Annotated in this window: 107 protein-coding genes and 3 tRNA genes (1 of these 110 only partly in view); 81 read left to right on the top strand and 29 right to left on the bottom strand. The window is 58.2% G+C overall.

Features of this window, described 5'->3' with window-relative positions:
• From ACWNMW_RS02940 to ACWNMW_RS02920, 5 genes are all read left to right on the top strand, one after another.
• Positions 1-1,134: the 3' portion of an ABC transporter substrate-binding protein gene (locus tag ACWNMW_RS02940; protein WP_034501203.1), read on the top strand. 141 nt of this gene lie to the left of the window's left edge; the window shows 1,134 of its 1,275 coding nt (coding positions 142-1,275); its start codon lies beyond the left edge, outside the window; the stop codon is at positions 1,132-1,134.
• Position 1,135: 1 nt separating this feature from the next.
• Complete coding sequence (locus tag ACWNMW_RS02935; protein WP_052040825.1) at positions 1,136-2,086, top strand: carbohydrate ABC transporter permease; 951 nt, start codon at positions 1,136-1,138, stop codon at positions 2,084-2,086.
• Complete coding sequence (locus ACWNMW_RS02930; protein WP_034501204.1) at positions 2,083-2,937, top strand: carbohydrate ABC transporter permease; 855 nt, start codon at positions 2,083-2,085, stop codon at positions 2,935-2,937. The genes ACWNMW_RS02935 and ACWNMW_RS02930 overlap by 4 nt, the downstream gene beginning before the upstream one ends.
• The gene (locus ACWNMW_RS02925; RefSeq protein ID WP_449489964.1) at positions 2,934-4,391 is read left to right on the top strand and encodes a sulfatase-like hydrolase/transferase; all 1,458 of its coding nucleotides are present in this window, start codon (positions 2,934-2,936) and stop codon (positions 4,389-4,391) included. The genes ACWNMW_RS02930 and ACWNMW_RS02925 overlap by 4 nt, the downstream gene beginning before the upstream one ends.
• Before the next feature lie 92 nt (positions 4,392-4,483).
• Entirely contained in the window at positions 4,484-5,518 is a 1,035-nt protein-coding gene (locus ACWNMW_RS02920) for an NUDIX hydrolase (protein WP_295893793.1), read from the top strand.
• Between the two features lie 4 nt (positions 5,519-5,522).
• On the opposite strand, the gene ACWNMW_RS02915 is transcribed toward ACWNMW_RS02920, so the two are convergent.
• Genes ACWNMW_RS02915 through ACWNMW_RS02905 form a run of 3 tightly spaced genes read right to left on the bottom strand, consistent with a single transcriptional unit; the run spans position 5,523 to position 7,671 of the window.
• Positions 5,523-5,960, bottom strand: coding sequence for a septum formation family protein (locus ACWNMW_RS02915; RefSeq protein WP_448750938.1), 438 nt, complete (start codon positions 5,958-5,960; stop codon positions 5,523-5,525).
• Positions 5,961-5,973: 13 nt separating this feature from the next.
• Positions 5,974-7,035, bottom strand: coding sequence for an anion permease (locus tag ACWNMW_RS02910; protein ID WP_449489963.1), 1,062 nt, complete (start codon positions 7,033-7,035; stop codon positions 5,974-5,976).
• Between the two features lie 3 nt (positions 7,036-7,038).
• The gene (locus tag ACWNMW_RS02905; protein WP_448750940.1) at positions 7,039-7,671 is read right to left on the bottom strand and encodes a DUF47 domain-containing protein; all 633 of its coding nucleotides are present in this window, start codon (positions 7,669-7,671) and stop codon (positions 7,039-7,041) included.
• A gap of 303 nt (positions 7,672-7,974) precedes the next feature.
• Between ACWNMW_RS02905 and ACWNMW_RS02900 the strand changes: the two genes are divergently transcribed.
• The 6 genes from ACWNMW_RS02900 to ACWNMW_RS02875 all read left to right on the top strand — a co-directional run bounded on the left by ACWNMW_RS02900 (position 7,975) and on the right by ACWNMW_RS02875 (position 15,455).
• On the top strand, positions 7,975-9,813 hold the full coding sequence (locus tag ACWNMW_RS02900; protein ID WP_448750941.1) for a phosphoenolpyruvate carboxykinase (GTP): 1,839 nt from the start codon (positions 7,975-7,977) through the stop codon (positions 9,811-9,813).
• A 115-nt stretch (positions 9,814-9,928) separates the two neighbouring features.
• Positions 9,929-11,944: a hypothetical protein gene (locus ACWNMW_RS02895; RefSeq protein WP_449489962.1), complete on the top strand. Its 2,016-nt coding sequence runs from the start codon at positions 9,929-9,931 to the stop codon at positions 11,942-11,944.
• 74 nt (positions 11,945-12,018) lie between these two features.
• Positions 12,019-13,008, top strand: coding sequence for an AAA family ATPase (locus tag ACWNMW_RS02890; protein ID WP_034501209.1), 990 nt, complete (start codon positions 12,019-12,021; stop codon positions 13,006-13,008).
• Positions 13,005-13,973, top strand: coding sequence for a DUF58 domain-containing protein (locus ACWNMW_RS02885; protein ID WP_314212426.1), 969 nt, complete (start codon positions 13,005-13,007; stop codon positions 13,971-13,973). Before ACWNMW_RS02890 ends, ACWNMW_RS02885 begins: the two co-directional genes overlap by 4 nt.
• Positions 13,963-14,445 (top strand): hypothetical protein, encoded by a 483-nt coding sequence (locus ACWNMW_RS02880; RefSeq protein WP_034501211.1) that lies wholly within the window; start codon positions 13,963-13,965, stop codon positions 14,443-14,445. Before ACWNMW_RS02885 ends, ACWNMW_RS02880 begins: the two co-directional genes overlap by 11 nt.
• Positions 14,442-15,455 carry a vWA domain-containing protein gene (locus ACWNMW_RS02875; RefSeq protein WP_449489961.1) on the top strand — a complete coding sequence of 338 codons (1,014 nt, stop codon included), beginning with the start codon at positions 14,442-14,444 and terminating at the stop codon, positions 15,453-15,455. Before ACWNMW_RS02880 ends, ACWNMW_RS02875 begins: the two co-directional genes overlap by 4 nt.
• A gap of 114 nt (positions 15,456-15,569) precedes the next feature.
• Here the strand turns inward: ACWNMW_RS02875 and ACWNMW_RS02870 are convergent, their stop codons facing one another.
• On the bottom strand, positions 15,570-17,000 hold the full coding sequence (locus ACWNMW_RS02870; RefSeq protein WP_449489960.1) for a cell wall protein: 1,431 nt from the start codon (positions 16,998-17,000) through the stop codon (positions 15,570-15,572).
• 157 nt (positions 17,001-17,157) lie between these two features.
• Here ACWNMW_RS02870 and ACWNMW_RS02865 point away from each other — a divergent pair, with 157 nt between their 5' ends.
• The 4 genes from ACWNMW_RS02865 (at position 17,158) to ACWNMW_RS02850 (ending at position 21,712) form a co-directional block, all read left to right on the top strand.
• Positions 17,158-18,189, top strand: coding sequence for a vWA domain-containing protein (locus tag ACWNMW_RS02865; protein WP_449489959.1), 1,032 nt, complete (start codon positions 17,158-17,160; stop codon positions 18,187-18,189).
• Positions 18,179-19,234 carry a hypothetical protein gene (locus tag ACWNMW_RS02860; protein ID WP_449489958.1) on the top strand — a complete coding sequence of 352 codons (1,056 nt, stop codon included), beginning with the start codon at positions 18,179-18,181 and terminating at the stop codon, positions 19,232-19,234. The genes ACWNMW_RS02865 and ACWNMW_RS02860 overlap by 11 nt, the downstream gene beginning before the upstream one ends.
• A 105-nt stretch (positions 19,235-19,339) precedes the next feature.
• On the top strand, positions 19,340-19,888 hold the full coding sequence (locus ACWNMW_RS02855; RefSeq protein WP_449489957.1) for an NADPH-dependent FMN reductase: 549 nt from the start codon (positions 19,340-19,342) through the stop codon (positions 19,886-19,888).
• A gap of 369 nt (positions 19,889-20,257) precedes the next feature.
• Positions 20,258-21,712, top strand: a complete 1,455-nt coding sequence (locus tag ACWNMW_RS02850; RefSeq protein WP_449489956.1) for an LssY C-terminal domain-containing protein — start codon at positions 20,258-20,260, stop codon at positions 21,710-21,712.
• An 8-nt stretch (positions 21,713-21,720) separates the two neighbouring features.
• Here the strand turns inward: ACWNMW_RS02850 and ACWNMW_RS02845 are convergent, their stop codons facing one another.
• A complete protein-coding gene (locus ACWNMW_RS02845; protein ID WP_449489955.1) occupies positions 21,721-22,758 on the bottom strand; it encodes a hypothetical protein in 1,038 nt (345 codons plus the stop codon).
• Between the two features lie 104 nt (positions 22,759-22,862).
• Here ACWNMW_RS02845 and ACWNMW_RS02840 point away from each other — a divergent pair, with 104 nt between their 5' ends.
• Complete coding sequence (locus ACWNMW_RS02840) at positions 22,863-23,156, top strand: DUF4235 domain-containing protein (RefSeq protein ID WP_449489954.1); 294 nt, start codon at positions 22,863-22,865, stop codon at positions 23,154-23,156.
• Here the strand turns inward: ACWNMW_RS02840 and ACWNMW_RS02835 are convergent.
• Positions 23,143-23,514: a sterol carrier family protein gene (locus ACWNMW_RS02835; RefSeq protein WP_449489953.1), complete on the bottom strand. Its 372-nt coding sequence runs from the start codon at positions 23,512-23,514 to the stop codon at positions 23,143-23,145. The two genes, ACWNMW_RS02840 and ACWNMW_RS02835, sit on opposite strands and share 14 nt — an antisense overlap.
• A gap of 78 nt (positions 23,515-23,592) precedes the next feature.
• Between ACWNMW_RS02835 and ACWNMW_RS02830 the strand changes: the two genes are divergently transcribed.
• A tRNA-Ser gene (locus tag ACWNMW_RS02830) sits at positions 23,593-23,679 on the top strand.
• 743 nt (positions 23,680-24,422) lie between these two features.
• Here the strand turns inward: ACWNMW_RS02830 and ACWNMW_RS02825 are convergent.
• The 3 genes from ACWNMW_RS02825 to ACWNMW_RS02815 form a co-directional block, all read right to left on the bottom strand.
• Positions 24,423-25,739, bottom strand: coding sequence for a DUF4921 family protein (locus ACWNMW_RS02825; RefSeq protein ID WP_449489952.1), 1,317 nt, complete (start codon positions 25,737-25,739; stop codon positions 24,423-24,425).
• 50 nt (positions 25,740-25,789) lie between these two features.
• Positions 25,790-26,203: an ACT domain-containing protein gene (locus ACWNMW_RS02820; RefSeq protein WP_034501415.1), complete on the bottom strand. Its 414-nt coding sequence runs from the start codon at positions 26,201-26,203 to the stop codon at positions 25,790-25,792.
• An 86-nt stretch (positions 26,204-26,289) separates the two neighbouring features.
• The gene (locus tag ACWNMW_RS02815) at positions 26,290-27,135 is read right to left on the bottom strand and encodes an aldo/keto reductase (RefSeq protein ID WP_449489951.1); all 846 of its coding nucleotides are present in this window, start codon (positions 27,133-27,135) and stop codon (positions 26,290-26,292) included.
• Between the two features lie 180 nt (positions 27,136-27,315).
• On the opposite strand from ACWNMW_RS02815, the gene ACWNMW_RS02810 reads away from it, so the two are divergent.
• On the top strand, positions 27,316-28,050 hold the full coding sequence (locus tag ACWNMW_RS02810) for a TetR/AcrR family transcriptional regulator (protein ID WP_449489950.1): 735 nt from the start codon (positions 27,316-27,318) through the stop codon (positions 28,048-28,050).
• Positions 28,051-28,170: 120 nt separating this feature from the next.
• Here ACWNMW_RS02810 and ACWNMW_RS02805 read toward each other — a convergent pair whose 3' ends face one another.
• Positions 28,171-28,920, bottom strand: coding sequence for a hypothetical protein (locus ACWNMW_RS02805; RefSeq protein WP_449489949.1), 750 nt, complete (start codon positions 28,918-28,920; stop codon positions 28,171-28,173).
• A complete protein-coding gene (locus tag ACWNMW_RS02800; protein WP_449489948.1) occupies positions 28,917-29,795 on the bottom strand; it encodes a DUF2510 domain-containing protein in 879 nt (292 codons plus the stop codon). The genes ACWNMW_RS02805 and ACWNMW_RS02800 overlap by 4 nt, the downstream gene beginning before the upstream one ends.
• Before the next feature lie 159 nt (positions 29,796-29,954).
• On the opposite strand from ACWNMW_RS02800, the gene ACWNMW_RS02795 reads away from it, so the two are divergent.
• Together ACWNMW_RS02795 and ACWNMW_RS02790 are read left to right on the top strand one after the other, a co-directional pair.
• A complete protein-coding gene (locus tag ACWNMW_RS02795; RefSeq protein ID WP_314212413.1) occupies positions 29,955-31,523 on the top strand; it encodes an aspartate:alanine exchanger family transporter in 1,569 nt (522 codons plus the stop codon).
• A 15-nt stretch (positions 31,524-31,538) separates the two neighbouring features.
• The gene (locus ACWNMW_RS02790; protein WP_449489947.1) at positions 31,539-32,051 is read left to right on the top strand and encodes an NUDIX hydrolase; all 513 of its coding nucleotides are present in this window, start codon (positions 31,539-31,541) and stop codon (positions 32,049-32,051) included.
• Between the two features lie 59 nt (positions 32,052-32,110).
• Here ACWNMW_RS02790 and ACWNMW_RS02785 read toward each other — a convergent pair whose 3' ends face one another.
• Positions 32,111-33,421: a M18 family aminopeptidase gene (locus tag ACWNMW_RS02785; protein WP_449489946.1), complete on the bottom strand. Its 1,311-nt coding sequence runs from the start codon at positions 33,419-33,421 to the stop codon at positions 32,111-32,113.
• 261 nt (positions 33,422-33,682) lie between these two features.
• Here ACWNMW_RS02785 and ACWNMW_RS02780 point away from each other — a divergent pair, with 261 nt between their 5' ends.
• Entirely contained in the window at positions 33,683-34,141 is a 459-nt protein-coding gene (locus ACWNMW_RS02780) for a MarR family winged helix-turn-helix transcriptional regulator (protein WP_052040830.1), read from the top strand.
• 53 nt (positions 34,142-34,194) lie between these two features.
• Here ACWNMW_RS02780 and ACWNMW_RS02775 read toward each other — a convergent pair whose 3' ends face one another.
• The 3 genes from ACWNMW_RS02775 to ACWNMW_RS02765 form a co-directional block, all read right to left on the bottom strand.
• Complete coding sequence (locus ACWNMW_RS02775; protein WP_449489945.1) at positions 34,195-34,635, bottom strand: GNAT family N-acetyltransferase; 441 nt, start codon at positions 34,633-34,635, stop codon at positions 34,195-34,197.
• 68 nt (positions 34,636-34,703) lie between these two features.
• Positions 34,704-35,924, bottom strand: coding sequence for a GtrA family protein (locus ACWNMW_RS02770; RefSeq protein WP_449489944.1), 1,221 nt, complete (start codon positions 35,922-35,924; stop codon positions 34,704-34,706).
• A 3-nt stretch (positions 35,925-35,927) separates the two neighbouring features.
• Entirely contained in the window at positions 35,928-37,025 is a 1,098-nt protein-coding gene (locus ACWNMW_RS02765) for a phosphodiester glycosidase family protein (RefSeq protein WP_449489984.1), read from the bottom strand.
• Positions 37,026-37,172: 147 nt separating this feature from the next.
• Here ACWNMW_RS02765 and ACWNMW_RS02760 point away from each other — a divergent pair, with 147 nt between their 5' ends.
• Positions 37,173-42,434 carry an endo-alpha-N-acetylgalactosaminidase family protein gene (locus tag ACWNMW_RS02760; protein ID WP_449489943.1) on the top strand — a complete coding sequence of 1,754 codons (5,262 nt, stop codon included), beginning with the start codon at positions 37,173-37,175 and terminating at the stop codon, positions 42,432-42,434.
• Between the two features lie 108 nt (positions 42,435-42,542).
• Here the strand turns inward: ACWNMW_RS02760 and ACWNMW_RS02755 are convergent, their stop codons facing one another.
• Entirely contained in the window at positions 42,543-44,336 is a 1,794-nt protein-coding gene (locus ACWNMW_RS02755; RefSeq protein WP_449489942.1) for a cell wall protein, read from the bottom strand.
• A 258-nt stretch (positions 44,337-44,594) separates the two neighbouring features.
• Positions 44,595-45,701 carry a methyltransferase domain-containing protein gene (locus tag ACWNMW_RS02750; protein ID WP_449489941.1) on the bottom strand — a complete coding sequence of 369 codons (1,107 nt, stop codon included), beginning with the start codon at positions 45,699-45,701 and terminating at the stop codon, positions 44,595-44,597.
• Between the two features lie 180 nt (positions 45,702-45,881).
• Between ACWNMW_RS02750 and ACWNMW_RS02745 the strand changes: the two genes are divergently transcribed.
• The 5 genes from ACWNMW_RS02745 (at position 45,882) to ACWNMW_RS02725 (ending at position 50,707) form a co-directional block, all read left to right on the top strand.
• Complete coding sequence (locus ACWNMW_RS02745; RefSeq protein ID WP_314212407.1) at positions 45,882-46,337, top strand: RNA-binding S4 domain-containing protein; 456 nt, start codon at positions 45,882-45,884, stop codon at positions 46,335-46,337.
• Positions 46,338-46,590: 253 nt separating this feature from the next.
• Complete coding sequence (gene dnaK, locus ACWNMW_RS02740) at positions 46,591-48,447, top strand: molecular chaperone DnaK (RefSeq protein ID WP_449489940.1); 1,857 nt, start codon at positions 46,591-46,593, stop codon at positions 48,445-48,447.
• A complete protein-coding gene (locus ACWNMW_RS02735; protein WP_449489939.1) occupies positions 48,444-49,097 on the top strand; it encodes a nucleotide exchange factor GrpE in 654 nt (217 codons plus the stop codon). The genes dnaK and ACWNMW_RS02735 overlap by 4 nt, the downstream gene beginning before the upstream one ends.
• Positions 49,098-49,142: 45 nt before the next feature.
• Complete coding sequence (locus tag ACWNMW_RS02730) at positions 49,143-50,186, top strand: DnaJ C-terminal domain-containing protein (protein WP_449489938.1); 1,044 nt, start codon at positions 49,143-49,145, stop codon at positions 50,184-50,186.
• Complete coding sequence (locus ACWNMW_RS02725; protein WP_299060901.1) at positions 50,186-50,707, top strand: heat shock protein transcriptional repressor HspR; 522 nt, start codon at positions 50,186-50,188, stop codon at positions 50,705-50,707. The genes ACWNMW_RS02730 and ACWNMW_RS02725 overlap by 1 nt, the downstream gene beginning before the upstream one ends.
• A gap of 81 nt (positions 50,708-50,788) precedes the next feature.
• Here the strand turns inward: ACWNMW_RS02725 and ACWNMW_RS02720 are convergent, their stop codons facing one another.
• On the bottom strand, positions 50,789-51,397 hold the full coding sequence (locus ACWNMW_RS02720) for a GtrA family protein (RefSeq protein WP_449489937.1): 609 nt from the start codon (positions 51,395-51,397) through the stop codon (positions 50,789-50,791).
• An 89-nt stretch (positions 51,398-51,486) separates the two neighbouring features.
• Between ACWNMW_RS02720 and ACWNMW_RS02715 the strand changes: the two genes are divergently transcribed.
• The 6 genes from ACWNMW_RS02715 (at position 51,487) to ACWNMW_RS02690 (ending at position 58,883) form a co-directional block, all read left to right on the top strand.
• Positions 51,487-52,800 carry a MurT ligase domain-containing protein gene (locus ACWNMW_RS02715; RefSeq protein WP_449489936.1) on the top strand — a complete coding sequence of 438 codons (1,314 nt, stop codon included), beginning with the start codon at positions 51,487-51,489 and terminating at the stop codon, positions 52,798-52,800.
• Positions 52,797-53,570 (top strand): type 1 glutamine amidotransferase, encoded by a 774-nt coding sequence (locus ACWNMW_RS02710; protein ID WP_034501260.1) that lies wholly within the window; start codon positions 52,797-52,799, stop codon positions 53,568-53,570. The genes ACWNMW_RS02715 and ACWNMW_RS02710 overlap by 4 nt, the downstream gene beginning before the upstream one ends.
• Positions 53,533-54,378: a hypothetical protein gene (locus tag ACWNMW_RS02705; RefSeq protein WP_449489935.1), complete on the top strand. Its 846-nt coding sequence runs from the start codon at positions 53,533-53,535 to the stop codon at positions 54,376-54,378. The genes ACWNMW_RS02710 and ACWNMW_RS02705 overlap by 38 nt, the downstream gene beginning before the upstream one ends.
• 193 nt (positions 54,379-54,571) lie before the next feature.
• Positions 54,572-57,187, top strand: coding sequence for an ATP-dependent chaperone ClpB (gene clpB, locus ACWNMW_RS02700; RefSeq protein WP_299060893.1), 2,616 nt, complete (start codon positions 54,572-54,574; stop codon positions 57,185-57,187).
• 112 nt (positions 57,188-57,299) lie between these two features.
• Complete coding sequence (locus ACWNMW_RS02695) at positions 57,300-58,073, top strand: TetR/AcrR family transcriptional regulator (RefSeq protein ID WP_314212402.1); 774 nt, start codon at positions 57,300-57,302, stop codon at positions 58,071-58,073.
• 3 nt (positions 58,074-58,076) lie between these two features.
• On the top strand, positions 58,077-58,883 hold the full coding sequence (locus ACWNMW_RS02690; protein ID WP_449489934.1) for a serine hydrolase domain-containing protein: 807 nt from the start codon (positions 58,077-58,079) through the stop codon (positions 58,881-58,883).
• On the opposite strand, the gene ACWNMW_RS02685 is transcribed toward ACWNMW_RS02690, so the two are convergent.
• On the bottom strand, positions 58,867-59,652 hold the full coding sequence (locus ACWNMW_RS02685) for an exodeoxyribonuclease III (protein WP_449489933.1): 786 nt from the start codon (positions 59,650-59,652) through the stop codon (positions 58,867-58,869). The two genes, ACWNMW_RS02690 and ACWNMW_RS02685, sit on opposite strands and share 17 nt — an antisense overlap.
• Before the next feature lie 39 nt (positions 59,653-59,691).
• Here ACWNMW_RS02685 and ACWNMW_RS02680 point away from each other — a divergent pair, with 39 nt between their 5' ends.
• Both ACWNMW_RS02680 and ACWNMW_RS02675 read left to right on the top strand, forming a co-directional pair.
• Positions 59,692-60,453, top strand: coding sequence for an SDR family NAD(P)-dependent oxidoreductase (locus tag ACWNMW_RS02680; protein ID WP_449489932.1), 762 nt, complete (start codon positions 59,692-59,694; stop codon positions 60,451-60,453).
• Between the two features lie 99 nt (positions 60,454-60,552).
• Entirely contained in the window at positions 60,553-63,345 is a 2,793-nt protein-coding gene (locus ACWNMW_RS02675; protein WP_449489931.1) for a choice-of-anchor M domain-containing protein, read from the top strand.
• Between the two features lie 78 nt (positions 63,346-63,423).
• On the opposite strand, the gene ACWNMW_RS02670 is transcribed toward ACWNMW_RS02675, so the two are convergent.
• The 5 genes from ACWNMW_RS02670 to ACWNMW_RS02650 all read right to left on the bottom strand — a co-directional run bounded on the left by ACWNMW_RS02670 (position 63,424) and on the right by ACWNMW_RS02650 (position 68,899).
• Positions 63,424-63,894 carry a response regulator gene (locus ACWNMW_RS02670; RefSeq protein WP_449489930.1) on the bottom strand — a complete coding sequence of 157 codons (471 nt, stop codon included), beginning with the start codon at positions 63,892-63,894 and terminating at the stop codon, positions 63,424-63,426.
• Positions 63,891-65,990, bottom strand: coding sequence for a sensor histidine kinase (locus ACWNMW_RS02665; protein ID WP_449489929.1), 2,100 nt, complete (start codon positions 65,988-65,990; stop codon positions 63,891-63,893). Before ACWNMW_RS02665 ends, ACWNMW_RS02670 begins: the two co-directional genes overlap by 4 nt.
• Positions 65,991-67,403: an SLC13 family permease gene (locus ACWNMW_RS02660; RefSeq protein WP_449489983.1), complete on the bottom strand. Its 1,413-nt coding sequence runs from the start codon at positions 67,401-67,403 to the stop codon at positions 65,991-65,993. It abuts the gene before it with no gap.
• Positions 67,404-67,542: 139 nt separating this feature from the next.
• Positions 67,543-68,070: a hypothetical protein gene (locus ACWNMW_RS02655; protein ID WP_449489928.1), complete on the bottom strand. Its 528-nt coding sequence runs from the start codon at positions 68,068-68,070 to the stop codon at positions 67,543-67,545.
• A 10-nt stretch (positions 68,071-68,080) separates the two neighbouring features.
• Positions 68,081-68,899, bottom strand: coding sequence for an HAD-IIA family hydrolase (locus ACWNMW_RS02650; protein ID WP_034501271.1), 819 nt, complete (start codon positions 68,897-68,899; stop codon positions 68,081-68,083).
• Positions 68,900-68,948: 49 nt separating this feature from the next.
• Here ACWNMW_RS02650 and ACWNMW_RS02645 point away from each other — a divergent pair, with 49 nt between their 5' ends.
• Complete coding sequence (locus ACWNMW_RS02645) at positions 68,949-69,569, top strand: TrmH family RNA methyltransferase (protein WP_449489927.1); 621 nt, start codon at positions 68,949-68,951, stop codon at positions 69,567-69,569.
• Here ACWNMW_RS02645 and ACWNMW_RS02640 read toward each other — a convergent pair.
• From ACWNMW_RS02640 to ACWNMW_RS02630, 3 genes are all read right to left on the bottom strand, one after another.
• Complete coding sequence (locus tag ACWNMW_RS02640; RefSeq protein ID WP_449489926.1) at positions 69,566-70,315, bottom strand: glycerophosphodiester phosphodiesterase family protein; 750 nt, start codon at positions 70,313-70,315, stop codon at positions 69,566-69,568. The two genes, ACWNMW_RS02645 and ACWNMW_RS02640, sit on opposite strands and share 4 nt — an antisense overlap.
• A 23-nt stretch (positions 70,316-70,338) precedes the next feature.
• A complete protein-coding gene (locus ACWNMW_RS02635) occupies positions 70,339-71,757 on the bottom strand; it encodes a DUF4032 domain-containing protein (RefSeq protein ID WP_449489925.1) in 1,419 nt (472 codons plus the stop codon).
• 105 nt (positions 71,758-71,862) lie between these two features.
• The gene (locus ACWNMW_RS02630; protein WP_034501279.1) at positions 71,863-72,993 is read right to left on the bottom strand and encodes an ABC transporter ATP-binding protein; all 1,131 of its coding nucleotides are present in this window, start codon (positions 72,991-72,993) and stop codon (positions 71,863-71,865) included.
• 208 nt (positions 72,994-73,201) lie between these two features.
• Between ACWNMW_RS02630 and ACWNMW_RS02625 the strand changes: the two genes are divergently transcribed.
• From ACWNMW_RS02625 to ACWNMW_RS02590, 8 genes are all read left to right on the top strand, one after another.
• Entirely contained in the window at positions 73,202-75,052 is a 1,851-nt protein-coding gene (locus tag ACWNMW_RS02625; RefSeq protein WP_449489924.1) for a serine/threonine-protein kinase, read from the top strand.
• Between the two features lie 111 nt (positions 75,053-75,163).
• On the top strand, positions 75,164-76,015 hold the full coding sequence (locus ACWNMW_RS02620; protein WP_449489923.1) for a DsbA family protein: 852 nt from the start codon (positions 75,164-75,166) through the stop codon (positions 76,013-76,015).
• 207 nt (positions 76,016-76,222) lie between these two features.
• A tRNA-Thr gene (locus tag ACWNMW_RS02615) sits at positions 76,223-76,298 on the top strand.
• On the top strand, positions 76,290-76,706 hold the full coding sequence (locus ACWNMW_RS02610) for an SdpI family protein (RefSeq protein ID WP_449489922.1): 417 nt from the start codon (positions 76,290-76,292) through the stop codon (positions 76,704-76,706). Before ACWNMW_RS02615 ends, ACWNMW_RS02610 begins: the two co-directional genes overlap by 9 nt.
• Positions 76,707-76,909: 203 nt before the next feature.
• Positions 76,910-78,592 (top strand): FAD-dependent oxidoreductase, encoded by a 1,683-nt coding sequence (locus ACWNMW_RS02605; RefSeq protein WP_449489921.1) that lies wholly within the window; start codon positions 76,910-76,912, stop codon positions 78,590-78,592.
• Complete coding sequence (locus tag ACWNMW_RS02600; RefSeq protein WP_009408760.1) at positions 78,589-78,894, top strand: metal-sensitive transcriptional regulator; 306 nt, start codon at positions 78,589-78,591, stop codon at positions 78,892-78,894. Before ACWNMW_RS02605 ends, ACWNMW_RS02600 begins: the two co-directional genes overlap by 4 nt.
• Positions 78,895-78,989: 95 nt before the next feature.
• The gene (locus tag ACWNMW_RS02595; RefSeq protein ID WP_449489920.1) at positions 78,990-79,169 is read left to right on the top strand and encodes a hypothetical protein; all 180 of its coding nucleotides are present in this window, start codon (positions 78,990-78,992) and stop codon (positions 79,167-79,169) included.
• Between the two features lie 312 nt (positions 79,170-79,481).
• On the top strand, positions 79,482-82,847 hold the full coding sequence (locus tag ACWNMW_RS02590; RefSeq protein ID WP_449489919.1) for an RICIN domain-containing protein: 3,366 nt from the start codon (positions 79,482-79,484) through the stop codon (positions 82,845-82,847).
• Positions 82,848-82,933: 86 nt separating this feature from the next.
• Here the strand turns inward: ACWNMW_RS02590 and ACWNMW_RS02585 are convergent, their stop codons facing one another.
• Positions 82,934-83,620, bottom strand: a complete 687-nt coding sequence (locus tag ACWNMW_RS02585) for a uracil-DNA glycosylase (protein ID WP_034501292.1) — start codon at positions 83,618-83,620, stop codon at positions 82,934-82,936.
• A gap of 120 nt (positions 83,621-83,740) precedes the next feature.
• Between ACWNMW_RS02585 and ACWNMW_RS02580 the strand changes: the two genes are divergently transcribed.
• The 5 genes from ACWNMW_RS02580 to ACWNMW_RS02560 all read left to right on the top strand — a co-directional run bounded on the left by ACWNMW_RS02580 (position 83,741) and on the right by ACWNMW_RS02560 (position 93,802).
• On the top strand, positions 83,741-84,328 hold the full coding sequence (locus ACWNMW_RS02580; RefSeq protein WP_449489918.1) for a LytR C-terminal domain-containing protein: 588 nt from the start codon (positions 83,741-83,743) through the stop codon (positions 84,326-84,328).
• A gap of 59 nt (positions 84,329-84,387) precedes the next feature.
• Positions 84,388-84,461 (top strand) — tRNA-Ile (locus ACWNMW_RS02575).
• Positions 84,462-84,698: 237 nt separating this feature from the next.
• Entirely contained in the window at positions 84,699-88,184 is a 3,486-nt protein-coding gene (gene rpoB, locus ACWNMW_RS02570) for a DNA-directed RNA polymerase subunit beta (protein WP_034501295.1), read from the top strand.
• A gap of 15 nt (positions 88,185-88,199) precedes the next feature.
• Positions 88,200-92,099, top strand: coding sequence for a DNA-directed RNA polymerase subunit beta' (gene rpoC / locus ACWNMW_RS02565; protein WP_449489982.1), 3,900 nt, complete (start codon positions 88,200-88,202; stop codon positions 92,097-92,099).
• A 233-nt stretch (positions 92,100-92,332) separates the two neighbouring features.
• A complete protein-coding gene (locus ACWNMW_RS02560; RefSeq protein WP_449489917.1) occupies positions 92,333-93,802 on the top strand; it encodes an LPXTG cell wall anchor domain-containing protein in 1,470 nt (489 codons plus the stop codon).
• A 361-nt stretch (positions 93,803-94,163) separates the two neighbouring features.
• Here ACWNMW_RS02560 and ACWNMW_RS02555 read toward each other — a convergent pair whose 3' ends face one another.
• The gene (locus ACWNMW_RS02555; RefSeq protein ID WP_449489916.1) at positions 94,164-95,012 is read right to left on the bottom strand and encodes a hypothetical protein; all 849 of its coding nucleotides are present in this window, start codon (positions 95,010-95,012) and stop codon (positions 94,164-94,166) included.
• Between the two features lie 958 nt (positions 95,013-95,970).
• Between ACWNMW_RS02555 and rpsL the strand changes: the two genes are divergently transcribed.
• The 32 genes from rpsL to rpsK all read left to right on the top strand — a co-directional run bounded on the left by rpsL (position 95,971) and on the right by rpsK (position 115,286).
• The gene (gene rpsL, locus ACWNMW_RS02550) at positions 95,971-96,345 is read left to right on the top strand and encodes a 30S ribosomal protein S12 (protein WP_034501299.1); all 375 of its coding nucleotides are present in this window, start codon (positions 95,971-95,973) and stop codon (positions 96,343-96,345) included.
• Positions 96,345-96,815 carry a 30S ribosomal protein S7 gene (gene rpsG / locus ACWNMW_RS02545; protein ID WP_034501300.1) on the top strand — a complete coding sequence of 157 codons (471 nt, stop codon included), beginning with the start codon at positions 96,345-96,347 and terminating at the stop codon, positions 96,813-96,815. The genes rpsL and rpsG overlap by 1 nt, the downstream gene beginning before the upstream one ends.
• Before the next feature lie 82 nt (positions 96,816-96,897).
• Positions 96,898-99,021 (top strand): elongation factor G, encoded by a 2,124-nt coding sequence (gene fusA, locus ACWNMW_RS02540; protein WP_449489915.1) that lies wholly within the window; start codon positions 96,898-96,900, stop codon positions 99,019-99,021.
• A gap of 150 nt (positions 99,022-99,171) precedes the next feature.
• A complete protein-coding gene (gene tuf / locus ACWNMW_RS02535) occupies positions 99,172-100,362 on the top strand; it encodes an elongation factor Tu (RefSeq protein WP_034501302.1) in 1,191 nt (396 codons plus the stop codon).
• A 576-nt stretch (positions 100,363-100,938) separates the two neighbouring features.
• On the top strand, positions 100,939-101,247 hold the full coding sequence (gene rpsJ, locus ACWNMW_RS02530; RefSeq protein ID WP_009408775.1) for a 30S ribosomal protein S10: 309 nt from the start codon (positions 100,939-100,941) through the stop codon (positions 101,245-101,247).
• An 11-nt stretch (positions 101,248-101,258) separates the two neighbouring features.
• Positions 101,259-101,924 carry a 50S ribosomal protein L3 gene (rplC, locus tag ACWNMW_RS02525; RefSeq protein WP_034501305.1) on the top strand — a complete coding sequence of 222 codons (666 nt, stop codon included), beginning with the start codon at positions 101,259-101,261 and terminating at the stop codon, positions 101,922-101,924.
• 2 nt (positions 101,925-101,926) lie between these two features.
• Positions 101,927-102,571 carry a 50S ribosomal protein L4 gene (gene rplD, locus ACWNMW_RS02520; RefSeq protein ID WP_449489914.1) on the top strand — a complete coding sequence of 215 codons (645 nt, stop codon included), beginning with the start codon at positions 101,927-101,929 and terminating at the stop codon, positions 102,569-102,571.
• Entirely contained in the window at positions 102,568-102,873 is a 306-nt protein-coding gene (rplW, locus tag ACWNMW_RS02515; RefSeq protein WP_034501306.1) for a 50S ribosomal protein L23, read from the top strand. Before rplD ends, rplW begins: the two co-directional genes overlap by 4 nt.
• A gap of 24 nt (positions 102,874-102,897) precedes the next feature.
• A complete protein-coding gene (gene rplB / locus ACWNMW_RS02510; RefSeq protein WP_034501308.1) occupies positions 102,898-103,734 on the top strand; it encodes a 50S ribosomal protein L2 in 837 nt (278 codons plus the stop codon).
• Between the two features lie 13 nt (positions 103,735-103,747).
• The gene (rpsS, locus tag ACWNMW_RS02505; RefSeq protein ID WP_009408780.1) at positions 103,748-104,029 is read left to right on the top strand and encodes a 30S ribosomal protein S19; all 282 of its coding nucleotides are present in this window, start codon (positions 103,748-103,750) and stop codon (positions 104,027-104,029) included.
• 35 nt (positions 104,030-104,064) lie between these two features.
• On the top strand, positions 104,065-104,436 hold the full coding sequence (rplV, locus tag ACWNMW_RS02500) for a 50S ribosomal protein L22 (RefSeq protein ID WP_034501311.1): 372 nt from the start codon (positions 104,065-104,067) through the stop codon (positions 104,434-104,436).
• Positions 104,437-105,246, top strand: coding sequence for a 30S ribosomal protein S3 (gene rpsC / locus ACWNMW_RS02495; protein WP_034501315.1), 810 nt, complete (start codon positions 104,437-104,439; stop codon positions 105,244-105,246). It begins immediately after the preceding gene.
• 5 nt (positions 105,247-105,251) lie between these two features.
• Positions 105,252-105,671, top strand: a complete 420-nt coding sequence (gene rplP / locus ACWNMW_RS02490) for a 50S ribosomal protein L16 (RefSeq protein ID WP_034501318.1) — start codon at positions 105,252-105,254, stop codon at positions 105,669-105,671.
• Positions 105,671-105,904, top strand: a complete 234-nt coding sequence (gene rpmC / locus ACWNMW_RS02485) for a 50S ribosomal protein L29 (protein ID WP_034501321.1) — start codon at positions 105,671-105,673, stop codon at positions 105,902-105,904. The genes rplP and rpmC overlap by 1 nt, the downstream gene beginning before the upstream one ends.
• Before the next feature lie 5 nt (positions 105,905-105,909).
• On the top strand, positions 105,910-106,176 hold the full coding sequence (gene rpsQ, locus ACWNMW_RS02480; RefSeq protein WP_034501324.1) for a 30S ribosomal protein S17: 267 nt from the start codon (positions 105,910-105,912) through the stop codon (positions 106,174-106,176).
• A gap of 95 nt (positions 106,177-106,271) precedes the next feature.
• The gene (gene rplN / locus ACWNMW_RS02475) at positions 106,272-106,640 is read left to right on the top strand and encodes a 50S ribosomal protein L14 (RefSeq protein WP_034501327.1); all 369 of its coding nucleotides are present in this window, start codon (positions 106,272-106,274) and stop codon (positions 106,638-106,640) included.
• Positions 106,640-107,074, top strand: a complete 435-nt coding sequence (rplX, locus tag ACWNMW_RS02470) for a 50S ribosomal protein L24 (RefSeq protein ID WP_034501330.1) — start codon at positions 106,640-106,642, stop codon at positions 107,072-107,074. Before rplN ends, rplX begins: the two co-directional genes overlap by 1 nt.
• 2 nt (positions 107,075-107,076) lie before the next feature.
• Positions 107,077-107,622, top strand: coding sequence for a 50S ribosomal protein L5 (gene rplE, locus ACWNMW_RS02465; RefSeq protein WP_034501332.1), 546 nt, complete (start codon positions 107,077-107,079; stop codon positions 107,620-107,622).
• Positions 107,623-107,624: 2 nt separating this feature from the next.
• Positions 107,625-107,810 (top strand): type Z 30S ribosomal protein S14, encoded by a 186-nt coding sequence (locus tag ACWNMW_RS02460; protein WP_009408789.1) that lies wholly within the window; start codon positions 107,625-107,627, stop codon positions 107,808-107,810.
• A 62-nt stretch (positions 107,811-107,872) separates the two neighbouring features.
• On the top strand, positions 107,873-108,271 hold the full coding sequence (rpsH, locus tag ACWNMW_RS02455) for a 30S ribosomal protein S8 (protein WP_034501333.1): 399 nt from the start codon (positions 107,873-107,875) through the stop codon (positions 108,269-108,271).
• Between the two features lie 15 nt (positions 108,272-108,286).
• Positions 108,287-108,823, top strand: a complete 537-nt coding sequence (gene rplF / locus ACWNMW_RS02450) for a 50S ribosomal protein L6 (protein ID WP_449489913.1) — start codon at positions 108,287-108,289, stop codon at positions 108,821-108,823.
• Positions 108,823-109,194 carry a 50S ribosomal protein L18 gene (rplR, locus tag ACWNMW_RS02445; RefSeq protein WP_034501337.1) on the top strand — a complete coding sequence of 124 codons (372 nt, stop codon included), beginning with the start codon at positions 108,823-108,825 and terminating at the stop codon, positions 109,192-109,194. The genes rplF and rplR overlap by 1 nt, the downstream gene beginning before the upstream one ends.
• A 29-nt stretch (positions 109,195-109,223) precedes the next feature.
• Positions 109,224-109,916 (top strand): 30S ribosomal protein S5, encoded by a 693-nt coding sequence (gene rpsE / locus ACWNMW_RS02440; RefSeq protein WP_034501435.1) that lies wholly within the window; start codon positions 109,224-109,226, stop codon positions 109,914-109,916.
• Positions 109,916-110,098 (top strand): 50S ribosomal protein L30, encoded by a 183-nt coding sequence (gene rpmD, locus ACWNMW_RS02435; protein ID WP_034501339.1) that lies wholly within the window; start codon positions 109,916-109,918, stop codon positions 110,096-110,098. The genes rpsE and rpmD overlap by 1 nt, the downstream gene beginning before the upstream one ends.
• Positions 110,099-110,100: 2 nt before the next feature.
• Positions 110,101-110,580 (top strand): 50S ribosomal protein L15, encoded by a 480-nt coding sequence (rplO, locus tag ACWNMW_RS02430; RefSeq protein WP_034501341.1) that lies wholly within the window; start codon positions 110,101-110,103, stop codon positions 110,578-110,580.
• A gap of 232 nt (positions 110,581-110,812) precedes the next feature.
• Positions 110,813-112,105: a preprotein translocase subunit SecY gene (secY, locus tag ACWNMW_RS02425; RefSeq protein ID WP_034501342.1), complete on the top strand. Its 1,293-nt coding sequence runs from the start codon at positions 110,813-110,815 to the stop codon at positions 112,103-112,105.
• Entirely contained in the window at positions 112,102-112,677 is a 576-nt protein-coding gene (locus tag ACWNMW_RS02420) for an adenylate kinase (protein ID WP_034501343.1), read from the top strand. The genes secY and ACWNMW_RS02420 overlap by 4 nt, the downstream gene beginning before the upstream one ends.
• Positions 112,678-112,776: 99 nt before the next feature.
• Positions 112,777-113,757, top strand: a complete 981-nt coding sequence (locus ACWNMW_RS02415; protein WP_449489912.1) for a type I methionyl aminopeptidase — start codon at positions 112,777-112,779, stop codon at positions 113,755-113,757.
• 171 nt (positions 113,758-113,928) lie between these two features.
• The gene (gene infA, locus ACWNMW_RS02410) at positions 113,929-114,150 is read left to right on the top strand and encodes a translation initiation factor IF-1 (RefSeq protein WP_034501345.1); all 222 of its coding nucleotides are present in this window, start codon (positions 113,929-113,931) and stop codon (positions 114,148-114,150) included.
• A 43-nt stretch (positions 114,151-114,193) separates the two neighbouring features.
• Positions 114,194-114,307, top strand: a complete 114-nt coding sequence (gene rpmJ, locus ACWNMW_RS02405; RefSeq protein ID WP_003790577.1) for a 50S ribosomal protein L36 — start codon at positions 114,194-114,196, stop codon at positions 114,305-114,307.
• A gap of 141 nt (positions 114,308-114,448) precedes the next feature.
• Entirely contained in the window at positions 114,449-114,823 is a 375-nt protein-coding gene (gene rpsM, locus ACWNMW_RS02400; RefSeq protein WP_009408801.1) for a 30S ribosomal protein S13, read from the top strand.
• A gap of 55 nt (positions 114,824-114,878) precedes the next feature.
• Entirely contained in the window at positions 114,879-115,286 is a 408-nt protein-coding gene (gene rpsK, locus ACWNMW_RS02395) for a 30S ribosomal protein S11 (RefSeq protein WP_009408802.1), read from the top strand.
• The last annotated feature ends 57 nt before the right edge of the window (positions 115,287-115,343 follow it).

Here is a 115,343-nt window from a genome sequence, read left to right as displayed (position 1 = left end):
CAGAAATCGATCGAGCACATCGAGAAAAATGTCCTACCGGAATTCAAGAAGAAGACCGGTGTTACCGTCACTTTGCAGACCTCAGACTGGGGGAGTGCCTTCCAGAAGTACACGACCGCAGCTGCCTCGAAGCAGATGGCCGATGTCGTTTCTCTCGGCGCGATCTGGACCGCGCCGCTGGCTGATAAGGGAGCCCTTCTTGATCTTGGCCCGTACATGGACAAATGGGCAGACAAAGACAAGATTTTCCCAGAGCTACTCAAAGACGGGCAGTGGGACGGAAAGCAGTACTCGATTCCCTACGGCTTCGATCTTCGCGTTCCGGTCTACCGCAAGGACCTCCTCGAAAAAGCCGGTGTTGACACAACGAAACTGCCGACAACATGGGAGGAATTCCACCAAGTCGCACTCAAGGTGCGTGACGCCGGGATTTGCGAATCTCCGATTTTCTGGGGCACCGACAAGTCCATCGGCCTCCAGCAAGGATTCGCTCAGCTCATGATGCAAAACGAAGCCAAGTACTGGAAAGAAGACGGGACATCGAACTTCTCTTCCCCACAGGCTCGTGAAGCCTTGGACTTCTTGGTGACGAGCTTCAAGGAAGGAACCGCTGACTACCACCTGGTCTACTCCGGAAGTGGGGCGCGTCCTTTGGTTTCAGGTCAGTCGGCGATGGGCTTGGGATCTCGAAACGACTACTACAACGCCGAGAGCACGAACCCTGAGGTTGCCAAGCAACTCCTTATTGGCCCCGCATTGGTTGGTCCTTCGGCATCGAAGGGCGCTGCTGGAGCGTGGATCAACAAGCTCGCTATCGCAAAGAACTCCAAGAACCCCGATAAGGCCTTCGAGTTCATCTCCTTCCTCATGGAAAAGGACAACCTGAGCGCTTTTGATGAGAGCTATGGTGTTTTGCCAGTTCGTACCGATCTAGCTGAGGCTTCGTGGCTCGGTGAAACGGGACTCCAGCTCATGGCGCTGGCAAAAGACGCTCAATCACAGCCCCCGCACCCGGGCATGATGCAATTCGGCGGAGACATCAACAAGCTTCTTGATCCGGCAGTCCGCGGATCAGTAGGAGTGGATGAGACTCTTGCAGCAATAGACCAGAAACTCAACGCCTTCGGGCACTGACATGGCTCGTCAATTGAATACAGCTCGTTGCTCGTCGGCGCTGGAACGCCAGCGCCGACGAGCCGGCCTGTCACTGATTGCCCCGGGAGGGGTTGCAGTCATTCTCTTCACCCTCCTGCCTCTTGCACTTGCAGCAGTGTTTTCCTTTACCAAGTACGACCTGATTAATCCTCCAGAGTGGGTTGGTTTTGAGAACTACATTGGTCTCTTCTCCGATCAGGTCTTCCTACAAGCAATCGGTAACACCCTGTACTTCGCTTTCGGGCAGGTTGCTATCGGCGTCGTAGTCGCCTTTATGATCGCCATGCTCTTCAGTCAAAAACTGCATGGAAACTCAGTGATGAGAACGATCGTTTATATGCCGCAAGCGATGTCCTACGTCATTGTCGCCCTGTTCTGGTCTTTCTTCTTTGATCCATTTTCAGGACCAATCAACGAGTTTCTCCAAGACATGGGAATGCCAAAGATCTACTTCCTCACTGAAGCATCTACGGCAATGCCCTCAATTTTGCTTGTGTCCTTGTGGCGCAACATGGGCTACTACATGGTCATCTTGCTGGCTGGAATCCAAGCGATACCGCCCCAACTCATTGAAGCCGCTCAAATTGATGGAGCCGGTGCTTTCCGTCGCTTGATTTACGTTGTGATACCGCAGCTGAAGAACACTTTGTTCTTCGTGGCAATCACCTGGTTAATGGGTGGTTTCCAAATGTTCACTCAGGCTTATGTCATGACCCAAGGTGGCCCTGAAAACTCCACGCGAACGATCGTCTACGAGCTCTATGAATCAGCATTCACCTACCTCGACATTGGGCGAGCATGCGCCATTGCTGTCCTGCTCTTCTCGACGGTGATCGTCGTCGGACTGCCCGTTCGCCTGTTCCAAAACCGGGCAGCACGTCGCAGTGCTACCCCCGAGCGCACGCTTGAGCACTCTGGAGGGACACGATGAGAAAAATTCTTCGATCTGGCATCTTCCATACCCTTGCCCTGATCATCACAGCTCTATACGTTGTTCCTTTGGCCTCAATTTTCTTGGTTGCCCTAGCCCCGGCAGATCGTGAATTACAGTTCGGTATCCCAGATGAATTCGCCTGGTCGAACTTCGCTGAAGCCATGCGTGCAGAGAACTTCCCGCTCTTCTTCGCGAACTCGCTTGTCGTGTCCTTGGCCTCGACGGTACTTCAGGTCCTTTTATGTGCGATGGCTGGCTATGCGCTTGCAAAGATGCCGATCCCGGGCAAGAAGACCATCATGCTCGTCCTCATTGCGCTCATCATTGTTCCGCCAGAAGTCATGATGGTCCCGCTCTTCGTTATCGTCACGCACGTGCCCTTCGCGGGAGGTAACGACCTTTGGGGAAACGGCGGTTCTGGATTACTGGATACCTACGCGGCCTTGGTTGTTCCGCACGTAATTTCCGCACTGTGTATTTTCTTGATGCGCCAGTTCTACTTGGATCTTCCCGATGAACTGGGTGAATCGGCACGAGTCGATGGTGCAAGTGAAGGACGTATTTTCTGGCAGATCTACACGCCCCTCGCGCTTCCAGCGGTTGCGGTCGTTTCGGTGCTTGCTTTCCAAGGAGCATGGAACGACTTCTTGTGGCCATTGGTATCTGTGAAATCAAACGACATGCGTACGCTCCAATTAGGACTCGCAGTGTTCTATCAAGAGAACTCAACTCAGTGGAGCCTCCTCATGGCAGCGGTTATTCTCATGACCTTGCCAATCGTCGTGATTTTCCTCTTCGGTCAGCGTTACTTCACCGCCGGGGTCTCTGCTGGAGGTGTCAAGGAATGAGCCTGCGTCCCAATATCCTGCTCTTTCTCACTGACGATCAGGGTCCGTGGGCGCTTCCGTGGATCACGCCTGAACTGCGCATGCCCGCCTTGGAAGAATTCGCATCGGAGGCGTATGTCTTCACGCAGATGCACACGCCCTCACCGGTGTGTTCTCCGGCGCGCGCATCGATCCTCACTGGAACCATGCCCTCCACTCACGGTGTGCACGATTGGCTCACGGGGACTCGGCATCCTCGCGCGCATCCCGACACCTACCTTGACCACCTCGAAACTCTCCCGCAGATTCTTCATCGCTCGGGTTACACCTGCGCACTGAGTGGTAAGTGGCACCTAGGGGATTCCTGCAAGCCAGCACCAGGATTCTCCTCGTGGTACGCGCATCGCTACGGGGGTGGCCCATACATGGGGGCGCCGATTTGGAAAGATGGTCACGAGGCCGAGGAGGAGTTGTACTTCACCGATGCAGTTGGCATCCATGCCCTCGAGTTCCTTCGCACGCGAGCGGCCGAGACGAGTGGAAGCAGTGAAAAGAAACCTTTCTTCCTCTTTGCTGCGACAACGGCTCCGCACGATCCGTGGGGAGAAGACCAGCATCCCGATGAACTCCTCAACATTTACGAAGACGAGGAATTCCCTTCGATTCCACGAGAGGAACCCCATCCTTGGGCCGATTACCAACGGGTACATCAATTCTCTGATGCCTATCGAGATCCAGTTCCTTCTCTTCGTGGCTACTGTGCCGCGCTCAGTGGAGTCGATCGGGTGTTCGGCGCCCTCGTCGATGAGCTCAAGAAACAGGAGGAGTGGGAAAACACGATCGTGATCTTCATGTCTGATAACGGCTTCTCTTGTGGGCATCACGGAATCTGGGGAAAGGGAAACGGTACTTTCCCCTTGAACTTCTGGGATAACTCCGTACGAGTTCCCTTCCTGATTCGAATTCCCGAGGCCGTCGCCGCTTCCGTCGGTATCGATCCGCAGCGTGGGCGTGGGTATGCCTCGCCGGTTGAGGAACTAATTTCTAGCCTCAATTTGTTCACGAGCTTGTGTGAATTGGCCGGGGTTGAATGCGCGGATGATCAACGCCGGGGCGAAGGCACACTGGTCGATATCCTTCGAGGCAAGTCGGGCAGCGAGTCTGTCGCAGTTTTCGATGAATATGGAGCCGCACGAATGATCCGACGTGGGATGCTCAAATACGTCTGGCGTGAAGAAGGACCAGAGGAACTTTACGACCTCGAATGCGATCCCGATGAACGCCGCAATCTCATCGATGATCCGACCTACAGTGGAATTCAATCCGAGTTGAGAAACGAGCTTGACCATTGGTTTGAGGCCCATGAGGATCCACGATTTTCCGGTATTGGTCTGGATGTTACTGGCCTTGGCCAGATCATGCCCCTGTGGCGCTCCCGCGAAACAGAGGCCTTCGTCCAATTCGGTGAGGAATAGAAACACCATTTCGGACATTTCCGGCAGGTGAAGTGAGCGCGGGTGCGGCGTATGATCCACACCCGCGCTCACTCTACGTTAGGGTTAATAACGTGACACCCAGCCCTCAGCCCATGCCCCCGATGCGCCTCATTCGCGCAGGTGGCGCTCTCGTGTGGCGCTTTCGCGACCCCGCACGACCGATCATTCCCGGGGAAGTGCTGGATGAACGAGACATCGAAGTCCTGCTGGTTCACCGTCCCCAGTACCACGATTGGTCGTGGCCCAAGGGAAAGATTGAGGGTAAAGAAACTATTCCCGTCGCAGCAGTGCGCGAGGTCGAAGAAGAAACCGGCCACGTCATCCGCCTCGGTGCGCCACTGACTACCCAGCGCTACCGCCTCGGCTCAGGGCAGACCAAGGAAGTGCGCTACTGGGTGGGAACGCTGATGGAAAGTGACGGGGGAAAGGACGACGGCCTCGTCCACCTGCGCAAACCCGTCCACCGTGCCCCCTCGCGCGAAATCGACCAAACGCAGTGGATGACGACTTCTCGCGCTCACGATCTTCTGACGCGGCGCGGGGACCGGCGCCTGTTGACAGAACTTGTCATGCGAGGCCGCAGCGGCGAACTTGTTACAACCGCGCTGGCACTGCTTCCTCATGCGCGCACGGTTTCTGCTCAGCAGTGGGAGGGAGACGAGGAGACTCGGCCCCTGTCGCGTGTTGGCGTGCGAGAAGCCCTCGAGCTTGTCGATCTGCTCTCGTCTTACGGTGTGCGCCGGGCAATGGCGACCTCGAGTGCGCGGACCCGCCAGACCTTGGGGCCGTGGGCTGCACTCGCGGGAGTCGACATCGAGGCACTCCCGTCGCGCGCCGCTGGAGCGAATTCCCCCTCCTCTGACGAGGCCTTCGCTCGCGCGCTCATTAGTGACAGTGAGCCGCGGGTCCTATGTGCGCCGCGAAGCATGCTTCCCGGAATTTTTGACGTATTTCGGCAGTTCACGCCTTCGGGTGTGCGCATGAATTTTCCGCTCGATGCCAGAGAACTTTCGGCCTCGGAGATGGTTATTTTGCACACCGTCGTGCATGGGGGACAGGTTCGCGTCCTTGATGTTGAAAGGCATGCACCCAGGACCGGAGAGTAGCGGTCTAATACGCTGAGTCGTGGATTGAGCCGCTCAGGGTTTGTTGGCCGTTTGCTGCTGCGAGGCAGACGATCTGTCGGTCGCCGCGCTCCCACGATTCGCGGCTTGGGGCAAGCCAAAGGAGATCAAGAGCAGAATCCTCAGCAGGGATTCCAACGTAGGACCGGAAAGCCAGCTCGCACTCGCGGCGAGCGTCCGTTTCAAGTTGTGCGGCCTCGGGGAAATTTGCGCCCGCAACCGTTGGTAGCGCGATCACTTCAGCTTGGTGAGGGCGAGAGCATGAGACGGTTTCCAGGGAATAGGCGCTTGTCGTTGGAGGAACCTGAACGCAGGCGCCGACCGACAGGCGCATCACTGATGAAAAACCGCACCCGCTCAGTGTGCCTGCCCCCAAAATACAGGCAAGCACACCGAGACAGATGCGGTTAAAAAAGGACTTCACTCTATCGAGGGTACTAGACGCCAACGATGAGTGCGCAGATCCAGTAGACGATTCCAGATACGACGGCGGCCGCCGGCAAGGTCAGGAACCATGCCGTCACGATCGAACCTGCAACACCCCAGCGCACGGCGGAGAACCGTTTCGTACATCCCACACCCATAATCGATGTGGATACGACCTGCGTCGTTGAAATCGGGGCGTGGACAACGTAGGAGCACAGGTAGAGGATCGATGAGGAGACCGCTTCTGAGACAAAGCCTCGTGCGGGGTCGAGATCGATGATCTTTCGGCCGATGGTACGCATGATGCGTCCGCCGCCGGCCATTGTTCCCAGGGAAATTGCCAAGGCTCCGGAAATCTTGACCCACAGGGGGACCGTCATGTCTCCGGTTACCGGATCGTAGATCTGGTGTGTTTCGCCGTAGCCGCCGGCAAGGAGAGCCATGACGATGATGCCCATGGTCTTCTGTGCGTCTTGGATACCGTGGCCCAGCGCCATAGCTGCAGACGAAACACGCTGCGCGGCGCGGAAGCGGCGCATGGTGCGGTGGTATTGAGCATTGCGCAAAAGGAAGAGAACGAGGCGCATGACGATGTAGCCGATAACGAAACCGATGATTGGTGAAGCAAACATCGGAATGATGACGGACTTAACGATTCCCCACCAGTACACGGCTGTGCCGCTCATCAAACCTGCGCCAACCATGCCACCGATAAGTGCGTGAGAGGATGAGGAAGGCAGACCAAACCACCATGTAATGAGGTTCCAAATACACGCGCCTAGGAGGGCTGCAAGGATGATGACCAGGCCCTTTTGCTGCATTTCCACCTGAGTGGATTCAGCGTATGGGCTGATGGAGATGATTCCCTCGCCGATTGTCTTCGCGACTGCGGTCCCCATCATCGCGCCGAGAATGTTCATGACTGCTGCCATAAGCAAGGCGGCGCGAGGCGTCCAGGCTTTTGTGGAAACCGAAGTGGCGATCGCGTTTGCTGCGTCGTGGAAGCCGTTGGTGTAGCTGAAGAACAGAGCAACGGCGATGACGACGCAAACCAGGATCAGGTTAAGATCCACGACTCAGGATTCCTTCAGTGCGAGGGACTCGATGATATTTGCCAAGTGCTCGAAAGCATCGGCGCAGGCTTCCAAGCTTTCGACAACATCCTTGAGCTTGATGATCGTGATGGGGTCGAGGCCGGAGTCAAAAAGCGTCGTGAGAGCGCGACGGTAGGTGAGGTCGCCTTCGTTTTCGAGGCGGTTGATCTCGATCCAGTAATCGCGCATGTCGACGGGAGACTTTAGCGCCGGCATGTTCTGCGCGGTCAGCTCGGCGCAGTGGGTGAGAACCGCGATCTGCGACTTGAGCAGGCTCAGGATCTCCTCGGGGATGTTGGTGATGCCGTACAGGACCAAAAGGTCGCCGGCCTCGTCGATGAAGTCCATGCAGTCATCGAGGTGAGCGGCTAGGGACTGAAGATCCTCGCGGTCAAAGGGGGTAATAAAGGACGAATTAATGCGCTGGAAGATCTCGTGATTGAGTTCATCGCATTGGTGTTCAACGCCGTGAAGCTGATCGCGAAGTGCGACTCGTTCTTCGGGGGAAGCAGCGTAGATTTGAGCAAGAATTTCGACGCCCTCAACGAGCTTGTCTGCTTGCTGGGTGAAGAATTCAAAGAAATTTGGGCCCTGCGTTCTGTTGCGGATCCCCATAATGTTCCTCCGATTGTGTTGAGATTGCCTCAAGGCAATCGTCATCCATTACACACTGCATATTCAAGTTCACTGAGGCAGGAACTTCCTGCTGAGTAGTGTGTCTATTGCCACATTATGCCCGAAAGCTTGGATCTCTCGGGAAAACTGGGGCATTCCGTCGTCGAAGTTGACGCATTTGTCAGAATTTTCAGCCCAAAAGGGACCTATCGCCCGCGCAAATACCGGTGTGGTGAGGGATGATTAAAGCGTAGATCGGGGCGTGACCGCGCCCCAGAATCACCGAGTGCCTCAGGAGGCAAAATGTCCGTGACCGAACAGGATGTGCGTGCAGCCGCTCCGGCAAACGCTCCCGAAGATGTCATCAAGTGGGTTGCTGAAATTGCAGCGCTGACCACCCCTGATCGTGTGGAGTTCGCTGACGGCTCCCAGGAAGAGTGGGATCGCCTCACTTCTCAGATGGTTGAGAGCGGCATGTTCACCAAGCTGAACGAAGAGAAGCGCCCCAACTGCTTCCTCGCCCGTTCCAAGCCCTCTGACGTTGCGCGTGTTGAGTCTCGTACCTTCATCTGCTGTGAGAAGGAAGAAGACGCAGGCCCGACCAACCACTGGGCAGACCCCAAGGAAATGAAGGCAACCCTGCACGAGAAGTTCACGGGTGCCATGAAGGGCCGCACCATGTACGTGGTTCCCTTCTCCATGGGTCCTCTGGGTGGCCCCATCTCCCAGCTCGGCGTTGAGATCACCGACTCTCCCTACGTTGTCGTCTCCATGCGCATCATGACCCGTATGGGTGCAAAGGCAATGGACCTCATCAACGAGGGCCGCGTGTGGGTTCCCGCCGTTCACTCCGTCGGCGCTCCGCTGGAGCCCGGTCAGGAAGATTCCACCTGGCCCTGCAACGACGAGAAGTACATCACCCACTTCCCCGAGACCAACGAAATTTGGTCCTTCGGCTCCGGTTACGGCGGCAACGCGCTGCTGGGCAAGAAGTGCTTCGCACTGCGTATCGCTTCGACCATGGCCCGCCGCGACGGCTGGATGGCAGAGCACATGCTCGTCCTGCGCCTGACCCGCGAGTCCACCGGCAAGCAGTACCACGTGACCGCTGCATTCCCCAGCGCATGTGGCAAGACCAACCTCGCCATGCTCCAGCCCACCATCCCCGGCTACAAGGTCGAGACCGTGGGTGACGACATTGCATGGATGCGTCCGGGCACCGATGGCCGTCTGCGCGCCATCAACCCCGAGGCAGGCTTCTTCGGTGTTGCACCGGGAACCTCCTACAAGACCAACCCCATGGCAATGGAGACCGCACGCGCCAACTCCATCTTCACCAACGTCGCACTGACCGACGATGGCGATGTGTGGTGGGAAGGCATCGACGGTGAGGTCCCGGCACACCTGATCGACTGGCACGGCAACGACTGGACCCCCGAGTCCGGCGAAAAGGCTGCTCACCCGAACAGCCGCTTCACCGTTCCCGCCTCTCAGTGCCCCATCATCTGCCCCGATTGGGAAGCCCCCGAGGGCGTTCCGGTCGACGCAGTCCTCTTCGGCGGCCGTCGTGCAACCAACGTTCCGCTGGTTGCCGAGCAGTACGAGCCCGCACACGGCGTGTTCATCGGTGCTTCCGTTGCATCCGAGGTCACCGCTGCTGCAACCGACGTTAAGGCCGGTTCGCTGCGTCACGACCCCTTCGCCATGCTGCCCTTCTGTGGCTACAACATGGCCGACTACTGGGGCCACTGGCTCGAGATGCAGGCAAAGCTCGGCGACAAGTTCCCGAAGGTCTACCAGGTCAACTGGTTCCGCAAGGACGAAGACGGCAACTTCATGTGGCCCGGATACGGCGACAACGCTCGTGTTCTGGACTGGATCGTTCGCCGTGCAGCTGGTGAGGTCGAGGCAATCGACGGTGTCACCGGTCGCTACCCCCACTTCGAGGACTTCAACCTCGATGGCCTGGACATCGACGAGGCCAAGTGGGCCAAGCTCTTTGCGATCGACCCCGACGCATGGGCAGCCGAAATGGACGACACCGAGGAATACTTCTCGCAGTTCGGTGACAAGCTCCCCGCAGCTATCACCGAGCAGCTCGCGAAGTTCCGCGCTCGTATCGCTGCTGCAAAGCAGGCCTGATAGCGTCTAGCTAGCATCAAGGCGGGTGGTTCCCCGAGAGGGGAACCACCCGCTTGTGTTTTATTTGCCTCTATGTTTTAGAGTAGAAAAGGCTTTTTATAGGAAAGGATGGGGTGTGGTCGCCAAACAGTGGAAGTTCATTAATGGCTTTGAATGGGCCGTTATGGATCCGGTTGTTGAAAAGCCGGGAGAACTGTGGATGTGCCTGACCCTGGCCTATGGGACTCTTGACGTGAAGCCTGAGGAAATGGGTGCTCTTCACGTTCTGATGGAATCCATTCGAACCGAACTACAGCGTCCCGTCGAATACGCACCCGGAAAGTTCGATGTCGCTCAAGTTGACTGCCTGACCTACTTTTCAGAGATCGATATCCGCGTCCACGGACCGCGTGAGATCGTCCGTCAGGCATGGCTGCGTCTTCCCGCTTGCTTTGAGCATCCAGAGCTTTTGCTCCCCGTTTCAGGACGTGCTCCCGCAACGTCGATGTGGACTGCTGACGTGGCAAACAGAACGGGGATCAATGAAGCCTTGCTCTCCGTTTTCCGTAGTGATACCACCACTTTCGAGGCCGATCGCTACTTTGCGTCAGCATGTGATCTTGCGCGGAAACTCTCTCCCTTCGAGGGACGTTATCCCTGTGTTCTTGTGACGACAGAACCCGATTTTCTTGGTCTTGGCTTCGATCGTGAACCCGATTCTTTGGATCTTGACGACCTGCTCGCTGTGGATGAAGGCGCTCCGCGAGACCAGTACCTACGCGGCAGTCAGTGGCAATGCGGCTTGAACTATCTCTTTTCCTTTGCGGTTCCCCTCACGCGCGCGGGTCTTGTCGCCCGATGGGCAATTGCAATGGATGCGACAAATATCTTGCGCTCACTGGATCCCAAATACTCGGATTTCAAGGTGACGACGGATGCCTACTCGATCGCCCCTGATCTCATTGCGATGATCCGTTTCGACGACTTGGATTCTTTTGAGGATGCGCGCCGTTTCCTTGATGCCTATTTCGACCCGGATCGTGACTTCACCGTCAACCTTCAACAGGTCATTAATCGTCATAAAGACGATGAAAACCTGGAGGTTTCCCAGCACCTGCACCGCATTAACGACGATAGTATTCCAACGCGTGACGAGGTCCTCGCACTTATCAACAAAGTAGCGGCGCGCGCCCACATTGCCGCTGATGTCGCCTCGCCCGAGCTGCTTGAACGCTTCCCGCTACTGACCGCACCGAAGAGCACCTACGATCGCTTCGCAACCACTCATTGCGTGCCCGAACCGGTGGAAGCGCTTCCCTTCCCCTCCACCGAGGGCACAGATCTTCTCTCAAGCGTCCCAGAGAGCCTCAGCGGCTATGCTCTTGCCCTCCCGCATCACCTGATGGTTTCTCCTGATCGTGTGGTTGCCCAGTGGTACGACGCCTCCAAGGAACGCGACACCTCCCAGGTCGTGCGACGAATTGAGATCAGGGTTTCAGACGTGACGTGTCTGCTTCGCTCAGGAAAGGCCACGGTCCTCATCGATAGTGATGGAACATTCCTTCCGATCTATCCCGAGGCGTACATTTCCCCCGAATCCGTGGCGGTGTTGGACTCGCTCATGCAAGACCTATCCTCCAGGATTCCAGTCGTCGCAATCGAACCGCTCTTTGATGAGGAAATCGCTCTGGTCGATCGCTTCACTCACGAGGGCCCCAGCGCCCTTCAAGAGGGAACAATTCACCCTCTTCCTGACTATCTTTCCCGTCTCAGCCTCCCCGCGCCTACCGCTGTGCCCGAGAAACCCCGTCAACGAGGCCGCGGGGGAACTCGCCCGCCGAGGCCTGCCCAAGCGGGCTCGGCCTCGGCAGGGAATAGGCGTGCGCGATGGAAACGGCGACGACGCATGCGCCTGACGAACAATGATGTGGATCTCTCGCCCGCCGGTTCAACTGTGCAGAAGAGAAAAAGCAGGTGGGTTGTCTGGCTCATCATTGCGCTGATATTCGGGATTTGGCGCTCTTATGTCCATTCGAGTCCAAAACAAACGAATATCCCACATGTCACGCCGTTTCCAACGATCTCGGTAACGGTTCCGACCTTCTCAATTCCTCCGTTCTCGCTTCCAACGCCCGCTCAGACGGGGCAGTGAAGTTGCGAGTCGGAATGAGCTGCTGAAAACCAGTAAGATATTGGTAATTATTCAATCACCCGGGAGTTTCCTGAATGTCTACATACCTCACCGATGATGAGCTCAAGCGCAGCAAAGAGCTCCTGGACCGCATCCAGAAGATCTTCGCGCAGCGCGTGGTTGGCCAAGAGCAGCTCAGGGAAACCCTGATCGTCGGCCTCCTTGCACAGGGACACATCCTCATGGAATCGGTGCCCGGTCTTGCAAAGACTACGGCGGCTCAGACCATCGCAATGGCAATCTCAGGAAGCTTCCATCGCATCCAGTGCACGCCGGACCTCATGCCAAACGACATCGTCGGTACGCGCATCTGGAACCAGGCACAAAACGAGATGACGACCGAGTTGGGTCCCGTCCACGCCAATATCGTGCTCCTGGACGAAATTAACCGTTCCTCGGCAAAGACCCAGTCCGCGATGCTTGAAGCCATGCAGGAAGGTCAGACCACCATCGGTGGAACCGTCTACCCACTGCCCAAGCCCTTCATGGTCATGGCAACCCAAAACCCCATCGAAGAAGAAGGTACCTACGTGCTCCCCGAAGCGCAGATGGACCGCTTCTTGATGAAGGAAATCATCACCTACCCCCAGCCTCTCGAAGAACTCGAAGTCCTCAACAGGATCGATTCGGGAAGCATGGATAAGCCCATCGATGTTGAGCCCATTACCTTGGAAGAACTGACCTTCCTTCAGCAGATGACTCGTCGCATCTTCCTGCACGACACCTTGAAGGCCTACATCGTCGACCTGATTAACACCACTCGCGGTATGGGACCGAACCCGCTTCCCGGGTTCTCTCAGCACGTGCGCGTGGGTGCTTCACCTCGTGGTGGCATTGCCCTGATGCGTGTCAGCCAGGCAGTTGCCCTCATGCAGGGGCGTAACTACGTCATGCCTGAGGATATTAAGAAACTTCGCCACCCGATTTTGCGTCACCGCATCATTCGTACCTTCGACGCAATGGCGGATGATATTTCTGTCGACGGCCTCATTGATGCCGTCTTCTCAGCGGTAGCGGTGCCGTGAGCCCGATCATTAAGAGAGGGGTCGTCGAGGAAGGCTCGCAGACCCTGGGCAATGTCGACCAGCACCAGAAGGCGCGGACGAATAGTTCTCAGCTGCGTGCCCTTGCTGGCCGGACCCAATTGCCTGTCTTGCGCAAACTTCTGTCTCTCATGGAGGGACAGCACTATTCTGCGCGCGCGGGACAGGGCTGGGAATTCATGGACATGGCCGAATACAAGCCCGGCGATGACGTTAAAGACATCGACTGGGCGGCGACCGCTCGGACCGGGACTCCGATCGTCAAACGTTTCGAGGCCAGCGCGAATGTGCAGGTTGTTCTGGTCGTTGATACCGGTCGTTCCATGAGCGCGCTGGCTCCTTCCGGGGAAAGTAAGGAAGCTATTGCTCTGACGATCTGCCAGGCAATTGCCTGGCTTGCATCCAGTCGCGGTGACCAGGTCGGTCTGGTCTCTGGGTGCCAGGGTCGGATGCGTCATATGCCCGCGCGCTCGGGTAACGCTCATATTGAGCTGATTTTGCGGCGCCTCGAAGAAGATATCGACTTGCGTTCGCCCTCTTCGGATCTAGAGACCTTGCTTGCGCGAGTGCAAGCGGCAACGCATCGGCGCTCCCTCATCGTCTTGGTTACGGATGAAACGCATCCCCAGCCCACGCCTCGTGCGCTGGAATTACTCAAGCGATTGAGTGTCCACCACCGCATGATCGTCATGCAGGTTGCCGACGCCGATCCCACGAAGCTTCCCAAGGGGACGCGTATCGTTGACGTTGATGCCGGTCCCTTGCCCGGATTCCTTTTGGAAGATTCGCAGATTGCTTCCGAGGCCGCTGTGCGTGCGGAGCAAAGCCGCCAAGTTGTGCGTCAGCTCCTCGATATCCCTGGGATTACACGGGTGAGCGTGTCCTCGAGCGCTGAAGTCGTGCGAACCCTTTTGTCCGCACTGGAAAGGGAAAATCGTGTCCGGTGAACTGCGTGAAGTCGTCAATTACCCGCACTGGATGTGGATTGTCGGCGTCTTACTCCTATCTGCGACCCTTGTGTGGATCGGCGTGTGGGTCATCCGTTGGCTTCGATCGAGCCGCGGGGGTGAAGAAGAACAGGTCACTCTGATCCCTCTGGATGAGAAGCGCCGTCAGCGTTACTTGGGATTCGTTGACGAGGTCGAGGGACGTCTGCAGTCCAAAGACCTTGATGAACGTGGGGTTCACTTGGCAATCGCCGGTATTTTGAGGGCGCTGGGTACTGAACGCAGTGGACGTGATCTTGAAACCGCAACAGTTGATGAAATCCGTCGAATTGTGCCCACGTGGCCGGAACTTGCCAACGCCCTTGAAGCCTGTGAGCACGGTTTTAAAGCTGAGTCCGAGGCCGATGGAAGCGAAACATATTTCGATGCGAGTGCCATTGCCGGTAAGGCTAGGGAAGTGGTGAAGGCGTGAGATACGGATACCTGATCGCGGTTGTCCTTGTCGTCATTGTTCTTGGAGCAGCCATCGGATGGCGCCGTGTTGGTTTGAAACTCCATGCGAGCGAGAGGCGAGGCTGGGTAGCCAATACGGGCTACGTTCGTAACCTTCCCCGTTACCGCACGCTCATGCGTAAAACGCGGATGATTGTCGCCGCGCTCTTGGCTGTTTTTTGTGTCGGCGCGGCATCTTTGGCTGTTGTCGCAGCGAACCCGGTTGATCGTCGAGTTGAAGACCGACGCCTTGCCTCGCGCGATATTGTCCTCTGCCTCGACGCTTCCGGTTCGATGCTGGACTACGACAGTGAAATCGGCGAAGCCTTCAAGACTTTGGTTGAGCACTTTAATGGGGAGCGCGTCTCCCTGTACCTGTGGAGTGGTCGTTCCGTTCGCAAGTTCCCGCTGACCGATGACTATCCGATGGTGACCGAATACTTGGATGAACTCAGCTCGGTCCTGAGAAACGGTATTTTGGCGCGCACCTCCAACGGCTACAGGATTTCCAGGGAACTCGCGAAGTACCTGGAAGGGACCGACGATCCCGACGAGCAAGTTGCTTCTCAGATCGGCGACGGCTTGGCCTCGTGCGTCTTGGGCTTCGACCACACGGATCAGGAGCGTTCGCGAACCGTTATTTTGGCCTCGGATAATGAGGTGGTCGGCCAGGGGCTCTATTCCCTGAGCGAGGCGATCGACTTCGCGAAGCGTCAAAAGGTTGAGGTCATTGGGCTATTCCCCGGTGATTACCTGGGCACGGATGGCGAGGATATGAAGAACCAGGTCGAGTCGACCGGGGGACGCCTCTACAAGATGACGAGCTCGGATACAGTGGATTCGATTATTAAAGATATCGAGGCAAAGCAGGTGAACGAGATCGAAGGTGATGCTCGCGTGACCGTCACCGATCGCGTGGGAACTCCCGCGGGCTGGCTTGCCGTCGCTATTCTTTCCTTCCTCGGTCTTTTGGGAGTGACGAGGCTGTAGCCCTCCTGATGTCAGCACGCTCGCGTGGGTGCGGGCATGCTCGCCTGGGCATAGAGACAAAAATGTGGGGGCCGCAGCGAGTGCTGCGGCCCCCACACCTATTGTCGAATTAGATCATGCGCGGCGACGCTTGAGTGCCAGCATGCCTGCAAAGAGGCTCATTCCTGCCAGTCCCACGAGCAACGATCCTGCGGCACCGGTGTGTGCCAGGGGAGCGGGCTTCTTGGGGTTCTGAGGCTGCTCAGGAGTGGGCTGAGTAGCCGGAGTGGAAGGCGTTGTTGCCGGGGTGGTCGGAGTTGGCGTGACGTCACATCCGGGGATGGAACCAACCAAGGTGTGGAAGAAGACCATGGGCTTCGAGGTCGGAGTCTGGTGTGCCTTCTCGCCGGTGAGCACAGCGTTCACCTCAACGCTGAAGGAGGAGTTTTCAGGCATGTGTGCAACGGTGAAGGTCAGCGTCTTCTTATCGGCGCTCACGGTGGGGTTGGAAATTCCCGTCACCGACTGTGAGAAGCCGTTAGCAACAAGCTGACCAGCGCCGGGGGTCAGTACAGAGGCGATCGATGTCTCGTCGAAGGTCGCACCCTGGGGCGCACTCACGGTCATCGTTGCGTTGTTCAGTTCGCGCGTGGTTGCGGCATAGAAGCGCATGCGACGCGTTGCGCCAGCAGCATCGGAGTATTGGCGTGAGGGATCCCAGCCGTCTGCCCCAGCTTCACCCCAGAGCTGGCCGGTACCCTGCCAGCTATCGGCGTACTTCTCTCGGCGATCAATATCCTGCGAGTAGGGGGAGAAGACGGTACGGCCGACGACTCCCGCCTGGCAGTGGCCCACGGTGAGCGAAGGCTCGGGGATGGGGCTGCAAGCGTTGCCGTTTTCGTCGGTGGCGCGCAGGCCGCTCAGGTGAGACGTCGCCTCGTAGTGCTTGGTGTGGTCACCGCTACCAACAAATTCGATGACAGCTGCGTGTCCCAGGGGCAGGCCTTGGTTGAACTTGAGGGTCCAGATGTTGCGTGCTGCATCCGTCTGGGTTGCGGTCGGAACGAGGTCCCAGTGCAGGTTCGACGCGAGTGCACCGAAAGTCTGGCCACGCATGAAGCGATCAACATCGCCGTCGACGACCTGCGAGCTCAGCTCGCCGAAGAACTGAATGTTCGTCATGTCGTCGGGAAGATCGACCGTCAGCTCAGCGCCGGGGAGGATTTCGTAGTTAGCGCCGATCGGGATACGCCAGTACTGAAGGTTCAAGTTTGGGTTAAACCAGTGGTGGTTTTCAAGAATGGCTTGGCTGCCGTGACGAGGGTGAACGCTCTCCATGAAGCCCGAAGTGGCGTAGGGGCCGGCACGCAGTCCCCGAGGGATGTTGTTCATGTTCTGATCGAGCATTGCGCGTGCTGTCCAGTCGACAACGCAGCCGGAGCTACGGTCGCCGTTGATTTGTCCGTCAGCGCCTGCCTCGACGGCGTTTGCGCCTACGGCAGTGAGGGAAGAAAAGAGGAGCGCTAGTCCAAGTGAACCAGTTGCAATCTTTGAGAGCGTTTTCATTTTGCCTCGAATTTCCTGGTGATTGTGTATTTAGGACACTGTGCTGCGGATTCAAATTTACATATGTATCTCTTCAGTCGTCAAATAGATGTTCTATCTGCTGAATGTGAGTTCGCCACTATACTTGCCAGTGTTTGATCCGATCCCAGGAGGAATATTGTCGCTCTCCTTCCGACCGCTCATGCCGGTTTACCTCGTCGTTGTGATAGCTGCGGCATGCCTATTTTTCTCCTGGTGGAGTGCTCGTCGTCATCAACCCTTCAGGACTTCTGATCTGGTCAGAAGAGGTGGAATTTCCCTCGCTCTTTTGTCGATTTTGGTGGGTCCTTCAATCCCCGGAGAAGCGCAAAAAGTCACAACCAATGTTGAGGTGTGGCTCGCGATTGACCGCACGGGTTCAATGGCGGCCGAGGACTGGGATGGCTCGAAACCACGTCTGGACGGTGTGCGTCACGATGTCGAGACCATCCTCACTGCCGCCCCGGGTGCTCGCTACCGTATCGTGACCTGGGATTCCGAGGCCGATACTGGACTTCCGCTGACCACTGACCTTGGTGCGGTTCGCTCTTTTATGAGTACGCTCACCCATGAAGTCAGTTCCACCTCTCGTGGCTCTTCTCCGGATCGTCCGGCGGCCTACCTTGCAGAGGAGATGCAAGCTGCCGCAAAGAAACACCCAGAGAACACTCGCGTCCTTTTCGTCTTTACCGATGGGGAGACCTCCAATAGTGATGCGTGGCGCGGCGTGGGCGCGGGCGAGTCAGACGACTGGAAGAAGGTACAACCCGAGCTTTCGGGCGGCCTCGTCATTGGCTATGGGACCGAAAAGGGCGGTCGCATGAAGGTCTCCGCCTTGGGGCAAGAGAATTCGAAGACTCCTGAGTACATTAAGGACTACAGCCAGGCTGGAACTCCTGATGCGATCTCGAAGATTGATGTTGCGAAGCTCAACCAGATTGCCTCCCAGCTCGGTGTCGATATGGTGCGTTCTCCCAGCGATTCAGCAATCCGAAATGCTGCAAATTCGTCTGTTTCGAATGCCCGTAATATTGCGGATAGTCGCGATATGATTCAAACCTCTCGCTATATTCTCTGGCCCTCGGCGTTGGTTCTCACCGTGCTCATGGCATGGGAAGCCGCCATTTTTGCCGGCCGCGTTCACGCCCTGAGGAGGACCCGTGCGATTTAAGCATCGATCGACAGCTCGTGTAGAGGAACGTCCCGAAGGCTTCTACCAGCCGCCCGCGGGTGCGCAGAACGACGGCGAGGCCTCGGCGGATGGAATCCCAAGCGCAAGGCCAGCCTCGGCAGACCGGACTCAATGCAGCGCACGTCGCCCGCGTAACGGAAAACTACTGCGCCCGCTGTGGTGGTCAATGCCCGTCGTTGTCTTTGCGCTCGCGGTCGGAACCTATATGGTTTCGCTTCCCTTGTGGGCCTGGGCGACGGGTAGGACCGCGCGTGCGGGCAATCACGAGGCCGCGCTGACCTCCTATTCTCGCCAGATCTATTGGGGGGATCTGGGTCCGGCGAGCTGGGTTGCGCACTACAACGTGGGTACCGAAGAGCTTCGACTTGACCACATTGACTCGGGCGTGGAACAACTGCGTACCGCGTGGGACCGTGTTCCCAAGGCGCGACAGGTTGAGGATGGGCGCATTGAAACCTATTCCTATGAGTGCACCGTACGAATGAACCTTGCGCTCGGATTGGAAAAACAGGGTGACGCCGCGATGGCGAGTGACCGTGCTCAAGCGGCAGCGCTCTATAAGGAGATGGGGGAGGTCGTTTCCCCCTGCCAGTCGACGTCCTCGACGCAAAATCAGCAAAATCAGCAGGGCCAGGGTGGCGGAGCTGATGCTGACAAGGCCCATGATCGTGCGAAGCAGAAGCAAGAGCAGGCTGAAAAGTCCGATAACAAAGACAATCAGGACAACAAAGATAACAAAGACAATAAAGATAACAAGGACAATAAAGATAACAAGGACGATCAGAACAAAGACAATAAAGACGACAAGAACAAAGAAGATAAGCAGGATCAGAACAAGGACAATAAGGACAACAAAGACGACAAGGATCAGCAGACTGACAAGCAGAAGGATCCTTATGACGGCGAAACTGCTGAGCAGCGCAAAAAGCGTGAGGAAATGCAGCGCCGCATAGAAAAGGGTGACCAAGACGGTCGCAAGGAGCAAGATCGCAAGCGCGGCACGGGAGGAAATGGCGCCTGGTAAAGGCGATCAGTGACTTAGGTCCCAATGGGGAATAGCTGAAGTTCTGACTGGGTTGACATTTGCAGTGCTGCTGAAGATGCGGCTCAGTGATGAAAGGTTTGTTCCATGACGTACAAGGTCGCATACATTATTGGTTCTCTGTCCTCCACATCCGTTAACCGCAAGCTCGTTGGCGCCATGATCGCCGATGCGCCTGAGGATTTGGAATTCGTTGAGGCGAACTTCTCCCAGTTCCCCCTGTATAGCCCTGATCTCGAGGCGGATTATCCGCAGGTGGCTACCGAGTTCAAGACCATCCTTGAAGAGGCCGACGCGGTCCTTATTGCGAGCCCCGAATATGATCGTTCGATCCCCGGTGGTTTGAAGAATGCCATTGACTGGATGGGACGTCCGTGGGGATCGAACCCGATTGGCGGCAAGCCCCTGTACGTCGTTGGTGCTTCTGTGGGAGCGGTTGGAGCTGCTCTTGGGCAGGCGGCTGTGCGTCAGACCCTCTCCTACTTTAATCCGCTGAACATGACTCAACCTGAAATGTTCCTTCAGGCAAATGCTGATTCCTTTGGCGAGGATGGTCGCTTTGTTGACGCTGGAACGCAGGCTTTCGTGAAGTCAGCTGTCGAGGCCTTCGCGGAGTTTATCCGTCGTCACGCCTAAGCTTGGGCCCCCAATGCTATGAATGGGACGAAAGTCCCTAGGTGGTGTTGGGGGTCTTTTTATACCCAATTTTGAGTGAGCAGAGTGCGGAAACCGGGAATGGTAGCGGCCGTGTTTAAGAGCGGTAGACATGGTTGTCGTTTTACTCGAAAATGGCGAAAATCTGCGGAAAATTCGCATCGAACTCAAGGGGGTGAAAACGTTCAGTCCGACTAGCTCTCGCGGTAACGTGAGTGCCGGAGACGTGAAAAACCCCTGACATACTGCGTCTCCGGAGGGCGCCTGTTGACTCACTTTCAGGCGCCCTCAATCTTAAGATCCATCTGGGTTAAGCTGATGAAGGACAACTTCTTGCACTGAGGATGGGACATGAGTGAAACACTGCCTGAGGCCTCGGACCACCCGGGGGCTGAGCAAAGCGCATGTCCGCGTTTGGAGCGTCCCCGCCCACAGCATCCGCCCGTCTACCAGCACGCCTCGGAAAAACTCGATTTCCTTCAGGAACGTAACTGGGGCTTCGATGATGTCGTTGACGCTCTATTCTTTATCTTCTCCGGAATCGCAACACTGTGGCTCGCATACGTGTTTTTGGCGGGTTCCATCAGGCTCAAACCCACCGCAATTGCCTGGTTTGCCATCTGCTGGGGAGTGACTGCCTACCTTGCGCTTCCGCGACTTCATCAGCTTCTCACATGGCTCTATGTCCCCGACTATTTCATTGGGCGCACCAGGACAGCTGATGGCTTGCTGGGTGACCCGGTGAATCTGGCACTGCTGGGTAGTGAAATTGATATTCACGCGGCAATGACTGCTGCAGGTTGGGTACGAGCCGACCCCATCAGCCCCAGAAGTGTGCTCCGTGTGATCCGTTCATGGCTCACTCGCCAGCACTATGATTCTGCGCCGGTATCAAACCTGGTACTCTTCGGGCGAAAACAGCATTTTGCTTATCAAAAATCAGTTCCAGGGAAGTCGTCGGAGCGCCACCATGTGCGTTTTTGGCGCACTCCTCAAGGTTGGGTCCTCCCTGGCGGTAGGCGGGTCGAATGGCTTGCCGCTGGTACCTTTGACCGGGCAATTGGTCTGAGTCTGCTCACCTTCCAAATCACTCACAAGATCGATGCGGATATCGACATTGAGCGCAACTTCATCGTTGATGATGTCCTCTATGCCTGCGAGGATGCCCGCGTCGAAATCTTGCCTGACTTCTTCAGTGCCTATCACGATAAGAACGGTGGCGGTGACCGAGTCGTCACCGACGGTGACCTCTACCTTCTCGATGTCACCGACGTTGAAGTTGATGACGAAGACACGGTTCAAATCGCTGACGCCCATGTCGTTGATACGCGGGCACATCGCCGGCGCCCCACTCAGTTGATCGTCGGAATGATGCTGGTAGCCTGCATGGTTCTGACCGAGGTCATCAACGCGGTGCTTATTTTGCGAAACCCTTGGAAGTACGCCGCGATCAATGTCGGACCCCTTGATGAGCTTGCAGAATCGCAGATTAATCTCCTTGCGCTGCGTCTGACGGTTGGTCTTGTTTCTGTCATTCTGGTTGGTCTGGTGATCGTCACCGCCGCACTCACGTGGCAGGGACACCCTCGCGCTCGCATTATCTTGATGACTGCTCTGAGCTTGAACATTCTTGTCGCCGTAGCCGATATCGCCCACTCGGGAACAAGTCATATCTTGCTGATGACACTCATCGGATCATCGCTCAACGTTTTGGCACTTCTTGCCTTGTCGGCGAGGGCATGTCATCAGTGGGTGCGCGAACGCAAACGGGATCGAATTGCGGCAACGCTTGAGCTAGCCAACTGAAAAGCGTCTTAGTTTGCTGGCGCCATAAACCAGGCTGCGCGCGAATCCGCTGCAATCCCTTCGTTATACGCCAAGCCAGCGTATGCAGCCGAATCCTTGCCCAGCTGTGAGGAAAGGAAAGCTCGGAAGGAATCCACGGCCTCGGCGTGAGTGGAAGCCGGTAGGGGAGCGGCCAGTACCTCGCGGGAAATGCACGATCCTGGGATCGCTTGGGCGCGGCTTTCCGTGCCCGTGTTCGAGGCTGCGGCAACTGCCAGGCGCGCATCCCACACGAGGATCGGGCGCGCGTGAGAGCCTTGCGTGGACTCGGCCTCGGGAATGATCGAGGCGCGGTCGGCGGGGATTGTGACGCTCCACTGACCCAGCGCATCACCAGTCGAAGAGGAGAAGCTTCCCGATTCGCGCAGGTCGGCTGCCCAGTCTTCGAAGCCCTCTCCGAGAGCCTTCTGGGCGTTGGCGATGTACTGGCTTCCGACTGCCGAATTCTCCGGGGGAAGCGCGGTGAGCGGCGCGTAGCTTGAAGATGAGAGTTCCGCTAGAGAGTTCGGTAGCGCCTTGCGGTTTGCGGAAAACCATGAGCGATCCGCGTAGGCGCAAATCGGGTCGTTGCCGATTGCCGTGGGGGAAGTCGTCGCGCCCAGGGAAGCGGCGGTCGCTGAATCGATACCGAAGAGGATATCGGCATCGAGAGAATGTGAAATAGAGGAGGCGGGGAATTGCTCAATGGTGTAGCCGCTTGCGGCCTCGAAGGCCGAGACGTAGTCGTCGGGGAGCTGCCAGCCGGGGGCATAAGCAATGCGCAGGGTTCCACTTCCGCGCGGGATTCCTTGGTCACCGCTTGCCTTCGTGTGTTTCGCTACTGCCGAGGCCGAGCCCGCTTGAGTGGAAGAGCTTGAGTCTGTGCGGAAAGGATCGTCCGTCCACTGGGCTCCCTGCGGGATTGACGGGGAGCAGGCGCTGAGCGCGAGCGTGCACAGGATGGCGGCGCTGGCGAAGCGGTGAGCTGGGTGTTGAGCGGACGGAGAGGTGGTCTTGGTCTTTCGCACCGTACCAGTCTAAGCAATAGTGCATAGAAGGAGAGATATTCGCGCGTCGATAGGGCAAAATGTTGGTATCGAGTGTTCGATGCGATCTGATGCAAGGAGTCATCATGGGAAGCAGTCTCAGTCAGAAACTTATTACCGCAGGGCTGTCTATGGCCGTCGGTTTCGTGGCCGGAAAGGTCGCGGAGCTGGGCTGGAAGGCTGTGACCGGTCAGACCGCACCTCAGGATGATGACGGTACGGCATCCTTGGTTTCAGTGGTCGCTTTTGCTGCGGTTTCTGCAGCTATTGCAGCAGTTGCTCAGCGCGGCGTCGTGAACAAGACGAACAAGTGGTTTGCGCCGGTTGAAGCTGCGTCGCAGATCCTGTCGGATCTTGATCAGCCGGCTATCGCAAATTAGAAAATAGCGGAAGATACGTGGAAAGATCGGTGCGCTGTCCCGAGGCCTGAAGGTCCCCGTGGGAGAGCGCATCATTCCAGTCCAGCATTCCGCATGCCAGTTTGAGCCAAGTTTCTGGCGACATTTCGATCACCGCCGGGGGAGTCCCTCGGCGGTGAGTTGTTCCTGGCAGGATCTGAGTGGCACCGGCCGGGGGAACGCGAAGTTCGACCGAGCGGCCTGGGTGCAGGGCTGCGATTTCTTCGAGCGTGTAGCGTACGGCGGTGAAGAGAGTTGCTCGCGAGGCGTCTTCGGGGGCGCGGTACCACGTGAGGAGTGCGGTGTGGCCTTCTGCTGAATCGATGCGCCGTTTTGCCATAAAAGTAGTGTAGGTCGCTTCGCGTATGCTGGCGTGGAATTGCCCGATCCTGCCAGATCCGCTATTGTGGTGTGCCGAGGTAGCGTGTCCGAGCGGCCGAAGGTGCAGCACTCGAAATGCTGTGTGGTGTAACAGCCACCCAGGGTTCAAATCCCTGCGCTACCGCGTTTAGGCTTGTGGCCCCAACTGATGTTGGGGCCACAAGTTTTTTTGTTGGGCAGTACACCTGCAGAGTTTTGATTGCAAGCCAGGGCTTGCTTTCCCGATCGATCTTTGTTAAACTCGACCTTGTCGGGTTGGTACCCCCCGCGAGGCTCGAAATAAAAGCCCGTCAGAAAGTGGGGGCCGAAGGCCCGACATTTGTATAAGGCGAGAGAAGCCAGCCAGCCCACCGTTTTTTTCGGGCAGGCCTCGGGTCTCTCGCCTTTGTCATGCCCGGCGAATCGTAGTGATGCTGAATCGTTGAGCAGGATCGACTGTATTTCGAATGCAGGAAGTTGAATCCCCGAGTTTTTGTCGCACACGCGGGGATGAGCCTTAAAAAAATAAGGCCGAGTTTACGGCCCTCCACTTTCTCTCGGCCACTTATTTCAGGCTCGCGGGGGATACCGGCTCGGCGTCTCTAGCCTAACAAGCCGCCACACGAAAGGCAACCCCTCATATTTTCCCGCACACGCGGGGCTACAAATCAATGTTGTCGCGCTGCTACTTGCCGCCCACATAATTTCTGCGCAGTTTCATGGTGCACATACAGCGCAAGCCAAGGCTAGCTTTCCAAATCGATCCCTGTTACGCTCGACCTGTCGGGTTGGTACCCTCCGCCAGGCTTGAAATAACAGCACGATTCAACGCGGGGGCTGAAGGCCCGACATTTGTATAAGGCGAGGGAAGCCAACCCGCCCGAATCCCTACCTCAGCAGCAGCGGCGTGACCTTGCACTCTTCACCCAGCTTCATCTGAGCGATCGAGCACTCATCGCGCATGACAACCAGGCGTTCCAGCATCCGCTGGTGCACAGACCACGGGTCGATCGTATTGAGGTAAATCCTTGTCCCGCCCTCAAAACCGGCGATCGTGGAAATCCTCCACTTGATCAAAATCCTCATACGCATGGGGATCGATGAACTCGGCGGCCGGTAGTACCACTCCTCGTTACACGGCACCTCCGCACCCGTCGCCGCGTGCATCGCGTGCACAAGGTCGCTGATGCCTCGTAATTGCTCGGGGGAGTACTCCCAAGGCTCAGCCGGCGCATGAAGCGGCCAAATCGCCAAGGAGGGATAGCGATGCCCAAACCCAGCCATGGCCACAGCATGATCGTTTTGCGCCAAAACCAGCCCACGCGTCGCGGCGATCTTCAAAAGCTCGTCATAGATCCCCGGATAGGTCCGCACGCGCTCAATCTCGTCATGCGTCTGCGTCGAGAACTCATCGATCGCCACAAGCTGCTTGTGCAGGTGATCGAAAGACGCCCCCGCAGGCTTGAGCCAGTTCTGGAAAGCCACCACGTACTTCACGGCGGGATCCAATTCGTACAGGTCCCGCATCGCCCGCACTGTCATCGACATGTACTGGAAGTGCTCTTCGGGCGTGAGCGTCCCAGCCGATGCCAATTGGGACGTATCCTTCGCCCCGTCAACGAAGTGTCGCCGCCCAACAATCAGATCGTGACCGCCCGAAAAGAAACCATTCGCCTGGGTGAGCTTCTCCGAATCTGACAGTTCCTCAAACTCCTCGATGCTCCCACCCGAGGCCAAGAAACGCGCGCGGACAACATTCATCACGTGGTCGTAGCCCTGCGGAGACGCCAAGTATTCCGCCATCCGGCGCCGCTCGGCCTCGGAAGGAACATGACCGTGGTTGAGGTGCCAATAGTTGTAGGAAACGATCTCGAAAAGGTTGGGAATCCGCCGAAATTCCGCAACGGTATCCCCAAGCTCCTCAGCGCCGAGGCCGTGGAGAGTTTCCCATTCACCCTCGCTCGTGCGGACAATGCGCGCCTTCTCGGGAGGTGTTTCCAGGTAGCGACCCGAGCAGAAGGCACAGTGATGTCCGTCTAAATCGTGATCGATGATAGGGGCAGGTGAACCCGGGCGAGTCAGAGGGCGGTGAGCCCGACCCGGAACCGTCCACACTTCAGTTCCAGTTAAAAGGTTGCGCTGTTTGACCGTCCCGTCAGAAAGACGGAGGATCGCTTCGTCGCTCCCCGTAGGTAGTACAGCCATGCTTCTACTTTAGGCCGAAGACGCGTGTGCGTGTGTCCGAAAAATGAATTTCAGGCGGGCAGCCAGCCCTTTGCGCGACGGCCAAGATCCTCAAGCAAAGCGCTGGCCTCTTGGGCGCGATCAGGCTGAACAAAGAGATGGTCGTGGCGACGGCATGCAATGAAATTCGCGGTAATCGAACGCGCAGCAAGGATTTGCGCAATAGACGCAGTAATTCCGATTGCGGCAAGCTCTGTGGAAGAACCCAAGTCGATTCGCGTGTACAGTTCATCGGCATTGATGCCTGCTTCGCGGGCAATCTCTTGCTCAACGACCACGGTGTAGCCATCCTCGTCGCGGATCACGGCGAAGAAATCGACCCCCTGAGGAATCTCGTCGACCAGAGAGAAGACATAGGTGCCGCTGGGCTGAGGATCGAGAGAAGCAAGAACTCGATCCAAGTCAGTCGTAGAAACATGAGTCATGTCTTCACGATAGCCCAGCGACACACCCACAATCCGTGCCTGTCTCATATCCAAAAACGATATGAGTTGCGCCTCAAGCGAAAGCGCTACATTCGGTCCATCTCATCAGGACGAGGCCCCGTGCGACCTTCCTCCCCGCGATCCAGTTCGTCAATCCTACGCATCTGATCCGCGTCCAATTCAAAGCCTGTGATGGCGAAGTTTTCCGCGCGCCGTTCATGCGAGGACGCCTTCGGGAAAGCGACGTCGCCTCGTTGAATTGCCCAGCGCAGGACAACTTGCGATTCTCGCGCACCAACTTGGCGCGCGATATCGACAATCACGGGATCGGAAAGGACAGCCCCGCGCGCCAGGGGAGCCCAGGCCTCGGTGATGATCCCGTGGCGAGCATTGAAACGGTGTAGCTCACGGTTGGCGAAGTAAGGGTGGGACTCGATCTGATTGATGGAGGGCGGAACCTCGCAAGCATCGAGGATCGGCTGGAGGTGGTGGGCCTCGAAATTAGAAACACCAATGGAACGAACCAATCCTTCGCGGACGAAAGACTCCATCGCTCGCCACGTGGGCATAATATCGCCGCCGTAGTGCATGGGAAGAGGCCAGTGGATCAAGAACAAGTCCAAGTAGTCCAGCTGTAGTTCCTCCAAAGAACGCTCAAGGCTCGCGCGCGCAACATCGGGTTCGTGGTTGGGATTATTGAGCTTCGAGGTCACGAAAACTTCCTCGCGCGCCACGGGGCTGTCCGCGATGGCGCGGCCCACCTCGGCCTCGTTTCCGTACATTTGTGCGGTGTCGATGTGGCGGTAGCCGAGCTCGAGTGCGTCGAGCACCCCGTGATAAGCCTCCTCGCCGACGAGCTTGTACGTTCCAAAGCCGAATTGGGGAATGCTGTGTCCGGAAATCAAGGGCAAATGCTTAATGCTGGGGGCCATGATGAATACTCCACATATTTTTATGATCTTAAAGACATGATAGGTTCTTCGACCGTTGAAATTACTTTTCATTTCTTTACTAAATGCCGAAGAAACTTCTTAAACTGCGGGTTTGGCTGAGAAAATCAACGAAAAAGTGACTATGCTGTGCCCAGTAATTCTTTAATCGTGGAGGTGGCTGTGACTAAGAAACGCGCGGAGGGCGAAAGCAGAGCCCGTGCACTCACGCGCTCGCGCCTCGTTGACGCAGCAGTGGAAATTCTTGTTGAACGCGGTTTTGCGGGAACAAAAATTGATGAAGTTGTTGGTCGTGCGGGCTATACCCGTGGTGCATTCTATTCGAACTATTCGAATATGAATGAGCTCCTTGAAGATGCTTTCATTGCATATTCGACGCAACTTTTGACCGAGATGACGCAGGCTTTTGATTCAATCGAAGGCCCGCTGGACCTCGACAGCATCGTTGCAACGCTGGAAAGCCTGGCAACTCAGGGGCGCACCGCCTACATCCTCCTTATGGAATACCGTCTTTTCCAGATGCGTAACCCCGAGGCAGGCGGCATTCCGGGAAGTCAGCGTAACCAGCTGGCTGATTTTGTCACCGGCATGCTGGAGTCTGCCCTCGAGCGTATGGGGCGCAAGCCGCTTCTGCCGACGAACATCATGGGTGAGATCCTCTCGATCTTCTACCTCGAGGCTCTGGGGAGCGTCAATGACTCCGCAGAGGCAAACCAGATCCCGATCCGCAAGGTTGTCGACGTTATTGTCTTCGGTTTCTCGATCCCCAAGGATCAGGACCCGCAGGCTGCTGCTTCCTTTGAGGGTGCCGATCGCGAACAATTCCGCGCCGAGGCCTTGGATCCCTCGCGCGAAGGACTGATTCCTTTGGTGCGCGAGGCCATCGCAAGGAACTAGAAGAACGCGCTTTAAGCGTTTTTCTCTTGAAACGAGTAGTTGGGGGTATGCGATCCGCATACCCCCAACAAGTATTTTGGGCGGCACCGTGAAGATGCCGCCCAAAATGCGATGCTGTCCTTACTTCAAATCAGCGGGCCACCAGGACACCGCGGATACTCGGCAGGTCAGTGCCTTCGCAGGAAGATCAGCCTCTGCCTTGAATTGCTTCGATTCACCCGGATTGATTCCCTCAATCTTCGCTTGCGTTGTCGCAGTATCAGTGGTTCCTTCAAGCGATGAAGTGATCGTGAGGGTGAGGTTCGACTTCTTCATGGAGCTCGTTGCTTCCTTCGGGCCCTTGTACTTCTTGAGCTCGCCCGAAATCCTCACGTGATTGCCGTCAGCTTCGCACTTGAGGCTGATGTCCTCCAAGGAGGCTTGTAGCTTGGAGTAATCCTGATTAATAGTGAATGCCTTGACCTTGTTGGGGCAGACTTGCTCTGCGTATTCGCCCTTCGGATCAACGGTCTTCAACTGTTTGAGGAGGTCTTGGATCTTGCCTGCATCACTGGCAGATGCGGGGGTGACCGAATCACACCACGGCTGAACTCGAGCCGTGGCTGCTTTCTGTTGCGTTTCAGTGAGTTGTTGCTCAATCGAGGCTGACTGCGACTGAAGATTACTGGTCTCTGAACTCAGGGAGCTGACCTTCTGGTAAGCGAGCAGGGCTTGAACCAGTGTGACAACTGCCCAGATCAAGCTGATAGCGCACAGCGCGGCGGTAATTCGCACAACACGCTTCGGCATCTTCGAAGAGGGAGCCTTCGTTTCCTGCGGCTTCTCGGATTGAGTGGATTCACCTGTTGCCTGGGGATTCATGCTGCTCACTTGCCCGACCCTTCCAGCTGTTTGTTCAATGCGTCAAGCTTCTTTTGCTGTTCCGCGACACTTTGACGCAGTGGCTGAATTTGAGCGTCAAGGATGGAGGCGCGATCTTGATTGTGCTGTGCAGAATTCATGAGTGCAAAGCCGGACACAGTAAAAGCGACCGTCAAAAGCACATACATGACGGTGAGGAACTTTTGCTTACCCGTCCACGCGGAGGGTTTCTTCGGCTTTGCGGGCTTCGCTGGGCGTGCAGGCGCCATGGGGGCCGCGGGTGCGCCGGGGAAGCCAGATGTGCTGCTTGATCCGTATGCTCCCTGCGTTGTCGAGGTGTAGGAAGGCCGCGTTGGTGCCGCTGAGTAGCCCGCTTGGGGGACGCCAGGAACGCTCGCCTGGGGTGCGCCACCGTTACGAGGCTGGGGCTGCGCGGAAGGCATGTGGGTAGCTGGCGCGGATGCGGGGCGAGCCTGAGCGAAAGGCGCTTGGGGCTGAGCCAAGGGTGCTTGGGCCGGCGCGGACGCAGGGCGAGCCTGCGCGAAAGGTGCCTGGGGCTGGGCCAGGGGCGCCTGAGACTGTGCGAGAGGTGCTTGGGCCGGCGCAGAAGAAGGACGCGCCTGCGCAAACGGTGCCTGAGGCTGAGCGCTTGAAGCCTGAGCAGATGGGTACTGCGCCTGTGCAGAGCCACTTGCTGAAGCTGAAGGGTTTGCAGGCACAGCGCTGTAGGCAGATGACGAGGTCGTCACTCTACCGGCAGGGCTCATGCCGCTTGTGGCACCGTTTGCTGCCTGTGTATAGCTGGTCCACTGCGATCCGTCCCACCATCTGAGCTGGGAGGAGTTCGAGGGATCGCGGTACCAACCCGGCTGCGGATTTGTCATGGCGGGATCCTTCCTATACGTCGCCCTTTATTGAACGGTAACATGCTGTGCGAATACTGTGAACATTCTGGACGCGAGAGTGTCTTACTCGCCACTGTATCCACTCTTATCTCGCAATATTCTGGGTTTCCTCGCCACTGGAAGCTACCCTTAGTCCTTATGGCCCAATTCCTCGCACAGAACCATCTTCTGACTCTTTTCCTTGTCGTTGGACTCGGTGCTATTTTAGGGGCGATTCGCGTCGGCCCCTTCCGTTTTGGGGCGGCCGGAGCTCTCTTCGTCGGCCTCCTGGTCTCTGCATATAGCCCCGAAGCGGGGCATGGGACTGCAATTATTCAACAAATCGGATTGGCCTTTTTCGTTTACACCGTCGGTATTGCCGCAGGATCGACATTCTTTGCCGATCTGCGTCGCCAGAGTTCTCTCTTGGGCTCTGCGACCATTATCTGCATCCTTGGAGCCATCATTGCCTGGGCGGGTGGTCATTTCCTAGGACTGGGCAAGGGCCTCGTCACCGGGTTGTACACGGGCGCACTAACCGCGGCCCCTGCGCTCGACGCGGCCACGCGGGTCAGCGGAAGCGGCGATGCCGCAGTGGGATACGCCTTCGGTTATCCCATTGGCGTGATTGTCGGCATCGTCGTCGTCACGATGACAGTGACGCGCAAGTGGATCGGCGAAAAAGACACCCCCTCACTCGCGGGCGCTGGATTAGACGCGGTAACCGTCCGCGTCGAAAGGGCTGTGGCAACTCGCAAGATCCCCGCCTGGCGAGAAGGACGCGTCCGCATGTCCTACCTGCAGCGTGAGGGACGTACGCGAGTCTTAATTCCCGGTGAAGAACTGCGCAAGGGAGACCTAGTTGTTCTGGTCGGTGGTTCCTCGGCAATCGCAGAAGTTGTCGAGCAACTTGGCGTCCAGACCGAGGCGCACCTGGCTGATGATCGCTCGGACGTGGCCTTCGAACGCATCGTCGTCTCCAGCCCAGACGTAGCGGGCCGATCGATTGCGGAACTCAATATGGCGACCCGCTTCGGTGCGGCTATTACACGAGTTCGACGCGGCGACCTGGACCTGCTCGCCAGCGATGACCTCAAGCTCAATCTTGGCGATCACGCGGCAGTCGTTGTCCCTCAAGAAGAACTCGACAATGTCCAGAGTTTCCTCGGAGACTCCGAGCGTCGCGTGAGCGAAGTCGATGGAATGGCTTTCGGAATCGGCATGGTTCTGGGAATGGCGCTCGGGGCAATTCCATTCCCCATGTTTGGCGGAGCAACCTTCCAGTTGGGCTCAGCTGCTGGCCCACTCATCGTCGGTATGCTCCTTGGTGCGCTTCGTCGTACAGGTCCGCTGGTATGGACCCTGCCGGCCTCGGCGAACATCACGATCCGTTCCATTGGCCTCATGCTCTTCTTGGCTGCCCTGGGTCTCAATGCTGGCCCCGCTTTCGTTGAGCTATTGGCCAGCCCCCAAGGGTGGAAGGCCGCTCTCCTTGCGTTGATCATCGTTGCGGCCTGTTGCGTCGCACAGGCTATCGCGGGCCGCTTCCTTGGCTTGTCTGCGCCTCGTAGTGCGGGTGCTGTCGCTGGGTTCTTGGGACAGCCGGCCGTTTTGCAGGCTGCGGATGCGCGCGTGGCTGATGAGCGAATCGAGGCCGCCTACGCAACGATGTTTGCTTTCGCCATCATTGTCAAAATTTTCTTGGTGCCATTTATCTGGACACTGTGAGCAAAGGAGTCACTCATGGCAACACCGGATTTTGTTCTGGAACTACGTCGGCACGTTGGGCACTCCATGCTGTGGCTTTCGGGTTGCACAGCTGTCGTCTTACGAGGCCGTGATGGAGCTGCGATTAATTGGCAGGCTCCCATCGACCCCGCTTCCGTCGAGATCTTGGTCGTCCAACGCGCGGATAATCATCAGTGGACCCCGGTGACCGGGATTATCGATCCGGGCGAGGAACCTGCTTGGGCAGCGCTTCGTGAGATTCTCGAAGAGACGGCCTGCAAGGCGCGTGCACAGCGTCTGATCAGCGTCGAAGTCGTAGGCCCCGTGATCTATGAGAATGGGGATCAAACGACCTATCTTGACCTGGCATTCGCATGTGAGTGGGAGGACGGAGACCCCTTCCCGGCCGATGGGGAAAATACTCAAGCTGCTTTTGTTCGGGGCGATGAACTTCCACCGATGAATGATCGCTTCAGGCGAACGATTGCGCGCGCGCTGAGCGGCGAGCTTGCTGCTTCCTTTAACTAAGACATGAAAAGGTGGTGCCCGGGTGAGAATTCACCCGGGCACCACGGCATGTCAATCAATCAGGCGCCAAGCCAGTAGGCAGCCAACACCTTACGAAGATCAAGAAGATCTTGGACATGGCTCATCTCGCGAGCCGAGTGCATGGAGAGCAATCCAACACCCACATCAACGGTCTCGATGCCCAGACGCGTTGCGGTGATTGGGCCAATCGTTGTCCCGCAGGGCGAGGCGTTATTCGATACGAAGTCCTGTGAAGAGGCTCCTGCACGTTTGCATGCACGCTTCCACAAGGCGATACCCACACCGTTTGTTGCGTAACGCTGCTTAGCGTTGATCTTGAGGACCGGGCCGCGGCCCATGACCGGGTGATGCGAAGGGTCGTGGACCTCCGGGTAATTCGGGTGCACCGAGTGCGCCGCGTCCGCGCTCACACACGTAGACGAAGCAATCATGCGCGCGTAGCCGTCTTCATCACGCCCGAGCGCCCAAGCAGTGCGACGCAAAACATCTTCGAGGATTGGGCCAGCAGCGCCTGTGCGCGATTCGGAACCAACTTCTTCATGGTCGAAACAGGACAAGACGATAATGTCCCCGCCTTCAGGAATGCCCATTCCTGCGATGTCTTCCAGTGCCGCCAGTGCTGGGTGGACCGAAGAGAGATTGTCCTGGCGTCCAGCGGCAACAAATTGTGCCTCCGAGCCAAAGGTCGCGGGGCCCTGTGAGGGAGTACAGATCAGATCGAAGGAAACGACCTCGTTTGCGTTTTCCAGACCAGCAGCGCGGGCGATGGTGTCCATCAGTGAGGCATCGGGGGTGTCGACCGTCCATACGGGGTGCAGATGTTTCTGGGGGTCGAGATGCAAAGACTCGTTGACGCCTCGGTTGAGGTGGATTGCCAGCTGCGGAATGCGTGCCAGCGGCGCAGTGCGGACCAGGATTTCTTCTCCCGAGGCCATGATCAGTCGACCCGCAACGCATAGTTCGCGATCGAGCCAGGAATTCATGATCATTCCGCCGTAGACTTCGACCTCGATCTGCCCCCAGCCATCGCTTGTTGTGGTTTGGGGGGAGGGCTTAAGCGTGAAAGCGGGGGAGTCTGTGTGTGCGCCGACAATTCGGAAACCGGTTGAGTCGGTGACGTTTTGGGGAACCATCCATGCCATGACGGCTCCGCCGCGAACCATGACATGCCCGCCGGGGCTTGCATCCCAAGGATCTTTTTCGCTTTGGCGGGTGAAGCCTGCGTCTTCGAGGCGCTGAGCGACAAGAGAGGCCGCGTGATAGGGCGTGGGGGAATCAGCTAGAAAATGGAGATAATCGAGAGTATTAGAGTCGAGTTCTGGATTTTTAGACTCAAGTCGTGGTGTCATACCTGCATTTTACGCTGCACATTTTATTCAGGAGTGGGTGGACATATGTGCAGCGGTACTTTTTCGCTCACATGTATTGAGTCGCGCTTTGTTTCAGTAAATGCGGGATGACACTAAAACAACTTTGTTCAAGTATTTAGATGCAATTGTTGTCAGATCATATTAGTTCGTAATAATTCGATGAAAATCCGTCCGGTTTATTTGCGCATTTGCGCAGGTCAGGGGCTAGTTTTATTTCTCTGAGACTGATAAATTAAAAGGGTGATTACTCAAAGCAATGAGACTCTCCTCGATGAGAGCGAAGCTGAGCTTTGGCACGCGTGGAGTTCTGTTACGCGTGCTGTTCAGAGCGCCTTGGGTTCCGAAATTAGCAAGAGCGCTCCTTTGGCTTTAATCGAGTTTGAAATGCTCGATGAGCTTGCTAATGGAGAACAACCTATGCGTTCTGGAGAGCTTGGGGCTCTTGTCTCGTTAACGCGCTCTGGAACCAGCCGCGCGATTTCCCGTCTTGTCGCTAAGGGCTTCATCAGTAAAGAAGGATCGTCAACGGATCGACGCTCCGTTCTTGTGTGCCTCACCCCCGAGGGGCGCAAGGCCTACGAGGCCGCTAATAGTGTCTTCGCAAACGCAGTCCGCAGCGGGCTTCTCAGTGCGGTAGACGGCAATGACCGCGACACCTTACTGAGAATCCTTAACGTCATCTCCGACACGATTCTCTAAAAGAAAAGTGGGGCAGCGTAAGCTGCCCCACCCCACATTCTGGGTCTACACGGTTAGAACGACTTCCTGTAGACGTTGGTTTCGCGCTGAAGGAAACCAACCCGACGGTAGAGGCGGTTCGCCGCCTCTCGCGTCGGCCGGGATGTTAGATCGACTGTCCGAGCCCCCAACGCCTTGGCGTGGTCCACTGCGGCTTCCACAAGACTTTGGCCAACGCCCTGTCCGCGCACGGCCTGATCCGTCACAACATCTTCAATCCATGCGCGCCTTCCCGTTGGGATATCAAAGACGACCAGGGATAGCATGCCCACGATCTTCTCCTCATCATCTACGGCGCACACCAGGTGCAGGCACTCTTGGTCAAAAAGCTCCTCAATCTGCTCCACGGACAAGGGCTGCGCGGAGGAGGACAGCTGCGGAAGCAAACGGTCGAAGGCCTCGTGAACCTGATCGTGAGAAGAATCGGGAAGCGTATTCAGGATCTCGATACGCATGGGTGCTCCTTATTTGGTGCGTGAACAATGGCCAAAGTTATGCCATTGAGGATAGCGCGAGCACTCCTTTAGGAGGCGCGGCTCAAGCGAAATGTATCGTTATGTGAACCCACTGCAGCACGTGCGCGCAATGAGTGCACAGCTGCCGGGGTGGGCGTGGCCGGGGTCGGAAGCGAGGCCTCGGGCTTGGAATCCTGCAGATCCGCAGCCGTCGCTTGGACAGAAACGGAGTGATCAAGAGTGTTTTCTTGCCTGCCGGATGCTTCCTTCTCCGGAGCGAAGACATAGCGGCTCTGCGCGGAGTAGGAGACCAGGTACATCGTCGTGTCAGCGATAATCTTTGCCAGCCATAGCGGCATTCCCAGGCTCGTCATCACGGAAAGCATGATGTAGGAGCCAGCGACGACCGCAAGTGCCAGGGACGCATAACGCATCGCACTGCGACGCAGGGAGGTGCCCTTGGCCTCGAAAACATGGCGATTCATTGTGAAGTTCACCGAAGCGCTGACCAAACGAGCAGCAACAACGGGGAAGAGCAAAGTACCCGTCACCGCGTTCAAGAGAAGAACCAAGACATAGTCGATAATGGTCGCAATTCCTGAAGATGCGGCGAACTTCAAGAGCGGGGCCCAAATTCGCGCGGAATCTTGCAGCGGACGGAAGTGAGAGGTCGGGTTTCCGGCCTCGTAAATCGTCTCAATCGGGATTTGTGTCACCGGATGACGGTACTTCGCAAGCTGCAACAGGACGCGGAGCTCGTACTCATAACGATCGCCCTCGATACCGATTAACGTCGGTAAAAGGTCAATCGGGAAGGCGCGCAGACCAGTCTGGGTGTCCTTGAGCTTCCAGCCGGTTGCAAGCCAGAAGAGCCCAGAAGTCGCGCTATTACCAATCCTCGAACGTGCCGGAACATGACCGACGAACTCGCGGACGCCCAAAACACTCTGATTGGATGTCGCGCAGGCCTGGCCCACGCGGAAGATATCGACAAGCGTGTGTTGGCCATCGGCGTCTGCAGTCACAACGCAATCATTGATTCCAAGGCTTTGGGCGTGGTCATAAATGTAGGTGAAACCAGCCCGAAGCGCGTACCCCTTACCGCGGTTGCGTTCGTAGGAGATGACGTGTGCGCCCGCGGTGCGCGAGGCATCGAAGATATTCCGGTATTCTTCGCCGGAACCGTCATCGACCACAACAATGCGCATTGCTGAATCAGCTCGGTGCAGCTCAAGGATGAGACGCGGCAATCGTGCATCCGGTTGGTAAGCAGGAATTAACACGTACATGGCTCAAGCTCCCTTCGTGATGTAGATGATGTCGGAGGTAGCGCGTTCGCCACCGTTAGAGGGGTTATTGACGACTTGGCCGTTGAACCACATTTCAGAGGAGCCACCGCCGTCGAGGTTGTAGGCGGTCTTTGCGCCCAGGCTCTGCATGATTTCGGCTAGGCCGCTCATCGTTACGCCGCTTGAAGTTCGCGAGCGACCATCCACAACGACGAAGACAAAGTGGTTGTCGTCGATGATGCCGATCGCGGTTCGCGGCTGCTTACCCTGGATGGAGTGGTTACCGAAGTTGGTATCGATCTCCAGGTTGTCGATTCCGCTGATCACCTGGCCGTCCTGCAAAAGCGCCGGGCCGAAGGAGAGGGTCTGCCACACGCCCTCGTTGACCAGGGTTTGAGCGTTGGTCTGAGTTTCGTCGTAGACCTTCATCGTGCCGTCCTTGTAGATGGCCAGGCCTTGACGAGCGCCACTGTCGCGGTAGATTGTGCCGTTTCGGATCACGATGCCCGTCGAGCGGAAACCGTAGTAGTCGCCGTTAATAGCGAAGACGGCGTTGTTATCCGTTGCGATTGAGGACACCAGGTCCGTGATGTTTGCACCGAACTGATCGTTTGCGAAAGCGGAACGTAGAGCAGTCGCGTCGGAGAGCTGAACATCCGCGACGTAGTAGGTGACGCCGTTGTTTTGGACCTGCTTGACGGAGATCTTGGTGTTTCCGTTCGTGTAGGTATCCGAGGTGATCGTTGCGCTATCCGTATTCAGAGAAGTTGTCTGCGCGTTGCCCTGGGCGGCCTCGTACGAAGAAGCGCTGGTGACTTCAACGTGGTCGATCACGTAGCGGTTGAGGGCCCATGCGGTTGTTCCACCCAATGCCAGCGTGATTGCGGTTGCGCCCGCAATGATTCCGTTGCGTAGTCCCTTGCGACGACGCTTCGTGGGGCGGGTGCGGTGGGTAGGCGCGGTGTGCTCTGCCGAGGCCGAGGAACCTTCCGTGCTGGAGGCCTGAGTCTGGGCGGTGGCTGCCTGCTGGCGAGCAGCGAGGGTGCGTGCAAGATCATCGGCCGAAGGGGCGGCCGGCTGGGGAAGGTTGTTCGTGTTCATGGCTACAGAATCCACTGGCGGATTCTGTAGGGATTATGGACAAGCTGTGCGTGACCTGTGGAAGAAAAGAACTCAAAAACTCCTTGCATTTGATGAATGTTCGCTGGAAGATAGATGAGTCACGTCTAGGCAAAGGAGCCCGACACGATGATAGACAAACGCGTCTTTTGGCGACCCCTGGCCATCCTTGGGGCACTCGCCTTGTCCCTTCCGGGATCAGCAGTTGCACATGCTACTGAAGGTGCAACAGATACCCCTGTTATTCTCAACGCCCCAACGACCATTAGTGCGGGACAACTTCGTGCAACGGTCTCACACGAATTCCCACAGGTCACCGGATATACCTTCGCGGGAAACCCCGTTGGCGGCCGTGCGGAAACGCTTCACCAGGTCACGATCGACGGAAACCAATACACCGTCGACACTGTTGAAGCTCAGCGCGTTTCCGACCAGAAAGTTGCCTACACGGTAACTTTCGTGGGCAGCGAGATCACGATGAAAGCCGAGATCGAGGTACAGGAAATTACCTCGCACGCCCAAGGAACAGAGGGGGCAAAACGACCGACTCTGACTTTCCGCATCACTGAGATGAACGGCGCGCACACGGTGGAAATTCCCGGCCACGGCCTCGTCTCAGTCAATGCAGACCAAGGCGGAGCATACGCATGCGGAATCACGGGAGTATCCCGAGGCGCGGCCAATGGCGACTCCTATGCGGGTGTTGACGATACTTTTGCCAGCATCACCGCCTCGACGCCCATTGATTACTACGAACAACCCAGCGCCTACCTCATGGTCAACACCAATAAGGTCGCCGTCGGGATGGAGACTAATGCGACCTACGACCAGCCCCAGGGCTATGAAGCCAACTGGAATTCCAGGTGGAAGCGCCAAGTCATTGAACAAAACGGCATCAAGACTCTGATCGCGCAAAACGGTCAGTGGACCTACCGTTCCGAGGCCGCGACGGATGCGATTGGGGACGAAGAGCGCCCCTATACGACACTTGTCTTCACAGGAGACGCGAATTCATCGGGCAGTGTTGATTGGCAAGATGCCGCAGTTGCCTATGCGGATATCACTCCTGAGATCACTGGCGCAGCCGACAATCATAAGTGGGTTGTCACCCACATTCCCTTTGATTTCGGTTCGGCCGCAACGCATCCCTTCCTCCAGATCGCCGATGACGTCAAGCGCGTCAGCCTTGCAACTGACGGCTTGGGACAGCGCGTCATGGTCAAGGGCTATGCCTCTGAAGGGCACGACTCGGGCCACATGGACTACGGCGGTAACATCAACACTCGCGCCGGTGGCGAGGCTGACTTCGGCACTCTCTTCACCAGCACGAAGGACGTCAACGCGATCTACGGCGTTCACGTCAATACAACCGAGGCCTACCCGGAAGCAAACTCCTTCAGCTCTCTTCCCTTCACCGGTGGCCGCGGATGGAACTGGCTCAACCAGTCCTACTACGTCAATCAGCGTGATGATTTAGGCAACGGCGGCGCTGTTAATCGATTCCAGGAACTGCGCAATCAATTCCCCTTAAGCAAGTACCCCAATTTCCGCTGGATCTACATCGATGTCTACTACGGTTCGGGCTGGCAAGCCGACCGCTTGGGCAACGAACTCAACAAGATGGGATGGGAAGTCGGATCCGAATGGGCAGACCGCTTCGAGAGGCACTCCCTGTGGTCGCACTGGTCGAATGACGAGCACTACGGTGGCGCAACCAACAAGGGATTGAACTCCCAGGTCATCCGTTTCGTCGACAACGCGAATAAGGACAATTGGAACCCGAATGTTGTCTTGGGCTACCCCCAGATCGTTGAGTTCGAAGGCTGGACCGGCCACCAAGACCAAGATGCGTTCTACCGCAATATCTGGTCAAACAACCTGCCCAGCAAGTTCCTCCAGAACTCGCGCATCATGCGCTACGACACCGCGGATGCAGGGGACGGAAAGACGAAGCACACCTACACATTCGCTAACGGAACGGTAGCTTCGGGTTCGACGGCTGTGACCGCTCAAACAGAGGCAAGTTACGTTGTCGGAACGATCCAGGCAGACATGTCGTCCTCGCGCGAATTTGTCTACGACGGGGCAACAGTCCTTCGAGGCGATAGCTACCTCTTGCCGTGGAAGGACAACGGAACTTCTGCCGGAGCAGATCGCCTGTACTACTACAACCCCGCTGGAACTGCGACGGAGTGGACTCTCACCAAGTCCTACCAAGGCGTTGGTTCTCTAGCCGTCTACCGACTCACCGATCAAGGACGCGTGAAGGTTACTGATCTGGCTGTCTCTGGCGGAAAGATCACCATCCCGGCCTCGGTCTATGACGGAGTGGCTGAGGGCGATCGCGACCACACGGCCTTCGTGCTGGTACCAGAAAACGCCCCCGCAGCCGTCTCGACCCCCGCATGGGGCGCAGGAACCGTCTTCGCTGATCCCGGATTCAACTCGGGAAATTTGAGCGGCTACACAACGACTGGTTCAGTCAGCGTCGTGAAGGATCCCCACGGTGATCCTGTCGCACAACTGGGTGCAGGCAAGGCCTCGCTGTCCCAAGAGATGACCCTCAACGCAGGAACCTACCAGGGCAGCGCGTGGCTACAAATCAACAATGGAAAGACCCGCAAGGTCACTATTTCCGCCTCGGGAGATGGCGTGACAAGCGCCGGATCGCAGCAGCGAAATGGGGACTTGGGGGCAACTCGAGACAAGCCTGTAACGACAGTCTTTGAGGACTTCGAGAATATTGCGGAAGGCTGGGGACCCTTCGTCAAGGGCGATGCCGGCAATATCACGGACCCGCGCACAGTTCTGGCCTCGCTGAACGCTCCCTACACTCAACGAGGCGGAGTCCTTCCCGACCGTTCGCGTAAGGCGACGGATGACGCGATTGCGGGACACTGGTCGCTGAAGAGCCACGAAGAAAACGGTGGTCTTGTCTACCGGACAGTTCCGCAGACCGTGAATCTGCAGGCGGGACACCGCTACCGCATTTCCTACGACTACGACAACGCCGTGAGCGGCTCATACTACTGGGTCACCGCATACGACTCTGCGGGAGCTGACGGAGTCAGTGCGAACTATCTCGATTCGACGCTCCTTCCCCAAACGGAGAGGCCCTCGCACTTCGTTGAAGAACTCAATGTTGGTGCTTGCGGCTCCTACTGGGTTGGCCTCTACAACGTCCAGGGAGGAAAATCAGGAAACGATTTCTCGATCGATAACTTCCGAGTTGAAGATCTTGGAACAACCGCCGACGTCCCCGCCTGCGCTGCTGCAAGCATCGCAACCCAAGGAAGCGCGATCGAAGGCAAGACCGTCCAGGTAACAACGACCTTGGTGAATAATGAGTCCGCGGATGTCACCAATGTCCGCAGCGAATTGAGCCTTCCGGCTGGGTGGAGTGCACAGGCGACTTCACCCACGACTGCCGAGACTCTTGCCAAGGGAGAAACCTTCACCACCACGTGGACGGTGAGCATTCCCGAAGGGGCCGGCGGCAATGCCGTCACCTTGACGCACCAGGCGCACTACCGGATCGGCGATGAAGACCGTACCGCTGTGGGCACAACGAGCGTGACAGCTCTGGGATCCATCAGGTCCAATGCCGTCAACTACCTCTCTGACATCCCCTTCTCATCGACGTGGAACTCCAACGGCTGGGGACCCGTCGAGCGTGATAGCGAGGTCGGGGAAGATCAAGCAGGAGACGGTGATCCGATCTCAATGAACGACCAGCCCTATGCCAAGGGCCTGGGCGCACACGCTCCCAGTGACCTCGGTTTTGAACTGGACGGAAAGTGCACAACCTTCAAGGCAACTGTTGGCGTGCAGGATGGACAGTGGAGTGGCTCAGTGACCTTCCACGTCATCGGTAGCACTGACGGTTCCAACTGGTCCGATGTTGTTCCAGAAACTTCGGTCATCAGGGGAGGAAGCGAACCGAGGGATATCTCGGGCAATGTTCGAGGGATGAAGTACATCCGCTTGATCGTTGGAGACGGCGGCAATGGCAACGGTAACGACCACGCGAACTGGGGTAATGCCCGAGTGCTGTGTGGAAACGCTACCGAGGGCGGCGACACCCCCGCCCCTGAGCCCACGCCGACTCTGACGCTCAAGGACTACACGGGAGCCCTCCAGCTGGTCAGCGCACCGGCTGCCTACGAAGAGAACCCTGCCTCGAACATGTTCGACAAGGACCTGACGACCTTCTACGACAAGGATTGGGTCAACCTCACCGACCACCCCAGCACGATTGATCTCGCCCTCTTCGAAGGAAGCGATCCCACTGGCGCACAGCCGGTGAGCATCGGCGGTCTGTCGATCGCAGGACGAGCGGGACAAGCCAATGGCCGGCCCAAGGCCTACGAGGTCTATGTTGGCCAAGACGCAGCGAACATCAATCAGAAGGTTGCCGAAGGCACTTTGAGGAACACTGCTCTTGCTCAGCGTATTACCTTCGACGAGGCGGTGAACGCGAAGTATGTGCGCATCCGAGTCCTGAGCAATTACAAGACCAAGGCTGACCAACCCGATGGCCTGCTTGCAATCGCTGAGCTGGGTGTTCTTGTTCCTGACGGAACGACGCGCGCAGCTGTTTCAGGAAGCGATCGCAGTGCTGGTACGCGAAGCGCACGCCGTGCTCGCTCCTTGGATGATGAGCAAGCGCTGACGGTGAATACGAATGCTGAAGGACTGGTAGGACAGAACTATCTGGATGTCCAGACGGTGAACGATACCGATCCTGCTGCAAACCCAGAGACCGTCATCGACCGAACCTGGGCCGAAAACTGGATGGCTGCGGATCAGAAGCACCGGACCAATAGTGATCCCAGTTCCTTCCAACGCGTTCCTGTGACTTTCACGGTCGCGAAGGATGGAACGAAGGTGCGCTTCACCATCGCCGCTGATGAGGGCGATGCGCCGGTCTTGTTCGACAATCTCCGCATGGTGAAGATCGAGCGTCCTACGACCAACGATCTTCTTGGCGTGGATTGCATGGCTGATCCGACCCCGGAGGCGTGCACAACAATGCGTGCGAACGCACGCATTGGCTTGAGTACTGCACTCAGCGTCTCACTGCCGGCACCGACTCCGGACCCAACTACGGATCCAAGTACTCAGCCGACAACGGATCCCACCACCCAGCCAAGTGGGGATCCAAGTCCCCAGCCCAGCGCCGATCCTTCTCAAAGCGGCGCGCAGCAGGCAAGCCCCGCTGCTCAAGAGCAAGCGGGCGCGGCCTCGGCAAAGGATGGAAAGAAGAAGAGCACCCGCAAGGACAAGAAGTCATCTCTTGCACGCACGGGTGGCGAAACAAGCACGATCTTGATCAGTGCCGCCCTTCTGACAGCTGCAGGCTACGCACTGCGCAGGCGGCGCATGAATTGAGGTGAGTATCCCGGTGGGGAGCTGAGCTGAGGGGCAGCTCCCCACCACACATAAGGCGGGGGGGCCGGGGATTCACCGGCACCCCCGCCTATAGCTATGAGACGCGAATTACGAGCGCTTCTTCCGCATTGTCGCGGCGCCAATAGCGCTTGTTCCGGCAGCGAGCAGCAGCACTCCGCCGGTGATAGCACCGGTCTTGGCGAGCTGCGTTGCAGGCGTGGGAGGAACCGAGGGCGTAACCGTCGTCGGTGTCGGCGTCGGACCAGGCTTGAAGGACAGTCGTGTCACGTAGGGATGCGACTCACTGGTCGTGTACTTCAAGGGATGCTCCATGAGCGGAGCTTCATCCCATCCGGCAGAAGGGCCGGTCATGGGCTGCCTCCATCCGGCGCTAAAAGGGATGTCCGAAGGAGGACAAGCAGGCGACGGGGGATCGAATACCGTTCCGAGAACAGAGCGAGGCTCGGCCGGTTCGACAGTGTCGTAGTCGCCAAGAGTTGGAGGGCATGCGGGTGAAGGCTGTCCGGGTATGACAATGACACCGAGTTGTTTCTCGACATCGACCGAGATAACGCCCTGCGTGAGGTGATCGATCGTGTAATCCGCATCGGCAGTTGCGGAATCAGCGAAGGCAATCTTCTTAATAGTGATCACCGCTTCACCCTGAAGCCCAGCCATCGCATCCTTGAGGGACTCGATGGTGGTGATCTGATCGGGGTTATCGAAGTCAACGGTGACCGTTGCGGTCTGTCCATTAATTGCCACAGTCTTTGCTGAGAAGCCCTGGGGAAGCCCGGTCACCGAGATGGCCGAGGGATCAGAAAACTTCAGCTGCGCAGGAAGAGTGATCTGGGTTGTGAAGCCCAAGTGAGCATTCTTCAGCGCAATATCGTCGAAAGCGTTGGGCGTCTCGTCGTACTTCTGGAGGAGATCCGCAATGCGTCCACCGCGAAGATCATTCAAGTGAACAACGTTCTCGATGGTCAGAAGCGAGTCCTTATTCTCGGCGTGGATCTCTTCCTTCTCAGCTGGGGGGTTCTCATCGGTGCCGATCTTAAAATCGGTGTCGATTGCCGGGTCATCACCGTTGACCGGAAGGGTGCCGAAAGCCTTCTTGTACTTGTAAATACCGGTCAAGCGATCCGAAGAGAGCTCCCAGGTGGAGAATTCGTAGTCGGGAATTCCTGCGGCTTGGAAGAAGTTTGGCCCGGTCTTCGGGGGCTGCAAGTCGCGACCGTCTTCTTCATCAACCCAGCGCGTTGTCCTGGTCGGTGCGGACGCGAAGCAATCGGTAGGCGACTCCGCCAGCGCCAGGGTCTTCGTGTCGAAGTTAAAGACCTGAGAGGGGGTGGTCGATGAAGTGAAGAAGTTGAACTTACCTGTAACGGTAACCTGCTCGCTGGCCAGTCGAGTCGCTTCCGTGGGGTCTGTTGTGCCAACGGCATAGGGGACCTGGACCTTGATCGTGTGCTGGCCGGGGTTGGCCTTCTCTGCATCGTAGATATCGAGCAGCTGCTGCCAGCTTAGATCCTTGAACTGAATGTTCGCAGTGACCTGTGTGCGGTCAGAGTTGGGGGAGAACCAGGTGTAGGCGAGCATCGACGAGGTAGATTTCGCGCGAGACGTCCCCAAATTGGCTTCCTCAGGGACACTCACGGTCAGTGTGATGTCGGAGTTGTAGGAGCTACCGGAATCGTGGGGGGAGAGCCCCTGCGCAGCTGCAGCGCGGATTTCGGCCTCGTGGCCTGCAAGAAGCGTGGTGATCGGGATCTCTACTACGACGGTACCGTGATAGGTCGTGATCACAGGGTTGGTATTACACACAGTCGTCGTTGTAGAAGAGGCGTACTGCGACAGAGGGAAGGTCTGGCCATCGGCTTGAGCGCCGCGAGGCGCAAACATTGTTACCGTACCTGCGGCGAAAAGGGCCAGCCCAGCGCCTGTAGCCAGAACTCTCCGGCTTTTCCTCATTATGTCCCCCAGTTTTTGATGCGTGTTTAAAACGTTGTGATTCAGGATTTTTTCAGTGTACTCATTGTTGATACAAAAGCACATCGTCTATTGAGAGCTTAGCTTTGGATTGAATGTTCTACAAGGCGCGGTCGCATCGCGCACACGTGATCCGCATCTGCTCCCGTGCACACTCGACGCCCCTTCGCGCTATGGCAATTTTTTCAGTAATACCGCGCATTCCATGTGTTCGGTGTGGGGGAACATATCGAAGAGTCGCGCCTGTAGCGGGGCATAAGTCGGCATTCGTTTCAGATCGCGAGCAAGCGACTTGGGGTTGCACGAGGAATAGATCACGTAGCGCGCGTGTGAGTCATTAACCCACTCTGCGAAAGCCTCACCAATGCCGCGCCGCGGGGGATTGACGACGATGGCCTCGGGAGTGGCATCAATGCCCTGGTTGAAAGCCCACTGTGCAGCGTCACCGGCCACGAAGGCGACGCGATCGCTCACCCCGGCATCGGCGGCGGTGCGCTGGGCCGAGGCGATGGCCTCGGGAGAAATCTCTACACCGCTTACGCGCTCAACCCCGCCAAGCGCCGCATGCAGGGCAAAACCGCCCACTCCGCAGTACAGATCCCACAGTGAGCTTGCGCCACTTTCGCGAGCCCACAGCGTGACCTGGCGATACAGTGCCGAGGCCACGCCTGTGTTGATTTGCGAAAAAGACCTCGGCCCCAGGTGCAGTTCGACATCGCCGACGAGCATCGGAAGGGTCGTTTGCTCGGAGATGACGATTTCTTCATCGCCCTCAACAAGGGCCGCGTGAATGGGAAGAATGTTGACCGTGGCGACCTGGAGTGCGGGGATGAGGGAGCGTAGAAGAGGCAATCGTGAACGCAGTTTCGCCAGTTCGCGCTTCGAGCGCATGACGAAGCGGATCATCAGGGCTTCACCGGAACCCTGAGTCACAAGGATTTGTTTGAGTTCGCCGCTGCGTTTCGCGATGTTATAGGGCTCAATACCGGTGCTCCTGATGAATTCCTTGAGAGGCTCAATGCATCGAGCGATGGCGTCGGTGTGAGCGAGGCAGTGAGGAAGATCGACGCCGGCGTACGTGGGCGCTGGGCCGGTGATGCCCAGAGTCGGATGCTCGGCCGTGCCGCCGATCGCGAACTTTGCCTTGGTTCGATAGTGAGAAGGTGACGAGGCCGCGGGAAGGAGCCACTGCATGGTGGATGCGTGTGGAATATCAGCAAGAATCTTTTCAACTGCACTCTGGCGCTGTGCAAGCTGAAGATCGTAGGGAGTGGGCATTAACGGACACGAATGGCACTGTCCGCTTGTTAAATGTTCGCACTCCATCGCTTCATCTTGGCATCTTGATCCTTTCTTTGCCACAAACGAGGCCGGGTGGGCGTTGAGTGGTGTGGTGTCACTTGTGCGCACGCTGGGGGAGTAGGAAGGTCGGAAGCGTGTGGGCATTAAGATGCTTCCATGAGTGAAAAGCCAGGCGTGGGCGCAGCTGACGAAGCGTGTGAGGTCCCTCAGGGGGCTCTCGCGAGTGCTGAGACCATGCGTATTGACACTTGGCTGTGGGCAACCCGCCAAGTGAAGTCGCGTTCTCAGGCGACGGCGGCTGCTCGCGCCGGACACGTCAAGCTCAACGGGGAATCGGTAAAAGCTGCGCAGAAAGTGCGGGTGGGGGATGAGGTCCGCCTGCGGGTGGAGGGTTTCGACCGCGTCCTTATTGTTCGCAAGCTTCTTGTGAAGCGTCTGGGCTATCCCTTTGCGAAGCTGTGCTACGAGGATCTCAGTGAGCCGAGGCCTCGGCTGGGGGTCGCCTTCGCCCAGCGTGAACGCGGTAGTGGGCGCCCGACGAAGAAAGAGCGTCGCGATATGGAGAAGTTCCGCGGAATGAATCCCGACTTTTCCGCGGAGTTTCAATGGTAATCGGCAGGGTTGTCGATTCTTAGAAAGTAATTTTGGAAATTGGGGAATAAAACCCTCCAAAAAAAGTTGAGTATGTCAGACTCAAGGTTGGGTGTAGCGCTTGCGGGCGTGAGACTTGATCCCTAAACTTGAGTGCAACAGGCTCAAGGTGGTCTGGAGGTCGATATCCTCGGCCACCACAACAGAAGACGTACAAAGCGCGGTATCGCCTCGGCGACAATTTCCACCACGCTTTGATGAAAGGAAACTCATTATGGGACGCGCAGTAGGTATTGACCTCGGCACCACGAACTCCGCTATTGCAGTGCTCGAAGGCGGAGAACCCACAATCATTGCAAACGCAGAAGGCACACGTACGACCCCCTCGGTCGTTGCTTTCTCCAAGACCGGCGAGGTCCTGGTTGGCGAAATCGCTAAGCGTCAGGCGGTCACGAACGTTGATCGCACCATCTCTTCGGTCAAGCGCCACATGGGCACTGACTGGACCGTGACAATCGACGACAAGAAGTACACCGCTCAGGAAATCTCCGCACGAATCCTCTCCAAGCTCAAGAGGGACGCGGAAGAATACCTCGGCGAGCCCGTCACCGACGCGGTCATCACCGTTCCTGCGTACTTCAACGACGCAGAGCGTCAGGCAACCAAGGATGCCGGACAGATCGCAGGCCTGAACGTCCTGCGTATCATCAACGAGCCCACCGCAGCGGCACTGGCCTACGGCCTCGAAAAGGGCAAGGAAGACGAACTCATCCTGGTCTTCGACCTCGGTGGCGGCACCTTCGACGTCTCCCTGCTGGAAATCGGCAAGGATGATGACGGCTTCTCCACCATTCAGGTCCGCGCAACCGCTGGCGATAACCGCCTCGGTGGCGATGACTGGGATCAGCGCATCGTTGACTGGCTGATCGAGCAGGTTAAGTCCAAGGACGGCGCAGACCTGTCCAAGGACCCGGTTGCTCTTCAGCGTCTGCGTGCAGCAGCTGAGCAGGCCAAGAAGGAACTGTCCAGCGCCATGAGCACGAACATCTCGCTGCAGTACCTCTCCGTGACTGCAGATGGCCCCGTCCACTTGGATGAGACCCTCACCCGCGCAAAGTTCGAAGAAATGACTGCGGATCTGCTCGAGCGCACAAAGACCCCCTTCGAGAAGGTCATCAAGGACGCCGGAATCTCCGTCAGCGAGATCGACCACGTCGTCCTGGTCGGTGGCTCCACTCGTATGCCCGCCGTTGCCGAACTGGTCAAGAAGCTCACCGGTGGCCGCGAGCCCAACAAGGGTGTGAACCCCGATGAGGTCGTCGCAGTTGGCGCAGCCCTGCAGGCCGGCGTCATCCAGGGTGACCGTAAGGACGTTCTGCTGATCGACGTGACTCCTCTGTCCCTGGGCATCGAGACCATGGGCGGCGTCATGGACAAGGTCATCGAGCGCAACACCGCAATCCCGACCAAGGCATCACGCGTCTACTCGACCGCTGCCGACGGCCAGACCTCCGTTCTGGTCCAGGTCTTCCAGGGCGAGCGTCAGTTCACCGCTGACAACAAGTCTCTCGGTAACTTCGAGCTCTCCGGAATCGCTCCCGCACCGCGCGGCGTTCCCCAGATCGAAGTGACCTTCGACATCGACGCAAACGGTATCGTTCACGTCTCCGCGAAGGATCTTGGAACCGGCAAGGAAACCGCGGTGACCATCACCGGCGGTAGCGCCCTGAGCAAGGAAGAGATCGATCGCATGGTCAACGAGGCCGCCCAGCACGAAGAGGACGATAAGAAGCGCCGCGAGGAGCTTGAGATTCGTAACTCCGCAGAGCAGCTGGTCTACACCATCGAGAAGACCCTGAAGGAAGACGCCGACAAGGTCTCCGAAGCGACCCGTCAGGAAGTCCAGGGCGACCTTGACGCCGTGAAGGAAGCCCTCAAGGGCAGCGACATTGAGGCTGTCAAGAGCTCCGTTGAGAAGCTCAACCAGTCCGCGATGAAGATCGGCCAGGAGGTCTACCAGAACGCTCAGGCCGCTCAGGCCGCCGCTGAAGCAGGCGCTTCGCAGTCTTCCTCCTCTTCCTCCGATGACGACGTCATCGACGCCGAAGTTGTGGATGAGGACGACAAGTGAGCATCGAGCCCACGAATACTTCCGACGACGCCCAGGATCCGGTGGTCGGCTCTCAGCCGGCCACCCCGGGTGACGCCCAGCCCCACGCTCAAGAGGGCGCAGCTGCAGGTGCAGCCGCGGCCTCGGCAAGCGCTCAGGGCGAGGAAACGGGCGAGGTCGATATGTCGGACTTCGAAGAGCAGCTCGAAGACAGTGAACTGTCCAAGGCTCTCGACCAAGTGGCGCAGGCAGAAGAAAAGCTCGCCCGCGCCCACGCAGACCTGTACAACCTGAACCAGGAATACTCGAACTTTGTTCGCCGTTCCAAGGAATCCGTCGCCGGCCACGTCCAGTCCGGACGCGACCAGGTGCTCGAGGCAATGATCGGTGTCTTGGACGATATCGAGGCCGCGCGCAAGCACGGGGATCTGAGTGACGGTCCCTTCGCCTCGATCGCGAACAAGCTTGAAGACACGCTTCGCACCCGCTTCGAGCTGGAACGTTTCGGAGACGAGGGGGACGATTTCGACCCCATGCTTCACGAGGCGCTCATGGCTCAGCCCAATCCCGACGTGGACCATCCGGTCTTGGGACAGGTCTTGCAATCTGGATATCGTCGCGGAGACACCATTATCCGCGCGGCGAAAGTCCTGGTGTACAACCCTGAATAAGGAACATTCAACGAACTGCAGAGTCAAAAAAGGAGGTGACGCGCAGTGAGTGGAGAAGATTGGCTCCAAAAGGATTTCTACAAGGTTCTTGGCGTAAGCAAGGATGCTGATGAGGCCACAATCAAGAAGGCCTACCGCAAACTTGCGCGCACCTGGCACCCCGACCAGAACAAGGGGAATCCCGAAGCTGAAGAACGCTTCAAGGAGATTGGCGAGGCCTACACGGTCCTGTCCAACCCTGAGCAGCGCCAGCAATACGATGCGATTCGCGCGATGGGCGCCGGCGGTTTCCGCGGCGGTGCCGGTGGCTCCGGAGCATCCGGCGTGAACTTTGAAGATATCTTCGGAGCTTTCGGCGGTGGAAACGGCGGAAACGTTCGTTTTGCCACCAACGGCAGCGCAGGTATCAACCTGGACGACATCTTGGGTGCTTTCGGCGGTTTCGGTGGCGGCTCTTCGCGGGGATCTTCACCCTTCGCTGGTGCTTCTCAATTCGGTGACTTCGGCGGCGCGCATGGAGCGTCCTACCAGCAAGCGCCTCAAAAGGGTGAAGACTTGCACGCCTCGACGCGCATCACGCTCAAGCAGAGCCTGAGCGGAGTCAACATCAAGTTGGCAGTCTCCGGCAAGCCTATGACCGTCAAGGTTCCCAAGGGAATCAAGGACGGCCAGAGCGTGCGACTGCGCGGCAAGGGCAAGGCCTCGCTTAACGGCGGAGCAACTGGCGACCTGATCGTCACGATCCACGTCGAGGAGGATCCGGTCTACAGCCGCGAGGGAAATGATCTTCGCATGACCCTTCCCGTGACCTTTGCCGAGGCCACGCTGGGCGCCAAGGTTGAAGTTCCCTTGATCGATGGTTCGACCGTCACCGTCAAGGTTCCTGCCGGTTCTGATTCTGGTCGCACCCTGCGTCTGAAGGGACGCGGCGTGGCCACGAAGAAGGACACGGGTGACCTCTTGGCAACTATCAGTGTGGTGGTCCCCAAGGATCTCACCCCTGAGCAGCTTGACTCGATCAAGGCGCTGGCTGATGCTCTTGACCAGGGTGATCCTCGTGCAGAACTTGTGAAGAAGGTGAGTGCGTAATGGGACATCAAGATGAAGTGACCTTCGTGATTTCCGTTGCCGCACAGCTCGCGGGGATGCACCCGCAGACCTTGCGTCAATACGACCGAATCGGCCTTGTCACGCCCCTGCGTACGAAGGGCCGCGGACGACGCTACACGCGACGCGATGTCGAGCGTTTGAAGGAGATTCAACGCCTCAGCCAGGAAGAGGGAATCAACTTGGCTGGGATCCAGCGAATCATGGAGCTGGAAGACGAAGTTGATCGCCTGAGGGAGCAGCGCGATGCCTTGGCTGAACGGGTCGAAGAATTTGAACCCGTCTTCGACAGAGTTTTTGTCGCAAGCCCGGATGGTCAGATTCGCCCCATGCGTCGTGCACATGCGCGGCGCAGTGAAGAGACTCGGCGTGGCATGGTGCCCGTCAGGAATCACGGTCTGGTCGCGTGGAGGCCCGCTGGTAACCAGCGAGTCCGCGCGCTCATTGAAGCGTCACCCGAAGGAGTTCGGGTCATCGAAGGAACCGTTGTGGTTTCACGATAGCTCGTCCCTCGGGTGATGGTCCTCGAGGCGACGAGTAAGGGGAGGTATCTTGCGATACCTCCCCGTTTTTCGTTATGAGAGTTAGGCAGCTAAAACCAGCTCACGTCCGCGCAGGCGAGCAACAATGCCGCGGATTGCAGACGCACAAGCAGTTGCTGCCCGGGAAGCGAAAAGGCTCACGGAAGCGGCGGCCTCGGTAATGAACACGCGGAAATCAGCCAAGGTGCCAAAGACGAAGAAGTTCTGCCCCAAGTAGTTCACGATGAACAAGGAACTGCTTGCAGTCAGCGAGGCCATCCACAGTGCCATTCCGGCGGAGACCAAAGCCTGAATCATCAGGTAGGACATGGTCATCACGCTCGCTGCCATGATCGCGTAACGGATCGCGGTTGCCACAACTCCGCCTCGTGCGTTAAAAACCTTGCGGTTCATTGTGTAATTCATCGTGCACGAAGAGACGCGTGCCAGCGCGACCGGCAAGAAGACGCCGCCGATCGTCGCGTTAAAGACCAAGAGCAGCGTGTAGTCCACAGCGGTGGAAGAAAGCGACGAGGCCAGGTAACGCAGGACTCGTGCATTGGCGCGGATAGCCTGGGTGGCCTTGCGCATCGCCGAGGTGGCGAATGCGCTCATAGCCGAGGCCTGTGTGCGTGCTGCGCTGCGAGCGGTGAGTTCTGCGTTCGTGTTCATGACATTAACTGTGCCCACCGCAAATCTGTGTGGTTTATGTCCAAGCTGTGGAGAAGCTATGAAGCATGGAGGCATGTAGTGTTGTTTCCATGACTTCATTGACTTTGCGTTCGCGTGTGGCAATTGCTGCTGGGACAAGCGCCAGTTGGGCATCGCGCAGGCTGGGCCGCGGATCGGGAGGAATGATCGGCGGCAAAGTCGCGCTGAAACTTGCCCCGAATTTGCTCGCCGATCTTGCTGCTCATCGCCGCAGCGCCGTCGTTTCGGGAACGAACGGAAAGTCGACCACGACTCGACTGCTGCGCGCGGCTCTCTTTGCAATCGGTGAGGTTGCTTCCAATACCAACGGTGACAATATGACGCCGGGAATCACGACCGCTCTGATGCGCTCTCACGCGCCGCTGGCTGCCCTCGAGGTCGATGAAATGCACATGCCGGTGGTCAGTCGCTTCGTCAACCCTCAAGCGATCGTCTTACTGAACCTTTCGCGTGATCAACTGGATCGCGTGGGCGAAATCGGTGCGGTGGAACGTCGCCTGCGCAAGGCCGTTAATGAGCATCCCGACAGCATTGTCATCGCGAACTGTGACGATCCGCTGATTGCCTCTGCTGCCTGGGATAGCCCCAATGTTCAATGGGTTGCAGCGGGACATGCCTGGATGGGGGACTCGACCGCATTTCCTCGGGGTGGACGCGTGATCCATTCCGATGATTCGTGGCGAGTGGTTCCCTTGACCTCCCTTTCGGGTGAAGAAGGCTTGGAGAAATACCAGCGTCCCGAACCCATGTGGTGGCTGGAAGACGAAGATCTCTCCGATGCTGCTCACCCTGCTGCTGTTGCGTGCAGGAAGGACGGGCTGCGCATTCCTCTTCGCTTGTCCCTTCCTGGACGCGCAAACCTTTCGAATGCTCTCGAGGCCTTGGCTGCAGCGGTTGCGATGGGCGTAGACCCGCAGGCTGCGTGCCGCGCGATGTCACAGGTTGAAGAAGTTGCGGGACGCTACTCGACCTACGAGATTCATGGGCGTCTGGCGCGACTCATGCTGGCGAAGAACCCCGCAGGCTGGCAAGAAGCCATGTACATGATCGATCCGGCTGTCGATCAGGTGATCGTTGCCGTGAACGGCCAGGTTGCTGACGGTCAGGATCTCTCGTGGCTGTGGGACGTTGATTTCTCAGTCTTGGGTGCGCCGGCGCGCAAGGTTTACGCCTGCGGTGAGCGCGGCGCTGATCTCGCGGTGCGCTTGGAATATGCGGGTGTGCATTGTGAACTCTTCCCCTTACCCATGGAAGCGCTTCGAGCATGTACCCCTGGTCGCGTTGAAATCTTGCTGAACTACACGGCTCTGCGCGACTTCAAGCGGGTTTTGGACTCTCATCGTGAAGCGGAGGAAGCAGAATGAGCGCGTTGAGAATTGGTGTTCTTCTTCCCGAGGTCTTGGGGACTTACGCTGACGGTGGCAATGCTCTGGTTTTGGCGGAGCGTGCGCGCCGCCGCGGAATCGATGCCCGGATCGAGTACGTCGGTGTGGGGGATGCAATCCCCGATGACCTCGATATCTACACCCTCGGTGGGGGAGAGGACGCCGCTCAGGAGCTAGCAGTTGAGACCTTCACCGCCGATTCTGGTCTGAAGCGTGCGGTCGAGGCCGGTCGCCCTCTCCTTGCAATCTGTGCTTCCCTGCAGATCCTTGGTCACTGGTACACGGATGCGCGTAATCGCAAGGTTTCTGGCCTGGGACTCTTGGACCTTACGACCTTGCCGCAGGGTAAGCGCTCCATTGGTGAACTCGTTGTTCAACCCGAAATTGAGGGGCTGACCGAGCCCTTGACAGGTTTTGAGAACCACGGTGGTGGCAGTCGCCTAGGGCCGCTGGCACGTCCCTTGGGCAGGGTTCTTTTCGGTAACGGAAATTCGATCTTGCCTGCTGATCGTCAAGGCGGCGAGGGTGAAGCTGAACAGTCTCGAGCAATCGACGGTGCTGTCCAGGGGTCGATTATCGCCACCTACCTGCACGGGCCAGTTCTTGCCCGCAATCCGCAGTTGGCTGATTTGCTCCTTGAGCGCGCTTGTGGACACAAGCTTGAACCTCTCGAGATTCCCGGTGTCGATGAACTTCGCAAGGAACGCCTAGGTGCGACGATCTCGCGATTGGATCGCGATGGCCGCTGAGGATCAGCCGCGTTTCGGAGCCCGTTCGCCGCAGTGGCAGGATGAATCGCAGGAGAGTGCAGCCCCTTCCTCTCCGTCCTCGGTTCCCTGGGAGCAGTACGGCGAGGTCGTTGCCCCCGCGCGTACCCCGCGCTTTGCTCGCTTCGATCCCTCTGTCGAGGCCTCGTCATCTTCTTCCGACGACGCTGCAGCGCCTGCTGCACAGGAGAGTGACGGTCCTAGCCGGCGACTGCCTCGTGAAGGAGAATCGGGAAGAATTCGTTTACGTACGTCAGGTGGGCCGCTGGGCTACGCGCCACCCGCGCAGGCGCCTGTTGATCCCTCTTCGGTCGCAGCAGTGCCACGCGCGCGTAAGCGTGGAGGTTGGGTCATTCTCCTCGGCATTGTCATGTCCGTTATATGTGCCCCTGTGCTCTTCTTTGCTATTGCCTTTTCTGGCACCGATTTCTCGGCGATGCAGTCGAGCCTTCGCGAGGTGTCCAATAGTCAAAGCGTGACGGTTGATTCCAGTGGCGGCTACGTCGTGCAGATCACCGCTGGGAGTGCACAGACGTGTAGCTTGCGGGGCGCTGATGGTGGCGAGCACCCGATGCAGGTCACTCTTAATCAGTGGACTGTCTCCGGGCTTACCCCCGGTGAATACACTCTGAGTTGTTCTCCCGACGGCGTGAAAATGGTTGGAATGACTGGCTTTAGTGAGTCTGCGGCCCTGTCGAAGGCTCCCGACGCGATGACGTGGTCAAGTGTCGTTGGAATGCTGGGTTTGAGCGTGATAGGTCTGGGAATCTACCTGCGTCGTTCGCGCTAAAACTGCTCTCATATGGGGAACGCTGAGCTGGCGTGTTATGCGTCAGATTCAGCGTTCTTTTCTTTTTTGTGAAATGTGCCTTCGAATGCTGATTCGTGCAGAAAAATAAAGTTGAGTGGAATAGACTCAAGTTTGTTGACGTTGTGTTAGTCAGAACGAATAAAGCCGCCCGTAATGAGCGGCAGGAGGAATGATGACTGAACAATTTACAAGCAAAGCCCAAGAGGCAGTGAGCAGCGCGGTCCAGTCGGCACAGGCCGCTGGGAACCCGCAGGTGGATTCTCTGCACCTCTTGGAAGCACTTCTTGAACAGGGCGAGGGCATTGCCTACTCCCTGCTTCAAGCAATTGGCGCAAACCCGCAGCAAATCGGTGCTCGTACGCGCAATGCGCTGGTGGCGCTGCCCTCAACCAGCGGTTCGAGTGTCGCCCAGCCGCAAACTTCGCGCGGCCTGATCCAGGTGATTAACGATGCCCGCAAGCGCGCAGAAGCTAAGGGAGACGCCTACGTTTCTACAGAGCACCTGCTTATTGCGTTGGCCGCAAATGACGATAGCGCCGGCGAAATCCTGCGCGAAAACGGCGCAACCGCAGAACGCTTGCAGAAGGCTCTTGATGAGCTTCGCCCCGATCCCATTACCAGCGCCGATCCTGAAGGCTCCTTCGAGGCCCTGAAGAAGTACGGTCGCGACCTCACTGAGGTGGCACGCCAAGGCAAGTTAGACCCGGTGATTGGTCGTGATAGCGAGATTCGCCGCGTGATCCAAGTGCTGTCTCGTCGAACCAAGAACAATCCTGTTCTCATCGGTGAGCCCGGCGTTGGTAAGACTGCAGTCGTGGAAGGCCTGGCCCAGCGAATCGTCGCGGGCGACGTGCCCGAATCCCTGAAGAACAAGAAGCTCATCGCTCTTGACCTGACCGGGATGGTTGCGGGGGCGAAGTACCGTGGTGAATTCGAGGAACGCCTCAAGGCTGTTCTCAATGAGATCGAACGCTCCGATGGTGAAATCATCACCTTCATCGACGAGCTTCATACGGTCGTCGGTGCCGGTGGCGGCTCTGAAGGGGCAATGGACGCGGGCAATATGCTCAAGCCCATGCTTGCCCGTGGCGAGCTCCGCATGGTCGGCGCAACCACTCTGGATGAGTACCGCGAGAACATCGAAAAGGACCCCGCGCTTGAGCGTCGTTTCCAGCAGGTTTTCGTTGGTGAGCCTTCGGTCGAGGATACCGTCGCAATCTTGCGTGGTATTGCCCCCAAGTACGAGGCGCACCACAAGATCACCATCTCTGACGGTGCTCTGGTTGCAGCCGCACAGCTGTCCGACCGCTACATCACCGGCCGTCAGCTTCCCGATAAGGCGATTGACCTGATCGACGAGGCCGCCTCCCGCCTGCGCATGGAACTGGATTCCTCCCCTGAGGAGATCGACGTTCTACGCCGCCAGGTGGACCGCCTGCGCATGGAAGAGTCCTACCTGACCGAGTCTGACCCCGATGGTTTGGACGAGGCCACGGCAGAGCGCCTCGAGAAGCTGCGTGAGGACCTAGCGAACAAGAATGAGGAGCTGTCTGCTCTGACCAGTCGCTGGGAAGCGGAGAAGGCTGGACATAATCGTGTCGGCGAGCTTCGCGTGCAATTGGATGAATTGCGCACCCAGCTTGAACTTGCAATCCGCGCGGGTCGTTTCGATGAGGCTGGACGCCTCCAAAACGGCGATATTCCCCAGATCGAACGCCAGATTCGCGAAGAGGAAGAAAAGGTTGAAGCCGAGGAGAAGAACTCCGATTCGGCAGAACCCATGATCGCCGAAAAGGTTGGTCCCACCGAAATCGCAGAGGTCGTCGAATCCTGGACCGGGATCCCTGTGGGCAAACTGCTTCAAACCGAAAGTGAAAAGCTCGTCCACATGGAAGACGTCATTGCCCACCGCTTGATCGGGCAAAAGGACGCTGTTCGCGCGGTCTCGGACGCGGTTCGTCGTTCACGCGCCGGGCTGTCCGATCCGAACAGGCCGACCGGATCCTTCCTCTTCCTCGGCCCCACGGGCGTCGGTAAGACGGAGCTTGCCAAGTCTTTGGCCGAGTTCCTCTTCGACGATGAACGTGCGATGGTTCGAATCGACATGTCGGAGTACTCCGAGAAACACTCGGTTGCGCGCCTCGTCGGTGCCCCTCCGGGATACGTTGGTTACGAGCAGGGCGGTCAACTGACCGAGGCCGTGCGCCGTCGCCCCTACAGCGTCGTCCTCTTGGACGAAGTTGAGAAGGCTGACCCTGAGATCTTCAATATTCTCTTGCAGGTCTTGGACGACGGTCGTCTCACCGACGGCCAGGGACGCACTGTCGACTTCAGGAACACCATCTTGATCCTGACCTCGAATCTGGGATCGATGTTCCTCACCGATCCGGACCTCAGTGACGAAGAAAAGCGTGAGGGCGTGATGAACGCCGTGCGCGCCTCCTTCAAGCCTGAGTTCCTCAATCGTCTGGATGAAACGGTTATTTTCGACCCGCTCAGCCCCGATGATCTGTCTGGAATTGTCGACCTCTTAGTTGATTCCATGGCCGAGCGACTCAAGGATCGTCGCATTAGCCTGAGCGTCACTGAAGGCGCCCGTGGCTGGCTGACTAGGCGCGGATACGATCCGGCTTACGGTGCTCGTCCCTTGCGTCGTCTCATTCAGCGCGAGATTGGTGACCGTTTGGCAAAGCTCCTCCTCAGTGGTGAACTCACTGACGGAGAGCAAGTCCTCATCGATGTCAGCGATGATCTTGAAGAGCTGAAAATCGAGATCATAGGTCGTTGATCACGAAAATACCTTTGGGTGGCGCGATAATTTCGCGCCACCCATTTTTTCGCATAGACTCTAATAGTTATCCCAAGTAACAGAGCAGAACTGAAGAATGAAGGAGGTAGCCGTGAGCGACGACGAAGGTGTGCAAAGCGGAGCAACTCGCAAGAAGCGAGGCAGCTACTCCGTTGGGCGTTCCACCCGGACAACAATCATCCGCGGTGCGGCGCAGCTATTGTCAACTCGCGGCTATTACGGTTTCTCGCTGCGAGACCTCGCCGACGAAATTGGCGTCTCACATCCGACCGTGATGTACCACTTCCCAACGAAAGACGCGCTCGTTCTTCACGTTATCCATGCTTTTGAAGATGCTTTCGGAATTTTCGACGTCGATGTCGTTACCCGCGAAGGCGTCGAGGGCGAAGCTGACCAGCTTGTTCTGGAAGAGCGTGGTGCCAAAGTTGACACGATGAATGAGTGGATTGCTGCTCACCTTCGTCTTGCTGCAGCAAGTGACAATCAGATCATGACCGACTTGGATCGCGTGTTCACCGTCGAATCGGTCAATGAAAGCCACCCCGCACACGATCACTTCTCCTATCGAGTCGAAGCAATGCTGCAGCTGCTTGAACGTCTCGCGGAGAAAATGCCCGATCGCGACCCGGAGAACCCCGTTGATACTCGCCGGCTCGTTGAGCGCTGGTATGGCATGGTGATCCTTGGCGGTTGGGACGGCGAGCGTTTCGATAGCCGCGAACTTATCGTCAAGTACCTCGCCTTTGCCGTTCGCGAGCTCCACTACAGCGCTGAGCAACTTCTTGCCCTGGGATCGATGATTCCGCGCAAGGCTGCTGCACCCTTCCAGCAGCTCCTCGTGGAGTACTCCAGCTCCTCGAAGTAGTCGATGACCCCGCAGTTGCTCTCTATTCCCTTCCGTGCCTCGATTCTCGCGGAAAACGACGCGGGGGCTTCCCTCGCTTCAGGGGACGCACGCGAAGTCTTCCCCCTCGCCTCGGTGACGAAACTATTCACCGCCTACTCAGCATTGATTGCGATCTCCCGAGGCCTCGTTACTTTGAGTGCGCCCGCTCCCTATCCGGGGGTGACGCTTGAGCACCTGCTTTCCCACGCCTCGGGAATGGCAATGGGGGAGCGCGCCATTACGCGCCCGCCGGGCACCCGCAGGATCTACTCCAATGCGGGAATTGAAGCGGCCGCAGACATGCTTGAAGAAGCCACGGGAACAGAGATTGGTCGCTGGATCGAAGAAACGATCGCTGAGCCACTGGGACTGGCAAGCCTCACAGTTGAAGGCTCTCCGGCATATTCGGGCTACGCCCACGCGGAAGACCTCATGCTTTTTGCTCGCGAACTTTCTCACCCGACGCTGATCAGTGCTGAACTCCTTGACCTGGCAACCAGTGTTCATTTCCCCCATCTAGATGGGATTGTTCCCGGATACGGAAATTTTCGTCCCTGTCCTTGGGGAATCGGTGCGGAAATTAAAGGCGAAAAGCAGGCGCATTGGACTGCGCCCTCTTCTTCGGGAAAGACCTTCGGTCACTTTGGACAGTCGGGATCTTTCCTGTGGGTCGATCCTCTTTCAGGCGAACGTGCAGTTTTCTTAGGCGAAGAGCCTTTTGGTCCGTGGCACCGCGACAATTGGAGCGCCCTGAACGAGGAAATCTTGCACGCTATGCGAGGTCAATGATCACGGGAACGTGATCGGAAGCGCCCTTACCCTTGCGTTCATCACGATCGATCGAAGCAGAGACCATGCGCGCGGCCAATTGCGGCGAGGCGTAGATGAAGTCGATGCGCATTCCCTCGTTCTTCGGGAAGCGGAGCTTTTGGTAATCCCAGTAGGTGTATTGGGAGACGCGCTCGCGGGTAACTTCATCCCATCCGTGCTGCGCAAAGGCAAAGAACGCCTCGCGTTCGGGCTGTGAGACGTGGGTTTGTCCCTTAAACGCCTTGATATCCCAGACATCGTGGTCGTAGGGTGCAATATTCCAGTCCCCAACAAGCGCGATCTGGCGGCCCTGCTCAAGCCAGGTATCTCCGACCTCAAGAAGAGCGCGAAGCCATCGCAGTTTGTAGGTGTAATGCGGATGATCAAGCTCGCGACCGTTGGGCACGTACAGGCTCCAGGTTGTAACTTCCTGGTCTCCATCGAGGACGGTGACTCCCAGTGCGCGAGCCTCAACGACTTCAGGATCACCGAAGCCAGGCTGGCCAGGGAAGTTGACCTCGGTTGAAACGACTGGGAGGCGGGAAGCGACGGCAACACCGTTCCACTGGTTGAGGCCGTGCATACGGACTTCATAGCCGGCCTCGTGAAAGGCTTCAATGGGGAACTGCTCGGGCTTGCACTTAATTTCTTGCATTGCCAAGACGTCGATATCGGCGCGCTCAAGGAAAGCGATGACGCGTTCGACGCGGGTGCGAATTGAGTTAACGTTCCATGTTGCAAGCCTCATGGCACCCCAGCATACGCGGCAGGACCTAAAATAATCGCCATGGGTACAGCACTTGTGACCGGGGCAACCTCTGGTATCGGCGAGGAATTTTGTTGGCAACTGGCTGCGGCGCACCACGATGTGGTTGTGGTCGCGCGACGCAAGGATAAACTCGAGGAGCTGGCTGAGCAACTCCGCCAGATCGCGGGTGTAGCCGTAGAGGTACTCGTTGCGGATCTTAGCGTCACAGAAGATGTTGAACGCGTAGCCGCGCGTCTTCGCCAAGATGAAGCGCCCATCGGTTTGCTGGTCAATAATGCAGGGTTCGCATTGGGGAAGGCCTTTGTTGATAACTCCCTTGAGGCTGAGGAGAATGCGCTGGACGTGATGGTTCGCGCTCCCATGGTTTTGAGCTATGCGGCAGCTCGGGCAATGCGCGCTCGCGGGCGCGGGGCGATTTGCAATCTCTCTTCAGTTGCTTCGGAGACGGGTGCAGGGACCTACAGTGCGCACAAGGCGTGGATCAGAGCCTTTAGTGAGGGGCTTTCAGAGGAACTACGGGGGAGTGGTGTGACGGTGACTGCGGTGTGTCCAGGACCCGTGCATACGAACTTCTTCGAGGCCGCAGGAGTCGATATGTCCGCAGCGCCGCAGTGGCTGTGGGCAAGCCCTGAGCAAGTTGTTTCCGAGGCCTTGGATGCGGTTCGCCGGGGACAGGTGCTCGTTACGCCGCGTCCCGTTTACAAACTTGCGATGGGCGCCATGCGGGTTTCTCCGCGTTGGCTCACGCGGAGGGTGATGCGCAGCATTCCGCATATGTGAAGCGCCGTGCTTTTAGGGCGTGAGGCTCGGCGAAGGAGGCGTGTGGCATTGTCATGAAATTGACGGCGCCCCTTTTATAGAGTGATAATGATTCTCATTATGAGAATAAAAAGACTGATTTCTGCGGGTGCCCTTGCCCTTTCCCTCGTGTTTGCCCCCCAAGTGGCATGGGCAGGACCCGACCGTGATACCGAATGGGTCGTCACGGGACAACACGTCGATGCTCCCATTCCCATCTGGCATGCTGACACGCGTAGTTTCACCATGAACACCATCAATATGCCCGTTGAGAAGACTGTCCTATGGCTGCCAAAAGCGTGGGCGGGAAGCGGTGCACAGGATGCGAAGTATCAACTAGAAGTCCCCGAGAAGCGCCCCGATCTTGCTTTCTTGGGTCCCGAGCACTCGGTGCTCAACGCGGCCCCGCAAAACCCCGGTCCTAATAACACTCCAATCTGGGCAGGCCTTGGAGCTGACTCCTCGGTTGAGTGGGCGGCTCCTGATGAATTTGACGGAAGCACCTACACGCTCGACCTCATCAATGTCGATGGCCCCGGCCGGATGGAAATGTTTATCGACCACGGAGACTCAGTCTCTCGTTTCCTCTCCAGTCACGATCTTGCATATCGTTCGGTTTACAACCCGCGCCACACGCACCTCTTCACGACCTTTACACAGCCCGGCCGCTACCAGGCACGCTTCCGCGTTAATGCCCGTTCGATTGATGGCACGACTATTTACACCTCTCCCATCCAGTCACTGACTTGGCAGGTAGGCGGCTCGAATCCTGCTTCTGGAAGCATCAAGGACATTCACGAGGCCTTCGCGGCGGCACCCACCGAGCGCAGTGACGGCGCTCAGGCGCGTCCTTCCCTCACGCTTGCGCCCAATGCGCAGCGTGAACATCCTGGCGACCAGCACCTCAGCGAGATCACCTTCAACAGTGGAAATCCGGGGGATCAAGGACGTCTATGGCTCACCGTCAATGGATACTTTCTCACCGAAGAACCCGTCGTCGATGGGCGTGCGCAGGTACGCGAACTCCTCGGCGATGATGATGCGCTGATTCAGGCGGTCTTCATTCCCGAGGCCGGAAGCGGGGCCGCGCGCTGGGCCTCGACACCTCAGGCATTTTCTCAGCGAGATCGAGCGGAAGTACGCGTCACCCGATCGAGCTCAGTCATCATTGAGCCATCGAACCCGGACCCAAGCCCCGTCTGGGACCCCACGCAGATTTCCGTGTCGCGTCCAGGGGTTCATGTCTCCTATGTCCGTAAGGAAGGAAGCGAAGACCAATACACAGTTCAGGTCCAAGCCGATGATCCCGAATTGCGCGCAGCCTACAAGGTTGAGTTCTTTGAGAGTGAATACGATTTCTCGCCGTGGTGCGCCATTGAAGGCACGCTCGGGAAGGGCGGAATCGATGTTCAGCACCAAGACCTTGGGGCCTGCGTGGGCCAGCCCATGTATATGAAATTCACTGTTCGCCCGCACCCGAAGTCCTTAGCCTCGATGACCACGAAGGCACAAGAAGATGTCGAATTGTCTTCATCATTCGGGCTTGATCTGAAGTTGAAGATGTGGCCGGGTGGAAACGCGGTTGAGCCCACTCCAGCACCAACGACACAGCCGCTCATTCCTACGCCGCAGCCGTCTGCATCTGCATCGCCCGCCCCGAATATTCCAGACACGAGCAACGACCACGCAGCTGACGAGCTGAAGACGAATCCGGTTGAGCTCACGCACGGACACATGGACCTGCGTCTTCGCGCAGATTCTTCTAGTCCCACGAAGTACTCGCTGGTGCTCAAGGACGATTCACTCACGGGTGAGAAGACCTCGGTCATGCGCTCAATCGATTCAGTGACCTGGAAGGTCGGTGTCAACGCCCGCTTTACACGCCCTCAGAGCCTGACAGACCCAAGCTATGACGTCCTCGGTGCGATTGGTGAATCCAGCTATGTGCTGCCTGAAACCCAGAACCCCGACATCGTCTGGCCGGGAGTGAGCACGGAAGGAATTGACTATTCTGTCTTCCCCAAGGGAATCGATTATGAAGTCCGCGTACTTGAATCTCCGAAGGACTCCCGAGTCGCGTTCTTCCAAACGGGCACCTTCGGTGGCCCAGCACAGGTCATGATCGATTCTGCGAACCCCGCGCTCTCGCGAATTCACACGGATTCGCCAACTCACATGCACGCGAATTGGGTCTTCTCGCGCCCAGGTCGCTATCGCCTGCAGATCCGCGCCCTCGATGGCGACAAGGAAATCGCTGCACCGGTGAGTTGGATTGCTTCCATTCACGAGGCCGCAGCTAAGCCGGAGCCCTCTAGCCCCTCGACCGCGCTTCCTTCCGAGCAGCCAACTTTGGCTCCCGCCCCTTCGGTGAGCGCATCCGCAGCGCCGATCGCGCCTACCCCTGCTGCTTCCTCAAAGCCAGCGCCTGAAGCACCGACTGCGACGCCAGCCCCCGAGCCCTCTCAAGCTCCGGTGGATTCTCCCGCGAGCTCACCCGCGACGCAGAACCCTCCTGCTCCCGGGGCTCCCGCGCTCGCGTCTTCCAATGCTGCACCCTCGCGATCGGCCAGCCCGCTGGGACGAGTCAGCGCCGTTGAACGCCTGACGGGAGGACAGGTCTTCGGATCGAGCGGAAGCGCACAAAGCGCAACGAGTGCGGATACAAACCCAGCTGGTGAGCATAAGGAGGAAGCATCCACCTCACCGAGCGATGACGCGCAAGAAACGCCAGAGGCTAATCCCATTGCTTTGGCAGCAGACTCTCCAGCTGCACCATCGCGATCACCATTGTCTCGCTGGTGGTGGATCCCCGTGGCGGCCGGAGCGATCGCGCTCGGCGCAGGCACCGCTGTCGTCATCAGAAGAATGCGATAAAGCGAAGGACTCCATGTCAGAACCGGCCCGATCTCCTGAGGAGGCGGGCCGGTTCCGTGTTTTGGCGCGATGAATGTTCTAGCGAATCGACTCCATGACCCGCACGCCGTCCAAGACAGGCATGTAGGGCAGGGGATCGATCCCCATTTCAAGGACGTAATCCGTCAGCTGAGTGCGCACCACCTCGCGCAAAACTTCCGGGTCCCACGGCTTGGCAATGTAGTAGTCCAATCCCGCCTGATTGAGTGCGCGAATCGTATCCGCCTGATCGGCCTGACCGGTCACCAGCACTGTTCGTGCGGACACAAAGCGCGGATTTGCAGTGAGCTCAACCAAAAAATCGACACCGGACTTGCCCGGAAGACGGTGGTCAGAAAGAACAAGGGCAAGCTCATCCCCGTCATCGGTAATTTCTTCGATGACGCTCCACGCATCTTCAACATCTTCCGCGAGCTCCAAACGGACGCGGCCCTCGAAATCTTCAAGGTCACGTTCCAGTGCCTGGCGAACATCGGCCTCGTCTTCGAGGGACAAAATGGTCAGGGTCATGATTCCTCCTCGTGAACATGATGTAGTGGAAGCAGGATCCGCATAATTGTGGACCCCGGGTGAGAGTCAATAGTGAGCTGACCACCCAGATCAGCGATGATCGAATGAACAATGGACATGCCCATTCCCAAACCGAAACGCACACGACCAGCCTTCGTCGTGAAATGCGGTTCCATGATACGTTCAAGGACCTGCGGAGAAATTCCCGGTCCGTTATCACACACGCACACTTCGACGCCGTCGCCGGAATTTGCGACGGTAATGGTGATGCGTGCTTCCGCGTGGCCTCGTGCGGGAAGCATCTTTTCCGAGGCCGCGCCTTCTTGCCCCTGCGCCTTGAGGTCCGCCTCTTCATCCTCAATCGCTTCGGCGGCGTTGACAATGAGATTTGTCCACACCTGCTGGAGCTTGGCTGGGTGAGCGAGGATGGGAGGGACATCCTCGTATTCACACACGACCTCAATACCGTGGACGCGGTGGGAGGTCAGTCGCAAGACATCATCGATTCCCCGCCGAACATCAACTTCCTTGAGATCGTCAGCATCGGGGCGCGCATATCCCTTCAGGGACTGAGTAAGGGAAATAATGCGTTCTCCCGAGGCCAACACTGACCGCAATGAGCCTCCTAGGCGTGCCCCTGCTTGGAAAGCTTCTAGTTGAGCGGGGTCGTCTGCTAAAGTTCGCGCGTGGGCAGTGTCAGTTAAACCAGCGCGAATGAGCTGACGGATGACGCTGCGATCGTGAAGGATGGGGAGGAGTTCTTTTTGTAGTTCCCTCTCGCGTGCAGTAGACAGTGGCGGAGAGTCCATCGCGCAATCAAGGGCACTGCGGCAGGCCTCGGGCGCGCGCGAAGCCATCACCGCTTCAGCGTCCTCGCGCAGGTGCCCGGCGGCGCGCAGGAGAGCTGTCACGGGATTATTGAGTTCGTGAGCGATTCCCGCACTGAGCTCGCCGAGCATGGCAAAACGCGCGCGTTCGACAAGTTCGGCGCGGGTTGCGCGAAGATCTTCAAGGGTCGCAGCTAACTCTTCTTTTTGACGTTCGAGGTCTTCGGCAAGCATTGCGTTTTCCACGTGCAGGTCCTCGGCACGCATGAGTCGGCGCGTCAATGAACGAATTGCCAGCGCGGTCAAGACTGTCGAAATTGAGGGATCTTCGGTTAACGCGATCTGAAGCTGCTCGGTTGTCAGACGCACGACGGTCGCTTCGCTTGTCGTTAGTGCTGTGAAAAAGGCGTTTTCTCCTCGAGCGAGCGAAATCAGACCAATGAGTGGACCCGAGGTTGCAAGGTGGGCAAGGACCTCACCGTGGCGAGAATCGCGGTGCAGGGAAACTGTCCCCTCAAGAACCAGGTGTACAGCCTCGACCCGGTGTCCTTGGGTGAGAAGGTGCGTGCCGCGGGGGAGACGAATTCGAGGCCTCGGCCCCAAAACGCGCTCGACGCCTGCGAGGAGCTCTTGTACGACCTGGTCCTCATTGAGGTCGAGTCCCTCGAGAATGGGACCTTGAACAGCAAAAGAGGGGGGTTCTTGAATGAGGTCGAGAATCTCGTATGTGCAGTACCCGCACTCTTCGAGGTAACGACGCATCGTCGAGTAGGCTTGCCCGGACAAAAGGGGAACCGTCCAGGGGAAACGCACGACCGCAGCCAGATGCCCAGACTCGGTGCACGCCGCAAGGTCCGTATGGAGTTCTTGATCGGTGACAAGCATCCACTGAGTTGAAGCCATCAGTGATGACACTCGGGCTGCATCAATGAGCGCATCGACATCCTCGACTTCGCCAGTGGCAACGCCGAGAAGAACGTGGTCCTCTTCATCCAATCCTTCGAAGAAAAGCGCGAGATCCTCGGCGCTCTCGATCCTGTCAAAACACAGATTGGGGAAAGACTGCGTGAGATCGCGGGTCAGGGGGCCGGCGAGTTGGCGTGAATTATCGCCGACAACCAAAACATGGACGTGATAACCGCTCCGATGTCCACTACGAACACTCGTTTTCTCCAGAATTGAGGCATCGAGCGAAGAAGGGCCGTGCGTCCAGCCGTGCGCAAGACCCGGCGCAGTCGCGGAAGGGGAGTCGGCCTCGGGAAAAGACACCTACATCACCCCAATCGCACCCCAGGTCAGAGGCGCGACGAAGGAAAGCAAAACAATTCCGATCACTCCAACGACGATGCCGACGATGGCCATTTCCTTCGTGGGGGTGGTCCCCGTCGAATAGGCGATCGCGTTCGGCGGAGTGGAGATGGGCAGGCACATGCCGAGCGAGCAGCCCAGTGCGATGACAATTGCAATTTCCGCGGCGCTTGTGGAAACCGTGGCCGCAAGACCCATACCCATTGGGACCAGGAGGTTCGCCGAGGCCGAGTGGGAGATGACGTTCGAGGTCACCCAGCCGACCAACGCGAGGACCAAGATGAGCAGTGCGCCGGGGATCGAGGCCCACTGAATCGATCCGAGCATCCACTTGTCGAGGCCGGTGGCGGCCACGCCTGATCCGAGCGCGATGCCGCCCGCGACCAGCCACAGAACAGGCCAGTCCAAAGCTCGCAGGTCATCACCGCTCATCACTTTCGTCATCAAGAGGGCCACGACCGGCAGGAAGCCGACGACGTTAGAGGAGATGTGGTGGAGGGATTCTGTCATCCACAGGAGAATCGTTACTCCCGCGACTGCGTAGAAAATGATGGCATTCTTTGACTTCTCAAAACGCGCCGAGGTATCGATGTTGAACCGCGCGTCAGAGGGGATGTAGCGCCAGGCAATGAAAAGCCACGAAAGTGCAAGAAGAACGAGCATAAGTGGGACCGCGGCCAACATCCATTGGAAGAAAGTCACCTTGACGCCCGCGTTTTCAAGCGCCCCCAAAGCGATGGCGTTGGGGGGAGTGCCGACGGGTGTGCCCATACCGCCAACGTTCGCAGCAACCGGGATCGATAAGGCGATACCCGTGCGTGCTTTGCCCTCGGGGAGGGCCATGATGACGGGCATCATGACGGCGAACATCGTCGCGGTTGTCGCCGTGTTCGACATGAACATACTCATGATTGCGGTGATGAGCATGACACCCATGACGGTCAGGCGAGGCTTCCCAATGAATGGTTTCAACAGCACCGCGGAGAGCGCGCGATCGACCTTGTACTTTGCAGCCCCGTCTGCCACCATAAAACCGCCCAAGAAGAGGATGATTACGGGGTTTGCCAGCGCGCCAAAGAACTTCGTGTAGGCGGGAGCCTTCTCTGGGATCGCGAGAAGAGCGTGGTCCGAAATGAAGAGAACCTCAAGGAAAATCACCAGCACAGCAGTGCCGGCGAGGGGAACAGCTTCGGTCACCCATAGGAGGATTGCCGCCAAGAAGATTCCGAACATTCTCGTTCCCGAGACATCCAATCCGGGAAGCTGAATGAGTAAACAGGTGACAATCGAGGCCAATGCACCGACAGCGCCGAACACCTTGAAGGGGCTAACCTGCGTCTTGTTCTTCGTAAAATCGGCCGGTCGAGTCGACATATTTTGCGCGGAGCGCGGGTTAATCGAAACGGCGGCAGTAGTGCGCGTACGACGTACCATTGGGCAGACCTCGTTGTCTTTGCGGAAATAGTACGCATAATTATATGTCATACATCACGTGATGATGACCATTTGATGATTAGTCACCAAGCGCTGGCGAGCAATACGCGATGCTCGCAGAATCGGCGAAAGCGCGCGCGGCCTCGTCCGGGAGAAGCGAGGCGCAACCCACGATTTGCGCCCCACACTCCGTCGCGGCGGCGAGGATCTCTTCTCCATCAGCCAGAGCAGAATTCGCTAAAAGAACCGCCTTGCGCCCCGAGAGTGGGGAACCCGAGAAGCGGCGTTCCCCCTCTGCGTTGTTGATTGCCGAGGCCGGGCCTTGGGCGGGCAGGAAAAGAACGGCGTCGAGGTCGAGCCCTCGACCTCCTGCAGCGTGAATCATCGCCGCTGCAAGAGCCGCATCGCCTTCAGGGGCAATCACCAGGTCATAATCCCCAATGGCAAGGTCATGTTCTTCCAAAAGATCGATAAGGATATGCCCGCAAACGGCCGCTCCCTGAGCACTCAAAGTGAGCTCGTTGAGACGAGCCAAAGGATTGGGTGACTGAAGAAGGGGAGCGGCAAGGCCGCGGAGGGTCAGAAGATGCGGGTCGTGTGTTGTCATATCAGCACTATCAGTTGGACGAAGGATTGACGTAGCGGATCAGATCGCCGATGCCGTTGTAAATCCGATAGGGGCGGAAGGGGAAATTAGAAACCTGCTCGGCACTGGTCGAACCAGAAAGGACGAGGAAGGTCCTCATGCCTGCCTCAACGCCAGCGCGGACATCCGTATCCATACGATCGCCGACCATCGCGGCATTCTCAGAGTGAACACCGATCTTGTTCAGGCCCGCACGAATCATCACAGGATTCGGCTTTCCGACGAAGTAGGGGGCCTTGCCGGTCGCGGCTTGGATCATCGCGGCGACTGATCCCGCTGCCGGAAGAGTGCCCTCATCTGAAGGACCAGAAACATCCGGGTTCGTCGCGATGAACTTCGCACCGCGCTCGATCAATCGGATTGCAGTCGTCAGAGCGTAGAAGTCATAGACGCGGGTTTCACCGAGGACCACGAATTCAGGATCCTGATCGGTCATGATGTATCCGGCTGAGTGGATCGCCGTCGTCAGGCCAGCTTCGCCAATCACGTAGGCGGAAGAATTGGGGGACTGCTGGGATAAGAATGCGGCGGTTGCATTCGCCGACGTCCAGATGTGCTCCTCGGGAACGTTCAGGCCCGAATTTGCCAGACGTGCAGACAAGTCGCGGTTTGTGAAGATCGAGTTATTCGTCAGGACCAGGAATGGAATGCCATTCTCTTCCAACGCGGAGATGAAATCCTGGGCTCCGGGAAGGGCGCGGTTTTCCTTAACCAGAACGCCATCCATATCCGAAAGCCAGGCGCTAATTGGGGGCATATCCGACAGTGCAGTGGAAAGAGAATTCGTCATGCCTCTAATCTATCTGTTTGCGAGCTCGTTCGGTAGGAAGAAGGCGACCATGGAAGAAAACTCTCAGCCAGAAGTTGGCGTTGGGCCCTGGCCGGGAGGACCAGAAAACTGGCCATCGGAAGAGTTCTACGATCCGCAGCTCTTGGCCGAGGGGGATCGGCGCAATGTCGAGGATCGCTACCGCTATTGGAAGATGGAAGCGATCATTGCCGACATCGCCTCTCGCGCACTTCCCTTCGAGATAGCCATCGAAAACCTCGGTCACGACTTCAATATCGGCTCAATCGTTCGTAGCGCGAATGCTCTGGGAGTAAGCCGCGTCCACATCGTCGGCCGGCGCAGGTGGAACCGGCGCGGAGCCATGGTGACCGATCGCTACTTGGAGGTTATTCACCACCCCGAGGTCGGTGAATTTATTTCCTCACTGCACGAACGAGGAATCATCCCAGTTGGAATCGACAATGTTCCCGGCTCTATTCCCCTGGAAGGGCATTCTCTTCCCAAGCGGGCATGCCTAGTCTTCGGTGAAGAATCAAGCGGTTTGAGCGAAGAAATGCGCCGGGAATGCAACGAAATCCTCCACATTACGCAGCGCGGCTCAACGCGTTCAATGAATGTCGGCCACGCCGCAGCAATCGCAATGTGGGCGTGGGTGATTCAGTACTCCTAGGCTCGCGCCAAGGCCTCGGCGGGGAAGTCTTGCACCCGGTCGGTGAAGATTCCCGTAACGCCCCATTGCGCAGCTTTCCGCGCATCCTCGAGGGTATTCACGGTCCAGACGTTGACCTCAAAGCCGGCGTCGAGCATCTCGCGGACGTCGGCCTCGGTCAGGTCTTGCCCGCAGGGGTGGATCGCAGTGCACTCAATCTGCGAGGCCTCGCGCCAGCTTCCTGCGCGCACTTCCGCTGGGGTGCACAGCCAGGCGAGAGAAACTTCGGGCATAGCCTCGCGCACCGCGCGAAGCAGGTCGTGATCGAATGAAGAAATAAGGATTTTGTCCTTGTTAGCAAAAGAGCGCAGCGCTACTTCGACATTCTCGATGAGAGTATCGCGGCGCCGGCCTGCTGCTCGAGGCTTGAGCTCGAAATTGAAGCCGGTCTGGGTTGAGTTGGCAAAGGAGACAACATCGGCCAACTCGGGGATGCGCTCAAAACGGTAGGTTGGCGAGAACCATGCGCCCGCGTCGAGCCTGCGCAGCTCACCGTATCCCCACGAGTCCCAGGAACCCGAGGAATTTGTCGTGCGGTCAACGGTGTCGTCATGGATGATGAGCAGCGTCCCATCCGCCATGACACCCACATCGCACTCACACCAGCGGGCCCCAATTTCCGAGGCCTTCGCGAAGGAAGCGATCGTGTTTTCGGGCGCGAGCGTGGGCGCCCCGCGGTGGGCGAAAATCTTTGGGAATTCAGTCATTATTTCTCCTTCGCTGCGCAATTCTAGAAATAGTCATCGACGGGGATCAGTCCGACTCCGGGCACGAATTGCATCTTCGGGCGGTCCGTGGGCGTTTCCGTTTCGTCGGCTTTCCCGTGCATACCATCGATTCCCGCGCGCTCTTCTTGGCGGCTGAAACCCTCTTCTTCAGTGAGCGTTTCCATCTCCGAGGCCGCGCCTTCGTCAGGTTGGGTCATCAGCGCCGGATCCAGCAGCATCGCTTCGTCACGCTTGGTCGGAAGAATGCTCTTGACGTAGGAGTCGATCGCCTCATCTTGGGGGATATCGCGCCCGGCTTCTTCGGCCAAATACCAGCGGTGCTCGAGGAATTCGTGGAAGATCTGTGCGGGTTCAAGTTTCGCAGCAAGCTCAGCGGGAACAGCGGTGATGACAGGTTCGAAAACTTCGTTCATCCATTCATGAGCAACGATTTCGAGAGGCATTCGGGTTTTACCCGTGATCGCACGATAGGCCTCGATGTCATTAAGCATTCGCTGTGCCTGATTCTCGCCAACATCCATGCCCGTCAATCGCATGAGCTTGCGGTGATGGTGGCCGGCATCAACGACCTTTGGAGTGATGATCAGGTGCGTTCCATCAAGGTCGGAGGACATCTGGAGTTCACCGACTTCGAAGCCAAGGTCATTCAGGCGGCGGATACGCTGAGCGACTCTCCACTTCTGGTTGGATTCAATAACTTCAGGTCCGGTGAGTTCGTTCCACAGCTCCAAGTAGCGCGAGCGAATCCGGTCGCCGACCTCGATGGGATCTTCATCGCCGGGGAAGAAAGATCCTGCTTGAAGGTCCATCAACTCGCCGATGATATTTGTGCGTGCCAGATCAACGTCGTAGAGGCGCTGGCCTTCGGTAAGAGAAGGATGGATTTCGCCAGTTTCTGCGTCAACGAGGTATGCGGAGAAGGATCCGGCGTCGCGACGGAAAAGCGTGTTTGAAAGAGAAACATCGCCCCAATAGAAGCCGAGGAGATGAAGACGGACCAGAAGAACTGCGAGGGCGTCGATCAAGCGCCCTGCGGTTTCGGGGGTCATGTGCTGGCTAAAAACCGCGCGGTAGGGCAAAGAGAACTGAAGGTGTTCGGTGACCAGTACGGCTGCAAGTTCTTCGCCAAAGGCGTCGCGTCGCCCGGTGATGACTGCAGTGGGGAGGACGGAAGGTGCACCTAGACGCGACAGATTTCGAAGCAGCTCATATTCGCGGTATGCGACGCTTTCGCCGATTTCCTTGACCGCGATGACCCTGTCGGAAAGGTTGACGAAACGGACGACGTGGCGAGAGATACCGCGAGGAAGAGCGGCAAGGATCTCCGTCGGCCAGTCTTCAAGGGGGATATCCCAAGGTAAGTCCAACAGTGCGGGGTCAACCGTCGCTGCTGTGATCTCAAGCGTTGAGGGAATGGGCATAGCTCTATTCTCGCATTCATTGAGCAAAGTGGCACGGGGCCCGCAACCGTGTATGGTTGCGGGCCCCGTGGTTTAGCCCTTAGTAGCGTCTAGACGCCGAGTAGGTCACTCGGGCAGGCGCTCGCCGGTGGACGCAGAGAAGTTGTGCTGCTGTCCTTCCTTGATGCGGGTGTGGATCACGCCGCCAGGCTTGGGAGCGGTGCGCGGAGGAACTCGGACGATGAGCTGTTCGCCCTTGCCTTCGCTGCCGGAACCCAGACCGTGGCCGGAATCTGCACCTGCCAGGTGGCCGTAGATGTAGGCATCCGAACCCAGTTCCTCAACGAACTCAACTTCGATCGGAATGGTGTTTTCGGTTTCTGCAGAAACGACCTCGAGGCCCTCGGGACGGAAGCCGATCGTGATCTTGCCTTCGTCTTCGGGAACCATGGCATCCAGCGTTGCCTGCGAAAGCGGAACCTCTGCGGTGCCGAGCTTTGCGACATTGCCTTCAACCTTGAACTTGCCGAGGTTCATGGCGGGGGAGCCGATGAAGCCTGCGACGAATTCGTTGGCGGGGCGTTCGTACATTTCCTGCGGGGTGCCGACCTGCTGGAGGAGACCGCCGGCGAGAACCGCGATGCGGTCGCCCATCGTCAGAGCCTCGGTCTGGTCGTGGGTCACGTAGACCGTGGTGACGCCAAGTTCGCGCTGCAGCGAGGCGATCTGGGTACGGGTCTGGACACGGAGCTTGGCGTCCAAGTTGGACAGAGGCTCATCCATGAGGAAGACCTGAGGCTTGCGAACGATTGCGCGGCCCATAGCAACACGCTGACGCTGGCCACCGGAGAGAGCCTTGGGCTTGCGGTCCAAGTAGGGCTCCAGGTCAAGGATGCGTGCGGCTTCTTCAACGCGCTTGTTAATTTCATCCTTGGGAGTGCCTGCGATCTTGAGTGCGAAGCCCATGTTCTCGCGCACGGTCATATGCGGGTAGAGGGCGTAGTTCTGGAAGACCATTGCGATGTCGCGGTTCTTCGGCTGTACGTCGGTGACGTCCTTATCGCCAATGAAGATGCGGCCAGAGTTCACATCCTCAAGACCTGCGAGCATGCGCAGCGAGGTGGACTTGCCACAACCGGAGGGACCGACGAGAACCAGGAATTCACCATCCTGAATCTCAAGATCGAGCTGGTCGACAGCGGGCTTATCTGACCCGGGGTAGATTCGGGTTGCCTTATCGAAAGTTACAGTTGCCATATTGAACCTCCACCGGCGGTACGTGCCGGACGATCCTTAGTAGAGACCAGACGACAGCGTCTTCACTGTCGCCGCACGTCCTTCACCACCTGTGTGAAGTGCGTACTTACTCACGATAGCACCAGGATTTGCGAAAAATCCAGCTCGATTTAAAACGAAGTGCATAGAAGAGATTCGAAATGAGCTGGGCATTCGATACCCTTGGGGGGTGCGTGAGCAAGAGATCATCGGTGGGTACCGCCTCCTCAAACGACTTGGTGCGGGAGGCGCTGCTACCGTGTGGCTTGCCTGCGACGAGGCCGGGGAGCGCGTAGCCCTCAAGATTCTTCACCCCGCGCTCGCCGCCGATGATGACTACCGTGAGCGTCTCCTTCGAGAAGCTCGAACGGTGAATTCCATTCGCGGTGGGGGAGTATCCCACATCCTGGACATCGAGATCGATGCAACTCAACCCTTCGTCGTCAGTGAGTACATTCCAGGCCCCACGCTTTCCGAATTGCTCTCCCGCGGTGCGATCAATGTCGGCGGCGTTGCGGCGATCGGCGGGGCGCTCGCTCAAACCCTTCAAGATGTTCATGCTCGTCGGATTGTTCACCGCGATGTGAAGGCCTCGAATGTCATTTGCTCCCCGCAAGGGCCGGTGCTCATCGATTTCGGTATCGCCATGGGACAGGACGAGGCGCGCCTGACTCAAACCGGTCTGGTATCGGGAACCGCGGGATATACCGCACCCGAATTACTCAAGGGGGCCTCGGCCTCGGCAACGACAGATTGGTGGGCGTGGACGGCTACCTTGCTTGCGGCACTTACTGGGCGCCCGCCCTATGGGAGTGGTGTGACCGCTGCGATCTTGGATCGGGTGCTCAAGGGGGATCCCGACACCGCCGGCCTCGATTCGTCTGTCGCTCAGCTCATGCGCCAAGGACTTCACCCGGATCCTCAGCTTCGCCCAAACCCTGACTACATCATCCGTCATCTTGCGCACTGGGGCGGGTTCCCCCTTGAAAAGATTGCGATCTATGGGGGAAGTCAGGCGTGGGAAAACCTCAATTGGGCACGGCTCTTGGCTCCTGTTCGTCAAGGGGATACCCCCGGTGTCTCAGTGGTCGCAGATGACTCCGCTAACGAGGAAACTCAGGTCTTTGACGACGATGCTTTACAGACCGCGGTCATTGAAGAGTTCGATCCGGATCGCACTGCGGCATTAGCGAATGACTTTTCATCTCCGGATGAAACTCAGGTATATCCGCAGTTCATGGGTGGCGCGCAGCCAAGTATCGACGAAACCTCGCTTTTTAACTACCCGCATCCCATGGCCTCGTCAACGGGGACAAGCTACCTTCCCGCTCAGGATGGATATCGACAGGCGTCGATCCCTCCCAGTATCGAATTCGCAACCCAAGCACCCGCGTATATTCCTCAGCAGGTGAAGACGGCCAATATTTTAGGGTTGATCATTCTTTCTGCTCTGGCGCTGATTCCTTTATATAGGGGGTTGATCGGGTTGATCAGCGTGGGGGTGATCGTCGCGCTCTTCGCAGTGCTCGGGAGCGCCTATAAATGGCGTGAAAATCGGAGGATCATCAATCAAGAAGCGCGATCGAGTGACACCTGGGCTGCACTCGGTGTTGCTCCTTTTACCGGGCTGGGTGGGATTCTCTCTACTGCGGTTGGTCTTGCCCCCGGGGCCGCTTTGGCGTGGGGACAGTGGATTCTCTTTTCCCGAGGCCTCTACGAGCCTCTCGGTTTGTCTCCCGATTTTGGATTCTTCTCCACCCCCTTCGGAGATCCCGGAACATGGTGGTTTCCGCTCGTACTGACCGGCCATGCGCCGATCACGTCTGATGCGTGGCTTGCGGGGAGTCCCTCGTGGGTTGTCTTGACTTGGGTTCTGACCACTCTTGCTTTGTGGGGAATGTGGGTGATGCCAACGGGATCCGCTTTGCGTGATGGAGTGAGCGTGTGCGTGTCGACCTGCGTTCCCAAGACGTGGATGCGAGTACTTCTTGGTCTGCTCATTTCCGGTGGCGTCGCAGCTGTTCTAGCTCTGAATTTCTAAGGTTCAGCTGGTGCGCATGGAATGAAATATGGCGCGGCTGCGTTGGTATCGGTGCGTAAATGGGCATTGCTCGCTAGTCTTGAATGCAGTTCAACAGAAAGGCCCGCAATAATGGCAAAGTCTTCCCGCTCGCAGGATGTGCGCGCAAAGGCGCAGCAACTGCGTGAAGAACAGGCGCGTGCAGATCGCCGGACTCGCAACATCATCATTTCTTTGGTTGCGCTGATTGTGGTTGTCATCATCGTGGCAATTGCTGCGGTGATCGTTCAGTCCAACCGCAAGAAGGCAGAAATTGCCGAGGCCGGATCGGCTGCGCTCGGTGCGTATTCAAATGGTGAACCCGTTGTTGTTTCCCACCTTGGTATTGGAAAGGTTGACGAATCCATTCCGACGCTGACTGAGTATTTCGACTACTCCTGCCACGTGTGCGCTGCATACGATGTGGCTTTTGGTGAGCAGGTTAGCCAGGACGTTCTTGCTGGTAAGTACAACATCAAGTACCAGCCCGTGAATACGGTGAAGGCCGCGTATCAGTATGCGTCAACCAGTGCGGCTCTGGTCGCCGCACAAAAGGTCGATGCGCAAACGTGGATGAAGTTCCACAACGCCTTACTGTCTTACTTCAATGATCAGTACAACTCTGGCAAGGGAACCGTTGTTCAGGACCTGTCTGCTTCTGCTACAAAGGTTAAAGAAATCGCTGCGCAGGTAGGAATTCCGCAAGATGTTATTGACACCTTCCCCGAAAACGGTGTGAATGACTATCTGACCAAGTCGACCAACACGTGGGCTGAGGCGAAGATTGACGGTCGCGAAAATGGATCTTTGGGAACTCCTGAGTTCGTTGTGAACGATAAAGCCGTCGTTGATTTCAAGGGCGTCAAGGCAACCAGTGTCAAGGATTTCTATCCCGTGATTACTGCTCAGCTTCAAGCTGCCGGTCCGGCATCTGCATCGAAGTGATGCTGCTGATCGCTCTCATATGATCGTGCTTTTCAGGGGCGCGTGCGTGACATGGTCGCGCATGCGCCCCTTTTGTATCTTGTGAGACGTCCCCTGAGCTTTTGCGAGCTGTGTCCGGTGATGGGGAGGGACGTGAAGTGGCATGTGAGCCATATTGCGGTTTTAAATTCGTCTTTGCGGCCTGAGTCATGGCACACTATGTGGGTTGCCACCTTAGCTCAGTTGGTAGAGCACCCGCCTTGTAAGCGGACGGTCGTCGGTTCGAGTCCGACAGGTGGCTCCATTATTCAGTCCAAACGGGTACGCCCCGTTTGGTGGCTGGCGCTGGTCGGGTGACCTGTTTTCCCTGTTATTGCTGGAAAGTGGGTGCCCGGCTTATTTATATCTGTTGTTTGTTGTGGCTGCGCGGGTGCTTTGCGGGTTGAAACGTACTATCGCGCTCAATGTACGTAAGGCGGCATCAGAGTCGGAGTCGTCCTGGTATCAGGTTCAACGAGCAGGTTCAGTACCACTCATCTGCTTAGCCGTTGCTTATGCAGATTCAGGTTTACTCTTCATTCTTCAAGGAATCTACCACGAGATCATTTCTCCGCTTATTCCGGTAGTTGTGTTTAGTGCACAAAGTCTCGTCGGAATTATATGGATATACAAGGCGAGCAGTAACTCCGATCCATCACAAAAACCAGAGTAGAACCGGTGAGGTCTCCGAAAGAATTAAGGAAAAAATGAATTCGGTGATCCTTGTGCGTCCAATAATTTCGAGTCAGAAGTAGGGGCTTTCTCGAAGGGTGTGGGGTCTGCTGTGTATGTTGGAACTATGTTTTCCAATACCCCCTGGGGTATTCTTGGGGGAGGGGAAGTAGACAAAAGCTTAAGCCAGAAAGTGAGCCGCACATGCGAGTACTCGTCGTCGGAGGAGTCGCGGGTGGTATGAGCGCGGCGGCGCGCCTGCGCAGGCGCGATGAGGGCGCCGAGATCATCGTGCTGGAGCGCAGCAAGTACGTGTCTTTCGCGAACTGCGGGCTCCCGTACTACGTCGGCGGCGAGATCGAAGATCCCGTCAAGCTCCTCCTCCACACCCCGCAATCGCTCAAGGCGGCGCTCAATCTCGACGTGCGCATCAACTCCGAGGTCACCGCGATCGACCCGGTGGCGCACAGCGTTCAGGTCACCGACACGGAGATGGGCGAGGCCTACGCGCTCACCTACGATCACCTGATCCTCTCCCCGGGCGGCCTCGCCAGCCGCCCCCCGATTGACGGCCTCAACTCCCCACGCGTGCACACCCTGCGCACGGTCGACGACGCCCTCGCCCTGCGCGAGGCATCGGGCACGCACGCCGTTGTCTTGGGTGCCGGGTTCATCGGCATCGAGGCCACCGAAGCGCTCGCACAGCGAGGCTTCGAGACCCACCTCGTCGAGTATGCCGAGCATGTCCTGCCGCCCCTCGAAGTCGAGATGGCCACGCTGGTCACGCAGGAGCTGCGCGCTCTTGGCGTGTGCGTCCATGCAGGCGTTGCCGCCCAGTCCGTCACCCACGGCGGCGATCAAGACTGCGTGACACTCTCCGACGGAACCGAGCTGAGTGCCGACGTCATCGTCCTGTCAACTGGAGTCCGCCCCGACACCGCCTTCGCCGAGGCCGCGGGTATCGAGACCAAGCGCGGCTACATCCTCGTCGATGAGCACGGGCGAACCAGCGTGGACAATGTCTACGCGGTCGGCGATGGCACGATGGGTCGCGACCATGACCGCCCCGTCGCCCTGGCCGGACCCGCAAACCGCGGGGGACGCCTCGTCGCCGACGCTATTGCCGACGTCGAGCATGGCGAGGCCACCGCGCGCCCCATCCCGAGCCCCCAGGCCACCGCGATCGTCCGGATTGGGAGCCTCACCGCCGCCATGACCGGTGCTAACCGCCAGGCCCTCGATGCCTCGGGCGCGGAGTATTTCACGGTGCACACGCACGCTAACCAGCACGCGGGCTATTTCCCCGGCGCCAAGCCCGTGCACATCCTCATGCATGTCGGCACCGGCGGACAGATTCTCGGCGCGCAGGCCGTGGGCGCCGACGGTGTGGACCGTCGCATCGACGTCATTGCGACCGCCATGCGGGCCGGCCTGAAGGCGACGGACCTCATCGACCTGGACCTCGCCTACGCGCCGCCCTACGGCCAGGCCAAGGACCCCGTCAACCAGACCGGTATGGTCGCCCACAACGTGGTGACCGGCGAACTTATCCTCACCGGTCCGGACGCTCTGACCGAAGACATGCCGGTCCTCGACGTGCGCACGGTAGGGGAGTACGCGGCCGGGCACATGCCCAACTCACTCAACATCCCCCATACCCAGCTGCGCGACCGCCTCGATGAAGTCCGCGCCTGGGTCGACGAGAGCGTCGGCGACCAGCCTTTCGTTGTCATGTGCGCGGCGGGCGTGCGCTCCTGGATCGGCTACCGCATCGTGCGCCACGCGGGCTTCAACGTCACCATGCTGTCGGGCGGCATCCAGACGCTGCGCGCATGGCTCGGCGATCGGGCCGAGGCCGTCCTCGTCACGGGGGAGGGGCGCTCATGACGACGCGCAAGCAGGTTGTCAATCGCCTGAAGCGTGCTCGCGGGCAGCTCGACAGCCTCATCGACCACATTGAGAGTGGAGATGCGAACTGTCGGGACGTGCTGACTCAGTTCGCGGCCGTTAACTCCGCGATGAAACGCGCAAGCTACCTCGCGGTTGCGACGATCATGTCGCAGTGCGCGATCGAGGATTCCATCCTCGAAAACGATGATGCTCCGACACCCGAGGCGGAAGAATCTCTAGTCAAAACCGGGAGCATCTCGATCGAAGAACTCGAGCAATTGTTCCTCCGGCTAGGCTGATGCGACACAGCCATCAGCCCGCCTAGAAAAACCTCATCACACCATGCAGCGGATCTGCTGACGGATTCGAGGCCCGATCAACGAAGGAGACAATCATGTGTCGACCCACCACCTGTGAGGTATGCGGAAAGATCACCTGGAAGGGCTGCGGCAAGCACATCGACTCGGTGAGGGAACAAGTGCCCCCGGAACAGTGGTGCGATAAGGACCATACCGAAGAGGAGTACGCCGCCGCCAAGAAGAAACGCGGTTTCTTCGGTAGTCTCTGCAGCTAGCCCTCGGCCCTTCTGGCATCGTCGCGCGCCGCGCGCGGAAGGATTGACCGCTCGAATAACCTACTCCACTATGTAGGACGCTACTGGTGTGCCGATTGGATAGAGAGGTATCCGTTTTTATCCGGGAAACCGACTCCTGTTTTTCCCCTGTGTTTTCAAGCTTTCAAAACATTTTTGAATCCAATAAATTCGGGTTGTCGAAGCAACAAATACTCCCTTGGCTCGGTAAACTCGCAACTGTCCATCCAGCCTACGCAAAGGTGCGCCCCCAATTGGCACCTGAGCTTTTCACGACAGATGGGTTTACTCCTCATGCACCGTGTATATCCTTCGACGCGCCAGCACACCCTCCGACGCATTTTCATTGCAACACTGCTCTCCACCACGCTTGGAGTCGGAACCGCCGTACTTCCCGCACAGGCCGCTCCTACGGCTCCCTCCACTGACGCAACACCAACGGCACCGCATACGACGCAGACGGTTTCGCAGCCTTCTGAAGCCTCGGTGACTGCCACTCCTGAATCCAGCGCCTCACTCGCACCCGAAGAAGCCCCCACGCCCACCACCCAAGGTAGGCGTGTCGCTCGCTCAACTGTCGCCTCGGAAATCCTTCTTGAGCCGCAAAGGAACACCACCCAGGTGCGAGTGCGCCTCGGCGATGACGCCGCAGCCGATATCGCAGACACAATCGATACTGTTCACGTTCGAGTGACGATGAACTACCGCGGTAAGGTCACTCGCGAGATCGACAAGAAGATTCCACTCGCTCAGGTGCAGGAGGGAAACTACTCTCTCGACTTTGGAACCTTCGGAAAATTCACTGCTTCGGTTACTTTGGAAAAGAACGGGAACACTGTTCGCGCTCTGTCCAACCAAACTATTGGCGTGACTGCAGATAGCTACAACATCGCACCGGTCAGCGCGACCTTACCCGTAGCGATGTTCTCCTTGAACTTGTGGGGAGAAAACTCGATTCGTAAATCCGGCCCGGTAATCGCGATGTTTGAGCGCCCGAACGCGTACAACTGGAAGGCGCTGCCCGGACCTGAGGCTGATAACTACGGCGTTTACGGGCTTCCCTACCTGTCCGAAAAGGAAATCGCCCTCCAACCCGGTGGCTTCGACGAGGCCTCGCAGCAGTTCCGTGATCGCATCGACATCGTCGCCGACTACGTGCGCGACCTTCGCGAACTGGACCCCTCATCGACGATCAACCTCTACGTCGTTGACATCTTCGTCAACGTTGTCCAGAAAGTCATTTACGCGAATCAAATCCCGCAGGATCACTACACGATCCGTCTGATCACTGACGGTGCGTACTCCTACGTGAAGTTCCCAGACGTCTATAAAGATGGAAATCCCAAGGGGACGCACGAACGATTGATGCGTGAGTGGAAAGACCTGAAGGCAAAGACCTATGCCAAGGGGCGTGCCGAGTACCCTGCTGATAGTACTTGGGAGATGTCGCCGTACTTGTGGGCGATGGTTGATTCTGAACCGAATGCACAGTGGTGGCTCTCCCGGCCGAAACTGCTGAGCTCGCCCGGAGATGGAGACGCATTCGCCAAGGAAGTTCAGAGCTCTTCCAAGGTCAAGGCCGTCAATATCTCTGCTCTGCTCAAGACCAATATCGCGCCCTCTGCTGAAGCGACAGCTCAGTTCAAGGCCCTCTATAACTTCAATGACGGCTACTTCAACGACGCTGAGAAACAGGGCAAAGAAGTCATGCTCATGCTCGGAACCCACCTGAAGCAGGAGACTGGCTTTGAAGACTATGCGCGATTCACGCAGAGCTACTACGGGGATCGCTACCTCTACTACTACAAGGGACATCCTGCGACCCCTACCGAGCTTTCTACCGCAAAGCAAGATGAACTCAAGCGCCTTGAAATGACCGATGTAGATGCCTCAATCGCTGCGGAGCTCATCCTGTTCTTCAATCCGGGCATTGATGTTGCGGGGTATGAGTCATCAACCTTTGCCAGTACGCAGCCGGGTAAAGCGAAAGGTGTCTTCAACCTGACGAAGACCAAAGCAATGGAATCCGAGGCTTCGCCCTACCGCGGGCTTGAATACTGGATCGTTCCCATGGACAAGGCCGAAAGCGAGTTCAAGAAGCTGTGTCCAGGCGGTCACACCTGCTACCAAGTTGAATTCTCTGACTCAATCAGCGCGAAAGAAGGCTATACCCACGCACTGTGGGATGCGACAGACTCCGTCATTATCTACTACAAGAAGAACGGCAATTCCTTCGAGAAGATCCGCGTCCAAAATGGCGTGGGTACTAAGTCGTCGGTTGAAGCGGGCGAGTACTACATCAAGTCCGCGCTCGCAGATGACCTGGTGCTCGATGTTTGGGCGGCGAGCCGAAATGATGGCGCGAATGTCCAGCTGTGGAACGCGAACTTAAGTGGCGCTCAGAAATGGCGGGTTTCCTACGATGCGGAAGGCCTTGCGACCATCACGAATGTCGCCTCGGGTAAGGTCCTTGACGCGCAGTGGGGATCATCCCGCCCCGGAACGAATGTCGCTCAGTGGAGCGGTAACGGGAGCCGTGCTCAAAAATGGAAGATCGTGACCGGTGACAAGGGACGTATCACCATTGTTTCCGCCTTGGATCCTTCGATTGTCCTTGATATCTCGGCGGGAGGGCGATTCTCCGGCGCAAACGTTCAACTGTGGACGGCCAATGGCTCAGACGCTCAGAGCTTCGCGTTTATCCCGACGAAGCCATCCGTAAGTGCTGAGGGACAGGCAGATATTGCCCCGGGTTACTACTCGATTTCCAGTGTTGTGAACCCTGACATGATCATGGCTCTTGCGGATTATTCTTTGGATAACGGCGCAAAGGTCCATGCGTGGACCAACTACGGATTCCACGACCAAATGTGGAAGATCTCCCGTGACGGCGATGGCTACTACCGCCTCGAAAATGTCTGGTCGAATAAATCCCTGGATAGTACAGATGGGACGCCCATTCCGGGCCGCCAACTTCAGCTCTGGACAACGGATCTGAATAACCCGAATCAAAAGTGGGTGATCACTTCGGTCACGGGCGGGGCCTACATGCTTCGCAATGTGGGAACGGGATTGGTCGTCGACCTCAGTGCCGGTATTGCTCAAAATGGCAGACCCATTGACGGTTACCTTGCAAATGGCACGACCGCTCAGCAGTGGCGCCTCGACAAGCTCAACGACCCCATCAGTCGTTTTGATGATGCCGCCGATGCAACGCGTGGCCTTGTCGAAGATGGGATTTACGAGATCGAACCGATTGCCGCTCCCGGAAAGCGTCTGGATGTTCAGTGGGCGTCACAGGACGCCGGCGCACGCGTGTGGCTCTATTCGGCGAATGGTAGTTCAGCGCAAAAGTGGCGTGTCAGTCACGATGCTCAGGGCTATGTCATTTTGACGAATGTTGGCTCAGGGAAGGTTCTGGATGTCTACGGTGCCAGCAAAGCCTTTGGGACCAAGGTGACTCAACAACCTGCAAACGGTACTCATGCGCAGAAATGGATGGTCGTCGAGACCGAGAACGGTGATCTAGCCATTGCATCCGCTGTTGCCCCCTTGCTGTTCCTCGACCTAGAGGGCGGGCGAAATGCTGATGGAACGCCTCTGCAGACCTACGGATACAACGGTTCAAAGGCTCAGCGTTTCCGCTTCATCAAGCAGTAATCGCTAGAACTCTATAGAGATGGGGCGCCCGCGCAGAGTACGCGGGTGCCCCTTTTCACTGAGTGGCGACTTTGAACACGCTCGCCTTAGGGAAGTCGCCAATCAATCGCTGTTGCCCCCTGCTGCGCAAGCAGCGCGTTTGCGCGGCTAAAAGGCCTCGAGCCAAAGAAACCGCGCCTGGCCGACAGGGGAGAGGGGTGCACAGACTCAATCGCGGGAGTATCCCCCAACTGCTCGCGCAGAGACTGCGCATCTCGTCCCCACAAGATTGCAACCAGTGGAAGACGATTCCCCGAGGAATCGCGGCGCTCAACCAGAGCATCAATGGCCCGTGAGGTCACTTCTTCCCATCCCATCTTCCGATGAGAGCCAGCCTGTCCGGGGCGAACCGTCAATACGCGGTTGAGAAGGCACACTCCCTGTCTGGACCAAGGGGTCAGATCCCCGCTGGTTGGCATGGGAACGCCCACGTCGGTGGTGAGTTCCTTAAAGATATTGCGCAGAGATGCGGGGAAAGGAACGCCGGGTGCAACAGAAAAACTGAGGCCCATCGCATGCCCGGGAGTGGGGTAGGGGTCTTGGCCGACAATGAGGACTTTCACCTGATCCAGAGGGTAGGTAAAAGCGCGTAAGACATCGCTTCCGGCGGGAAGATACCCATGCCCAGCCTCGACTTCAGCGCGCAGCTGCGCACCTAGCTCATGAATTTTGTCTTCAACCGGGGCCAGTGCACGTGCCCACGAGGGGTCAATCACTCGATCCAAAGATTCCACGGACCTACTGTAGCCGCAGGCTTGCCTAGCCGCGGCCTCGTCAATCGGTTGAAATGGGGAAATCTCAGCCACGCGGAGAGGGACTATGCGCGGGGATAGTGTTTTCGCTACTCTGAAACCGTGACTTCTCAGTATCCAAAGGATGAATTTGACCGCGCCGGCGAAGACATGCCCCAGGGCATGCACCTTCAGCAGCCCTCGCGTTGGAAGAGCGTGTGGCCCTTCCTCGCAGTGCTGGTGATTGTTCCCGCGGCCGCATGGGGGATCAGCCACATCCTGACCTCGGGTGGCTCGCAGCCGAAGGCTACGAGCAGCGTCACTGCGACGGCATCTGCCAGCGCAAGCGCGACCACTCCCTCTGCTTCTCCTTCTTCCGAGGCCACCGCCTCGCCCTCCGCGTCGGCGACGACAAGTGAGACCCCCTCTCCCTCGCCGAGCATCCCGGTGCGTCACTCCGCGAAGATTTCCGTGCTGAACGGAACCGGAACTCAAGGTCTTGCTGCGCAGAAGGTTTCTGCACTGGCTAACGCCGGTTTTGATGGTGCAAGCGCCGCAAATGCGCGTGGCTGGGATACCGAAGTCACGACCGTCTACTACGAGGATCCCAACCTCAAGCCCACCGCTGAAGAGGTCGCAAAAGTCTTGGGAATCTCGCGCGTTGTTCAAACGCAGACGGGCGATCCCGACGTTGTTGTTGTTCTCAAGTAACTAGGGGACTGCGGGGCTCGTGTTGCGCTGAAGGCAATACTTCGCGTTACACTTTCTAAGCCCCAATAGCTCAGTCGGTCAGAGCAGCGGACTCATAATCCGTGGGTCGTCGGTTCAAGCCCGACTTGGGGCACTGGAAGCGTTTCTACGCTGAAGTAGTTCTGGGGGCAACCTGAACGTGAGGTTGGACATATTGTCTGTCGAGCGTTGCGCCCCTATATCCCTGTGCCTATGATGAGTATTTGCGCTTTATTGTGCCCGAGGTGACCCGTATCCATTCGCTGTAATAGGCGCTGGGCGGATGCGGACGGTGTCAGTTAATGGGTCGAAAAGCGTGTGCGCGCAATGAAAACGCAGGGAAGGACCCCCGTTGGCTGCAAGTACCAACACTGCCAACCAGCCCAAGAACCGCATTTCTTTCGCTAAGCTCCGCGAGCCTCTGCAGGCACCGAATCTGCTCGGCCTGCAGACCGAAAGCTTTGACTGGTTGCTGGGAAACGATGCATGGAAAGCACGCGTGGATGCCGCAAAGGCTGCTGGACGCGTAGATGTTCCGGATGTCTCCGGTCTTGAAGAAATTTTCCAAGAGATCTCGCCGATTGAAGACGTGGCTCGTACCATGTCGCTTTCGTTCCGCGATCACCGCTTGGAACGACCGAAGTACTCCGTTGAAGAGGCGAAGGCTAAGGATTACACCTACTCGGCACCCATGTACGTGACAGCCGAGTTCATGAACTACAACACGGGCGAAATTAAGTCGCAGACCGTCTTCATGGGCGATTTCCCGCTCATGACCCCCCGTGGCACGTTCATTATTAACGGCACCGAGCGTGTCGTTGTCTCGCAGCTCGTCCGTTCGCCGGGCGTGTACTTCGAGCGGACCTCGGATCGCGCATCCGACAAGGAAATCTTCAACGCGAAGATCATTCCCAGCCGTGGTGCATGGCTCGAGTTCGAAATCGATAAGCGTGACGCCGTGGGCGTGCGCATCGACCGTAAGCGTAAGCAGTCGGTGACGCACTTCCTCAAGGCTCTTGGCCTGTCCGAGGCCGAGATCCGCGAGCACTTCGCCGCCTACCCGGTGCTTCTTGAGACCCTCGAGAAGGACACCGTTCGTACCCGCGACGAGGCGCTGACCGATATCTACCGCAAGCTGCGTCCGGGCGAACCCGCCAACGTTGAAGCCGCTGAGGCTCTGCTGCACAACTTCTACTTCGATCCCAAGCGTTACGACCTGGCAAAGGTCGGCCGCTACAAGATCAACAAGAAGCTCGCTGTTGACACCCCGGCCGATAGCCCCGAACTGGTGCTCTCCATCGGCGACATTATTGCGACCGTCAAGTACCTGCTTGCCCTGCATGCCGGTGAGAAGACCTTCGCAGGCGTCCGTCACGGTGAACCCGTCGAGGTTCGCGTCGAGTCTGACGATATTGATCATTTTGGAAACCGTCGTATCCGCGCCGTGGGCGAACTCATCCAGGCGCAGGTGCGTACGGGCCTTGCACGTATGGAACGTACCGTTCGTGAGCGTATGACCACGCAGGAAACGGACTCCATCACGCCGCAATCCCTGATCAACATCCGTCCTGTTGTGGCTGCAATCAAGGAGTTCTTCGGAACCTCGCAGCTCTCACAGTTCATGGACCAGAACAACCCCCTGGCTGGCCTCACACACAAGCGTCGTCTGTCGGCCCTGGGTCCCGGTGGTCTGTCTCGTGACCGCGCCTCCATGGAGGTTCGTGACGTTCACCCCTCGCACTACGGTCGTATGTGCCCGATTGAAACCCCTGAAGGCCCGAACATTGGTCTGATTGGTTCGCTGGCAACCTTCGCCCGCATCAACCCCTTCGGTTTCATCGAGACCCCCTACCGTATCGTCCGCAACGGACAGGTCACCGACGAAGTCGAGTACCTGACCGCCGATGACGAAAAGGGCCACTTCATCGCACAGGCTTCTTCGCCGGTCGATGCTGATGGACACTTCATCGATGAGCAGGTTTTGTGCCGTGTTGCCGGCGAAGACCCGACACTCATCGCTCGTGATCGCGTGGATTACATGGACGTTTCTGCTCGCCAGATGGTGTCCGTGGCAACCGCGTTCATCCCCTTCCTCGAGCACGACGATGCAAACCGAGCCCTCATGGGCGCGAACATGCAGCGTCAGGCCGTGCCCTTGCTCACCACGGAAGCTCCGCTGGTGGGTACCGGTATGGAGCAGCGTGCCGCACACGACTCTGGCGAAATGGTTATCGCCCAGCACTCCGGTGTTGTCACCGAGGTCTCGGCAGACCTGGTTGTCGTCACGACGGATGAAGGCGGACGCGACACCTACCGCCTCGAGAAGTTCGAGCGCTCCAACCCCGGTAACTGCACGAACCAGCGCGTGATTGTTGACGAAGGTCAGCGCGTGGAAGAAGGCGACGTGCTCGCCGACGGTCCCGCCACCGACAATGGTGAAGTCGCACTGGGTAAGAACCTGCTGGTTGCGTACATGTCGTGGGAAGGCCTCAACTACGAGGACGCCATCATCTTGAGCCGTCGCGTTGTCGAAGAGGACGTCCTCACCTCGATTCACATCGAAGAGTACGAAGTCGACGCGCGCGAAACCAAGCTCGGTGAGGAAGAAATCACCCGCGATATCCCCAACGTCTCCGAGGAATCCCTCGCGGACCTGGACGAGCGCGGCATCATTCGCATCGGCGCCGAGGTGACCGCCGGTGACATCCTCGTCGGTAAGGTCACCCCGAAGGGTGAAACCGAACTGACCTCCGAAGAGCGCCTGCTGCGCGCCATCTTCGGTGAGAAGGCTCGCGAGGTTCGCGATACCTCGCTGCGCGTTCCCCACGGTGAAGAAGGCATCGTCATTGGCGTTCGTGAATTCAACGACGACGAAGACGATCTCAACCCCGGCGTGCGCCAGACGGTTCGCGTCTACGTTGCCCAGCGCCGCAAGATCACCATTGGTGACAAGATGGCAGGCCGCCACGGTAACAAGGGCGTTGTGTCCAAGATCCTCCCGGTCGAAGATATGCCCTTCCTCGAGGACGGCACCCCGGTTGACATCATCCTCAACCCGCTGGGTGTCCCCGGCCGTATGAACGTCGGCCAGGTGCTCGAGTACCACCTTGGTTGGCTCGCCCACCAGGGTTGGGACGCCTCGGAAGCCGTCAAGGCTGGCGAAGAATGGACGAAGCACCTTCCCGAAGAAGGCATCGTCGTCGCCCCCGAGACCCCCGTGGCAACCCCCGTCTTCGACGGCCTCGAGGCCGAAGAACTCGCCGGTCTGTTGCGCAACGTCAACCCCAACCGCGATGGTGACGTCCTCACCAACGCCGAGGGCAAGGCGCGCCTGTTCGACGGTCGCTCTGGCGAACCCTTCCCGTACCCGATTGCAGTGGGCTACGCCTACATGCTCAAGCTGCACCACCTGGTTGACGACAAGATTCACGCTCGCTCAACCGGCCCGTACTCGATGATTACGCAGCAGCCTCTGGGTGGTAAGGCCCAGTTCGGTGGCCAGCGCTTCGGTGAAATGGAAGTGTGGGCCCTGGAAGCGTACGGCGCAGCCTACGCCCTTCAGGAACTGCTCACTATCAAGTCCGATGACACCACCGGACGTGTCAAGGTTTACGAGGCGATCGTTAAGGGCGAGGACATCCCCGAGCCCGGCATCCCCGAATCCTTCCGTGTTCTGATCCAGGAAATGCGTTCGCTGTGCCTGAACGTCGAAGCTCTCGACGCAGCCGGCAACGTGATTGACCTGCGTGAAGAAGATGACGACTTCAATGCGCGTGAGGAACTGGGCATCACTCTTGATGCGCGTCCGAACGCCGCGGCGACCATCGATGCGATCTGATAAGGAGCAATGACTTTGCTGGACGCCAAGACGTTCGACAGTTTGAAGATCACCCTGGCCACGGGCGAGGACATCGCCTCGTGGAGCCACGGTGAAGTGAAGAAGCCGGAGACCATCAACTACCGCACGCTCAAGCCCGAGCGCGACGGTCTGTTTGGTGAGCAGATCTTCGGTCCCACCCGCGACTGGGAATGCGCGTGTGGTAAGTACAAGCGCGTGCGCTACAAGGGCATCATCTGCGAAAAGTGTGGTGTCGAGGTGACGCGCTCCAAGGTGCGTCGTGAGCGTATGGGTCACATCGACCTGGCAGCTCCCGTTACCCACATTTGGTACTTCAAGGGTGTTCCCTCGCGCTTGGGCTACGTGCTGGATCTGGCTCCGAAGGACCTCGAAAAGGTCATCTACTTCGCTGCCTACATGATCACCGAGGTTGATGAGAAGGGCCGTGACGAAGACCTGATGGATCTTCGTTCCGAGCTCGAGGTCGAAAAGACCCACCTCGAAAACCAGCGCGATGCCGCTATCAACGAATTCGCAGAGCGCTTGGAAGCCGAGATCGCTGAGCTCGAAGCTGCCGATGCCTCCGCAACCGAGATTGAACGCCGCCGCAAGGCTGGCGAGCGCGACATGGCCAAGATCCGTCGTCGTTACGAGGGCGATATCGAAGGCCTGGAGACCGTTTGGGAGCGCTTCAAGTCCCTCAAGGTCGGCGACCTTGAAGGTGACGAGCGCCTGTACCGCGCGATGGTTGCTCGCTACGGCACCTACTTCAAGGGTGACATGGGCGCTTCTGCTATCCAGAAGCGTCTGCAGACCTTTGATCTGGAAGCCGAAGTCGAACAGCTGCGTTCGATCATTCAGAACGAGAATGGTCCCCGCAAGACTCGTGCGATCAAGCGTCTGAAGGTCATCAACGCATTCGTTGCGACCGGCAACAAGCCCGAGTCCATGGTTCTGACGAACATCCCGGTTATTCCGCCGGATCTTCGCCCCATGGTTCAGCTTGATGGTGGCCGTTTTGCGACCTCTGACCTCAACGACCTGTACCGTCGCGTGATCAACCGCAACACCCGACTCAAGCGTCTGCTCGAGCTGGGTGCGCCCGAGATCATCGTCAACAACGAGAAGCGCATGCTTCAGGAATCCGTTGACGCGCTCTTCGACAACGGCCGCCGTGGCCGTCCTGTCGCAGGCCCCGGTAACCGTCCGCTCAAGTCCATCTCTGACATGCTCAAGGGCAAGCAGGGTCGTTTCCGCCAGAACCTTCTGGGTAAGCGCGTGGACTACTCGGGTCGTTCCGTTATCGTCGTTGGACCTCAGCTCAAGCTCCACCAGTGTGGTCTGCCCAAGCAGATGGCTCTGGAGCTCTTCAAGCCCTTCGTTATGAAGCGCCTGGTTGAGAAGAACTTCGCGCAGAACGTGAAGGCTGCAAAGCGCAAGGTTGAGCGTCAGCGCCCCGAGGTGTGGGACGTCCTCGATGACGTTATCCGCGAGCACCCGGTTCTGCTGAACCGTGCACCTACGCTGCACCGCCTCGGCATTCAGGCCTTCGAGCCTCAGCTCATTGAAGGTAAGGCAATTCAGCTTCACCCGCTGGCTTGTGGCGCCTTCAACGCTGACTTCGACGGTGACCAGATGGCAGTTCACTTGCCGCTGGGTGCAGAGGCGCAGGCTGAAGCCCGCATCCTCATGCTGTCGACCAACAACATTTTGAAGCCCTCGGATGGACGCCCCGTGGCCATGCCCTCTCAGGACATGATCATTGGCCTGTTCCACCTGACCTCGGATCCCGATCCCTCGGTTGAGGTTGCCCGCGATGAGAATGGCGAGGAAATCGTCCCCGTGTTCTCCACTGTTGCCGAGGCCCGCATGGCCTTCGATAACGGCGATCTTCACCTGAACCAGCGCGCTCGTATCCGTTTCTCGGGTATCGTTCCTCCGCTGGATTGGGAAGCTCCCGAAGGCTGGAGCGAGGGCGACGACATCATTCTGGAAACCTCGCTGGGTCGCGCGATCTTCAACGAGCAGCTTCCTGTTGACTACCCCTTCGTGAACGAGGTCGTCGGCAAGAAGCAGCTGGGCCAGATCGTTAACACCCTCACCGAGCGTTACCCGAATGTCCTGGTTGCGGACTGCTTGGATGCCCTCAAGTCGGCCGGCTTCCACTGGTCGACCTGGTCGGGTATCACCATTGCCTTCTCGGACATTCAGGCGTCCCCGAACAAGCGCGCGATCCTTGCTCGTTACGAGGCCAAGGCCGCCGAGATCCAGGATCAGTTCGAGACCGGTATCATCCTCGAGGAAACCCGCTACGAAGAGCTGGTTGACCTGTGGCTCAAGTGCACCGAAGAGGTCGCGCAGGATATGCGTGAACACTTCACGGCACGTAACACCGTGTACCGCATGGTTTCTTCCGGCGCACGTGGTAACTGGTCGCAGGTCCAGCAGCTTGCTGGTATGCGTGGCCTCGTGTCCGACCCGAAGCAGAAGCTCATCGAGCAGCCCATTAAGGCGAACTACCGCGAGGGCCTGACGGTTCTCGAGTACTTCATCGCAACCCACGGCGCTCGTAAGGGTCTGGCCGATACCGCTCTTCGTACGGCAGAGTCGGGCTACCTGACCCGTCGCCTCGTCGACGTCTCGCAGGACGTGATCGTTCGCGAGGCCGACTGTGGCACCCGCCAGGGCGTGCGCATCCAGATCGCGCAGAAGAACTCTGCGGGAGAGTGGGAAGCTCTGGACACCATCGAGACCACGGCGTACGCACGTACCCTTGCTCGCGATGCGGTTGCAGAAGACGGTACCGTTGTTGCTCCGGCAGGAAGCGACTTGGGTGACGATCTGCTCGCACAGCTCGTTGCAGCTGGCGTGGAGGAAGTTGTCTGCCGCTCCGTCCTGACCTGTGAATCTCAGGTCGGCACCTGTGCGACCTGCTACGGTCGTTCGCTGGCCACCGGCAAGCAGGTTGACATCGGCGAGGCCGTCGGTATTATCGCCGCTCAGTCGATTGGCGAACCCGGTACCCAGCTGACGATGCGTACCTTCCACACTGGTGGTGCGGCCTCGGCAGCCGATATTACGCAGGGTCTGCCGCGTGTTCAGGAACTCTTCGAAGCGCGTAGCCCGAAGATTGAAGCCAAGATGAACGAGGCCGCTGGTCGCGTTCACATTGACGACGAAGATCCTTCGGTGCGTCGCATCGTCATCATCCGTGATGACGCCAAGGAAGACCTGGTCATCGAGGTTTCTCGCCGCCAGAAGCTCCTGGTGGAAGAGGGGCAGCACATCGATGCCGGTACCGCACTGACCGAAGGTCAGCTGGATCCCAAGGAAGTTCTGCGCATCATGGGCCGTAACGTGGCCCAGAAGCAGCTCGTCGACGAGGTCCAGAAGGTTTACCGCGATCAGGGCGTGGGTATCCACTCCAAGCACATCGAGGTCATCGTTCGCCAGATGCTCCGCAAGGTCACCATCCTGGAGCCGGGTGACACGACCTTCATGCCGGGCGAACTGGTTGACCGCATGGCCTACCTCGCGCAGAACCGTAAGGTTGCTGCCGAGGGTGGACAGCCGGCTTCCGGTCGTCAGATGCTCATGGGTATCACCAAGGCATCGCTGGCAACCGATTCTTGGTTGTCTGCTGCATCCTTCCAGGAGACCACGAAGGTCCTGACCGAGGCCGCAATGAACGGCAAGTCGGATCAGCTTCTTGGCCTCAAGGAGAACGTCATTCTCGGTAAGCTCATCCCGGCTGGTACCGGCCTGTCGCGTTACAACAACGTTACGGTCGAGCCCACGCCCGAGGCTCTGGCGAACTCGAACTACACCGAGCTCGATTTCCAAGACGGCCAGGTGTCCGCGGACTTCCTGGATGCCCTTGGTGCAATCGATTTCGGTATGACCTTCAAGGAGTGACCGCCTCAGCGGTTTCCTGAAGCTCCCCGGCCTCTTCCGCGTAAGCGTGACGAGGCCGGGGTTCCTTGTCGTGTCTGCTTGCTTGCCCTGAGCGCGCCGGGGATGTCTCACGGCGGCGCAGATCAAGCACTGGCGGCGACGATCGAACATTACAAGTTCAACAATTTGGAAAGCTGACGCGCGGATGCTAGATTGGCTGCACACTATCCGTTAACGCTTAAGGATGTCTCCTCATGCGCCTGTCCAAGAAGCTGGTCATTGCTGCGCTCGGCTCCGCGACCCTCGTTCTCAACTCGTTGGCAGCCTTCGCCGCCGGTCCCACGATTGAGGATACGGAAGGTCCGCTTGTCCGGATCGCCATCTCCGACACGCTCAACTGCTCGATCAACTACAAGGGCGATAGGTACAACGAGTTCTACAACGGTTACTCCACTACGAATCCAGCCGACTGTGGAACCTTCCTCGCTGTGGGATCCGAGCTCTTCGGTCCGGGTGTGCTGAAATCTCGTTCGGCGAAATCCATGGGGACGATCGCCTGGACGCCGGTCTCGCAAACGAAGTCCGGCATGGGTACCCAAGCCGATCCGTGGGTCCTCACGACTGTCGTTCGCGGCGGCGGATTCGAGATCACGCAGACGGATACCTACTCAACGGGCAATGACTTCTACGCGACGACAACCTCGGTGAAGAACGTCTCGGGTGCAGCTCAGGACTTTACTCTCTACCACGCGGCAGATTGCTACCTCCAGGACGACGATTACGGCTTCGGCGAGTACGACGCAAACACGGGGACGGTCATCTGTCGAGCGAAGGATCCGGAAACCGGCGAGCATTCGGATCGTGGCCGAGTCGAACAGTTCGTCCCGACGACCGCCGGTTCGAACTACTACTACGGTGCCTTCTACCAGGTCTGGGATAAGGTCGAGAATCGTACGCCGCTGCCCAACAAGCTCGAGCGCGCAGATTCCAACCGGGACAACGGCATGGCTCTGAGCTGGACTCGTACCCTCGAGCCGAATGCGACGGTCGACTACTCTCTCGTCACCTCCTTCTCGCCGAAGGGCCAGGTCGCGCTGTCCTCCGCGACGTGCGCCGTCGCCCAGCCGGGCGCCGACTCCACCGCGACGCGCACCATCGGCGTGACGATCACGAACCCGAACCGTGATGTCAAGTCGGTTCAGACGGTCGTTGCAACCCTGTCGGACGACGCCACCTACGTTCCCCAGTCGGTCAGTGGCGCCCCCGAGCCGACGGTCGCGGGTAAGGTTCTGACCTTCAAGAATCTGGAGCTTCCCGCCAACGGGTCGGTGAAGTTCTCGTTCCTTATCGCCGGCAGCGCTGAGGTTACTCCGCTCGTGAAGATCTCGGGGACGACGACGAGTGGTGCAGCCATCGTCGAATCCGATACCTCGCAGTCTTCGACGTGCGATTTCCCCGAGCTTCCGACTCCCGAGCAGTCCCAGCCGACTCCCGAGCAGCCGCAGCCCACGGCCGAGCAGTCCCAGCCGACTCCTGAGCAGGCGCAGCCCACTGCCGAGCAGTCCCAGCCGACTCCTGAGCAGCCGCAGCCCACGGGCAGCAAGAGCACTGAAGGCAACAAGCTTGCCAGCACCGGCGCAAACACCGGAGTTGCCATCGCGTTCGTCGGCCTGCTAGGCGTCGCTGGCGTCGGCCTCGTAGCGGCGAGGCGCCGCGCACACTGATCGGAGATCCGGTCGACAACGTCACAGGGCTCGGTCCCCACGAGGGGCCGGGCCCTCGTGCATCCCCTGTGATTGCCATCGTCGGTGACGGGGCTGATACCGCCGTGGCGCCCCGGCATTAAGCTCCGCGGGCCCGACCTCGGTCAGGGAGCGAGGCTGTCGGGGAGAGAGACTTTCTGCGTGGCGGCTAAGGCCTTCGTCTGTCTTCTGCTGTTGTCCCGTTGTGTGTCGTTATATCGGGACCGGTCGGTGTCCTCCGTATGTCTTCTGTCGTCCGCGGCGCGTCGTCCTCCGCACTCTGCCCTTCGCACTTCTCACTCTGTACTCCGCCATCTCCTGGTTTAGCTCACTGATTCCGGGCCTATTGCTGTTCTGAGGCCGCAGGTGAGCGAGCTATAACAGGAATGTGTGAGCCAAACCCGGAGTCCGGTTGGTCATCGGCGCTCACAAATGAGGCTGAGCGATGTCTCTTTGTATGGATGCGACGTTTCGGTCCATCGCATTCAGCGCTGGGAAGAGACCACATTTGTGCGCATTCTGAACTCGGCGGAAGACGTCTTATCCCTAAATGTGAGGCAATAGCACGACGTAAAGCTGCGAAGTCTTCAAGGTCTGCCCAAGAGACTCTGAAGATGTTCCATCCGAGATTAATGAGATCCTGCTGGCGTTGCATCCATGCGCCTTCTGCGGATAATCCATCTGAACGCTGAAGAGAAAGTTTGCTCACTCCATCTGTCTCGATGATCAGGTGGAGAGCGGGAATAACAATGTCGCCGAAGTAGCGACCATATCTGCCGTGAATCTCAAACTGCGTCGCAACTTCGCCGGAATAAAGAGTGCGAACTACCCAAAGAACCGCGGCCTCGAAAATGTTTTCGCAGCCACCGTCGGCAAAAGCGAGAATCGAATGTGCGATCGCAAAGTTCCTGTGCGATCGCCGATCATCTAAAACGGCGAATAGTTTTTCTCTTGCTATCTCAACGCGAGTGCGAGAGATTTCCAGCGCAAAACGCGAAAAGTCTGAAAGCGAATGTAACGCCATACATGCGGCGACAAAGGTCTCAAGAGGTTCTTCGTTGAGTGCAATTCGAACTACTGCACTTTCAATAGACTCAACAACGAGGCCCTCGGGAAGTCGTACCACCGCGTGGGGTTGCTCAGAACGCAGAGTAATCGCACACGGAGGAACGCTCTTGTTCTGAAACTGCACACAAGAGAAGGGGATAGTTCTTCTACACCCGTCTTTCCGCCAATACTCAACATTGGGATTCGTGACCCACGTAGGGATTGAGTGAAGGAGCAACGCGGATCTTCCGGTAAATATACGGACGCTTCGGGCGAGCGCAGCTGATGCGAATATGCGGGAGAGCGCAACGGCCTGCCACAAATCCCAAAGACGAACGTTGTCTGGGGAATGAAAACGCGCATAATACCCGCGGCGAATTCGGCAGACTTCCGAATCTTCGCGTAAATGACGAAATGTATTATGCCGAGTTTGAATGTTCTCTATGGTGACGGTACTCATCTCGTCAGTGTCTCTAAACCTATGGACTTTAAAAGCGAGAATCGTGTTGCTGTGGAAAACGCCGATGCGCTGGTATTCCTGTGGAAATGGGTATTCCTGTGGAAAGAGGAATAGTGAGCAGTGCGATAGGGAGCTTTCACCGGAATGAGGTTCTGCTCTAGTGCGGTGCACTCCTGGTTTAGCTCACTCGTTCCGGGCCTATCGCTGTTCTGAGGCCGCAGGTGAGCGAGCTAAACCAGGAATGGGGGAGCGGAACCAGGAATGGGTGAGCTAAGTCAGAAGTGGGCAGTCCCACAAATAATGTGAACAATCTGGCTTTGACGGGAGTGGGAATAGCTGACTATTCTTGAACGCGGTACCCGTGACTGTACGGGTTTCCTATGTCCACGTTATGTGTGGACAGTTCCCGAGCGGTTCTTCTCCGTGATCTTATCGCGGCGACTATGAGCCAAATGTGGAACGCGCGGGCTCCGTCCGTCGGAGCTCCGGGTGTCATTCTCTGACGCGGCTTAGGCCCGTTATCATGGCACGCCGGCCCCTGGCGGATCGCTGTGCGCGCTGGGGGATAAGGACAGTCATGGAAGACTGAGACATGGGTTTAAGGAAATCCTTAAACCGTAGACGGAATTGAACTGGAGAACCAGTGCCTACCATTCAGCAGCTCGTCCGCAAGGGCCGCAGCACCAAGCGCGCAAAGGTGAAGACCCCCGCGCTCAAAGGCTCGCCCCAGCGTCGCGGCGTGTGCACCCGTGTGTACACCACCACCCCTAAGAAGCCGAACTCGGCTCTGCGTAAGGTCGCTCGTGTGCGCCTTTCGTCGGGCATCGAAGTCACCGCGTACATTCCCGGTGAAGGCCACAACCTGCAGGAACACTCGATCGTCCTCGTTCGTGGCGGTCGTGTGAAGGACCTCCCCGGCGTGCGTTACCGCATCGTCCGTGGCGCCCTCGACACCCAGGGTGTCCGTGGCCGCCAGCAGGCCCGTTCCCGTTACGGCGCAAAGAAGGAGAAGAAGTAATGCCTCGTAAAGGCCCCGCTCCCAAGCGCCCGCTGGTCGATGACCCGGTATACGGCTCCAAGATTGTGACCCAGCTCGTGAACCGCGTGCTGCTCGACGGTAAGAAGACCGTCGCAGAGCGCATCGTTTACGGCGCACTTGAAATCGTTCGTGAGCGCACCGAGCAGGAACCTGTTTCCGTGCTTAAGCGCGCACTGGACAACATTCGCCCGGCCCTCGAGGTTCGTTCCCGCCGTGTTGGTGGCGCGACCTACCAGGTTCCGGTTGAGGTTCGCCCCGCACGTGCGACCACCCTCGCACTGCGTTGGCTGGTGGACTTCTCACGCCAGCGTCGTGAGAAGACCATGACCGAGCGTCTCGCCAACGAGATTCTCGACGCCTCCAATGGTCTTGGCGCCGCTGTCAAGCGTCGTGAGGACATGCACAAGATGGCTGAGTCGAACCGCGCGTTCGCTCACTACCGCTGGTGATCACCCCTCCCGCTTCGCGATGACCCCATCCGGAGCGGGCAGGATGTTTTAACACCCTCACTTCAAACGAAGGACTGATGTAGTGGCACACGAGGTGCTTACTGACCTCAAGAAGGTTCGCAACATCGGCATCATGGCTCACATCGATGCCGGCAAGACCACCGTGACCGAACGAATCCTGTTCTACACGGGCATTAACTACAAGATTGGTGAGACGCACGATGGCGCCTCCACCACCGACTGGATGGAGCAGGAAAAGGAGCGTGGTATTACCATCACCTCCGCAGCCGTGACCTCCTTCTGGAACGGAAACCAAATCAACATCATCGACACCCCCGGTCACGTTGACTTCACGGTTGAGGTTGAGCGCTCGCTGCGCGTCCTCGACGGTGCAGTCGCTGTGTTCGACGGTAAGGAAGGTGTCGAGCCCCAGTCTGAGACCGTGTGGCGTCAGGCTGACAAGTATGACGTCCCCCGTATCTGCTTCATCAACAAGATGGACAAGATGGGTGCGGACTTCTACTTCTCGGTCCAGACCATTCGCGATCGCCTTCACGCAACCCCGATCGTCATGCACCTGCCCATCGGCGCGGAGAATGACTTCGAGGGAACCATCGATCTGCTGACCATGGAATCTGTGCGTTACCCCGCCAAAGACGAGAACGGCCAGCCCACCCTTGGTGCGCTTGTCGTCCGCGGCGAGATCCCCGCAGAACTCCAGGAGAAGGCGGAAGAGTACCGCGAGGCCCTTATCGAGGCAGCAGCGGAAGGCTCCGATGAGCTGACCGAGGCCTACCTCGAAAACGGCGAGCTGACCATTGAGCAGATCAAGGAAGGCGTGCGTGCACTGACCATCTCCGGTCGCGCATTCCCCGTCTTCTGCGGTACCGCACTTCGTAACATGGGCGTTCAGCCCGTGCTCGACGCGGTCATCGACTACCTGCCCTCGCCGCTGGATATCCCCGCGGTTCGCGGCTTCAAGCCCGGTCATGACGACGAAGAGCGCAACGAGGTCCGCGAGGCCTCGGAGAAGGAACCCTTCGCAGCGCTCGCATTTAAGATCGCAGCTCACCCCTTCTACGGCAAGCTGACCTTCGTCCGTGTTTACTCGGGCAAGCTGGAGGCAGGCTCGCAGGTTCTTAACTCGACCAAGGGCAAGAAGGAGCGCATCGGCAAGATCTTCCAGATGCACTCCAACAAGGAAAACCCGGTCGAAGAGGCACATGCAGGCCACATCTACGCGGTTATCGGCCTGAAGGACACCACCACTGGCGATACGCTCTGCGCGATCGACAAGCCGGTCGTCCTCGAGTCCATGACCTTCCCGAAGCCCGTGATCCACGTGGCCGTTGAGCCCAAGTCGAAGGCCGACCAGGAAAAGATGGGCGTTGCCATCCAGAAGCTGGCTGAAGAGGACCCGACCTTCACGGTTGAGCTCGATGCCGAAACCGGCCAGACCGTTATCGGCGGTATGGGCGAGCTTCACCTCGACATCATCGTCGACCGTATGCGTCGCGAATTCAAGGTCGAGGCAAACGTTGGTAAGCCCATGGTTGCTTATCGCGAGACCATCCGTAAGAACGTCGAAAAGTTCGAGTACACGCACAAGAAGCAGACCGGTGGTTCCGGTCAGTTCGCGCGCGTCATCATTGCACTCGAGCCCATCCCGGCTGGTTCCGAAGAAGAGTACATCTTCGAGGACAAGGTCACCGGTGGACGCGTTCCTCGCGAATACATCCCCTCGGTCGACGCTGGTATCCAGGACGCCATGCAGAATGGTGTTCTTGCCGGTTACCCGATGGTCGACGTCAAGGCAACCCTGCTTGATGGTGCATACCACGAAGTTGACTCTTCGGAAATGGCCTTCAAGATCGCCGGTTCGATGGCATTCCGCGAAGCCGCAAAGAAGGCTTCTCCGGTTCTGCTCGAGCCGATCATGGCCGTCGAGGTCCGTACGCCCGAAGAGTACATGGGCGACGTCATCGGCGACCTCAACTCTCGTCGTGGTGCAGTCCAGTCCATGGACGAGCAGCACGGTGTGCGCGTGGTCCGCGCACAGGTTCCGCTGTCCGAAATGTTTGGTTACATCGGCGATCTGCGTTCCAAGACGCAGGGCCGCGCGGTGTACTCCATGCAGTTCGATAGCTACGCCGAGGTCCCGCGTAACGTCGCGGATGAGATCATCGGAAAGTCTCGGGGCGAGTGAGTCCCACAGGGTTGGTCACGGCTAAGAAACCTCTTAGTTGTGACCAACCTGACAAGAATCAATAAACCTGTAGGTCTCATGCCCCATTGGGTGTTATGCTGACACCTAGCCATAGGCTGAGAATTTCTACCCGAGTCCAGGAGGACACAAGTGGCGAAGGCCAAGTTCGAGCGCACCAAGCCGCACGTCAACATCGGTACCATCGGTCACGTTGACCACGGCAAGACCACGCTGACTGCAGCAATCACCAAGGTTCTGCACGACAAGTACCCGGATCTGAACGAGTTCACCCCCTTCGATCAGGTCGACAACGCTCCTGAAGAGCGCGATCGCGGTATTACCATTAACGTCTCTCACGTTGAGTACCAGACCGAGAAGCGTCACTACGCACACGTTGACGCCCCCGGCCACGCTGACTACGTGAAGAACATGATCACCGGTGCGGCACAGATGGATGGCGCCATCCTCGTTGTCGCCGCCACCGACGGCCCGATGGCCCAGACCCGCGAGCACGTTCTGCTCGCCCGTCAGGTCGGCGTGCCCACCATCCTCGTCGCCCTGAACAAGGCCGACATGGTTGATGACGAAGAAATGCTGGAGCTCGTTGAGGAAGAGGTCCGCGACCTCCTGTCCTCGCAGGGCTTCGACGGCGAGAACGCTCCCGTCATCCAGGTTTCCGCACTCAAGGCCCTCGAGGGTGACCCCGAGTGGACCGCCAAGGTCGAAGAGCTCATGGATGCTGTGGACGACTACGTTCCCACCCCCGAGCGCGACATGGACAAGCCCTTCCTCATGCCGATCGAAGACGTCTTCACGATCACCGGTCGTGGCACCGTCGTCACCGGTCGTGTCGAGCGTGGCAAGCTGCCGATCAACTCCGAAGTTGAGATCCTCGGTATCCGCGAGCCTCAGAAGACCACCGTCACCGGCATCGAAATGTTCCACAAGTCGATGGACGAAGCATGGGCAGGCGAGAACTGTGGTCTGCTTCTCCGTGGCACCAAGCGCGACGAGGTCGAGCGTGGCCAGGTTGTGGCCGTCCCCGGCTCCATCACGCCTCACACCGACTTCGAGGGCCAGGTCTACATCCTGAAGAAGGAAGAAGGCGGACGTCACAACCCGTTCTTCTCCAACTACCGTCCTCAGTTCTACTTCCGTACCACCGACGTGACCGGCGTCATCACCCTCCCCGAGGGCACCGACATGGTCATGCCTGGCGACACCACTGAGATCACCGTTCAGCTGATCCAGCCCATCGCCATGGAGCCCGGCCTCGGCTTCGCAATCCGCGAAGGTGGCCGCACCGTTGGTTCCGGTCGTGTGACCAAGATCCTGAAGTGACTTTGTTGATCGCATAGCGATCGCTGATTCTTCAGTAGAGCAGGTCCGCTCAGTTGAGCGGGCCTGCTTCTTTTTGTTGCAATTGCCGAGGCCATGGCAAGTTTCGGTACGTGATGCTTCCCTAAGCGTGGGGGAGTGGGTGCCAGCTCTTTGGGGGGAAGTGCACCGAATTGGGTGATCTGCGACTGCTATGAGGCCTCGGTGATGGAAAAAATTACCCGATTCAGCTGGGGAAGTGACCGATCTGACTTTGCGACACGCCCGAGTGCGGTGTAGTGTAGGAACTCGGTGCGCACAGTACCTCCACTGGAGCAATGTGTGCGCATACCTTCTATGTCAGTGGATTCACACAGGTTTCCTTGGCTTCAAGCTTGAGGAGACCTGCGTCTTTCTGCGAAAATAGGAGGGTTGCCCTACTAGAGGTAGGGCGGTTAGGCAGTGCAATCACTGTTTAACCGGGCAAAATGCCCAAGATCTTTGGACAAGACGCCGGTCCGCATCGGGCGCTCTCGCGAAGAGTGACACGCCCGAGTACGGGTACCGGCGCCGAATCTGTACGAGAAGAGGTAAGACGGCATGGCGGGACAAAAGATCCGCATCCGGCTCAAGTCGTATGACCACGAGGTCATCGACAGCTCCGCGCGCAAGATCGTGGACACCGTGCAGCGAGCAGGTGCCACTGTCGTGGGCCCGGTGCCGCTGCCGACCGAAAAGAACGTGTTTGTCGTGATTCGGTCGCCCCATAAGTACAAGGACAGCCGCGAACAGTTTGAAATGCGTACGCATAAGCGGCTCATCGACATCATCGACCCGACGCCTAAGGCCGTCGATTCGCTCATGCGTCTCGATCTGCCCGCGGATGTCAACATCGAGATCAAGCTCTGAGGTAATCTGCAATGACAAAGAATAAGCAGCACGCTGCTGCGCCTGTTCAGGCGCTGCTCGGCCGCAAGCTCGGTATGACCCAGGTTTGGGACGCCGACGGCCGCCTCGTGCCCCTGACTGTCGTGCAGGTCGGCACCAACGTCGTTACTCAGCTCCGCACTGAGGAAACCGACGGATACACCGCAATCCAGCTTGGCTTTGGCGAAATCGATGCTCGCAAGGTGACCAAGCCCCTGGCTGCTCACTTCGCAAAGGCTGGGGTTGCTCCCCGCCGTCATCTCGCCGAGGTTCGTACCTCCGAGGCTGATAACTTCGAGCTCGGTCAGGAACTGGACGCTTCCATCTTTGAAGCAGGACAGCTTGTCGATGTTTCCGGTAACACCAAGGGCAAGGGATTTGCCGGTGTTATGAAGCGTCACGGTTTTGCTGGCGTGTCCGCATCTCACGGTTCTCACCGTAACCACCGTAAGCCCGGTTCGATCGGTGCTTGCGCAACCCCCGGTCGCATCTTCAAGGGTCAGCGTATGGCTGGCCACATGGGTGGTGTCCGTCGTACCGTCCAGAACCTGCACGTGCAGGCCGTCGACGTGGAAAAGGGTCTGCTCCTGATCTCGGGTGCTATCCCCGGACCTAAGAACGGCATCGTGCTGGTTCGCTCCGCTGTGAAGGGTGCGTGATCATGTCTGAAATCCGTACCATCGATGTTCTGGACCTGAAGGGCAAGAAGGCCGGTACGGTCGATCTTCCCGCAGAGGTCTTTGACGTTGAGACCAATATTCCGCTGATGCACCAGGTCGTCGTCGCTCAGCTTGCTGCAGGCCGTCAGGGCACGCACGCAACCAAGACGCGCGGCATGGTTTCCGGTGGTGGCAAGAAGCCGTTCCGCCAGAAGGGCACCGGTAACGCTCGTCAGGGCTCGATCCGTGCACCTCACTTCACCGGCGGTGGCATCGTCCACGGTCCGCAGCCCCGCGATTACTCGCAGCGCACCCCCAAGAAGATGAAGGTGGGCGCTCTTCGCTCGGCTCTGTCAGACCGCGCACGCAATGGTCGCATCCACGTCGTGACCGCTCTGTTCGAAGGTGAGAAGCCCTCGACCAAGCAGGCACTGGCTGCGGTTCGCGCTCTTGTTGCCGATCGTCCGGCACTCGTCGTGCTCGAGCGCGGCGACGAGCTCACCGCTCTTTCGCTGCGTAACGCACGCGAAGTTCACGTGCTGTGGGCCGATCAGCTCAACACCTACGACGTCCTCGATCACGAAGATGTCATCTTCACCCAGGGCGCCCTCGAGGCATTCCTTGGCACCAAGGAGGAAACGAAGTGAGCTCGATCGAATCCGCTAAGAACCCCCGCGACATCATCCTGCGTCCGGTTGTTACCGAAAAGTCCTCCATCCTGATGGATGAGGGCAAGTACACCTTCGAAGTTGATCCTCGCTCGAACAAGACCGAGATCAAGATGGCGATCGAAGCAATCTTCGGCGTGAAGGTTGCTTCTGTGGCGACGCAGAACCGCAAGGGCAAGGTTTACCGCACTCGCAACGGAATCGGCACGCGCAAGGATGTCAAGCGCGCGATCGTGACCCTGCGTGAAGGCACCATCGACATCTTCGGCGAGCAGGCCTGAGCGTCGGAGAACTAGAGGAAAATCATGGGAATTCGCAAGTACAAGCCCACGACCCCGGGTCGTCGTGGTTCGAGCGTCTCTGACTTCGTCGAGATCACTCGTTCCGAGCCCGAAAAGTCGCTGGTGCGTCCGCTGCACAAGACTGGCGGCCGTAACAACAACGGCCGTGTGACTGCCCGCCACCGCGGCGGCGGCCACAAGCGCGCCTACCGCGTGATCGACTTCCGTCGTCACGACAAGGACGGCGTGCCCGCACGGGTTGCTCACATCGAGTACGACCCCAACCGCACCGCTCGTATCGCTCTCCTGCACTATGCAGATGGCGAGAAGCGCTACATCCTGGCACCCGCCAAGCTCAACCAGGGCGACATTGTCGAGGCTGGCCCCGCGGCCGATATCAAGCCCGGCAACAACCTGCCCCTGCGCAACATCCCCCTCGGTACTGTGATCCACGCTGTGGAGCTCTACCCCGGCGGTGGCGCAAAGATTGCTCGTAGTGCTGGTACCTCGGTTCAGCTCGTCGCAAAGGAAGGCCGCTTCGCTCAGCTGCGTATGCCCTCCGGTGAAATTCGCAACGTCGAAATCACCTGCCGCGCAACCATTGGTGAGGTCGGCAACGCCGAGCAGTCCAACATCAACTGGGGCAAGGCCGGCCGTATGCGCTGGAAGGGCAAGCGCCCGCATGTCCGTGGTGTTGTTATGAACCCGGTTGACCACCCGCACGGTGGTGGTGAAGGCCGTACCTCTGGTGGTCGTCACCCTGTGTCGCCTTGGGGCAAGCCCGAGGGCCGCACCCGTCGTCCGAACAAGGCCAGCGACCGCATGATCGTGCGTCGTCGCAAGACCGGCAAGAATCGCTGAGTAGGAGCTGGGAATGCCTCGTAGTTTGAAGAAGGGCCCCTTCGTCGACGATCACCTTATGAAGAAGGTTGACGCGGCGGTCGAATCCGGCTCGAAGAACGTTATCAAGACCTGGTCGCGTCGTTCGGTCATCACCCCGGATTTCCTGGGACTGACCATCGCCGTGCACGACGGTCGCAAGCACGTGCCCGTTTTCGTCACTGAGTCGATGGTGGGCCACAAGCTCGGAGAGTTCGCTCCCACGCGTACTTTCCGTAGCCACGACAAGGACGATCGCAAGGGACGTCGGCGCTGAGCCGGCCTTGCGTACGGAAGAAAAGGCAGGATTTCATGGAAGCCAAGGCGCAGGCGCGTTTTGTCCGCGTCACGCCCCAGAAGGCACGCCGTGTCGTGAACGAGGTTCGCGGCAAGGCTGCTTTGGAGGCAGCCGACATTCTGCGGTTTGCCCCGCAGGCCGTCGCCACCGATGTCCGCAAGGTTCTCTTGAGTGCCGTCGCTAACGCGAAGGTGAAGGCAGAAGCCGCTAAGGAGACCTTCAACGAGGCGGATCTTTTGATCCTCGAAGCCTTTGTTGATGAAGGTCCCACCATGAAGCGCTTCCGCCCCCGCGCTCAGGGCCGTGCAGGACGCATTCTTAAGCGCACGAGCCACATCACCGTTGTGGTCGGCACTAAGGAAGATCAGAAGAAGGGAGACCGGTAAATGGGCCAGAAGGTTAACCCCACCGGGTTCCGCCTGGGAATCACTACTGATCACCGGTCTCGTTGGTTCTCCGATTCGACGACTGCAGGTCAGCGTTACGCCGACTACGTCGCAGAAGACGTCGCAATTCGTAAGAACCTGACTGAGAATCTTGAGCGTGCAGGTATTGCAAAGGTCGATATTGAGCGTACGCGTGACCGCGTTCGCGTCGATCTGCACACCGCTCGCCCCGGTATCGTTATTGGTCGCCGCGGAGCAGAAGCAGATCGTCTTCGCCAGAACCTGGAGAAGCTCACCGGCAAGCAGGTTCAGCTGAACATCCTCGAGGTCAAGAACCCCGACTTGGTTGCACAGCTGGTCGCACAGGGAATCGCCGAGCAGCTCGCTGCCCGTGTGTCTTTCCGTCGTGCGATGCGTAAGGGTATTCAGTCCGCACAGCGTGCGGGAGCCAAGGGCATCCGTGTCCAGGTCTCCGGCCGTCTGGGTGGCGCTGAAATGAGCCGTAGCGAGTTCTACCGCGAAGGCCGTGTCCCGTTGCAGACCCTGCGCGCGAACATCGACTTTGGATTCCACGAGGCGCGTACCACCTTTGGTCGTATTGGCGTCAAGGTGTGGATCTACAAGGGCGATATCACCGAGCGTGAGTTTGCCCGCCAGCAGGCTGAGCAGGCCAACCGCGGCGGACGCCGTGGTGGCGAGCGCCGCAACCCGCGTCGCGGCCAGCGTGGCCAGCAGCAGCAGGAGAACACTCAGCAGCAGGAAGCTTCAACTGAGGCCCCTGCCGCTACCGAGACCGGAACGGAGGCCTGAGCCCAATGCTCATTCCCCGTCGTACTAAGTGGCGTAAGCAGCACCGCCCGCACCGCACCGGTTTTGCGACCGGCGGCACGGAGCTCGCATTCGGCGATTACGGCATTCAGGCACTTGAGGGTGCCTACGTGACCAACCGTCAGATCGAAGCTGCTCGTATCGCAATGACCCGTCACGTTAAGCGTGGTGGCAAGGTGTGGATCAACATCTTCCCCGACCGCCCGCTGACCAAGAAGCCCGCCGAAACTCGTATGGGTTCCGGTAAGGGTGCCGTTGAGTGGTGGGTCGCTCCCGTTAAGCCGGGACGCATCATGTTCGAGCTGGCCGGCGTGCCCGAGGCTCTTGCCCGTGAGGCAATGCGTCGCGCCCAGCACAAGCTTCCGATGAAGACCCGTTTCGTGGTCCGCGAGGGTGGTGACAACTGATGGCCGAAAAGGGTCTGACCACCGCCGATCTCGACGCCATGGACGATGCACAACTGTCCACCGAACTCGAGAAGGCAAAGGCTGAGCTCTTCAACCTCCGCTTCGCGCAGGCAGTTGGCTCCCTTGAAGACAACGGTCGCATGAAGACTGTTCGTCGTAATATCGCCCGCATTTACACCATCGCGCGTGAACGGGAGCTTGGCTACCGCACCGCACCTGGCACTGAGGAGTGACAAACATGGCAGAAAGCACTGTGCGCAACGAGCGCAAGGTCCGTCGTGGCTACGTCACCAGTGACAAGATGGACAAGACCGTTGTCGTTGAGATTGAGGACCGTGTCAAGCACGCCCTCTACGGCAAGGTTATGCGCAAGAGCAAGAAGGTCAAGGTTCACGACGAGCACAACGAGTGCTCCGTTGGCGACCTCGTCCTGATTATGGAGACTCGTCCGCTCTCCGCCACCAAGCGGTGGCGCGTGGTCGAGATTCTCGAAAAGGCGAAGTGACCTTCGCCTAACAGACCGAAATCCGTTCGGCAAGGCTCGGCCCCGGAGGAAACTCCGGGGCAGAGAACCGGCTCGACGACAGGAGTCAGTAGAAAATGATCCAGCAGGAGTCGCGACTGAAGGTCGCCGACAACACAGGTGCTAAGGAAATCCTCACCATCCGTGTTCTCGGCGGATCTGGTCGGCGTTATGCCGGAATCGGCGACGTGATCGTCGCCACCGTCAAGGATGCTATCCCTGGCGGCAATGTTAAGAAGGGGGACGTCGTCAAGGCGGTCATCGTGCGTACGCGCAAGGAGACCCGTCGTCCCGACGGTTCCTACATCCGTTTCGATGAAAACGCGGCAGTCATTCTCAAGAATGACGGTGAACCCCGCGGTACGCGTATCTTCGGCCCCGTGGGCCGCGAGCTGCGTGAAAAGAAGTTCATGCGAATCGTTTCTCTCGCACCGGAGGTGATCTGATGGCAGCGAAGATTCGTAAGGGTGACTTGGTCGAGGTCGTTCGTGGACGTACCTCGGATGAAAAGGAACTCGCAAAGCGCAATGCTCGCCGTGCAGAGCAGGGCCTCGCGCCCCTCAAGCCCGGCGACAAGGGCAAGCAGGGTCGCGTTATCCGCGTTTTCCCCGCTGAGGAGAAGGTCCTCGTTGAGGGCATTAACCTGAAGACCCGCCATGTTCGTCAGGGACAGACTCAGGGCCAGGCCGGCGGCATCATTACCGTCGAGGCTCCGATCTCGCTGTCGAAGGTTGCTCTGGTGGATCCCGAGACGAAGCAGCGCGTTCGCGTTGGCTTCCGCGAGGACACCGTTGAGCGTGACGGCCGTACGCGCACCGTTCGCGTCCGCGTCACCCGTGGCGGTGCTCGCCGCGGTATCGAGCAGGGCAAGGAGATCTGACAATGGCCCCGCGTTTGAAGGAAAAGTACAACTCCGAAATTCGTGACGCTCTGCGCGAAGAGTTCAAGCACGAAAACCCCATGCAGGTTGGCGGTCTTGTCAAGATCGTTGTCAACATGGGCGTCGGCGAGGCGGCTCGTGATTCGAAGGCACTTGAGGGCGCGATCCGCGACCTCACTGCCATCACCGGCCAGAAGCCTCAGACGAGTAAGGCAAAGAAGTCGATCGCACAGTTCAAGCTGCGTGAGGGCCAGGTTATTGGCGCCTTCGTGACGCTGCGTGGCGATCGCATGTGGGAGTTCCTTGACCGTCTGCTCTCGACTGCGCTTCCGCGTATTCGTGACTTCCGCGGTCTGTCCTCGAAGCAGTTCGACGGACACGGCAACTACACCTTTGGCCTGACGGAGCAGTCCATGTTCCACGAGATCGATCAGGATTCCATCGACCGCGTTCGCGGCATGGATATCACGGTCGTCACCTCGGCCTCCACCGACGAAGAGGGCCGCGCCCTCCTGCGTCACCTCGGCTTCCCGTTTAAGGAGGACTGACCATGGCTAAGACGTCACTGAAGATCAAGGCTGCGCGTAAGCCCAAGTTCGGCGTGCGTGGCTACACCCGGTGCAACCGCTGCGGTCGTCCCCGCTCGGTGTACCGCAAGTTCGGACTGTGCCGTGTGTGCCTGCGTGAGCTCGCCCTTCGTGGCGATCTTCCGGGTGTCACCAAGAGCAGCTGGTAAAACTGACGTCGTAGGTCCCGGGTTACCGGAGAAACCGCGACGAGGAAGGGGAGAATCCCCAAATGACAATGACTGATCCGATCGCAGACATGCTGACGCGTCTGCGTAACGCGAACCATGCGCGCCACGAGTCGGTTTCAATGCCGTACTCGAAGCTCAAGGCCGCAATCGCGAAGATTCTCGTCGAGGAAGGCTACATCGCCTCCATCGACGTCGAGGATGCCAAGGTCGGCAAGACGCTCGTCATCACCCTCAAGTACGGCTCGCACCGCGAGTCCGCCATCGAGGGCCTGCAGCGCGTTTCCAAGCCCGGTCTGCGCGTCTATGCCAAGTCCACCAACCTGCCCAAGGTCCGCGGCGGCCTCGGCGTGGCAATTCTGTCCACGTCTTCTGGCCTGCTCACCGACCGCCAGGCAGCCGAGAAGGGTGTGGGTGGGGAAGTCCTCGCCTACATCTGGTGATGAGGAGGCTGAGTAATGTCGCGTATTGGTAAGAATCCGATCGATATCCCCGCCGGCGTTGACGTCACCATCAATGGTGCAGACGTTACCGTCAGGGGCCCCAAGGGAACGCTGAGCCACGTTGTGGCTGAACCGATCAACGTCGCCATCGAAGGAAGCCAGGTCGTTGTGACCCGCCCCAGCGATGACCGCGTCGCGCGTTCGCTTCACGGCCTGACTCGCACCCTGATCGCTAACATGATCGAAGGTGTGACGAAGGGCTTCTCCAAGCAGCTCGAAATCGCCGGTACCGGTTACCGCGTTGTTGCCAAGGGCAAGGACCTTGAGTTCTCCCTCGGTTTCTCGCACACGGTCCTGGTCACCGCTCCCGAGGGCATCGAGTTCACCGTTGAGTCTCAGACGAAGTTCACCGTCGCAGGCATCGACAAGCAGCTCGTCGGAGAGACCGCCGCTCGCATCCGTAAGCTCAAGAAGCCTGAACCCTACAAGGGCAAGGGTATCCACTACGTGGGCGAGACCATCCGTCGCAAGGTTGGAAAGGCTGGTAAGTGATGGCGTACACAGTCAAGGGCAAGGGCAAGTTCGTCGCTCGCAAGCGTCGTCACCTGCGCCTGCGCAAGAAGGTTCAGGGCACCCCTGCGCGTCCGCGTTTGGTTGTCACCCGTTCGAACCGCCATATGGTCGCACAGATTGTGGACGATACCATCGGTCACACTCTGGTCTCCGCTTCGACCAAGGAAGCTGCACTCGTTGCCGCTGAAGGTACGAAGAAGGACAAGGCCTACCAGGTCGGCACTCTCATTGCAGAGCGCGCAAAGGCCGCAGGCATCACCGCTGTGGTCTTCGACCGCGGTGGCAATAAGTACCACGGCCGCGTTGCGGCAGTCGCAGAAGCCGCCCGTGAGGGCGGACTTGAGCTGTGACTGAGGCTCGAGGAAAGGGAGATCAACTGATGGCTGCATCGCAGCGAAGCAGGAACGGTCAGGAAGGCGCCGAGCGCTCAGGCGACGGCGAACGCCGTGACCGTCGCTCCGGTCGCGAGAACCGCGACGCTCGTCGGGGCGAAAACAAAGATCAGTACATCGAGCGTGTTGTCACCATCAACCGCGTGTCCAAGGTTGTGAAGGGTGGACGTCGTTTCTCCTTCACCGCTCTGGTTGTCGTCGGTGACGGTGAAGGCACCGTCGGTATCGGCTACGGAAAGGCCAAGGAAGTTCCCCAGGCTATTTCCAAGGGTGTTGAGGAAGCGAAGAAGAACTTCTTCCGCGTCCCCATGATCCGCCGTACCATCACTCACGTTGTTCAGGGCCGCGACGCGGCCGGCGAAGTTCTGCTTCGTCCGGCAGCCCCCGGTACCGGCGTTATCGCCGGCGGCCCCGTCCGTGCAGTCCTCGAGGCTGCAGGCGTCCACGACGTGTTGACGAAGTCGCTCGGTTCTGACAACGCAATCAACATTGTTCATGCAACTGTTGCCGCACTGAAGCTTCTGGAACAGCCCGAAGCAGTCGCAGCTCGCCGCGGTCTTCCGCTCGAGCGCGTTGCTCCGGCCTCGATGCTCCGTGCACGCGCAGAAGGCGAAGCTGAGAAGCGCGCTGCCGCAGAGGCAAGCGAAGCTGACAAGGCTGCAGCGGGGGTGACTGAGTGATGGCAAATCTGAAGATCACACAGGTCAAGTCCTCCATCGGCGCCAAGCAGAACATGAAGGACACACTGCGCACCCTCGGGCTGCGCAAGATCGGCCAGAGCGTCGTTCGTGAGGATTCGGAAACCGTTCGCGGTGCGATCCACACGGTGCGTCACCTGGTTACTGTTGAGGAGGTCGACTGACCATGGCGGACTCCACGAAGAACACCGGTGAAGAGCAGGTGCGCGTCGTTCGACTGCACCACCTGCGTCCCGCCGCTGGTGCAAAGACCGCGAAGACCCGCGTTGGCCGCGGTGAAGGTTCAAAGGGTAAGACCGCTGGACGTGGTACCAAGGGCACCAAGGCCCGCTACCAGGTTCCCGCAGGCTTCGAGGGTGGACAGATGCCCATCCACATGCGCCTTCCCAAGCTGCGTGGTTTCAAGAACCCCTTCCGCGTTGAGTACCAGGTCGTCAACGTTGGTCGTCTGCAGGAGCTTTTCCCCGAAGGTGGAAAGGTGACTGTCGAGGATCTCGTTGCACGCAATGCGGTGCGCGACGGTTGGGCAGTTAAGGTGCTGGGCACCGGCGAGCTCACTGTTAAGCTCGAGGTTGAGGTCGACTCTTGGTCGGCTTCTGCAGAAGCAAAGATTACTGCTGCTGGCGGATCCATCAAGACCCGCTGACCAGTGATTGCCACGGGGTGGCTCGGTTTCCGGGCCACCCCGTTCCGCTTTCTCATCAACAGGGCCTAATCCCCGCAAGCAGCATTGTGTGCATAGGGGAGAGGGCCTTTACCCATCTCACAGTTTCCCAAGTTTGCTATTTTTAATTCACAGTATCAGTGTTATTTCAGGTAGGCTTTTGGGAGTCCTGCGATCTGTGGATCGCATTTATTCCATTTACTAGGAGGAAGCCTTGCTCAGTGCGTTCGCGCAGGCATTCCGTACCCCAGATCTTCGACGGAAGCTTCTTTTCTCGCTGTTCATTATGGCGATGTTCCGTCTTGGATCTTTTATCCCAACTCCGGGCGTTGACTCGCAGGCAGTTGCGAAGTGTCTAGCTCAGCAAAATGACGCCTCGCTTCTGGACCTCGTCAACCTATTCTCCGGTGGGGCGCTCCTCCAGTTGTCTGTCTTCGCGTTGGGCATCATGCCCTACATCACCGCGTCGATTATTATCCAGCTTCTTCGCGTCGTGATTCCGCGCTTCGATGACCTCCACAAGGAAGGTCAGACAGGTCAGGCGAAGCTCACGCAGTACACGCGTTACCTGACAATCTTCCTGGGTATTCTCCAGTCGACGACGATGATCTCACTGGCCCGCTCCGGCAACCTTTTCGCCGGATGCTCTGAGAAGGTCATCCCCTCGAACTCCGTGTGGACTTTCCTCCTCATGATGATCGTCATGACGGCCGGTACCGGCGTCATCATGTGGCTGGGTGAATTGATCACCGAGCGTGGCATCGGTAACGGTATGTCCCTCTTGATCTTCACCTCAATCACCGCGCGTATGCCCGCACAGCTTCTGACCATTGGCCAGGGCGGTAAGTGGGGAGCGGTCTTCGCGATCCTCGGCCTCATGCTTGTCGTCTCGATTGTGGTCGTCTATCTCGAGCAGGCTCAGCGCCGAATTCCGGTTCAGTACGCAAAGCGCATGATTGGCCGGCGCCAGTACGGTGGAACCACCACCTATATCCCGCTCAAGATCAACATGTCCGGCGTTATCCCGGTCATCTTCGCGTCATCTCTTCTTGCATTCCCCCCGATGCTTGCTCAGTTTGGCCGCCAGGACTCCAAGTGGGTCCAATGGATCAGTGCCAACTTCCATCAGGACGCGTGGCCCTACTTGACCACCTACGCCCTGCTCACGCTCTTCTTCACCTTCTTCTACACCGCGATCACTTTCGATCCCGATGAAGTAGCGGACAACATGAAGCGCTACGGCGGCTTTATTCCCGGCTATCGTGCCGGCCGTCCGACGGCTGAATATCTGCGCTACGTGATCAACCGAATCACCACCGCCGGTGCTCTCTACTTGGTCACTGTCGCATTGATCCCGTCGTTGGCGATCATCCCGCTGCATATTTCTCAAGGACAAATGCCCTTCGGTGGCACGACCCTTCTGATTATCATCGGTGTCGGCCTGCAGACGGTGAAGGAAATTAATACACAGCTTCAACAGCACCACTACGAAGGATTCTTGCGATGACCGCTATCGTTCTCCTCGGCCCTCCCGGAGCGGGCAAGGGCACACAGGCAGCACGTATCGCCGAGCGTTTGGGTATTCCCGCGATCTCGACCGGAGAGATTTTCCGCGCCAATATGTCCGAGGGCACCGAGCTGGGCAAGCGTGCCAAGGAGTACATGGAACGCGGAGAGTTCGTTCCCGACTCTGTCACGAACCCCATGGTGAAGGTTCGCCTCGCGGCACCCGACACCGCAAATGGTTTCCTTCTTGACGGCTACCCGCGCACGCTCGAGCAAGCGCATGTCCTACGCGATATGCTCGCTGAGCTCGGAGTCAGCCTCGACGTCGTCCTCGAAATTCAGGTCGACGAAGACGAGGTTGTTGCTCGCATGCTCAAGCGCGCGACCGAGCAGAACCGCGCGGATGACACCGAACCCGTGATCCGCCACCGCCTCGAGATCTACCATGAACTGACCGAGCCCATGGCCACCTACTACGCAGACCAGGATCTGCTTCAGGCAATCGATGGTCGCGGAACGATTGACGAAGTCAGCGAACGCATCTTCGCAGTCTTGGACGGTCTCAATAACTAAAGCATTGCGTACATGGCGCTCGATGTGGCGTTGACGCAAAACTGGGGCGCGGTGGCAAACGACCATCGCGCCCCATAATTTTTATCTGAAGGAAACAGCATGTCCCGCATTGAATACAAAACTCGCGACCAGATGAAGTGGATGCGTGAGTCTGGACTTGTCGTCGCAGAAATTCACCGCAGCCTGCGTGAAGCAGCACGCCCTGGTATCACGACAGCTGAACTTGACGAAGTGAGCGCCGACGCGATCCGCCGCTGTGGTGCTCGTTCGAATTTCCTCAACTACTACGGTTATCCCGCCACCGTATGTATTTCCCCCAATGACGTTATCGTCCATGGCATCCCAGGAAAGTACAAGCTTGCCGCGGGCGACATCGTGAGCTTTGACTGTGGCGCATGGCTCGAGCGCTCTGGCCAGCAGTGGCACGGTGACGCTGCCTTCACCTTGGTCATTGGCGACGAATTCACGAGCGACGAGGACTTCGCCAGCACCTGGGTGCGCCGCCACCAAGGCCCCGGAGCAGGCAAGCGCTGGGGTGGCGCGCTTCCTACAGCAGGTGCGTCCTCGCCGGACGAGGCCTCGGCAGTGGTATCGAAGCAGGGGAGCGTCGCGCGCAGGCGTGAGCTGGACCTGGTGACGCGCGAGGCTTTGTGGGCCGCGCTTGCTTCCGTCGCGCACGGTAAGCGTGTAAGCGCGATCGGCGAGGCCGTGGAACGCGTCGTCGCTGAACGCGCGGAAGACCTGGGCTGGGAAGCGGGAATTATCGAGGACTTCACGGGGCACGGCATCGGAACAAAGATGCATCAGGACCCGGAGGTTCTGAACTATCGCGTGCGCGGACTCATGCCGAAATTGCGTCCGGGAATGGTTCTTGCTGTGGAACCGATGCTGACGACCGGTGATATTGAGACCCTGACAGAAAACGATGACTGGACCGTGCGTTCGGTTGACGGTTCCGATGCCGCCCAGTGGGAGCATACCGTGGCGATCCTCGACGATGGCATCAGTATTCTCAGTGCGATCGATGGGGGAGTGGCTGGCTTAGCGCCCTTCGGCGTGACCCCGGTCAGCCTCGACTGACATTAAGCGTGAGGCGATAGACATTGTCTCCGGCTTTTCAAGAGGGCCTCAAATAGCGTAGGCTCGACCCTTGGACGTGTCTTTGGGATCAGTATGCCTGTTTTCAAAGACCATCCCGAGCGGCCTGTGGCCGCCCGATTCCGAAAAAGTAGTAGAGGATAGACGGAGGATATGGCGAAGAAGGACGGCGTCATCGAAATCGAAGGCACGGTTGTCGAAGCCTTGCCGAATGCGATGTTCCGCGTGGAATTGAGCAATGGACACATCGTGCTTGGCCACATTGCCGGCAAGATGCGTCAGCACTACATCCGCATTCTGCCCGAGGACCGTGTGGTCGTCGAGCTGAGCCCCTACGACCTCTCCCGAGGCCGTATCGTCTACCGCTACAAGTGAACAAACCGACACAAGCTACCCGCGGGTAGCGGAGGTACACACCATGAAGGTCAAGCCGAGTGTCAAGAAGATCTGTGACAAGTGCAAGGTGATTCGTCGCCACGGCAACGTCATGGTCATCTGTGACAACCCCAGGCACAAGCAGCGTCAGGGCTGATCCCTCGCTGTGAAAACGCCGGAGCAATCCGGCAGCATCATTCCACACGCGCTTGCGCGACCCTCGGTTCGGAGGCCGGGGCCGGGTGGCTCACCCGGGAGGAGTGGTGACGACCTCCGATGAACAATTTGGAGCATAAACATGGCACGTATTGCCGGCGTCGACCTCCCTCGCGAAAAGCGTATGGAGATCGCGCTCACGTACATCTATGGAGTTGGACGCACCCGCGCCAAGGAGACCCTCGAGGCCACCGGCGTGAGCCCCGATCTTCGCGTGAAGGATGCTACCGAGGAAGACCTCGTCAAGCTGCGCGAATACATCGAGAACACCTTTAAGGTGGAAGGCGATCTGCGTCGTGAGGTTCAGGCAGATATCCGTCGCAAGATTGAGATCGGATCCTACCAGGGACTTCGTCACCGTCGTGGCCTGCCGGTCCACGGTCAGCGCACCAAGACCAATGCGCGTACCCGCAAGGGCCCCAAGCGCACTGTTGCAGGTAAGAAGAAGGCTAAGTAAAGCCACTCAGTCCTGTGTGGACTGATACAACACGACTTCGAAGGAACTGAAAGTAATGGCTGCAAAGACCACTCGTTCCGGCGCTGGACGCAAGCCGCGCCGCCGGATTTCAAAGAACGTTACTCACGGACACGCGTACATCAAGTCGACGTTCAACAACACTATCGTTTCTATCACTGACCCCACCGGTGCAGTGATCTCCTGGGCCTCTTCCGGTCAGGTGGGCTTCAAGGGTTCGCGTAAGTCGACCCCCTTCGCTGCTCAGCTTGCCGCCGAGGCTGCCGCGCGTCGCGCTCAGGAGCACGGCATGAAGAAGGTCGACGTCTTCGTGAAGGGTCCCGGCTCCGGCCGTGAGACCGCGATCCGCTCGCTGCAGGCTGCTGGCCTGGAAGTTGGCTCGATCCAGGACGTGACGCCCCAGGCATTCAACGGCGCTCGTCCCCCGAAGCGTCGTCGCGTCTGAGCCCCGGAGGGTGGAAATCCGACGGAAATCCACCCCCCACGTCTGGGCGGGATCACA

Source organism: Actinomyces sp. Marseille-QA0893 (assembly GCF_976954355.1).
This window is presented reverse-complemented; position numbering and strand designations above follow the sequence as displayed.

What these genes read in the sequence shown, in the direction of transcription:
- ACWNMW_RS02680 (WP_449489932.1), top strand. Translation starts at nt 59,692, where the DNA reads ATGGGTACAGCACTTGTGACCGGGGCAACCTCTGGTATCGGCGAGGAA.
- rplX (WP_034501330.1), top strand. Translation starts at nt 106,640, where the DNA reads ATGGCAGCGAAGATTCGTAAGGGTGACTTGGTCGAGGTCGTTCGTGGA.
- rpsM (WP_009408801.1), top strand. Translation starts at nt 114,449, where the DNA reads ATGGCACGTATTGCCGGCGTCGACCTCCCTCGCGAAAAGCGTATGGAG.
- ACWNMW_RS02825 (WP_449489952.1), bottom strand. Translation starts at nt 25,739, where the DNA reads ATGGCTGTACTACCTACGGGGAGCGACGAAGCGATCCTCCGTCTTTCT.
- ACWNMW_RS02590 (WP_449489919.1), top strand. Translation starts at nt 79,482, where the DNA reads ATGCACCGTGTATATCCTTCGACGCGCCAGCACACCCTCCGACGCATT.
- ACWNMW_RS02560 (WP_449489917.1), top strand. Translation starts at nt 92,333, where the DNA reads ATGCGCCTGTCCAAGAAGCTGGTCATTGCTGCGCTCGGCTCCGCGACC.
- ACWNMW_RS02620 (WP_449489923.1), top strand. Translation starts at nt 75,164, where the DNA reads ATGGCAAAGTCTTCCCGCTCGCAGGATGTGCGCGCAAAGGCGCAGCAA.
- rpsJ (WP_009408775.1), top strand. Translation starts at nt 100,939, where the DNA reads ATGGCGGGACAAAAGATCCGCATCCGGCTCAAGTCGTATGACCACGAG.
- ACWNMW_RS02690 (WP_449489934.1), top strand. Translation starts at nt 58,077, where the DNA reads ATGACCCCGCAGTTGCTCTCTATTCCCTTCCGTGCCTCGATTCTCGCG.
- ACWNMW_RS02905 (WP_448750940.1), bottom strand. Translation starts at nt 7,671, where the DNA reads ATGGGGATCCGCAACAGAACGCAGGGCCCAAATTTCTTTGAATTCTTC.
- ACWNMW_RS02635 (WP_449489925.1), bottom strand. Translation starts at nt 71,757, where the DNA reads ATGCCCATTCCCTCAACGCTTGAGATCACAGCAGCGACGGTTGACCCC.
- ACWNMW_RS02685 (WP_449489933.1), bottom strand. Translation starts at nt 59,652, where the DNA reads ATGAGGCTTGCAACATGGAACGTTAACTCAATTCGCACCCGCGTCGAA.
- rpmD (WP_034501339.1), top strand. Translation starts at nt 109,916, where the DNA reads ATGGCAAATCTGAAGATCACACAGGTCAAGTCCTCCATCGGCGCCAAG.
- ACWNMW_RS02600 (WP_009408760.1), top strand. Translation starts at nt 78,589, where the DNA reads ATGACGACGCGCAAGCAGGTTGTCAATCGCCTGAAGCGTGCTCGCGGG.
- ACWNMW_RS02595 (WP_449489920.1), top strand. Translation starts at nt 78,990, where the DNA reads ATGTGTCGACCCACCACCTGTGAGGTATGCGGAAAGATCACCTGGAAG.
- ACWNMW_RS02630 (WP_034501279.1), bottom strand. Translation starts at nt 72,993, where the DNA reads ATGGCAACTGTAACTTTCGATAAGGCAACCCGAATCTACCCCGGGTCA.
- ACWNMW_RS02760 (WP_449489943.1), top strand. Translation starts at nt 37,173, where the DNA reads ATGATAGACAAACGCGTCTTTTGGCGACCCCTGGCCATCCTTGGGGCA.
- rplV (WP_034501311.1), top strand. Translation starts at nt 104,065, where the DNA reads ATGGAAGCCAAGGCGCAGGCGCGTTTTGTCCGCGTCACGCCCCAGAAG.
- ACWNMW_RS02745 (WP_314212407.1), top strand. Translation starts at nt 45,882, where the DNA reads ATGAGTGAAAAGCCAGGCGTGGGCGCAGCTGACGAAGCGTGTGAGGTC.
- ACWNMW_RS02795 (WP_314212413.1), top strand. Translation starts at nt 29,955, where the DNA reads ATGGCCCAATTCCTCGCACAGAACCATCTTCTGACTCTTTTCCTTGTC.
- clpB (WP_299060893.1), top strand. Translation starts at nt 54,572, where the DNA reads ATGACTGAACAATTTACAAGCAAAGCCCAAGAGGCAGTGAGCAGCGCG.
- ACWNMW_RS02460 (WP_009408789.1), top strand. Translation starts at nt 107,625, where the DNA reads ATGGCTAAGACGTCACTGAAGATCAAGGCTGCGCGTAAGCCCAAGTTC.
- ACWNMW_RS02655 (WP_449489928.1), bottom strand. Translation starts at nt 68,070, where the DNA reads ATGACAACACACGACCCGCATCTTCTGACCCTCCGCGGCCTTGCCGCT.
- ACWNMW_RS02755 (WP_449489942.1), bottom strand. Translation starts at nt 44,336, where the DNA reads ATGTTTGCGCCTCGCGGCGCTCAAGCCGATGGCCAGACCTTCCCTCTG.
- rplN (WP_034501327.1), top strand. Translation starts at nt 106,272, where the DNA reads ATGATCCAGCAGGAGTCGCGACTGAAGGTCGCCGACAACACAGGTGCT.
- rplB (WP_034501308.1), top strand. Translation starts at nt 102,898, where the DNA reads ATGGGAATTCGCAAGTACAAGCCCACGACCCCGGGTCGTCGTGGTTCG.
- ACWNMW_RS02790 (WP_449489947.1), top strand. Translation starts at nt 31,539, where the DNA reads ATGGCAACACCGGATTTTGTTCTGGAACTACGTCGGCACGTTGGGCAC.
- ACWNMW_RS02815 (WP_449489951.1), bottom strand. Translation starts at nt 27,135, where the DNA reads ATGGCCCCCAGCATTAAGCATTTGCCCTTGATTTCCGGACACAGCATT.
- ACWNMW_RS02720 (WP_449489937.1), bottom strand. Translation starts at nt 51,397, where the DNA reads ATGAACACGAACGCAGAACTCACCGCTCGCAGCGCAGCACGCACACAG.
- ACWNMW_RS02900 (WP_448750941.1), top strand. Translation starts at nt 7,975, where the DNA reads ATGTCCGTGACCGAACAGGATGTGCGTGCAGCCGCTCCGGCAAACGCT.
- ACWNMW_RS02930 (WP_034501204.1), top strand. Translation starts at nt 2,083, where the DNA reads ATGAGAAAAATTCTTCGATCTGGCATCTTCCATACCCTTGCCCTGATC.
- ACWNMW_RS02855 (WP_449489957.1), top strand. Translation starts at nt 19,340, where the DNA reads ATGACGTACAAGGTCGCATACATTATTGGTTCTCTGTCCTCCACATCC.
- ACWNMW_RS02750 (WP_449489941.1), bottom strand. Translation starts at nt 45,701, where the DNA reads ATGCCCACTCCCTACGATCTTCAGCTTGCACAGCGCCAGAGTGCAGTT.
- rpsC (WP_034501315.1), top strand. Translation starts at nt 104,437, where the DNA reads ATGGGCCAGAAGGTTAACCCCACCGGGTTCCGCCTGGGAATCACTACT.
- ACWNMW_RS02925 (WP_449489964.1), top strand. Translation starts at nt 2,934, where the DNA reads ATGAGCCTGCGTCCCAATATCCTGCTCTTTCTCACTGACGATCAGGGT.
- ACWNMW_RS02850 (WP_449489956.1), top strand. Translation starts at nt 20,258, where the DNA reads ATGAGTGAAACACTGCCTGAGGCCTCGGACCACCCGGGGGCTGAGCAA.
- rpsH (WP_034501333.1), top strand. Translation starts at nt 107,873, where the DNA reads ATGACAATGACTGATCCGATCGCAGACATGCTGACGCGTCTGCGTAAC.
- rplC (WP_034501305.1), top strand. Translation starts at nt 101,259, where the DNA reads ATGACAAAGAATAAGCAGCACGCTGCTGCGCCTGTTCAGGCGCTGCTC.
- ACWNMW_RS02660 (WP_449489983.1), bottom strand. Translation starts at nt 67,403, where the DNA reads ATGTCGACTCGACCGGCCGATTTTACGAAGAACAAGACGCAGGTTAGC.
- ACWNMW_RS02775 (WP_449489945.1), bottom strand. Translation starts at nt 34,635, where the DNA reads ATGCGTATCGAGATCCTGAATACGCTTCCCGATTCTTCTCACGATCAG.
- rpsG (WP_034501300.1), top strand. Translation starts at nt 96,345, where the DNA reads ATGCCTCGTAAAGGCCCCGCTCCCAAGCGCCCGCTGGTCGATGACCCG.
- ACWNMW_RS02415 (WP_449489912.1), top strand. Translation starts at nt 112,777, where the DNA reads ATGTCCCGCATTGAATACAAAACTCGCGACCAGATGAAGTGGATGCGT.
- infA (WP_034501345.1), top strand. Translation starts at nt 113,929, where the DNA reads ATGGCGAAGAAGGACGGCGTCATCGAAATCGAAGGCACGGTTGTCGAA.
- ACWNMW_RS02835 (WP_449489953.1), bottom strand. Translation starts at nt 23,514, where the DNA reads ATGGCAAAACGGCGCATCGATTCAGCAGAAGGCCACACCGCACTCCTC.
- ACWNMW_RS02725 (WP_299060901.1), top strand. Translation starts at nt 50,186, where the DNA reads ATGGGACATCAAGATGAAGTGACCTTCGTGATTTCCGTTGCCGCACAG.
- rpsS (WP_009408780.1), top strand. Translation starts at nt 103,748, where the DNA reads ATGCCTCGTAGTTTGAAGAAGGGCCCCTTCGTCGACGATCACCTTATG.
- rpsQ (WP_034501324.1), top strand. Translation starts at nt 105,910, where the DNA reads ATGGCAGAAAGCACTGTGCGCAACGAGCGCAAGGTCCGTCGTGGCTAC.
- ACWNMW_RS02645 (WP_449489927.1), top strand. Translation starts at nt 68,949, where the DNA reads ATGGAAGAAAACTCTCAGCCAGAAGTTGGCGTTGGGCCCTGGCCGGGA.
- ACWNMW_RS02840 (WP_449489954.1), top strand. Translation starts at nt 22,863, where the DNA reads ATGGGAAGCAGTCTCAGTCAGAAACTTATTACCGCAGGGCTGTCTATG.
- rpmJ (WP_003790577.1), top strand. Translation starts at nt 114,194, where the DNA reads ATGAAGGTCAAGCCGAGTGTCAAGAAGATCTGTGACAAGTGCAAGGTG.
- ACWNMW_RS02605 (WP_449489921.1), top strand. Translation starts at nt 76,910, where the DNA reads ATGCGAGTACTCGTCGTCGGAGGAGTCGCGGGTGGTATGAGCGCGGCG.
- rplE (WP_034501332.1), top strand. Translation starts at nt 107,077, where the DNA reads ATGGCCCCGCGTTTGAAGGAAAAGTACAACTCCGAAATTCGTGACGCT.
- ACWNMW_RS02765 (WP_449489984.1), bottom strand. Translation starts at nt 37,025, where the DNA reads ATGAACACGAACAACCTTCCCCAGCCGGCCGCCCCTTCGGCCGATGAT.
- rplD (WP_449489914.1), top strand. Translation starts at nt 101,927, where the DNA reads ATGTCTGAAATCCGTACCATCGATGTTCTGGACCTGAAGGGCAAGAAG.
- ACWNMW_RS02670 (WP_449489930.1), bottom strand. Translation starts at nt 63,894, where the DNA reads ATGACCCTGACCATTTTGTCCCTCGAAGACGAGGCCGATGTTCGCCAG.
- ACWNMW_RS02710 (WP_034501260.1), top strand. Translation starts at nt 52,797, where the DNA reads ATGAGCGCGTTGAGAATTGGTGTTCTTCTTCCCGAGGTCTTGGGGACT.
- rplR (WP_034501337.1), top strand. Translation starts at nt 108,823, where the DNA reads ATGGCGTACACAGTCAAGGGCAAGGGCAAGTTCGTCGCTCGCAAGCGT.
- ACWNMW_RS02770 (WP_449489944.1), bottom strand. Translation starts at nt 35,924, where the DNA reads ATGTACGTGTTAATTCCTGCTTACCAACCGGATGCACGATTGCCGCGT.
- ACWNMW_RS02785 (WP_449489946.1), bottom strand. Translation starts at nt 33,421, where the DNA reads ATGACACCACGACTTGAGTCTAAAAATCCAGAACTCGACTCTAATACT.
- rplP (WP_034501318.1), top strand. Translation starts at nt 105,252, where the DNA reads ATGCTCATTCCCCGTCGTACTAAGTGGCGTAAGCAGCACCGCCCGCAC.
- ACWNMW_RS02890 (WP_034501209.1), top strand. Translation starts at nt 12,019, where the DNA reads ATGTCTACATACCTCACCGATGATGAGCTCAAGCGCAGCAAAGAGCTC.
- ACWNMW_RS02935 (WP_052040825.1), top strand. Translation starts at nt 1,136, where the DNA reads ATGGCTCGTCAATTGAATACAGCTCGTTGCTCGTCGGCGCTGGAACGC.
- rpsE (WP_034501435.1), top strand. Translation starts at nt 109,224, where the DNA reads ATGGCTGCATCGCAGCGAAGCAGGAACGGTCAGGAAGGCGCCGAGCGC.
- rplO (WP_034501341.1), top strand. Translation starts at nt 110,101, where the DNA reads ATGGCGGACTCCACGAAGAACACCGGTGAAGAGCAGGTGCGCGTCGTT.
- ACWNMW_RS02675 (WP_449489931.1), top strand. Translation starts at nt 60,553, where the DNA reads ATGAGAATAAAAAGACTGATTTCTGCGGGTGCCCTTGCCCTTTCCCTC.
- ACWNMW_RS02420 (WP_034501343.1), top strand. Translation starts at nt 112,102, where the DNA reads ATGACCGCTATCGTTCTCCTCGGCCCTCCCGGAGCGGGCAAGGGCACA.
- ACWNMW_RS02820 (WP_034501415.1), bottom strand. Translation starts at nt 26,203, where the DNA reads ATGACTCATGTTTCTACGACTGACTTGGATCGAGTTCTTGCTTCTCTC.
- ACWNMW_RS02800 (WP_449489948.1), bottom strand. Translation starts at nt 29,795, where the DNA reads ATGACAAATCCGCAGCCGGGTTGGTACCGCGATCCCTCGAACTCCTCC.
- ACWNMW_RS02870 (WP_449489960.1), bottom strand. Translation starts at nt 17,000, where the DNA reads ATGAAAACGCTCTCAAAGATTGCAACTGGTTCACTTGGACTAGCGCTC.
- rpmC (WP_034501321.1), top strand. Translation starts at nt 105,671, where the DNA reads ATGGCCGAAAAGGGTCTGACCACCGCCGATCTCGACGCCATGGACGAT.
- ACWNMW_RS02650 (WP_034501271.1), bottom strand. Translation starts at nt 68,899, where the DNA reads ATGACGAATTCTCTTTCCACTGCACTGTCGGATATGCCCCCAATTAGC.
- ACWNMW_RS02715 (WP_449489936.1), top strand. Translation starts at nt 51,487, where the DNA reads ATGACTTCATTGACTTTGCGTTCGCGTGTGGCAATTGCTGCTGGGACA.
- dnaK (WP_449489940.1), top strand. Translation starts at nt 46,591, where the DNA reads ATGGGACGCGCAGTAGGTATTGACCTCGGCACCACGAACTCCGCTATT.
- rpsK (WP_009408802.1), top strand. Translation starts at nt 114,879, where the DNA reads ATGGCTGCAAAGACCACTCGTTCCGGCGCTGGACGCAAGCCGCGCCGC.
- ACWNMW_RS02640 (WP_449489926.1), bottom strand. Translation starts at nt 70,315, where the DNA reads ATGACTGAATTCCCAAAGATTTTCGCCCACCGCGGGGCGCCCACGCTC.
- rplF (WP_449489913.1), top strand. Translation starts at nt 108,287, where the DNA reads ATGTCGCGTATTGGTAAGAATCCGATCGATATCCCCGCCGGCGTTGAC.